The 115,343-nt window shown below is 63.6% G+C and carries 81 protein-coding genes and 8 pseudogenes (1 of these 89 running past the window's edge); 63 read left to right on the plus strand and 26 right to left on the minus strand.

The features are described 5' to 3' along the window. The 12 genes from dnaA (at position 1) to ACCQ03_RS00060 (ending at position 14,457) form a co-directional block, all read left to right on the plus strand. The gene (gene dnaA, locus ACCQ03_RS00005; protein ID WP_017155980.1) at positions 1 to 1,329 is read left to right on the plus strand and encodes a chromosomal replication initiator protein DnaA; all 1,329 of its coding nucleotides are present in this window, start codon (positions 1 to 3) and stop codon (positions 1,327 to 1,329) included. A 276-nt stretch (positions 1,330 to 1,605) separates the two neighbouring features. Then, entirely contained in the window at positions 1,606 to 2,706 is a 1,101-nt protein-coding gene (gene dnaN, locus ACCQ03_RS00010; protein ID WP_005912436.1) for a DNA polymerase III subunit beta, read from the plus strand. Between the two features lie 1,040 nt (positions 2,707 to 3,746). Further along, positions 3,747 to 4,853 carry a DNA replication/repair protein RecF gene (gene recF, locus ACCQ03_RS00015; RefSeq protein ID WP_209227195.1) on the plus strand — a complete coding sequence of 369 codons (1,107 nt, stop codon included), beginning with the start codon at positions 3,747 to 3,749 and terminating at the stop codon, positions 4,851 to 4,853. A gap of 114 nt (positions 4,854 to 4,967) precedes the next feature. Then, positions 4,968 to 7,412, plus strand: a complete 2,445-nt coding sequence (gene gyrB, locus ACCQ03_RS00020) for a DNA topoisomerase (ATP-hydrolyzing) subunit B (protein ID WP_209227141.1) — start codon at positions 4,968 to 4,970, stop codon at positions 7,410 to 7,412. Between the two features lie 67 nt (positions 7,413 to 7,479). Beyond that, the gene (locus ACCQ03_RS00025; RefSeq protein WP_209227135.1) at positions 7,480 to 8,316 is read left to right on the plus strand and encodes a CPBP family intramembrane glutamic endopeptidase; all 837 of its coding nucleotides are present in this window, start codon (positions 7,480 to 7,482) and stop codon (positions 8,314 to 8,316) included. A 182-nt stretch (positions 8,317 to 8,498) separates the two neighbouring features. After that, positions 8,499 to 9,305: a M48 family metallopeptidase gene (locus ACCQ03_RS00030; RefSeq protein ID WP_017155976.1), complete on the plus strand. Its 807-nt coding sequence runs from the start codon at positions 8,499 to 8,501 to the stop codon at positions 9,303 to 9,305. Between the two features lie 276 nt (positions 9,306 to 9,581). Next, positions 9,582 to 10,775 carry a tetratricopeptide repeat protein gene (locus tag ACCQ03_RS00035; protein WP_209227131.1) on the plus strand — a complete coding sequence of 398 codons (1,194 nt, stop codon included), beginning with the start codon at positions 9,582 to 9,584 and terminating at the stop codon, positions 10,773 to 10,775. A 153-nt stretch (positions 10,776 to 10,928) separates the two neighbouring features. Beyond that, a complete protein-coding gene (locus ACCQ03_RS00040) occupies positions 10,929 to 11,603 on the plus strand; it encodes an energy transducer TonB (RefSeq protein WP_046735624.1) in 675 nt (224 codons plus the stop codon). A gap of 85 nt (positions 11,604 to 11,688) precedes the next feature. Further along, positions 11,689 to 12,450, plus strand: a complete 762-nt coding sequence (gene exbB / locus ACCQ03_RS00045) for a TonB-system energizer ExbB (RefSeq protein ID WP_005912445.1) — start codon at positions 11,689 to 11,691, stop codon at positions 12,448 to 12,450. Between the two features lie 46 nt (positions 12,451 to 12,496). Further along, entirely contained in the window at positions 12,497 to 12,919 is a 423-nt protein-coding gene (locus ACCQ03_RS00050) for an ExbD/TolR family protein (RefSeq protein WP_005912447.1), read from the plus strand. A 3-nt stretch (positions 12,920 to 12,922) separates the two neighbouring features. Then, a complete protein-coding gene (locus tag ACCQ03_RS00055) occupies positions 12,923 to 13,336 on the plus strand; it encodes an ExbD/TolR family protein (RefSeq protein ID WP_005912449.1) in 414 nt (137 codons plus the stop codon). Between the two features lie 713 nt (positions 13,337 to 14,049). Further along, positions 14,050 to 14,457, plus strand: coding sequence for an ExbD/TolR family protein (locus ACCQ03_RS00060; protein ID WP_057661799.1), 408 nt, complete (start codon positions 14,050 to 14,052; stop codon positions 14,455 to 14,457). A 252-nt stretch (positions 14,458 to 14,709) separates the two neighbouring features. On the opposite strand, the gene ACCQ03_RS00065 is transcribed toward ACCQ03_RS00060, so the two are convergent. From ACCQ03_RS00065 to cls, 3 genes are all read right to left on the minus strand, one after another. Beyond that, a complete protein-coding gene (locus tag ACCQ03_RS00065) occupies positions 14,710 to 15,477 on the minus strand; it encodes a pyridoxine 5'-phosphate synthase (protein ID WP_057679246.1) in 768 nt (255 codons plus the stop codon). A 7-nt stretch (positions 15,478 to 15,484) separates the two neighbouring features. After that, positions 15,485 to 15,754 carry a hypothetical protein gene (locus ACCQ03_RS00070; protein WP_017155969.1) on the minus strand — a complete coding sequence of 90 codons (270 nt, stop codon included), beginning with the start codon at positions 15,752 to 15,754 and terminating at the stop codon, positions 15,485 to 15,487. Between the two features lie 74 nt (positions 15,755 to 15,828). Further along, on the minus strand, positions 15,829 to 17,289 hold the full coding sequence (gene cls / locus ACCQ03_RS00075) for a cardiolipin synthase (protein WP_057679247.1): 1,461 nt from the start codon (positions 17,287 to 17,289) through the stop codon (positions 15,829 to 15,831). A gap of 325 nt (positions 17,290 to 17,614) precedes the next feature. On the opposite strand from cls, the gene ACCQ03_RS00080 reads away from it, so the two are divergent. Both ACCQ03_RS00080 and ACCQ03_RS00085 read left to right on the plus strand, forming a co-directional pair. After that, on the plus strand, positions 17,615 to 18,340 hold the full coding sequence (locus tag ACCQ03_RS00080) for a helix-turn-helix transcriptional regulator (protein WP_057679248.1): 726 nt from the start codon (positions 17,615 to 17,617) through the stop codon (positions 18,338 to 18,340). A gap of 47 nt (positions 18,341 to 18,387) precedes the next feature. Then, entirely contained in the window at positions 18,388 to 18,753 is a 366-nt protein-coding gene (locus tag ACCQ03_RS00085; RefSeq protein ID WP_017155966.1) for a DUF1330 domain-containing protein, read from the plus strand. Positions 18,754 to 18,879: 126 nt separating this feature from the next. Here the strand turns inward: ACCQ03_RS00085 and ACCQ03_RS00090 are convergent. The 3 genes and pseudogenes from ACCQ03_RS00090 to ACCQ03_RS00100 form a co-directional block, all read right to left on the minus strand. Next, a pseudogene (locus tag ACCQ03_RS00090) lies at positions 18,880 to 19,713 on the minus strand (PA0069 family radical SAM protein); the annotation flags it as partial. A gap of 785 nt (positions 19,714 to 20,498) precedes the next feature. Then, entirely contained in the window at positions 20,499 to 20,852 is a 354-nt protein-coding gene (locus ACCQ03_RS00095) for a hypothetical protein (protein ID WP_057679249.1), read from the minus strand. A 346-nt stretch (positions 20,853 to 21,198) separates the two neighbouring features. Next, positions 21,199 to 22,283: pseudogene (locus tag ACCQ03_RS00100) on the minus strand (IS3 family transposase); the annotation flags it as partial. A 172-nt stretch (positions 22,284 to 22,455) separates the two neighbouring features. On the opposite strand from ACCQ03_RS00100, the gene ACCQ03_RS00105 reads away from it, so the two are divergent. The 8 genes and pseudogenes from ACCQ03_RS00105 to ACCQ03_RS00140 all read left to right on the plus strand — a co-directional run. Next, positions 22,456 to 22,845, plus strand: coding sequence for a hypothetical protein (locus ACCQ03_RS00105; protein ID WP_057678838.1), 390 nt, complete (start codon positions 22,456 to 22,458; stop codon positions 22,843 to 22,845). A 57-nt stretch (positions 22,846 to 22,902) separates the two neighbouring features. Next, positions 22,903 to 24,186 carry a TolC family protein gene (locus ACCQ03_RS00110; RefSeq protein ID WP_209227967.1) on the plus strand — a complete coding sequence of 428 codons (1,284 nt, stop codon included), beginning with the start codon at positions 22,903 to 22,905 and terminating at the stop codon, positions 24,184 to 24,186. Continuing rightward, complete coding sequence (locus tag ACCQ03_RS00115; RefSeq protein ID WP_057678840.1) at positions 24,183 to 25,163, plus strand: efflux RND transporter periplasmic adaptor subunit; 981 nt, start codon at positions 24,183 to 24,185, stop codon at positions 25,161 to 25,163. The genes ACCQ03_RS00110 and ACCQ03_RS00115 overlap by 4 nt, the downstream gene beginning before the upstream one ends. A gap of 10 nt (positions 25,164 to 25,173) precedes the next feature. After that, on the plus strand, positions 25,174 to 28,335 hold the full coding sequence (locus ACCQ03_RS00120) for an efflux RND transporter permease subunit (protein WP_057678841.1): 3,162 nt from the start codon (positions 25,174 to 25,176) through the stop codon (positions 28,333 to 28,335). Positions 28,336 to 28,426: 91 nt separating this feature from the next. After that, positions 28,427 to 29,335: a cation diffusion facilitator family transporter gene (locus ACCQ03_RS00125; protein WP_057678844.1), complete on the plus strand. Its 909-nt coding sequence runs from the start codon at positions 28,427 to 28,429 to the stop codon at positions 29,333 to 29,335. Then, a complete protein-coding gene (locus ACCQ03_RS00130) occupies positions 29,319 to 31,019 on the plus strand; it encodes a phosphoethanolamine transferase (RefSeq protein ID WP_237377045.1) in 1,701 nt (566 codons plus the stop codon). The genes ACCQ03_RS00125 and ACCQ03_RS00130 overlap by 17 nt, the downstream gene beginning before the upstream one ends. 149 nt (positions 31,020 to 31,168) lie before the next feature. Continuing rightward, positions 31,169 to 31,519: pseudogene (locus ACCQ03_RS00135) on the plus strand (ArnT family glycosyltransferase); the annotation flags it as partial. A 33-nt stretch (positions 31,520 to 31,552) separates the two neighbouring features. Next, a pseudogene (locus tag ACCQ03_RS00140) lies at positions 31,553 to 32,583 on the plus strand (IS3 family transposase); the annotation flags it as partial. A 138-nt stretch (positions 32,584 to 32,721) separates the two neighbouring features. Here ACCQ03_RS00140 and ACCQ03_RS00145 read toward each other — a convergent pair. Next, entirely contained in the window at positions 32,722 to 32,964 is a 243-nt protein-coding gene (locus tag ACCQ03_RS00145) for a helix-turn-helix domain-containing protein (protein ID WP_057678548.1), read from the minus strand. A 170-nt stretch (positions 32,965 to 33,134) separates the two neighbouring features. Here ACCQ03_RS00145 and ACCQ03_RS00150 point away from each other — a divergent pair, with 170 nt between their 5' ends. The 3 genes from ACCQ03_RS00150 to ACCQ03_RS00160 all read left to right on the plus strand — a co-directional run bounded on the left by ACCQ03_RS00150 (position 33,135) and on the right by ACCQ03_RS00160 (position 35,605). Next, positions 33,135 to 33,893 (plus strand): hypothetical protein, encoded by a 759-nt coding sequence (locus ACCQ03_RS00150; protein ID WP_209227952.1) that lies wholly within the window; start codon positions 33,135 to 33,137, stop codon positions 33,891 to 33,893. A gap of 87 nt (positions 33,894 to 33,980) precedes the next feature. Next, the gene (locus ACCQ03_RS00155; RefSeq protein ID WP_283161634.1) at positions 33,981 to 34,250 is read left to right on the plus strand and encodes a BPSL0761 family protein; all 270 of its coding nucleotides are present in this window, start codon (positions 33,981 to 33,983) and stop codon (positions 34,248 to 34,250) included. A gap of 332 nt (positions 34,251 to 34,582) precedes the next feature. Then, positions 34,583 to 35,605: a beta family protein gene (locus ACCQ03_RS00160; RefSeq protein WP_209227953.1), complete on the plus strand. Its 1,023-nt coding sequence runs from the start codon at positions 34,583 to 34,585 to the stop codon at positions 35,603 to 35,605. Here the strand turns inward: ACCQ03_RS00160 and ACCQ03_RS00165 are convergent. Then, entirely contained in the window at positions 35,594 to 36,154 is a 561-nt protein-coding gene (locus ACCQ03_RS00165; protein WP_057678544.1) for a sce7726 family protein, read from the minus strand. The genes ACCQ03_RS00160 and ACCQ03_RS00165 overlap by 12 nt on opposite strands. A 75-nt stretch (positions 36,155 to 36,229) precedes the next feature. Here ACCQ03_RS00165 and ACCQ03_RS00170 point away from each other — a divergent pair, with 75 nt between their 5' ends. The 4 genes from ACCQ03_RS00170 (at position 36,230) to ACCQ03_RS00185 (ending at position 39,429) form a co-directional block, all read left to right on the plus strand. After that, the gene (locus tag ACCQ03_RS00170) at positions 36,230 to 36,559 is read left to right on the plus strand and encodes a hypothetical protein (RefSeq protein WP_057678545.1); all 330 of its coding nucleotides are present in this window, start codon (positions 36,230 to 36,232) and stop codon (positions 36,557 to 36,559) included. A gap of 30 nt (positions 36,560 to 36,589) precedes the next feature. After that, complete coding sequence (locus tag ACCQ03_RS00175) at positions 36,590 to 37,621, plus strand: ImmA/IrrE family metallo-endopeptidase (protein ID WP_209227954.1); 1,032 nt, start codon at positions 36,590 to 36,592, stop codon at positions 37,619 to 37,621. Then, on the plus strand, positions 37,621 to 38,277 hold the full coding sequence (locus tag ACCQ03_RS00180; RefSeq protein WP_057678547.1) for a hypothetical protein: 657 nt from the start codon (positions 37,621 to 37,623) through the stop codon (positions 38,275 to 38,277). Before ACCQ03_RS00175 ends, ACCQ03_RS00180 begins: the two co-directional genes overlap by 1 nt. A gap of 180 nt (positions 38,278 to 38,457) precedes the next feature. After that, the gene (locus ACCQ03_RS00185; RefSeq protein ID WP_372359820.1) at positions 38,458 to 39,429 is read left to right on the plus strand and encodes an IS5 family transposase; all 972 of its coding nucleotides are present in this window, start codon (positions 38,458 to 38,460) and stop codon (positions 39,427 to 39,429) included. A gap of 377 nt (positions 39,430 to 39,806) precedes the next feature. Here the strand turns inward: ACCQ03_RS00185 and ACCQ03_RS00190 are convergent, their stop codons facing one another. Continuing rightward, on the minus strand, positions 39,807 to 40,763 hold the full coding sequence (locus ACCQ03_RS00190) for a LysR family transcriptional regulator (protein ID WP_150145338.1): 957 nt from the start codon (positions 40,761 to 40,763) through the stop codon (positions 39,807 to 39,809). Between the two features lie 118 nt (positions 40,764 to 40,881). Between ACCQ03_RS00190 and aceB the strand changes: the two genes are divergently transcribed. The 4 genes and pseudogenes from aceB to ACCQ03_RS00210 all read left to right on the plus strand — a co-directional run. Beyond that, positions 40,882 to 42,498, plus strand: coding sequence for a malate synthase A (gene aceB / locus ACCQ03_RS00195; protein WP_150145341.1), 1,617 nt, complete (start codon positions 40,882 to 40,884; stop codon positions 42,496 to 42,498). Between the two features lie 158 nt (positions 42,499 to 42,656). Further along, positions 42,657 to 43,952 (plus strand): isocitrate lyase, encoded by a 1,296-nt coding sequence (gene aceA, locus ACCQ03_RS00200; protein ID WP_057679095.1) that lies wholly within the window; start codon positions 42,657 to 42,659, stop codon positions 43,950 to 43,952. 295 nt (positions 43,953 to 44,247) lie between these two features. Further along, positions 44,248 to 45,305: pseudogene (locus ACCQ03_RS00205) on the plus strand (GGDEF domain-containing protein). A gap of 3 nt (positions 45,306 to 45,308) precedes the next feature. After that, positions 45,309 to 47,471, plus strand: a pseudogene (locus ACCQ03_RS00210) (putative peptide modification system cyclase); the annotation flags it as partial. A 125-nt stretch (positions 47,472 to 47,596) separates the two neighbouring features. Here the strand turns inward: ACCQ03_RS00210 and ACCQ03_RS00215 are convergent. After that, a complete protein-coding gene (locus ACCQ03_RS00215; protein WP_372359820.1) occupies positions 47,597 to 48,568 on the minus strand; it encodes an IS5 family transposase in 972 nt (323 codons plus the stop codon). Positions 48,569 to 48,659: 91 nt separating this feature from the next. Between ACCQ03_RS00215 and ACCQ03_RS00220 the strand changes: the two genes are divergently transcribed. The 5 genes from ACCQ03_RS00220 (at position 48,660) to ACCQ03_RS00240 (ending at position 52,784) form a co-directional block, all read left to right on the plus strand. Continuing rightward, positions 48,660 to 49,142 carry a hypothetical protein gene (locus tag ACCQ03_RS00220; protein ID WP_150147487.1) on the plus strand — a complete coding sequence of 161 codons (483 nt, stop codon included), beginning with the start codon at positions 48,660 to 48,662 and terminating at the stop codon, positions 49,140 to 49,142. A 183-nt stretch (positions 49,143 to 49,325) separates the two neighbouring features. Then, positions 49,326 to 49,679 (plus strand): hypothetical protein, encoded by a 354-nt coding sequence (locus tag ACCQ03_RS00225; RefSeq protein WP_150147484.1) that lies wholly within the window; start codon positions 49,326 to 49,328, stop codon positions 49,677 to 49,679. 724 nt (positions 49,680 to 50,403) lie between these two features. Next, on the plus strand, positions 50,404 to 50,604 hold the full coding sequence (locus ACCQ03_RS00230) for a hypothetical protein (protein WP_057679210.1): 201 nt from the start codon (positions 50,404 to 50,406) through the stop codon (positions 50,602 to 50,604). A gap of 666 nt (positions 50,605 to 51,270) precedes the next feature. After that, positions 51,271 to 51,591 (plus strand): hypothetical protein, encoded by a 321-nt coding sequence (locus ACCQ03_RS00235; protein ID WP_057679209.1) that lies wholly within the window; start codon positions 51,271 to 51,273, stop codon positions 51,589 to 51,591. Positions 51,592 to 52,433: 842 nt separating this feature from the next. After that, positions 52,434 to 52,784, plus strand: coding sequence for a hypothetical protein (locus tag ACCQ03_RS00240; RefSeq protein WP_209227962.1), 351 nt, complete (start codon positions 52,434 to 52,436; stop codon positions 52,782 to 52,784). Positions 52,785 to 53,005: 221 nt separating this feature from the next. Here ACCQ03_RS00240 and ACCQ03_RS00245 read toward each other — a convergent pair whose 3' ends face one another. Together ACCQ03_RS00245 and ACCQ03_RS00250 are read right to left on the minus strand one after the other, a co-directional pair. Then, entirely contained in the window at positions 53,006 to 53,863 is an 858-nt protein-coding gene (locus ACCQ03_RS00245; RefSeq protein WP_209227963.1) for an SDR family oxidoreductase, read from the minus strand. A gap of 7 nt (positions 53,864 to 53,870) precedes the next feature. Then, positions 53,871 to 54,194 (minus strand): annotated as a pseudogene (locus ACCQ03_RS00250) (MarR family winged helix-turn-helix transcriptional regulator); the annotation flags it as partial. Positions 54,195 to 54,266: 72 nt separating this feature from the next. Between ACCQ03_RS00250 and ACCQ03_RS00255 the strand changes: the two are divergent. Then, a protein-coding gene (locus ACCQ03_RS00255) for an IS3 family transposase (protein ID WP_170922305.1) occupies positions 54,267 to 55,381 on the plus strand; the annotation gives its coding sequence in 2 pieces (ribosomal slippage) (positions 54,267 to 54,519 and positions 54,519 to 55,381; 1,116 coding nt in all). A 190-nt stretch (positions 55,382 to 55,571) separates the two neighbouring features. On the opposite strand, the gene ACCQ03_RS00260 is transcribed toward ACCQ03_RS00255, so the two are convergent. The 4 genes from ACCQ03_RS00260 to ACCQ03_RS00275 form a co-directional block, all read right to left on the minus strand. Further along, complete coding sequence (locus tag ACCQ03_RS00260) at positions 55,572 to 56,045, minus strand: hemagglutinin repeat-containing protein (protein WP_244664311.1); 474 nt, start codon at positions 56,043 to 56,045, stop codon at positions 55,572 to 55,574. A 51-nt stretch (positions 56,046 to 56,096) separates the two neighbouring features. Further along, positions 56,097 to 57,184 (minus strand): IS3-like element ISXcd1 family transposase gene (locus ACCQ03_RS00265; protein WP_223842567.1). Its coding sequence is split into 2 segments (ribosomal slippage): positions 56,097 to 56,932 and positions 56,932 to 57,184, totalling 1,089 coding nucleotides; the frame shifts between segments, so codons are not numbered across the junction. A 48-nt stretch (positions 57,185 to 57,232) separates the two neighbouring features. Beyond that, positions 57,233 to 67,573 carry a hemagglutinin repeat-containing protein gene (locus ACCQ03_RS00270; RefSeq protein ID WP_209227427.1) on the minus strand — a complete coding sequence of 3,447 codons (10,341 nt, stop codon included), beginning with the start codon at positions 67,571 to 67,573 and terminating at the stop codon, positions 57,233 to 57,235. Between the two features lie 21 nt (positions 67,574 to 67,594). Next, positions 67,595 to 69,337 (minus strand): ShlB/FhaC/HecB family hemolysin secretion/activation protein, encoded by a 1,743-nt coding sequence (locus tag ACCQ03_RS00275; RefSeq protein WP_057678726.1) that lies wholly within the window; start codon positions 69,335 to 69,337, stop codon positions 67,595 to 67,597. Positions 69,338 to 70,321: 984 nt separating this feature from the next. Between ACCQ03_RS00275 and ACCQ03_RS00280 the strand changes: the two genes are divergently transcribed. The 5 genes from ACCQ03_RS00280 to ACCQ03_RS00300 all read left to right on the plus strand — a co-directional run bounded on the left by ACCQ03_RS00280 (position 70,322) and on the right by ACCQ03_RS00300 (position 80,883). Beyond that, positions 70,322 to 73,438 (plus strand): maltotransferase domain-containing protein, encoded by a 3,117-nt coding sequence (locus ACCQ03_RS00280; protein ID WP_057678725.1) that lies wholly within the window; start codon positions 70,322 to 70,324, stop codon positions 73,436 to 73,438. Beyond that, a complete protein-coding gene (gene treS / locus ACCQ03_RS00285; RefSeq protein ID WP_209227429.1) occupies positions 73,435 to 76,785 on the plus strand; it encodes a maltose alpha-D-glucosyltransferase in 3,351 nt (1,116 codons plus the stop codon). Before ACCQ03_RS00280 ends, treS begins: the two co-directional genes overlap by 4 nt. Positions 76,786 to 76,796: 11 nt before the next feature. After that, positions 76,797 to 78,980 carry a 1,4-alpha-glucan branching protein GlgB gene (gene glgB / locus ACCQ03_RS00290; RefSeq protein WP_209227441.1) on the plus strand — a complete coding sequence of 728 codons (2,184 nt, stop codon included), beginning with the start codon at positions 76,797 to 76,799 and terminating at the stop codon, positions 78,978 to 78,980. A gap of 192 nt (positions 78,981 to 79,172) precedes the next feature. Beyond that, on the plus strand, positions 79,173 to 79,667 hold the full coding sequence (locus ACCQ03_RS00295) for a metallophosphoesterase family protein (RefSeq protein WP_209227431.1): 495 nt from the start codon (positions 79,173 to 79,175) through the stop codon (positions 79,665 to 79,667). 67 nt (positions 79,668 to 79,734) lie between these two features. Further along, a complete protein-coding gene (locus tag ACCQ03_RS00300; protein WP_150145283.1) occupies positions 79,735 to 80,883 on the plus strand; it encodes an aldo/keto reductase in 1,149 nt (382 codons plus the stop codon). A gap of 46 nt (positions 80,884 to 80,929) precedes the next feature. Here ACCQ03_RS00300 and ACCQ03_RS00305 read toward each other — a convergent pair whose 3' ends face one another. Further along, entirely contained in the window at positions 80,930 to 82,552 is a 1,623-nt protein-coding gene (locus tag ACCQ03_RS00305) for a carboxylesterase/lipase family protein (RefSeq protein WP_139790948.1), read from the minus strand. Further along, positions 82,549 to 83,622 carry an alpha/beta hydrolase gene (locus ACCQ03_RS00310; protein ID WP_057678720.1) on the minus strand — a complete coding sequence of 358 codons (1,074 nt, stop codon included), beginning with the start codon at positions 83,620 to 83,622 and terminating at the stop codon, positions 82,549 to 82,551. Before ACCQ03_RS00310 ends, ACCQ03_RS00305 begins: the two co-directional genes overlap by 4 nt. A 138-nt stretch (positions 83,623 to 83,760) precedes the next feature. Here ACCQ03_RS00310 and ACCQ03_RS00315 point away from each other — a divergent pair, with 138 nt between their 5' ends. The 8 genes and pseudogenes from ACCQ03_RS00315 (at position 83,761) to kduD (ending at position 92,937) form a co-directional block, all read left to right on the plus strand. Further along, on the plus strand, positions 83,761 to 84,582 hold the full coding sequence (locus ACCQ03_RS00315; RefSeq protein ID WP_057678719.1) for a 2-keto-4-pentenoate hydratase: 822 nt from the start codon (positions 83,761 to 83,763) through the stop codon (positions 84,580 to 84,582). A gap of 37 nt (positions 84,583 to 84,619) precedes the next feature. Next, the gene (locus ACCQ03_RS00320) at positions 84,620 to 85,618 is read left to right on the plus strand and encodes a TRAP transporter substrate-binding protein (protein WP_057678718.1); all 999 of its coding nucleotides are present in this window, start codon (positions 84,620 to 84,622) and stop codon (positions 85,616 to 85,618) included. 10 nt (positions 85,619 to 85,628) lie between these two features. Continuing rightward, complete coding sequence (locus ACCQ03_RS00325) at positions 85,629 to 86,150, plus strand: TRAP transporter small permease (protein ID WP_057678717.1); 522 nt, start codon at positions 85,629 to 85,631, stop codon at positions 86,148 to 86,150. Further along, the gene (locus tag ACCQ03_RS00330; RefSeq protein ID WP_008574485.1) at positions 86,150 to 87,433 is read left to right on the plus strand and encodes a TRAP transporter large permease; all 1,284 of its coding nucleotides are present in this window, start codon (positions 86,150 to 86,152) and stop codon (positions 87,431 to 87,433) included. The genes ACCQ03_RS00325 and ACCQ03_RS00330 overlap by 1 nt, the downstream gene beginning before the upstream one ends. A 195-nt stretch (positions 87,434 to 87,628) precedes the next feature. Beyond that, positions 87,629 to 89,212 carry a family 43 glycosylhydrolase gene (locus ACCQ03_RS00335; RefSeq protein ID WP_057678716.1) on the plus strand — a complete coding sequence of 528 codons (1,584 nt, stop codon included), beginning with the start codon at positions 87,629 to 87,631 and terminating at the stop codon, positions 89,210 to 89,212. Positions 89,213 to 89,353: 141 nt separating this feature from the next. Next, the gene (locus ACCQ03_RS00340; RefSeq protein WP_017159605.1) at positions 89,354 to 90,412 is read left to right on the plus strand and encodes a LacI family DNA-binding transcriptional regulator; all 1,059 of its coding nucleotides are present in this window, start codon (positions 89,354 to 89,356) and stop codon (positions 90,410 to 90,412) included. Between the two features lie 843 nt (positions 90,413 to 91,255). Beyond that, a pseudogene (locus ACCQ03_RS00345) lies at positions 91,256 to 91,998 on the plus strand (5-dehydro-4-deoxy-D-glucuronate isomerase). A 183-nt stretch (positions 91,999 to 92,181) separates the two neighbouring features. Further along, entirely contained in the window at positions 92,182 to 92,937 is a 756-nt protein-coding gene (gene kduD / locus ACCQ03_RS00350) for a 2-dehydro-3-deoxy-D-gluconate 5-dehydrogenase KduD (RefSeq protein ID WP_057679969.1), read from the plus strand. 136 nt (positions 92,938 to 93,073) lie between these two features. Here kduD and ACCQ03_RS00355 read toward each other — a convergent pair whose 3' ends face one another. Continuing rightward, a complete protein-coding gene (locus ACCQ03_RS00355) occupies positions 93,074 to 93,262 on the minus strand; it encodes a hypothetical protein (RefSeq protein ID WP_158011203.1) in 189 nt (62 codons plus the stop codon). Here ACCQ03_RS00355 and ACCQ03_RS00360 point away from each other — a divergent pair. Both ACCQ03_RS00360 and ACCQ03_RS00365 read left to right on the plus strand, forming a co-directional pair. Beyond that, the gene (locus ACCQ03_RS00360; RefSeq protein WP_017154952.1) at positions 93,246 to 93,902 is read left to right on the plus strand and encodes an RpiB/LacA/LacB family sugar-phosphate isomerase; all 657 of its coding nucleotides are present in this window, start codon (positions 93,246 to 93,248) and stop codon (positions 93,900 to 93,902) included. The genes ACCQ03_RS00355 and ACCQ03_RS00360 overlap by 17 nt on opposite strands. A gap of 555 nt (positions 93,903 to 94,457) precedes the next feature. Further along, the gene (locus tag ACCQ03_RS00365) at positions 94,458 to 95,591 is read left to right on the plus strand and encodes a GDSL-type esterase/lipase family protein (protein WP_170922361.1); all 1,134 of its coding nucleotides are present in this window, start codon (positions 94,458 to 94,460) and stop codon (positions 95,589 to 95,591) included. A 211-nt stretch (positions 95,592 to 95,802) separates the two neighbouring features. Here the strand turns inward: ACCQ03_RS00365 and ACCQ03_RS00370 are convergent, their stop codons facing one another. Further along, the gene (locus ACCQ03_RS00370; RefSeq protein ID WP_057678488.1) at positions 95,803 to 96,447 is read right to left on the minus strand and encodes a DMP19 family protein; all 645 of its coding nucleotides are present in this window, start codon (positions 96,445 to 96,447) and stop codon (positions 95,803 to 95,805) included. 138 nt (positions 96,448 to 96,585) lie between these two features. Beyond that, positions 96,586 to 97,476 carry a phenylalanine 4-monooxygenase gene (phhA, locus tag ACCQ03_RS00375; RefSeq protein WP_209227433.1) on the minus strand — a complete coding sequence of 297 codons (891 nt, stop codon included), beginning with the start codon at positions 97,474 to 97,476 and terminating at the stop codon, positions 96,586 to 96,588. A 128-nt stretch (positions 97,477 to 97,604) separates the two neighbouring features. Here phhA and ACCQ03_RS00380 point away from each other — a divergent pair, with 128 nt between their 5' ends. Then, positions 97,605 to 98,087, plus strand: a complete 483-nt coding sequence (locus tag ACCQ03_RS00380; RefSeq protein WP_003490476.1) for an Lrp/AsnC family transcriptional regulator — start codon at positions 97,605 to 97,607, stop codon at positions 98,085 to 98,087. A 290-nt stretch (positions 98,088 to 98,377) separates the two neighbouring features. Then, entirely contained in the window at positions 98,378 to 100,576 is a 2,199-nt protein-coding gene (locus ACCQ03_RS00385; RefSeq protein ID WP_209227435.1) for a TonB-dependent siderophore receptor, read from the plus strand. 584 nt (positions 100,577 to 101,160) lie between these two features. Here ACCQ03_RS00385 and ACCQ03_RS00390 read toward each other — a convergent pair. The 3 genes from ACCQ03_RS00390 to ACCQ03_RS00400 all read right to left on the minus strand — a co-directional run bounded on the left by ACCQ03_RS00390 (position 101,161) and on the right by ACCQ03_RS00400 (position 104,817). Then, the gene (locus ACCQ03_RS00390) at positions 101,161 to 102,198 is read right to left on the minus strand and encodes a patatin-like phospholipase family protein (protein WP_017157369.1); all 1,038 of its coding nucleotides are present in this window, start codon (positions 102,196 to 102,198) and stop codon (positions 101,161 to 101,163) included. Between the two features lie 565 nt (positions 102,199 to 102,763). After that, the gene (locus ACCQ03_RS00395; RefSeq protein ID WP_057678491.1) at positions 102,764 to 103,771 is read right to left on the minus strand and encodes a TIGR00266 family protein; all 1,008 of its coding nucleotides are present in this window, start codon (positions 103,769 to 103,771) and stop codon (positions 102,764 to 102,766) included. Between the two features lie 200 nt (positions 103,772 to 103,971). Then, on the minus strand, positions 103,972 to 104,817 hold the full coding sequence (locus ACCQ03_RS00400) for an ABC transporter ATP-binding protein (protein ID WP_209227436.1): 846 nt from the start codon (positions 104,815 to 104,817) through the stop codon (positions 103,972 to 103,974). A 145-nt stretch (positions 104,818 to 104,962) separates the two neighbouring features. Here ACCQ03_RS00400 and ACCQ03_RS00405 point away from each other — a divergent pair, with 145 nt between their 5' ends. Genes ACCQ03_RS00405 through ACCQ03_RS00420 form a run of 4 tightly spaced genes read left to right on the plus strand, consistent with a single transcriptional unit; the run spans position 104,963 to position 108,808 of the window. Next, on the plus strand, positions 104,963 to 106,168 hold the full coding sequence (locus ACCQ03_RS00405) for a DesA family fatty acid desaturase (RefSeq protein ID WP_057678498.1): 1,206 nt from the start codon (positions 104,963 to 104,965) through the stop codon (positions 106,166 to 106,168). A 22-nt stretch (positions 106,169 to 106,190) separates the two neighbouring features. Continuing rightward, positions 106,191 to 106,553, plus strand: a complete 363-nt coding sequence (locus tag ACCQ03_RS00410) for an EF-hand domain-containing protein (protein ID WP_057678499.1) — start codon at positions 106,191 to 106,193, stop codon at positions 106,551 to 106,553. 48 nt (positions 106,554 to 106,601) lie between these two features. After that, a complete protein-coding gene (locus ACCQ03_RS00415; protein ID WP_209227438.1) occupies positions 106,602 to 107,339 on the plus strand; it encodes an ATP-binding cassette domain-containing protein in 738 nt (245 codons plus the stop codon). Beyond that, positions 107,336 to 108,808 carry an ABC transporter permease/substrate-binding protein gene (locus ACCQ03_RS00420; RefSeq protein WP_057678493.1) on the plus strand — a complete coding sequence of 491 codons (1,473 nt, stop codon included), beginning with the start codon at positions 107,336 to 107,338 and terminating at the stop codon, positions 108,806 to 108,808. The genes ACCQ03_RS00415 and ACCQ03_RS00420 overlap by 4 nt, the downstream gene beginning before the upstream one ends. A 138-nt stretch (positions 108,809 to 108,946) precedes the next feature. Here ACCQ03_RS00420 and ACCQ03_RS00425 read toward each other — a convergent pair whose 3' ends face one another. Continuing rightward, positions 108,947 to 110,128, minus strand: coding sequence for an aminotransferase class V-fold PLP-dependent enzyme (locus ACCQ03_RS00425; RefSeq protein WP_057678494.1), 1,182 nt, complete (start codon positions 110,126 to 110,128; stop codon positions 108,947 to 108,949). A gap of 65 nt (positions 110,129 to 110,193) precedes the next feature. Here ACCQ03_RS00425 and egtB point away from each other — a divergent pair, with 65 nt between their 5' ends. The 3 genes from egtB to ACCQ03_RS00440 are packed head-to-tail and all read left to right on the plus strand — an operon-like array spanning position 110,194 to position 112,751. Continuing rightward, complete coding sequence (gene egtB / locus ACCQ03_RS00430; RefSeq protein WP_057678495.1) at positions 110,194 to 111,483, plus strand: ergothioneine biosynthesis protein EgtB; 1,290 nt, start codon at positions 110,194 to 110,196, stop codon at positions 111,481 to 111,483. Then, on the plus strand, positions 111,480 to 112,466 hold the full coding sequence (egtD, locus tag ACCQ03_RS00435) for an L-histidine N(alpha)-methyltransferase (protein ID WP_057678496.1): 987 nt from the start codon (positions 111,480 to 111,482) through the stop codon (positions 112,464 to 112,466). The genes egtB and egtD overlap by 4 nt, the downstream gene beginning before the upstream one ends. Before the next feature lie 15 nt (positions 112,467 to 112,481). Then, a complete protein-coding gene (locus ACCQ03_RS00440) occupies positions 112,482 to 112,751 on the plus strand; it encodes a DUF3253 domain-containing protein (protein ID WP_057678497.1) in 270 nt (89 codons plus the stop codon). A gap of 282 nt (positions 112,752 to 113,033) precedes the next feature. Here ACCQ03_RS00440 and ACCQ03_RS00445 read toward each other — a convergent pair whose 3' ends face one another. After that, positions 113,034 to 115,343, minus strand: partial view of an indolepyruvate ferredoxin oxidoreductase family protein gene (locus ACCQ03_RS00445; protein ID WP_209227439.1) — the 3' portion only. 1,434 nt of this gene lie beyond the right edge of the window; the window shows 2,310 of its 3,744 coding nt (coding positions 1,435–3,744); its start codon lies beyond the right edge, outside the window; it ends in the stop codon at positions 113,034 to 113,036.

Consider the following 115,343-nt stretch of genomic DNA (forward strand, 5'->3'; position numbering starts at 1 on the left):
ATGGATGCTTGGCCCCGCTGTCTGGAACGTCTCGAAGCCGAATTCCCGCCCGAAGATGTCCATACCTGGTTGAAACCCCTGCAAGCCGAAGATCGCGGCGACAGCATCGTGCTGTACGCCCCGAACGCCTTCATCGTCGACCAGGTTCGCGAACGGTACCTGCCGCGCATTCGCGAATTGCTGGCGTATTTCGCCGGTAATGGCGAAGTCGCGCTGGCGGTTGGTTCGCGTCCGCGTGCGCCGGAGCCGGCTCCGGCACCCGTGGCGACGCCGAGTGCGCCGCAGGCTGCACCGATCGTGCCGTTCGCCGGCAACCTGGATTCGCATTACACCTTCGCCAACTTCGTCGAAGGCCGCAGCAACCAGCTGGGTCTGGCGGCGGCGATCCAGGCGGCGCAGAAACCCGGCGACCGCGCGCACAACCCGTTGCTGCTGTACGGCAGCACCGGCCTGGGCAAGACCCACCTGATGTTCGCGGCCGGCAATGCGCTGCGCCAGGCCAACCCGGCCGCCAAGGTGATGTACCTGCGTTCGGAACAGTTCTTCAGCGCGATGATCCGGGCGCTGCAGGACAAGGCGATGGACCAGTTCAAGCGCCAGTTCCAGCAGATCGATGCGCTGCTGATCGACGACATCCAGTTCTTCGCCGGCAAGGACCGCACGCAGGAAGAGTTCTTCCACACCTTCAACGCGCTGTTCGATGGCCGCCAGCAGATCATCCTGACCTGCGACCGCTATCCGCGCGAAGTGGAAGGCCTGGAGCCGCGGCTGAAGTCGCGCCTGGCCTGGGGCCTGTCGGTGGCGATCGACCCCCCGGACTTCGAGACCCGCGCGGCGATCGTGCTGGCCAAGGCGCGCGAGCGCGGCGCCGAGATTCCCGACGATGTGGCCTTCCTGATCGCCAAGAAGATGCGCTCCAACGTGCGCGACCTGGAAGGGGCGCTCAACACCCTGGTGGCGCGTGCCAACTTCACCGGCCGCGCGATCACGGTGGAATTTGCCCAGGAGACGCTGCGTGACCTGCTGCGCGCCCAGCAACAGGCGATCGGCATCCCCAACATCCAGAAGACCGTGGCCGACTACTACGGCTTGCAGATGAAGGATTTGCTGTCCAAGCGGCGCACCCGCTCGTTGGCGCGCCCGCGCCAGGTGGCGATGGCGCTGGCCAAGGAGCTCACCGAGCACAGCCTGCCGGAGATCGGAGACGCCTTCGCCGGCCGCGACCACACCACGGTGCTGCATGCCTGCCGACAGATCCGCACGCTGATGGAGGCCGACGGCAAGCTCCGAGAGGACTGGGAAAAGCTGATTCGCAAGCTCAGCGAGTAGGCCATCGGCTGCCATCGGCGCCAGGCTGGAAAAAAGCGTGGAAACGTTGGGGTCAAATGCGGGAGAATCTGTGGATAACGTTGTGCCGCAGTCCGGCGCGGAAACTATCCACAGGTTTTCCGACCAGCTCAGGCGCACTAGTCCAACGCGTTTCAGATGCTGAAATGTCTTTGGAAACAAACAGTTATGGTGGTTATCCGCTGAAAACGGCCCTACCATCACCACCAAGCTTTTGATTTATTCCATATCTTTTAAAGCATAGGGGCACGGAACCACATGCGTTTTACACTGCAGCGCGAAGCCTTCCTCAAACCATTGGCACAAGTGGTCAATGTGGTCGAACGCCGTCAAACCCTCCCCGTCCTGGCCAACTTGCTGGTACAGGTCAAGGATGGACAGGTGTCGTTGACCGGCACCGACCTGGAAGTGGAAATGATCTCGCGCACGCTGGTGGAGGACGCGCAGGACGGCGAAACCACGATTCCGGCGCGCAAGCTGTTCGACATCCTGCGCGCCCTGCCCGACGGCAGCCGCGTGACCATTTCGCAGACCGGCGACAAGGTCACCGTGCAGGCCGGGCGGAGCCGTTTCACCTTGGCGACGTTGCCCTCCAACGACTTCCCGTCCGTGGACGAAGTCGAGGCGACCGAGCGCGTTGTGGTGCCCGAAGCCGGGCTCAAGGAGCTGATCGAGCGCACCGCGTTCGCCATGGCCCAGCAGGACGTGCGCTACTACCTCAATGGCCTGTTGTTCGACCTGCGCGACGGCTTGCTGCGCTGCGTGGCCACTGACGGACATCGTCTGGCGCTGTGCGAGATGGAATTGGAGAAGGCCGGTGGCGCCAAGCGCCAGATCATCGTGCCGCGCAAGGGCGTGACCGAGCTGCAGCGCCTGCTGGAAGGTGCCGATCGCGAGGTCGAGCTGGAAGTGGGCCGCAGCCATATCCGCGTCAAGCGCGGCGATGTGACCTTCACGTCGAAGCTCATCGACGGGCGGTTCCCGGACTACGAGGCAGTGATTCCGATTGGCGCCGATCGCGAGGTCAAGGTGGATCGTGAAGCGCTGCGCGCGTCGCTGCAGCGTGCGGCCATTCTGTCCAACGAAAAGTATCGCGGTGTCCGCGTGGAAGTGTCGCCGGGTCAGTTGAAGATCAGCGCGCATAACCCCGAGCAGGAAGAGGCGCAGGAAGAGATCGAGGCCGATACCAAGGTCGACGATCTGGCCATTGGCTTCAACGTCAACTATTTGCTCGACGCGCTTTCGGCGTTGCGCGATGAGCACGTGGTGATCCAGCTGCGTGACGCCAACTCATCCGCATTGGTGCGTGAGGCCAGCAGCGAAAAGTCGCGTCATGTGGTGATGCCGTTGCGTCTCTGACGCTCCGTTCCACGTGGAACACGGGAAGCCCGGCGGATGCCGGGCTTTTTGTTTGCGCTGTGCAAAGGCTTGCTGTGTTTATCTCAGGCAGGTCTGGCTGTCGCCACCAAGTCCATCGCAGCCTGCGCCATTGCTATGGCTAGTGTTCTGAGGCGATGTGCTCCCCGATGCAATCGTGGGTGCTATGCGTTCACTGCGTTTGATCGACCAAACGCGCTCCGCGCTCCCGCTCAGTGTTCTTGTGTTCGCCGGACATCGGAACCAACCTTGAGACCAAGACACATCGCATTACAGAATTCTAGGGTGCCGGTTGGCGACAGCGTCGAGCTGGTCATAAGCAAGACCCAACTCCCCACCACGAGTACACGCCCGGCACTTGGAGGAAGGGGCACCAGGCACGCATGCCCGGCATCACGAGTTCGCAACTTTCCTCACACACACGCGCGGGCTAAGCACCTAGCGACTTTAGTCAGTCCCAACCAGTCTCGACCCAGCCCGATCCAATCCGGTTTCTTTGCCCGGCTTTCGATCTCCCTACCGGCTAAACTGTAGATATGCGAGAGCAAGTCTAGAAAAGGAATGTCGTCTCTAAAGAGAACTTTTGTTTGAGGATGCCGGCTTATCCGAGATGTGTTGAGGACCGAGTCTGGCCGCCAGCGTCTACGTCGCGCATCTCATCCGGATGAAGTTAACGTGTTCAGCTTTCCGCGTTTTTGACTTATGCACATCGCACTTTGCTTTTAAATCTATAAATAACTTAAGAGCTTTGTGGTGATGGTAGACGCAGATTTCGCGGGAAAATAGGTTAAGTTGCTGTTTTGAAAAGAGATTGATAGGGCGAAACCCTGTGCTTATCGTCCCGATTTGTGGCTCACAAGCTGTGGATAAGCAAGATTGTTTCCATGGAGCCTGTTTTTATCCACATGTTATCCCTGCCTGTGCAGCCCTTCCGCGCGGCTCTGTCTGCACAGGTTTCATGCCGATCCCGTATCCTTCGACCCGACCGGCATGCCGGATTACAGCCCAGAGCACACCGATCGATGCATGTAGTGCGGTTGTCCATTCATCGGCTTCGCCGGTTTCAAACCGTCGAGCTTCATCCGTCCAGTGCCCTGAATCTGCTGACTGGCGACAACGGTGCGGGCAAGACCAGTGTGCTGGAAGCGCTGCATCTGATGGCCTACGGCCGCAGCTTCCGCGGGCGCGTTCGTGACGGCCTGATCCAGCAAGGCGCCGACGACCTCGAAGTCTTTGTGGAGTGGAAAGAAGGCGACAGCGCGGCGGGCGAACGGACGCGTCGAGCTGGCCTGCGTCATAGCGGACAGGAGTGGACGGGACGTCTGGACGGTGAGGACGTGGCGCAGCTGGGCTCTCTTTGCGCTGCGCTTGCGGTGGTGACGTTCGAGCCAGGCAGCCACGTGTTGATCAGTGGCGGGGGCGAACCCCGCCGTCGCTTCCTGGATTGGGGTCTGTTCCACGTGGAACCCGATTTTCTAACCCTGTGGCGCCGCTACGCCCGGGCGCTCAAGCAACGCAATGCGTTGCTGAAACAGGGCGCGCAGACGCGCATGCTCGACGCGTGGGACCACGAACTCGCCGAGTCCGGCGAAAGCTTGACCTCCCGGCGTACGCGCTACCTGGAACGCCTGCAGGAACGGCTGGTTCCAGTGGCAGACGCGATCGCGCCGGCGCTGGGGCTGACGGCGCTGGCCTTCGCTCCAGGCTGGAAGCGCCACGAGCTTTCGCTGGCGGATGCTCTCTTGCTCGCTCGCGAGCGCGACCGTCAGAACGGTTACACCTCGCAAGGCCCGCACCGCGCAGATTGGATGCCCAGCTTTCAGGCACTTCCGGGCAGGGACGCGCTTTCCCGGGGACAGGCCAAGCTCACCGCCCTTGCCTGCCTGCTCGCACAGGCCGAAGACTTCGCCTTCGAACGCGGCGAATGGCCGGTCATCGCCCTGGATGATCTGGGCTCGGAGCTGGACCGGCACCATCAGGGGCGCGTGCTGCAGCGGCTGGCGTCCGCCCCGGCGCAGGTGCTCATCACCGCAACGGAAACCCCGCCTGGCCTTGCAGATGCTGGCACGATCTTGCAGCAGTTCCACGTGGAACACGGCCAGATTGCGCCACAGGCAGTGCCCGACTAAGCCACAACGGCCGGCACGGGCCGGCTGGTATAATTCGTCCGCTATCCCCCTTTTCTCACGGCGCGGAGCGGCTATCGCCGCCTTCGCCCGTGTTGTGGAGCCAACGGCACGCGCATGACCGACGAACAAAACACCCCGCCAACACCCAACGGCACCTACGACTCCAGCAAGATCACCGTGTTGCGTGGCCTGGAAGCCGTCCGCAAGCGCCCCGGCATGTATATCGGCGATGTCCATGACGGCACCGGTCTGCATCACATGGTGTTTGAGGTGGTCGACAACTCGGTGGACGAAGCCCTCGCCGGGCATGCCGACGACATCGTGGTGAAGATCCTGGCCGATGGCTCGGTGGCGGTCTCCGACAACGGGCGCGGCGTGCCGGTCGACATCCACAAGGAAGAAGGCGTCTCGGCGGCCGAGGTGATCCTCACCGTACTGCACGCCGGCGGCAAGTTCGACGACAACAGCTACAAGGTGTCCGGTGGCCTGCACGGCGTGGGCGTTTCGGTGGTCAACGCGTTGTCCGAGCACTTGTGGCTGGATATCTGGCGCGACGGTTTCCACTACCAGCAGGAATACGCGCTGGGCGAGCCGCAATACCCGCTCAAGCAGCTGGAAGCCTCGACCAAGCGCGGCACCACGCTGCGCTTCAAGCCGTCCGTGGCCATCTTCAGCGACGTCGAGTTCCATTACGACATCCTGGCGCGGCGCCTGCGTGAGCTGTCCTTCCTGAATTCCGGCGTCAAGATCACCTTGATCGACGAGCGGGGCGAAGGCCGTCGCGACGATTTCCATTACGAAGGCGGCATCCGCAGCTTCGTGGAGCATCTGGCGCAGCTGAAGTCGCCACTGCACCCGAATGTGATCTCGGTGACCGGCGAGCACAACGGCATCATGGTGGACGTGGCCCTGCAGTGGACCGACGCCTACCAGGAAACCATGTATTGCTTCACCAACAATATTCCGCAGAAGGACGGCGGCACCCACTTGGCCGGTTTCCGTGCGGCGCTGACGCGTGTGCTCAGCACCTACATCGAACAGAACGGCATCGCCAAGCAGGCCAAGGTCGCGCTCACCGGCGACGACATGCGCGAAGGCATGATCGCGGTGCTTTCGGTCAAGGTGCCCGACCCCAGCTTCTCTTCGCAGACCAAGGAAAAGTTGGTCAGCTCTGACGTGCGCCCGGCCGTGGAGAACGCCTTCGGCGCGCGCCTGCAGGAGTTCCTGCAGGAGAACCCGAACGAAGCCAAGGCCATCACCGGCAAGATCGTCGATGCCGCGCGCGCACGCGAAGCCGCGCGCAAGGCGCGCGACCTGACCCGCCGCAAGGGTGCGCTGGACATCGCCGGCCTGCCGGGCAAGCTGGCCGACTGCCAGGAAAAGGATCCGGCCCTGTCGGAACTGTTCATCGTCGAGGGTGACTCGGCAGGTGGCTCGGCCAAGCAGGGTCGCAACCGCAAGAACCAAGCGGTACTGCCGCTGCGCGGCAAGATCCTCAATGTGGAACGTGCCCGCTTCGACCGCATGCTGGCCTCCGACCAGGTCGGCACGCTGATCACCGCGCTGGGCACCGGCATCGGCCGCGACGAGTACAACCCGGACAAGCTGCGCTACCACCGCATCATCCTGATGACCGACGCCGACGTCGACGGCTCGCACATCCGTACCCTGCTGCTGACATTCTTCTACCGGCAGATGCCTGAGTTGATCGAGCGCGGCTACATCTACATCGGCCTGCCGCCGCTGTACAAGCTCAAGCAGGGCAAGAGCGAGCTGTATCTGAAGGACGACGCGGCCCTCAACGCCTACCTGGCCAGCAATGCGGTCGAAGGTGCCGCGCTGATTCCGGCCACCGACGAGCCGCCGATCACCGGCGAAGCGCTGGAAAAATTGTTGATGCTGTTCACCAGCGCCAACGAGGCGATCGCGCGCAACGCCCACCGCTACGACCCGGCTCTGCTCACCGCGCTGATCGACCTGCCGCCATTGGATGTGGAAAAGCTGCAGGCCGAAGGCGACCAGCACCCGACCCTGGATGCACTCCAGGCAGTGCTCAACCGCGGCACCCTGGGTACCGCACGCTATCAGTTGCGCTTCGACCCGGGCAGCGACAACGCACCTGCCACCCTGATGGCCATCCGCCGCCACATGGGCGAAGAGTTCACCCAGGTGCTGCCGATGGCTGCGTTCGAAAGCGGCGAGCTACGTCCGCTGCGTGAGGTCTCGCTGGCCTTGCACGACCTGGTGCGCGAAGGCGCCCAGATCGTGCGCGGCAACAAGAGCCACCCGATCACCAGCTTCGCGCAGGCCCACGCCTGGTTGCTGGACGAGGCCAAGAAGGGCCGCCAGGTACAGCGCTTCAAGGGCCTGGGCGAAATGAATGCCGAGCAGCTGTGGGAAACCACGGTCAACCCCGACACGCGTCGTCTGTTGCAGGTGCGCATCGAGGACGCGGTGGCCGCCGACCAGATCTTCAGCACCTTGATGGGCGATGTGGTCGAACCGCGCCGCGACTTCATCGAGGACAACGCGCTGAAGGTGTCCAACCTGGATATCTGATTCACCAGCACCGGCCAGCACGTCGCAACCGCGGCGTGGCGGCCGGTGCGGTGTTCGCAGGACGACGATGCGCACCGATCTTCCACCGCCCCCGGCGCCACGCATGGTTGTCGGCACCCCGCCGCTCCTGCCCGTGCTCGTGGGTTTCTGGGTCGACGTACTCATCGCCGCCGGCCTGCTGTTGACCCTCAACATTGCCGGCTTTGCGTTGTGGGGCGCGGTGCGTGGCTTCGGCCATGTACAGGCAGCCAAGGCGCAGGGCCTGACCCCCTCGCCCACCGAGGTCATGGCCGCCATCGGCCAACCCGGCGTGATGGTGCAACTGCTCACCGCGCTGGTCAGCACGGCCACGCCAGCGCTGCTGCTGTACTACTGGCGTCGCCGCGCCACCGCTGCCGAACGGACCGCTTCACGGGCTGCCGCACGCCGCGCCTCCACCTGGGGCTGGACCGCGCTGATCGCCGCTGCCGTGTTCCTGCTCAGCAACCTGGTCAGCGTGGCGGCCTCGGCGCTGGGCATCAAGCCGGTGCCCACCAACCTGCCATTGATGGAAGAAGCGCTCCAGCAATGGCCGCTGGCACTGACGGTGTTTGCGGTGGTCATCGCACCGGCTTACGAAGAACTGCTGTTCCGTCGCGTGCTGTTCGGGCGCCTGCTCGCTGCCGGCCGCCCGTGGCTGGGCATCGTGCTGAGCGGGGCGACGTTCGCGCTGGTGCACGAAGTACCCGGCATCAGCGGTAACGGCCCGGCCGCGATCGCGCAGCTGTGGCTGGTGTACGGCAGCATGGGGGCCGCGTTCGCATGGCTGTACTGGCGCACCGGCACGTTGTGGGCGCCCATTGCCGCCCATGGCATCAACAACGCCACGGCCCTGGCAGCGCTGTACTTTTTCGGGCTCGGCTGAGCCCAAAGCGGTCAACTACGAGACTCCAGCCGCAGCGGGGCGGCGCCTGGGCAACGAATGGATCCGCACGCTCTGGACGACCGATCGCTCCGTCCTGGCATGCGCGATCGGCTGCACGGAACCGTTTGACGAAAAGTTAAGACGAGCCTGCCAGAATGCCCCCATGGTTCTAGGGGGATCGAATGAAAGCTAGGCTGTTGATCGTTGTTGCCGTGCTTGCACTGACGGCGTGCGCCACCACAACTTCGCCCACCGGCCGCCGACAGGTGGTGGGCGGCGTATCGCAACAGCAATTGGACCAGTTGGGCGCGCAATCCTTTGCGCAGACCAAGGCCAAGGAAAAAGTCAGCACCGACGGCAAGCAGAACGCCTACGTGCAGTGCGTGGTCAACGCACTGGTAGCGCAGTTGCCGCCGCAATGGCGCCAAACCAAGTGGGAAACCGCGCTGTTCGTGGATAACGAAGCCAATGCCTTCGCCCTGCCTGGCGGCAAGGTCGGTGTCAACACCGGCATCTTCACCGTCGCCAAGACGCAGGATCAGCTCGCCGCCGTGCTCGGACATGAGATCGGCCATGTGATTTCGCGCCATCACGAAGAGCGCATCACCCGTCAGCTCGGCGCGCAGACGGGCCTGGGCATCATCGGCGCACTCGCCGGCGCCGCCTATGGCGATGGGGCGGCCAGCGCAGTCAATCAGGTTGGCGGTATGACCGCCCAGACAGTGTTCCTGCTGCCCGGCTCGCGTACCCAGGAAAGCGAAGCCGATGTGGTCGGCCAACGTCTGATGGCCCAGGCCGGGTTCGATCCGGCGCAGGCGGTGACGCTGTGGCAGAACATGATGGCCGCCAGCGGCAATCGCCAACCGCAATGGCTGTCGACCCACCCCGACCCTGCCAACCGCATCCGCGAGCTGCAGGCCGACGTCGCCCAGCTCGAACCGGTGTACCAGCAGGCCAAGCAAAGCGGGCGCATACCGCGTTGTGGCTAGAGCTGCTAACGACATCCGTACGGCCACCGCTAACCCGTACGAACACCGGTTCCATGCAACGCGTGGCTGCCTATCCTGGTGGCACGGGCGCTGCCACACTGGTCACGGTCTGTTAGCGACGCTAAGACATCCGTTCCCGCTTCTGATTGCCGCAACACAACATGGAAACCGTTTTCGGGAACTGAGACTTTCTGCTAAGTTTGCCGGCTCAGATTTTTCGTACAGCGCCCATTCCGCTTTTCGTACCGCCCGACGGCGGATCGTCCGAGGTGAAACATGAAACTGCTCAACCGCAAGCAAGCCCTGTTGTCCCTGTTCATTGCCGCGTCGCTGGGTGGGGCTGTCGTCACCGATGCGGTCGCGCAGTCGGACCGTTCCTCCGAGCGTGCCAGCCGCAAGTCCAAGAGCGGTAAGGCCGAGGAGCTGTACCCGCAGTCGACCCGCCAGGCACCGACGATCAAGCCGTCCTCGAAGTTGAGCAGCAAGCTGCAGAAGCTGATCGAAACCTTCAACAAGGGCGAAGACTACCCAGGCGTGCGCACCCAGACCGATGAGATCCTGGCCAACAGCGCTGCCAACGACGCCGACAAGGCGCTGGCCGCGCAGCTGGCCGCGCAGGCTGCCTACAATCTGGACGACACCGCCGGTGCCAAGAAGTACCTGCAGCAGGCCATCGGCCTGAACGCGCTGGACAACAACGGCCAGTTCCAGTCGATGCTGATGCTGGCGCAGTTGCAGATGCAGGACGACCAGCAGGCCGAGGGTCTGGCCACGCTGGACAAGTATCTGGAAGAGAGCAAGTCGCAGCGTCCGGAAGATCTGATCCTCAAGGGCCAGGCGCTGTACCAGACCGAGCGCTACAAGGAAGCGATCCCGGTGCTGAAGCAGGCCATCGCCGCCTCGCCCGAGCCCAAGGACAGCTGGAACCAGCTGCTGATGGCGTCCTACGCCGAAGCTGGCCAGACCGGCGAAGCCGTTGCTGCCGCCGAGGCGCTGGCCGCCAAGACGCCCAACGACAAGAAGGCTCAGCTCAACCTGGCCAACATGTACATGCAGGCCGACCAGATGGACAAGGCCGCAGGGGTGATGGACAAGCTGCGTGCCTCCGGTCAGTTGACCGAAGAGAAGGAATACAAGCAGCTGTATTCCATCTACGCCAACACCGAGAACAAAGAAAAGGACGTCATCGCCGTCATCAATGAGGGTATGCAAAAAGGCATCCTCAAGCCGGATTATCAGACATACCTTGCCCTGGCCCAGTCGTATTACTACAGCGACGATGTACCGAAGGCGATCGAAAACTGGCAGAAGGCCGCACCGCTTTCCAAGGATGGCGAGACCTATTTGAATCTGGCCAAGGTGCTGCATTCGGAAGGTCGCATCCCGGAGGCCAAGCAGGCCGCACAGCAGGCGATCGCCAAGGGTGTTAAAAAACCCGAAGACGCCAAGAAGATCATCAACCTGAAGTAAAAAAAGAAAATAAACCCCCGAAATCCCTGTGTTTTTAGTGGTTACAGGACTCGGGATTGGTATAAGCTTGGGAGTTCCTGCGGTGTCAAAGCCGTCCGAAAACCTGGGGATCATCACAGTGATCCGGGCCCCCACTGAAAGAGCCATTGGCGCATGACGGAACAACTCGTTATCCACAGGCATGACTACGATGCCGGGAACCAGGGTCTGAGCTGGGCCCGCATTATCGGCATTGCTTTTGTAATTGCTTTGCACCTCACTGCACTGATGATGTTGCTGATCCCTGCAGTGGCGCCGAAGGCTCCGGCAGAGAAGGAGCGCACCACCATGGTCACCTTGGTGGATGCACCGCCTCCTCCGCCGCCGCCGCCGCCGCCGCCGCCGCCGCCGGAAGACAAGCCGCCGCCGCCGGTCAAGAATCTGTCGCCGCCGAAGCCGTCACCGGTTCCGCCGCCGCCGGAAGCTCCGGTGGTCGACGTTCCCGAACCGCGTCCGAGCGATATCGTCACGCCGCCGAGCCCGCCGAGCCCGCCGGCTCCGCCGAGCGACATTGGCGCCAGCGTCGATATCTCGTCCAAGAACATGAACCCGCCGAAGTACCCGCCGGCTGCATTCCGTGCCGGTGTCCAAGGTGAGGTCATCCTGATCGTGGATGTGGATGCCAGCGGCAACGTGACCAACGTGTCGGTCGAGAAGTCCAGCCGCAACCGCGACCTTGACCGTGCCGCGATGGACGCAGCACGCAAGTGGAAGTTCAACGCCTCCACCGTCAACGGGCAGAAAGCCGCCGGACGCGTCCGCGTCCCGGTCAACTTTGCTCTGAACTGATCCCACGGGCCGGCCACGGTCGGCCCAGGATCCTGTCTTCCTTTCGCTCCACCCTTCATCACCACACACAACAAAGGTAAGCGTCATGCTGCAGGAATTCTTTATCGCCGCCGCTGCAGGGGGCTCCAATCCGTCGGCCGCTCTGTCGCAGATGGGCTTCGAGCACTTGATCACCGAAATGACTTCCAGCCCCGGCGACTTCGCCGTGTCCTGGGTCGTGTTGATCACCCTGATCGCCATGTCCGCTGCCTCCTGGTACTGGACCGTCATCAACATCTTCCGCGCCACCCGCCTGAAGAGCGCGGCTGACCGCGTCACCACCGCGTTCTGGGATGCCCCGAATGCACAGGACGCCATCCGCGCCATGGAAGAGCAGCCGGCTTCCGAGCCGTTCTCGAAGATCGCGCTGGACGCTGCCCAGGCGGCTGCGCACCACCAGCGTGCCGAAGGCAGCACCGGTGGCCTGGGCGAGAGCCTGAGCCGTTCGGAGTTCGTCGACCGCGCCCTGCGTCAGGCCGTGACCCGCGAAAGCACCAAGCTGCAGTCGGGCATGACCCTGCTGGCCACCGTCGGTGCGACCGCGCCGTTCGTCGGTCTGCTCGGTACCGTGTGGGGCATCTACGGCGCGCTGATCAAGATCGGTGCAACCGGTTCGGCCTCCATCGACGCCGTTGCCGGCCCGGTGGGTGAAGCGCTGATCATGACCGCGATCGGCTTGTTCGTCGCTATCCCGGCCGTGTTCGCGTTCAACTTCTTCTCCAAGGTCAACAGCTCGGTGATCGCCAAGTTCGACACCTTCGCTCACGACCTGCACGACTTCTTCGCCACCGGTTCGCGCGTTCGCTAATCCGGTCGTCAAGAACGCCTTCGCAACGATTTAGACGGAGCCCGTTATGGCCTTCAGTAGTGGAAACAGCGGTGGCCCGATGGCCGACATCAACGTGACGCCCCTGGTGGACGTCATGCTGGTGCTGCTGATCATCTTCATCATTACGGCACCGCTGATGTCCCATAAGGTCAAGGTGGAGCTGCCAGAGGCCAACTTGATCCAGAAGGAAGATGCGGAGAAACGCGCCGCGCCGATCACTCTGGCCGTCAAGGAAGATGGGTCGCTGTACTGGAACGACGAGCCGATCTCCAAGGAAGCCCTGGAGTCGCGCCTGTCCACCGCTGCACAGCAGACCCCGCAGCCGCCGCTCAACCTGCGTGGCGACCGCACGACCAAGATGCGTACGATCAACGAGATCACCAAGATCGCGCAGGGTCAGGGCATGCTGGACGTCGGTTTCGTTGCAACCAAAGTGAAGGGGCAGTAAGCCATGGCATTTAGTACTGGTGGAAGCCGTGGGCCGATGGCCGACATCAACGTCACGCCCCTCGTGGACGTGATGCTGGTGCTGCTGATCATCTTCATCGTGACCGCGCCGATCATGACCTACCCGATCGCCGTGGATCTGCCGCAGCGGGTGCTCAACCCGCCACCGCAGACAACCGAACCGCCGCCGCCGATCGAGTTGCGTATCGACGCCAGCAACCAGGTGTTCTGGAACAACAGCCCGACTCCGGTCGACGTGTTGCAACAGAAGATGGAAGAAGTGGTGCAGGCCGATCCGACCAATCAGCCGGAACTGCGCATCGATGCAAATCCGGATGCGGAGTACGAGGTGATGGCCAAGGTGCTGGCCGCTGCGAAGAACTCGCAGATGAAGAAAATCGGCTTCATGCAGCAGTAAACGTATCTGCAAGACCGCTACACAACAGTCATGACGCGACTGCAACGCCACCGGAAACGGTGGCGTTTTTTATGCGTGTCATCTGGCGATCGGGCTGCGATATCGGCGGCAGCCATGGGATGGATGGCGAGGATGAAGAAGAAGCCGTTGTGGGCGTGCGGCCTATCGCGCGCGCCGGGCCCATCGCACATCAGTCCGATGCCGCTGCCATATCAAAGCAGGCGATGACTCTTGCCCCACGTGTCCCGAGGTAATGCCGAGCCCGTACGATCTGCCAGCGACGGCAAATTACCAGTGACCTGTTTGCGATCGCAGCAAACGAAGCCAACGCAATCTGCCTTCGACACACATACAAGCCGATGAGCGAATGCTGGTTGGGCACGGTGGATCTTCATCGCAAGTCGCTGTGGCCCAAGACCTCGCATTGCCATCTGTCCCTTTCCGCATGCATGGATTTTCTACGCGGACATCGATGGGTGCCGCATGCCGGAATGCGCAAGCTGCGGGCGCCCGTCTTGTCGGCTGGTGAATTGCGGGAGACCACTGTGTATCTGTTCGACCAAAGACGGGCAATTCGAACTCTTCTTACAGACACACGCCACCACCAGCGGAGGTGTCCGCACTTGTGGTGGCCGCTCCAGCCTCTTCCCTATTGCCGCAGCGAGCGTATGCTCGGTCGTGCAGCACCCACGATCACAGAACCGGAGGCAGTCATGGCTTTCAGTACGACAGGGAATCGGGGACCGTTGGCGGACATCAATGTCACCCCGCTGGTGGATGTCATGTTGGTGTTGTTGATCATCTTTATCGTCACCGCACCGATGGTGACGCGGACAATCGCGGTGGATCTGCCGCAAGCCACCCACCAACCGCGCGTGCCCCTCGAGCCGCCTGCACCGATCGCAGTGCGGCTGGATGCCGACGGACAGTTGTTCTGGAACGCCAGCCCGGTGACGTTGCAGCAACTTCAGTCCAGGTTGATCGAGCAGATGCAGGCAACTGCAGGAAATCAACCGGAACTGCGCATCGCCGCCAGTGCGGACGCCGAGTATGCCGTGATGGCCAGCGTGCTGGCGGCTGCAAAGAACGCGCAAGTGCAGCGCATCGCCTTCGTGCAGTAGTGTTCCTGCAGGCGCGTACTGCGCTTGGCCACGTGCACTGCATGCAACATCGCGCGATGCGGTTGCCCAGGCGCCTATCGCGTCTTCGGACGCGATAGGCATGGGAGTTCATCAAGGGTGTTCCTCACCGGCAGCAATTGACCATCGCGACCCAAGTGCTCGTCGTGACGTTCCTGCGCAGCATCCACTTACGCGATGGTCGTTGTCGCCAACCCAGGCATCGATCACCGATGCCGACGTTACCGCATGAACTCAAGCGCTAACGTGACCGCTACGCAGAATGTCCACGTACGCGCGCACGCTTGCATCCAGTCCCTGATACAGGGCTTCGCTGATCAAGGCGTGGCCGATCGACACTTCCAGCACGCCCGGCACAGCGGCGAGAAAATCGCCCAGGTTGGCTTGCGACAAATCGTGCCCGGCATTGATGCCCAGGCCTGCGGCATTGGCACGCTGGGCGGCGTTGGCGAACAGCGCCAATGCGGTATCGGCTTGGCCGTTGGCGTGCGCGTGGGCATAGGGGCCGGTGTACAACTCGATACGGTCTGCACCGAGCGTGGCTGCGCGGGCGATGTCCGGGTTACCCGCATCGACGAACAGGCTGACCCGGCTGCCCAGCCGCTTGAACGTTGTGATCAGCTCGGCCAGCTGCGTGATGTCCTGCGCAAAATCGAAGCCGTGATCGGAGGTCAGCTGCCCGTCGCCGTCCGGCACCAGGGTGATCTGCTGCGGGCGCGTGGCACGGCACAATTCCAGCAACCCCGGGTAGCCTGCGCGCGGTGGCGCGAACGGATTGCCTTCGATATTGAATTCCACCGCTTGCGCGCGCGTGAGCGCACCGAGCGCCAGCACGTCGTCGGCGCGGATATGCCGCTGATCCGGGCGCGGATGCACGGTGATGCCGTGCGCGCCTGCGGCAATGCAGGCGCGTGCGGCCTGCACCACGTCCGGGTCGGCGCCGCCGCGCGAGTTGCGCAGAACGGCGATCTTGTTGACGTTGACGCTGAGCTGGGTGGTCATGCGCTGATCAGGCCTGCGGCTCGCTGTCGCGTGCGGCGGCCAGGGCGGCCGACTTGCGTGCTTCTGCCAGCTCGCGCAGGCGGCGCAGCTCGGCCGGGTCGATCATGCTGCTGGTATCGCGCTGGGTGTCGCCCATGCGCGAGGCGAACCAGCCGCGCGTCCACAACAGCAGCAGCAACAACGCCACCAGCAGCGAAACCACCAGCAACCACACGTGCGGCGTGCTGAAAGCCAGCACCAGCGCACCCAGTGCCATAAGCAGAAACAGCCAGTGCATGACGAGCTCCCCGTTGAGTGGCGGCAGTGTAGCGCCGCACCCGGCGCGGTTCCACGTGGGCACCGCGCCGTTGGTCAGAGCAGCGGCGACAGCAGCCTGGCGAAGGCTTCCGGCAGGCGCGAGCGCCATAACGGCCGGTGCCGCGCGAATTGCACCTCCTGCGCCTGCTGCAGATCGGTGCCGATCAGCCCGGCCATCTCTGCCGCCACTGCCTGGTCGCGGAACAGCATCGACAACTCGAAATTCAGCCGGAAGCTGCGGCTGTCGAAATTGGCGCTGCCGACGATGCAGACATCGTCGTCGGCCAGCAGCGCCTTGGTGTGCAGCATGCGCGGGCCGTACTCGTAGATGCGGACACCGGCTTCCAGCAACTCGTCGAAATACGAGCGCGCCGCGTAGGTGACCAGGCGCGAATCGCTCACGCGCGGCACCAGCAGGCGCACGTCCAGCCCGCCGAGCGCGGCCGAGGTCAGCGCCATGCGCGCCGCTTCGCCGGGCACGAAGTAAGGAGTGACCAGCCACACGCGATGCTTGGCTTCATGGATGGCGGCGACCATCAGGCGGTGGATCGCTTCCCACGACGAATCCGGGCCGGACACCAGCACCTGCGCATCCACCGTGTCCTGCGCGCGGGTGGGCATATCGTCCGGCCATAGCTGCTGGCCGTGGAAGGCCGCGCGGCCCTGGCCGGTGGCATAAAGCCAGTCCTCCAGGAACACCAGCTGCAGACTGCGCACCACATGGCCTTGTAGGCGCACGTGCAGATCGCGATACGCCTGCTTGCGTACCTGCTCGTTTTCGTCGTCGGTGACGTTGATGCCGCCGGTGAAGCCGATGCGGCCATCGATGACGATCACCTTGCGGTGGGTGCGCAGGTTCAACCACGGCCGCTTGAACGGCTTGAGCAATTGCGAGGGATGGAACCAGGCGGTTTCCACCCCGGCTTCGCGCAGCGTGCGCAAGGCGCGTCGGGTCATTGCCGAGGAGCCGATCGCATCCAGCAGCAGCCGCACCTTGACCCCGGCACGGGCACGTTCCATCAGCGCATCGCAAATCGCAGTGCCGCTGTGGTCGGGCTGGAAGATGTAGTACTCCAGATGGATATGGTCGCGTGCGCTCCGGATCGCTTGGATGATGGCGGCGTACGTGGCAGCACCATCCACCAACCAGTGCACTTCGGTGGCGCTGCTGGGCGCCAGCCCGGTGGTGGACTGGGCGATCTTGGCCAGCTCGGTGCAATCGGCATCCGGCGGACAGACGCTGCTGTAGCTCTCCATGCCCGAGCGCGAGCGCCCGCGCCGCAGCCGCTGCCGCTTGACCTTCTGCGGGCCCAGCCAGTAGTAGATCAGCAGCCCCAGGTACGGCAGTGCCGCCAGCGACAACACCCAGCTCAGCGTGGCCACCGGTTCGCGCTTCTGCAGCACGATCCAGCCGGCGATCCACAGCAGGTACAGCACATAGGCGGCCAGGAGGAGCGCTTCGAGGTGGGGAATGGTGGCCAGCCACTCCCACGCGCCCTGTGCAAGTGCGGGCATGCGCGGATTCTACGGGGCGCACGCGGCGTTGCGATGATCGCAGGCGGCCCATGTGCCCGACGCGGCGACGGCCCACTGCCCCCATTGCCGCGACTAGCGCCTTGCACATCCTGCGCCCACCAGGCAGGAACGGCAGCCCCTGCGCTGTTGACGTCGGCACCTTGCCCCTGCCCGTCGCACCTGCCTGGCACCCACTGGCCTTCGATAGCTCACGCTACATCGAAGAGCGATAAAGCGCGCTGCGCTGCGGTGACAGCGCAAGCCGGCCGTGCCGACACGCTAGGATGAGCGCCGGAATGCAAGGCTGCCGCGCGAAGGCTGATGGATGTCCAGGACAACTCGCCTGTTTGAACTGCTCGGCCTGCTGCGCGCACATCGATTGCCGGTGTCGGCAGCTGCGCTGGCGTGCGAGTTGGGTGTATCGCAGCGAAGCGTCTACCGGGATATCGACACCTTGCGCGCGCTCGGTGCGCCGTTGGAGGGCCAAGCCGGCGTTGGCTATTGCCTGAAGCCGGGCTTCTTCCTGCCATCGCTGGCGTTTTCGCAGGAGGAACTGGATGCGGTCATGCTTGGCCTGGATTGGGTCAAAAAACGGGCCGATCCTGCCTTGGCCAGAAATGGTGAAAGCGCCCTGGCGAAGATCCTGTCTGCCAGAAAGCACGGCGATGGCGCCGGCACGGACATCGCGCCGTCGGCGATTCTCACCGCCGCTTCCACATCCGAGTCGGTCGATCATCCGCAGACCGCCATGTTGCGCGACGCCATTCGGCGGCAATGCAAACTGGCGATCGACTATGTCGATGCGCACGACACGCCGTCCGAGCGCATCGTCTGGCCGATCGCCCTGGTGTATTTCGACGACGTGCGCGTCTTGGCAGCCTGGTGCGAGCGCCGCTGCGCGTTCCGGCATTTTCGTGTCGATCGGTTGCAGGTACAGGCACTGCTGGAAACGCGTTACCCGCAGTCGCGCCAGGCGTTGGTGAAGCAATGGCGACAACAGGACCGCGACTGGCGTTCGTTACTGACAGTTTCTGACACGGCGCAACGCTAGCGTGTTGGCCGCTTCCCTTGCGCGGAAGCCAGACCAAGGAGACTGACATGGTTGCGTTTTCACCCGATGCGCTCGCTGCATTCCTGGACAACGAGGACACCTCGGCGATCGTCATGTTGAACCTGATTCGCTTCCAGCCCGATGGCGGACGGCAGCGCTATCACCAGTACCTGCGGCTGGCCGAGCCGATCCTGGCCCGGTTCGGCGCGCAGATTGTCTTCAGCGGCGACGGCCTGCCGGTACTGACCGCGGGCCAGGCACATCCGTGGGATGCGGTCACGCTGGTGCGGTATCCGGATCGATCCGCCTTCAAGCAGATGATTGCCGATGCGGCGTATCAGCAAGCCTTCGAGGTTGGACGTTCGGCCATTGCGCAGATCGTGCTGCAACCCTTCCACGGCATCACGCTGTAGCCATCTGCCGGACGTGCTGCAGCGCGTGGCCGGCGCTGGCGCCATGGTTAGGTGCTGCTGCCGGGCGCGTTGCATGCGCGTCGGTGGTCGAGGCCGCTGCGGGTGGTGCAGACAGATCCGGCAGGATCAAAACAAGTCCAGCTGCGGCGTGTCCGGTTTGGGTGGACGGAACTGCGTGGTATCGAGCCTGGGCAGCCGACCGAATCCAAGCCGCCGATACGCGATGGAAAAACGCTGCGCAATCAGTTCTGCAAACGGGCCCTCGCCAACCATGCGCTTGCCGAAGCGGCTGTCGTAGTCCTTGCCGCCGCGCATCTGCTGGATCAGGCTCATGACATGCCTGGCACGATCGGGATAGTGCAGCTCAAGCCACTCGCGCCATAACTGGGTGAGTTCGTGCGGCAGGCGCAGCAACACGTAGCCGGCCGAACGTGCGCCGTGGGCTGCGGCCGCGTCCAGAATGCGCTCCAGTTCCTTGTCGTTGATCATCGGGATGACCGGAGCGACCAGCACGCCCACCGGTACGCCGGCAGCGTGCAGTGCCTGCATCGCGCGCAGTCGTGCATGCGGCGCGGCGGCGCGCGGCTCCATCTTCGCCGCAAGGCGATTGTCGAGCGTGGTGACCGAGAAATACACCGACACCAGGTTGTGCTGCGCCATCTCGGCCAGCACATCGATGTCGCGTTCGATCAACGCCGCCTTGGTCACGAAGCTGACCGGGTGGCGGGCCTGCGCAAGCACTTCCAGGCATTGCCGGGAAATGTGCAGGCGCCGCTCGGCGGGCTGATAGGCGTCGGTATTGATCCCCAGCGCGATCGGCGAGCACTGGTAGGACGGGCGTGCGATCTCGGCGCGCAGCAGGGCCGCCGCATTCGGCTTGGCGAAGATCCGCGTTTCGAAATCCAGCCCTGGCGACAGATCCAGATACGCGTGCGAGGGCCTGGCAAAGCAGTACACGCAGCAACATTGTATGGAACCTACAAATTTCGTTCACTTGCTCGAGCGAGCTTGGAACGGGGAACTGAGCTCGAATCGGTCAAAGTGCGCAAGATTGGCCTAGCTTGCGGCTAGCCTAGAGGTGCCATGGGAGACCTGTAAGGTAGGTTGGGGGGATTTGAAAATTGCCCTGAAGCAGCGGCCGGATAAATCAGCTGCACGTGCGAAAACAGGTTTCTGAAGAGGTAGCCGCATTTTTCCTAGGCGACGGCCAGGCTTAGGCCATGATTGCCTAGCCACCGCTCGTGTACACCGCCGAAATCTTGAATAACGATAAGTTTCTGAATTTATTGAGTTTGATGATTGCAGGACTTGCTTCTTTTACCTCCTAAAGCGTCGACTTTTCCGTCGTCAGATGTACGACGAAGATAAATTTGGCTTCAATTGAACACCATGCTGAAAAAAGCGAGGTTCGACAACCGGTCCGTTGCCGGCCTGATCACGTAAGGACATGCCCAACTGACTCGGCAGGCCAAATTTCGTGAAGCTGGCTACAACCCAGTCGCGGAGGGATCAGGTAACGCACTCCTTCGTTTTCCTGAGATACAGGGATTTGCACCCGTTCGCCACATGTTTGAGGCGCGAGTGTCACGAGGGGTCTAGGACTGGGGCCAGACGAGATGGGGTGGCTGGTCCAAGGGGGACAGACCACTTGCGGTCCCGCCAAGCGCTTCGGCAAGCTAAACTGCCAGAGGTCAGCGCAGGCCCCACTATTCGATTCAACAAAGCACCACGATTCTCACAGCCGGCTACGTTCGCCATTGGGCTATGTGATAGCTCGGTTTCCCGGCAGTGCTCCACTCTCGAACGGACCTGACTGTCAGTTCTTCGGTCTGCTCCAGCCTATAAATCGAAGTGGCCGTGTACCAAAGGCAGTCGTCCCATCCGCCGTCATCCCCCTGAAATGAAAGATGGTGAAGGAAACGGCGATCTTCACGATCATCATCGGCATTGATATCCAGCTGGCGTGTCGCTGCGGCCGCGATGCGTTTTGCATCCACCCGTGTTGTCACCAGCACCACGAAGCCCCGCTTTCTGAGGTCCTCGACGACCGCATCGATGGCAATCGAAAAAGCAAAGACGGGGATATGGTGATAGGCCATCGAAGATAGGGCGTGAGAAAAAGGCGCTAGTGGATGCAGCCAAGTAAAGCGGACTTCGTCGAGACGAGGGCGCAGCCCGAGTTGGATCCTAACTCTATCGCGATTGTATGCAACGCCTCAAATCAAACGGAGTCGCTACGTTGTAACGATCACCCACCCAAGTCAGCACAATCAACCGCGCAGGCGCTTGGGACGCGTATTGCTCTTCTTTGCATCGTGTGTCCTGCGTGCCTTTTGTTGCCCCTGATCGGCCAGTTCAATGCTGGTCCACGACCGACGTTTTAATCATGCAATTTTCACGCTCAAAGCCCTGATACGCCCAGGGTTCCGTAGACACTCGAGACCCTCGTTGCGCGTAGCGCCGTTCAAACTCTACAGGGGATAGGTTGCCCGTTGAACCATGGCGGCGTTTTGGGTTGTAAAACATCTCGATGTAGTCGAACGCCTCGGCGCGTGCGGCGTCCTTGGTAGGATAGATCCGCCGCCTGATCCGCTCGCGTTTGAGCAGGCCGAAGAAGCTCTCCACCGGGGCATTGTCGTGACAGTTGCCGCGCCGACTCATGCTGCACACCAAGCCATGGGATGCCAGGAAATTCTGCCAATCATCGCTGGTGTAGACCGATCCTTGGTCTGAGTGAATCAGGCAACCCGATCTGGGTTTGCGCCGCCACACCGCCAACAGCAGGGCCTGCACGACCAACTCGGTGTCGGCCCGATCACGCATCGCCCAGCCGATGACTTGTCTGGAAAACAGGTCGAGCACAACGGCCAGGTACATCCAGCCTTCATGCGTGCGGATGAACGTGAAATCGCTTGCCCACACCGTGTCCGGCGCGGTTACCTCGAACTGCCGATCAAGCAGGCTGGCCGCCGCTGTGCATTCGGCCCCGCCGTGGAAGCGGGGTTTGCGAGCATAGCCCACCTGCGCTCGCAATCCTTCCGAGCGCATCAGCCGATGCACGCGATGTCGACTGCAACGCTCGGCCAGATCCCGTAGATCCTTGGTGATCTTGCGATGCCCATGAACACTGCCACTGGCCAGCCATTGGTGCTTGATTAATCCCAGCAGGCGTTCGTCTTCCTTGGCGCGCTCACTCTTGGGCGACTTTAGCCAAACGTAGTAACCGGCCCGGTTCACCCGCAACACCCGGCACATCGCGCACAGCCTAAATTTCCCGCGATGGGTTTGCATGAAGGCGTACTTTGCCTTTACCCCTTGGCAAAGTACGCGGCGGCCTTTTTTAGAATGTCGCGCTCCTCGGTCACTCGGCGCAACTCGGCCTTCAGACGCCGAACCTCGGCGCTCTGGTCCACCTCGGCGCGCTGCACGACGCCGGGCTTGCCGAACTTGCGCAGCCAGGCATACAGGCTGTGCGTGGCGACACCCAGGCGCTCGCCGACTTCTGCCACTTTGGACCCACGATCGGTCACTTGGCGGACCGCCTCGACCTTGAACTCATCTGTATACCGCTTGTGGTGATAACGCTGGAATACTGGAAAAGCCTATTTGCAATCTCTTACATGCGAAGCTGAACGTTTCTGGAGCTAGCCAGCCTCGTCGCTAGTTTGAAATTGTCTAACGCTAGACTGGCCTTATACGCTCTTGGCCATCATGAACCGCATAGTCCGCCAACTTGGTCGCCTGCTTCGGCTCCCCGCGCTCGCGGGGTTGCTGATAGCTGTGATTGCCAATCCGGTGCTGGCTGCGGTGGGTGACGTTCACGAGGCGGCGCGCGGTACCGCAGATCATCTTCACAATGCTGACCAGCACACGCTGGCAGACGAATCTTCCCGCGACGGCAGTCCTCAGGGCGGTGATCTGCTCGATGCGCTAATGCACGCCGCGCACTGCTGCGGCCACCTGACTGCGGTTACGCCTGCGTTTGTTGGTGCTCCGAAGACGGCGGCGACTGCACTCGTACCCCAGACCGCTGCGACGCTCGCAATTGCGTATCCGGCCACGTCCGAGATCCGTCCTCCGATAGCGCTGTAACGACTTCGCCGCCAGTGCTGGCGGGTTTCGTTACACAACATCTATCGGAGAATTCCCATGTGGTTGCGATTGGTGGCATTGGCCGCCTTCGCGGTCGTGCCTGTGCTTCATGCGCAGGAACGACCGCTGTCTCAAACATTGACGTTGGACGATGCCGTCCAACGTGTTGCCCAAACACACCCCGATTTACGCCTGGTCGATGGCCAAGGCAGTGTTCTGCAGGCCAACTTGGCTGGCGCGAGCCTGCGACCGGCGATGGTGCTCGGGGCTACGATCGAGAACGTCGGGGGTACCGGCCAGTACCGCACGTTCAACCAAGCTGAAGTGACCGTCACGCTTTCGGGTGTCCTTGAGCGCGGCGGCAAGCTAGATGCGCGCCGGACATTGGCACTGGCGCGTATCGATAGCCTTGCACCTCAGCGCGAGATCGCACGTCTAGATCTGCTGGCTGAAACCGCTCGGCGTTACCTAGCCATCACGGCTGCCATCCGCCAGCGTGAGATCGCGGAACTAGATATCGAGCAGCGCAAGCGCACGGTCGATGCGGCACGCCGTCGTCTGGAGGCTGGCGCTTCGCCGGAGTCGGTGGTACTGACTGCGAAGGCGGCGCTTGCCGAAGCTGAGCTTGATCGCGACCGGGCAGCGCAGGCAGAGCGAACCGCACGGCTGAACTTGGCAGCCTTGTGGAACCAGCGCGAGGGCGTCGCTGGAACGGTCTCCGGGGATCCGATGGTCATGCCGGCCTTGAGTGCGTTTCAGCAGCTCAGCGACTACCTGGAGTCGAATCCGGAGGTCGCACAGGTAGCCAGCGAGGCCCGCATTTTGGAAGCGCAGGTACGTCTGGCGCGGACCGAGGCGACGCCAGACCTGCAATGGCAAGTTGGCGGCCGGCTGTTGCGCCAAACCAACGATGCGGGCGTGATGGGCAGCCTGAGTATTCCGCTTGGCGCACAGCGTCGTGCCGAACCCGGCATCCGCGCCGCTGAAGCCCAGCTTGCGCTCAACGGTGTCGAACGACAGGCGCTATTGGTGCGCCTACTGTCGACGCTATCGGCGGCACACGGAGACTACGCCACATCGCGCCTGGAAGTCGAACGGCTCAGCTCCGATGTCCTGCCTCGCCTCGCCGATGCAGAGCGAGCCGCCGATCGCGCATGGCGTGCCGGCGCGATCAGTTACATGCAGTGGGCAATGCTGCAGGACCAGCGCATCCAGGCGCGTAGGCGTCAGCTGCAAGCAGCCATCGCTGCCCAATCCTCCCTCATCGAAATCCAGCGCCTGACCGGCCAGCCCCTGGTGGCGGCCGCAGGTTCGACTGCCAAGGACACCTCGCAGCCATGACCACGCACCGCACCACTATCGCCACCACGCTCATAGTGTTGGCCGTCACCACACTGTTGACCGCCTGCGGTGGCAAACCGCCTGAAGTAGGCGCTGAAGGCGCGGCTGCACCACAGACCGAAGCCGCGCAGAAGGACGGCGAGGGTCACGAGGAGGTGTCGGAAGCGACCACCATCCCGCGCGACGAGGCCGACTCCAACGGTGTCAAGGTCGTCACCGTCGGCGCGGGCACCATCGCAGTCGAACTCGAAGTGCAAGGCCAGATCGCAGCGATCGATGGCAGCAACGCTCGTGTCACCGCACGCTATCCCGGCCGCATTCGGTCGCTTCGGGCCAATGTGGGTGATCGTGTCCGCGCAGATCAGGGGCTTGCCAGCATCGAAAGCAATCTGAGTCTCTCGACGTATTCGGTATCCACGCCAATCAGTGGCGTGGTGCTGTCGCGACAGGCCCAGGTTGGTGGCGGTGCGGCAGAGGGGCAGATGCTGTTCGAGGTGGTCGACCTGAGCAAGGTCTGGGTCGACCTCAGCGTGTTCGGTGCACAAATGGCCTCGGTGCAGCCGGGAGCAGAAGTGGTGGTGACGCGCTTGTATGACAGCTTCAGCGCCACGACACGCATCGACAACGTACTTCCCGGCGCCAGCGCCGCGAGCCAGAGCGCGATCGCACGCGCCACCCTGAACAACCAGGACGGCCAGTGGCGCCCTGGCGTCGCGGTGACCGCCACGGTGGCCATTAGTCGCCGCGACGTCGCGCTGGTCGTGCCGCGTTCCGCATTGCAGAGGATGGATGGCAAGGATGCGGTATTTGTGCGTAACGGTGAGACCTATACCGCGCATCCGGTCAAGCTCGGCCAGAGCGATACGCAGCGTGTCGAAATCCTTGAAGGTCTGAAACCCGGCGACGAGGTCGTCGCGGAACAGAGCTATCTGATCAAGGCGGACATCGAGAAGTCCGGCGCTGCGCACGAAGACTGAGGAGACCACCATGCTCGAGCGCATCATTCGAACCTCGATCGCCAACCGCTGGCTTGTCATGACCATGACGGTCGTGCTGATCGCCATCGGTGTCTGGAGCTTCAACCAGCTCCCGATCGACGCCACACCCGATATCACCAATGTCCAGGTACAGGTCAATACGGCCGCGCCTGGCTACTCGCCCCTGGAGGCCGAACAGCGCGTCACCTATCCCATCGAAACGGCAATGGCCGGCTTGCCGAAGATGGAGAACTTCCGCTCCATCTCGCGCTACGGCCTGTCGCAGATCACCGTGGTGTTCAAGGATGGCACTGACATCTACTTTGCCAGGCAGCAGGTCGCCGAACGCTTGCAGCAGGTGAAGTCGCAGATTCCTGCCAATATCGAACCCACGCTGGGGCCGATCGCCACCGGCATGGGGGAGATCTTCTCCTACACCATCGATGCAGACCCCAAGGCGAAGAAGACCGACGGGACGCCCTACACCGCAACTGATCTGCGAACACTGCAAGACTGGGTGATCCGTCCGCAGTTGCGCAATATTCCGGGCGTGACCGAGGTGAACACGTTGGGTGGTTACAAGCGTGAGGTGCATATCACTCCGGATCCATCGCGACTGAGGTCGTTGGGCCTGACTCTGGACGATGTGGTCAAAGCCTTGCAGCTTAATAACCAGAATGTCGGTGCCGGATACATCGAACGCAATGGACAGCAGTTCCTTGTGCGTATTCCAGGCCAGGTTGCAGACATCTCGCAGATCGAGCAGGTCGTACTCGCCAGACGCGAGGGAGCAGTCATCCGGATGCGTGACGTCGCAAAGGTCGCCGATGGTGCCGAGCTGAGAACCGGTGCAGCGACCCAGAACGGACATGAAGTCGTGCTAGGCACGGTAGTGATGCTGATCGGCTCCAATAGCCGCGACGTGTCGCAAGCCGCGGCGGCCAAGCTCAAAGATGCTGCCAAGAGCCTGCCTGCGGGCGTTACCGCCACACCTGTCTACGACCGAACCAAACTGGTCGATCGCACCATCGCCACAGTTGCAAAGAACCTGACCGAAGGTGCAGTGCTGGTCATCGTCATCCTGTTCCTGCTGCTGGGCAACTTCCGCGCAGCGCTGATCACTGCGCTGGTTATTCCGTTGGCGATGCTGTTCACGCTAACCGGCATGGCGCGCGGCGGCATCTCCGCCAATCTGATGAGTCTCGGTGCACTGGACTTCGGCCTGATCGTCGACGGCGCGGTGATCATCATCGAGAACTGCCTGAGTCGCTTCGGGCATCGCCAGCACGAATTAGGGCGCCAGATGACGCTGGCAGAGCGCTTCGAGACCACCGCCAGCGCGACAGCCGAGGTGATTCGTCCCAGCCTGTTCGGCCTGGGCATCATCACCGCAGTATATCTGCCAATCTTTGCGCTTACTGGCGTGGAAGGGAAGATGTTCCACCCCATGGCGATCACCGTGGTCCTCGCACTCACCGGTGCGATGGTGCTGGCGTTGACCTTCGTGCCTGCGGCAATCGCCCTGATGCTGGGCGGCAAGGTCGAGGAGAAAGAAAATTGGTTGATGGGCTGGCTGCGCCGTCGCTACGAGCCGCTGCTCGACATGAGCCTGCGGCGAGGCAAGTGGGTGGCGGTCGGCGCGATCCTGCTTCTAGCCTGCAGCGGCGTGCTGTTCACTCGGTTGGGCAGCGAGTTCGTGCCTAACCTGGACGAGGGCGATTTCGCGATGCAGGCGATGCGCATCCCCGGCACCAGCTTGACCCAGTCAGTGAATATGCAGCGCCTGCTGGAGCAGCGGCTGCTCAAGGTGCCGGAGATCGAGAGAGTATTCTCGAAAATCGGCACCGCCGAAGTGGCCTCCGATCCAATGCCACCGTCGATCGGCGACACCTTTGTGATGGTCAAGCCGCGTGATCAGTGGCCGGACCCTGACAAGCCCAAGGCCGAGTTGGTGGCGCAAGTCGAGCAACTCGTCGCCAGGGTGCCGGGCAACAACTACGAGTTCACCCAGCCGATCCAGATGCGCACCAATGAGCTGATTTCCGGCGTGCGTGCGGACGTTGCCATCAACGTCTACGGCGACGATCTGGCGACATTGCTCAAGATTGGGCAGCAGATCGAAGCGGTCGCCAAGAAGGTCACGGGCGCGGCTGACGTACGCGTCGAGCAGGCCAGTGGGCTTCCCCTGCTCGAGGTAGTACCGAACCGGCTGGCGCTAGCCAGTTATGGGTTGACCACCGACGACGTGCAGAGCACGGTGGCGACCGCGGTCGGCGGTGAGGTCGCCGGGAAGCTGTTCGAAGGTGACCGTCGCTTCGACGTCGTGGTGCGCCTGCCGGAGTCCTTGCGTCAGGATCCGGCGGCACTCGAGTCGCTGCCGATCCCGCTTGGCCCGGCGAGCGATCCGCAAGCTTCTGGGGTATCGGGTCCAAGAACGATCCCGCTGAGTTCGGTCGCCAAGGTGGTCGCCAGCGAAGGGGCCAACCAGATTAATCGTTACAACGGCAAGCGCCGTATTGCGGTGACGGCCAATGTGCGTGACCGCGATCTGGGTGGTTTCGTGTCTGAGCTGCAGGGCGTGATCAATGCCAATGTGCAGCCACCATCGGGCTATTGGATCGAATATGGCGGCAGCTTCGAGCAGTTGATCTCTGCGAGCAAGCGTCTGGCAATCGTTGTACCGGCCACTCTGGTGATCATCTTCGCGTTGTTGTTCTGGGCATTTCGCTCGGTCAAGGACTCGGCCATCGTCTTCAGCGGCGTCCCATTGGCACTGACGGGCGGCATTCTCGCGCTCACGGTCCGCGGAATTCCGCTGTCGATCTCGGCGGGCATCGGATTCATCGCGCTCTCCGGCGTTGCTGTGCTCAACGGCCTGGTACTGATCAGCTTCATTCGTGGACTTCGTGAGCAGGGGGAACCTCTGGAAAGCGCCGTACGTGAGGGTGCGCTCAGTCGACTACGACCGGTGTTGATGACCGCGTTCGTCGCCTCACTCGGGTTTGTCCCGATGGCGCTCAACGTTGGTGCCGGTTCGGAGGTCCAGCGACCGCTGGCCACCGTGGTCATTGGCGGAATTGTGTCATCGACGCTGCTGACCCTGGTCGTGCTGCCGGTGCTGTACCGATGGGCACACGACCGTACATCGCGGCGTAAAGCCGAAGCCGCCTAAACCTCTGGTGTATGCCACCCGTCATGAAACTCCATGACGGGTGGTCCACGCTGCGCAACGGCCGTCCAAACTGGCGGCCAGGAGACAACTCATGAGTGGTAATCACGACCACGTCGGCTCCGATGTCCGTTTCGAGCGGCCGCTGTGGTGGGCGCTAGCGCTCACCACAACCCTCCTCGTCGCGGAAGTGATAGGCGGGCTGATGACCAACAGTCTGGCTCTGCTGTCCGACGCCGCTCACATGCTGACCGATGCTATTGCGCTAGGCGTGTCATTGATAGCGGTACGCATCTCGAAGCGACCGGCCGATGCCAGGCGCAGCTACGGCTATGGGCGCATGGAATCCCTTGGCGCGCTGGTCAATGGCTCGCTGCTGTTCGTCGTCGCAGGCTACATCCTCTGGGAGGCAATAGGCCGTTTCACTCAGCCGCCAGAAGTAGCCTCGACCGGCATGCTCATCGTCGCCGTCGTGGGACTCGTGGTCAATGTGATCGCGATGCGATTGCTAAAGGCTGGCAGCGGCGATTCGCTGAACCTCAAGGGCGCGTATCTCGAAGTGTGGAGCGATATGCTCGGGTCGGTGGGCGTGATCGTTGGCGCAGTAGTGATCAAGTGGACCGGATGGACGGTGCTTGATTCGATCGTCGCAGTCCTGATCGGGCTATGGGTGCTGCCGCGCACCTGGGTGCTGCTGCGCTCGGCGCTGCACGTGCTGATGCAGGGCGTGCCACAAAATCTGGACATGGGTGTGCTGAAACGGACAATGCTTGAGCACCCGCAGGTGATGGATGTGCACGATCTGCATGCGTGGTCGTTGGCGTCGCGGCAGGCGATCGTCACGGCGCACCTTTTAGTCGCGCCGAACCCGGTGGACCTTGACCAGGTCCGGCGTGAGGTCGCCAGCGCTGTGTACGCGAAAGCAGATGTTCATGAGCTGACGCTGCAAGCGGAACGCGTCCCGTGCAGTGAGGAGGACCAAGGCCATGGCCCGGTTCATTGACTCGCTCCGAAGCGTATGGATGACAAGACATGGAACGGCTGAGGGCGGATGGCGCCCATTGATTGGCAGTGATTGGCTGGTCTGGGGCGTTGCGATCTATGTGTCGCTCGCGCTGAACCAGGCATTCTGGCGTGCGACCGCAGCAACCGGGGCGTTCGACGACGCTGGTGGCTGGCGCAGTGCCGCAAGCCTGGCCCTGCTGATGGTCGGTCTCAACGTGGTGCTGGTGCGGCTGATCTGCTGGCGCCCGATCACCAAGCCAGTGCTCAGTTCTTTCGTGCTGATCGCCGTCGCCACCTCCTACTTCTCCGATCGTTACTCGGTTTATTTCGACGTCAGCATGGCGCGGAACATCCTCAAAACCGATGCAGCCGAGTCCAGGGAGCTGCTCACCTTCGCATTGCTATGCCATGTGTTGCTCTATGGGCTGCTCCCGCTGGCATTGATCTGGACCGTACGCCTTAAACGCACGACGCGATTGCGCGCCATTTCCCTAGCGTTGGGCTCGACAGCGCTCGCAATGCTATTGGTGGTGGTTGCGGCGCTGATCAGCTTCAAGGACATCAGCGCATTGATGCGCAATAACCGCGAACTGCGCCATTTGGTGACACCGGGTAACGTGATCGTTTCCATGGGTCGCATCGCCGCAAAGGATTTTTCGCCGGGTGCGTCCGGCCCGCGAAAGGTGATTGCACCAGATGCACGTCAGACCGGGCACGAGGCCGAGTCAAAGCCACACGTCCTGGTGCTGGTGGTGGGGGAGACCGTACGCGCAGCCAACTGGGGGTTGAACGGTTATGCCCGCCAGACGACACCTGAGCTGGCTACGCTCGACGTCATGAACTATCCGGACGTGCGCGCTTGCGGTTCGAGTACCGAAGTCTCGTTGCCCTGCATGTTCTCAGCCAGAGGACGAGCAAGCTACGATGAGGATGAGATCAAACGCTCAGAGTCGCTGCTGCACGTTCTGGCGCGCGCGGGTGTCGAAGTTTTTTGGCGTGACAACCAGGGTGGATGTAAAGGCGTCTGCGAGGGGCTACCGTTCGAGAAGGTGAGCCGCAGCGATGTATCCGAAGCTTGCGCCGACGATGCCTGCGGTGATCGACTGCTTCTGGAAGGGCTGGATAAGCGCGTGCGTTCGGCGCGCGAAGACATGGTGATCGTCCTGCACCAGTTGGGCAATCACGGACCGAGCTACTACCTGCGGTACCCGGAGCGCCTTCGCCGCTTTCGCCCCGATTGCCGCAATGCCGACCTCGGCGAATGCACGCAGCAGGAAGTGGTTAACTCCTACGACAACGCCATCCTGGCGACCGATGAACTCGTCGCGCAGGCCATTAAGACATTGGCGTCCATCGATGAAGTCGACAGTGCACTCTTATACGTGTCAGATCATGGCGAATCATTAGGCGAGCGTAACCTCTATCTACATGGGTTGCCTTATGCGATTGCGCCCGACACCCAGATGAAGATCCCGATGGTGGCCTGGCTGTCCCCAGGTCTCACCAAGTGGCGTGGTTTGGAGATGCAATGCGTGAGGCAGCGAGCGCTTAAGCCGGCGACGCACGACAACTTGTTTCATTCGGTGCTCGGCGTGATGGACGTCTCGACTAACGTGTATTCCAAGGATCTGGATCTGTTCGGTGGTTGTACGGCTCCGAGGGCAGCTGGTGTTGCGCCATGACCCCCTCTTACACACAACATCCAGCCCTTCGACTCACATGGAGGTGGTGGGCCGTTGTTGCGCTGATCGCGACGACACTCGTCGCAGGCATTGGCATGCGTCGTCCGTAGCCGCCGGACGAGCCACGGTTCGTGCTTGCGGCTCGAACCATGGTGGAAAGCGGCGCATGGCTTTTGCCGATGCGAGGCAGCCAGTTGTACGCGGAGAAGCCGCCGCCGTTCATGTGGCTGCAGGCGGCCGCCTTTAAGGTAGTCGGCTCGTGGGACGTCGCATTCCTGCTGCCATCGCTGATCGCCGCGCTACTGACGCTCTGGTTCACTTACGATATCGCTAGGCGTTCGTGGGGACGCGAGGTGGCAGGCTACGCCGCGCTGGCATTGTTCGCCACGGTGCAGTTCGGGCTGATGGCCAAACGGGCCAAGATCGACATGGTACTGGTGGCAATGACTACCGGAGCACGGTGGGGACTGTTGAGCCACCTGCTGAAGGTACCGGACTGGACGGGGTGATACGCCCAGGCTTTCCTAGACATCCTGTATGCCTGGCTGCGCAAGTTCGGCAAGCCCGGCGTCGTGCAGCGCGCCGAGGTGGACCAGAGCGCCGAGGTTCGGCGTCTGAAGGCCGAGTTGCGCCGAGTGACCGAGGAGCGCGACATTCTAAAAAAGGCCGCCGCGTACTTTGCCAAGGGGTAAAGGCAAAGTACGCCTTCATGCAAACCCATCGCGGGAAATTTAGGCTGTGCGCGATGTGCCGGGTGTTGCGGGTGAACCGGGCCGGTTACTACGTTTGGCTAAAGTCGCCCAAGAGTGAGCGCGCCAAGGAAGACGAACGCCTGCTGGGATTAATCAAGCACCAATGGCTGGCCAGTGGCAGTGTTCATGGGCATCGCAAGATCACCAAGGATCTACGGGATCTGGCCGAGCGTTGCAGTCGACATCGCGTGCATCGGCTGATGCGCTCGGAAGGATTGCGAGCGCAGGTGGGCTATGCTCGCAAACCCCGCTTCCACGGCGGGGCCGAATGCACAGCGGCGGCCAGCCTGCTTGATCGGCAGTTCGAGGTAACCGCGCCGGACACGGTGTGGGCAAGCGATTTCACGTTCATCCGCACGCATGAAGGCTGGATGTACCTGGCCGTTGTGCTCGACCTGTTTTCCAGACAAGTCATCGGCTGGGCGATGCGTGATCGGGCCGACACCGAGTTGGTCGTGCAGGCCCTGCTGTTGGCGGTGTGGCGGCGCAAACCCAGATCGGGTTGCCTGATTCACTCAGACCAAGGATCGGTCTACACCAGCGATGATTGGCAGAATTTCCTGGCATCCCATGGCTTGGTGTGCAGCATGAGTCGGCGCGGCAACTGTCACGACAATGCCCCGGTGGAGAGCTTCTTCGGCCTGCTCAAACGCGAGCGGATCAGGCGGCGGATCTATCCTACCAAGGACGCCGCACGCGCCGAGGCGTTCGACTACATCGAGATGTTTTACAACCCAAAACGCCGCCATGGTTCAACGGGCAACCTATCCCCTGTAGAGTTTGAACGGCGCTACGCGCAACGAGGGTCTTGAGTGTCTACGGAACCCTGGGCGTATCAGCGGCAGTATTAATCTCGACGCAACATTTGGGTCGCGTTGTTGTTCAGGAGGTCCCTAGGTTTGGATTACCGCCCTATCCCCGATAGACGAAGGGGTCCGCCGTCAATATCCTCAGGCGGGCGGAAAGACGAGTTTGACGGCTTGCGACGCAGTCAGGCACAGGACTGAGGTCAACTGGAAGAACTCGATGACATCCAGCCGGCGAGCTCCGGCCTCAACCGCAGAGATACGCTGCTGTGGCCAGCCTAATGCGCGGGCCACCTCACTCTGCGACAGCCCCAACGTCTCGCGGCGGTCCCGTAGCCGTTCCACCAGCTTTCGATAGTCATCGCGATAAATGGTTTTGGACGCCACTGTCGTCACCGGGCTTGGACGACTGAGGAATCTATGACCCACCTACCGATTACATGAAAAACATGTAGCCAACTCAGGAGGCCACTGGTAGCATCATCGGCTTACTCGCGAGAGGTGCGATGGTATGTGCAGCCACTCAACCGACTCTGCCGCCCGCCGCCTGCGATTTGGTGCCCTATGCACAGTCGCTGGGCTTGGTACGCCTTGCCGCCTGGTATGCGCTTGAACTGTCCACCTCAACCGTGGCGCCCTTCAGCACCGGGACGGCGCTAAGCCAATCGCTGTTAGGGCGCTTAGAGGATGCAGGAGCGATACGGGTCTCCCATAGCCCAGGACCGGGCATTCGGCGCTCGCTGTACGAGCCGCTGGCCTGGTTCTACCCCACCGACTGGGGCAGCCCGCACGATCTCCAAGTCAAACTCCATTCCACTTTGATCGATCTGGCTGCACGCCCCAATGCCTTGCACGCCAAGTTGGAGCTATGGGGCGAACTTGCTCATGCCGAGATCGAAACCTACCTAACCCACTTACTACGCCGCCACACGCTAGAGCCAGCCGGTGCGCGCTTGATCATGCATGTAATGGCCGATGAGTGGGCCAATCACAGTTTGGCGCGAAAGCGCTACCTGGCCTGGTACGGAGCCCGGGGTGCGGCCGCCGCATTCTTGCGAACGGGCATGAATCAAGAAGCGGCACGTAACGCGATGATAGAGGAGATGCGCCGCCGAGCGCGTTGGCTCACTTCTCGATCGGCCAGTAACACACTGGCACGTGATGATTACTGCTTTTTACCGGATCCGAATTGGAAGCGGCCTATCCTTTTGGACGTCTTTCTGAGCATGTTGCTGCCAGAGGGGACGTCATATTGGTCCGACGTGCCACAGCACAGGCATGGGCCTACGTCCACCGCAGACCAGACACTGCTCTGATCGAGGTTCGGATGTGGGACGAGAAATCCAACGCAGGTCCGCATATCCGTAAGGGGCAGCAGCGTACCTTAGAGAGAAAAAATGACGATGCCAATTGAACGCACGCGCAACCTTATCCAGGCTGGGGCGTTTCTTAAAGAACTTTCGGCTAACGCCACCGTACCTAGAGCGATCCGAACTGAGGCCTATAGACTACTGCGTCACTTCCCTTCAGTGTCGGACGTTGAAGCGATTGCGGCCAATGAAGCGCATCTGCTACAACTCTCAGGGTCAAGGCTGATAAGGAACTATCTAGTTACCGCGTTCGATCCTGACTGGATTCGCGGGTATAAACATGGTCCACACATAGGAGGCTAGAGATGATCTGATCAATGGGGTCGGAGGATGAGACAAGCCATATCGGCTCCGCTGGCGGTATTCAAAAATACGTCGTGGTTTGCCATTTTTGAAGTATTGCCCGAGTTACGACGCCCCCTCTCTCTATCCGTCTGACGCAGGGCCGGGTTTTTTTACTTCCCCCAATGTACTCGCGCTCCTATTGATACTACTAGATACGAAACTTGGCGGATTTGACTCGGCGTAGAATCCGATCCAGTATCAGATCCGCTTCATGGAGGAGGTCTTCTTCATGAGCCAATTGCCAGGCGACTCTGCTTGCCTGCGGACCATAAAACGCCAAGGAGGGGGCCATGGCGACATTTCCGATGTACCCGCAGTACGTACCAATTATTAAATGGCAGAAATATGAGCAACGTGCACTATTGGAGCTCACTGCAGCGGTAATTCCAAGAGCACTGCCATGTGTGGAGGTTCGCGACTCAAAGCAGCATGAGTCCATGCTCGATTGCTATGCCAAGGTCTGGAGGTACCCTGCACTGGTCGACTATGCCAGTCCGGAAGGCGTGTTAACAAAGACCCGACTAAAGGAATTGAATCAATTCCTGAAGCAGGTTCATGGCTCAGGCAAGCTTGCAATGCCAGTACTGAATCCAGTGACGGCCGCACATGACCTGACTGTAATTGCGCCGAACCTGGGCGATCGCAAGGTCGCGCTCCGCCTGCGGGCAGATCTGCCGGGGCTGGGTTTGGGCGTCGCCTTGGTGCGCAATGCACTCGCCGTGCCTGGCTTAGCGGCAAAGGTGGACCGCCTCATTGTTGATCTTGGCCGAACCCCGGCGACCAGCGTGGCGGACCGCACGACCCTGGCAGCGACTTTGAATGCTCTCAAGGGGCTGGGTCTCGCACACCTTCACCTGGCGTCGGGCTCCTTCCCCGGCTCACTCGCCAACATCGTCGGCGCCGGCGAGGTCGACCGCAAAGACTGGGAGCTTTGGCAACAGGTGCAAGCGCTTGCTCCCTTGGCCCTAGTCGGCTTTTCGGACTACGGCCCGCTCAACCCGGACTGGACGGAAGAAGTCCTTCAGCGCCGCGGCAGCCGTGTCACCATCCGCTATGCTCTGGACGACAAGTGGCGCATTGTTCGAGGAACCAAGGCAACCCGGCAGGAGTCAATTTCCATCTCTGAAATCCTCGTCAACATGTACCCGCATGAATTCCAAGGGGCAGCCTTCTCTTTCGGCGACAGGCTTATCGCGGACCGAGTTGACCCGGCGATCCCGGAGAAAGAAGAAGAGCAGTGGCCATCTACACATTACCGAGTACTGGACACACCACATCAGCTACGTGCTGAAGAAACAGTATTAGTGCAGTGATGAGACGCTGCCCGCGCGGGCGAGCAGCGCTGCGCGAATGTGCTCTCTGATCTCATCCAACTCAAATGTTTGGACGATATGCTGCTGTATCAAATACAAGCTTTTGCTACGCCAGCCCTTGATCAGCCCTTCTCTACGCAGGACCTCTAGTGCCTCCTCCCTGTTCAGGATGGAGGCCAACGATGTAGCTTTGTGCCGAACATTCAGGCCTGCCTCGCGCAGACGCCTGAAAGTACCGGTCTGCGAATCAACTACCATCGCACCCCACCAAGGCGGAAGGAGCTCCATCGCCCTCGCAACATGGCAAGGCGCCATGACCAAGGTGACTCGGTCGAAGACCCAGCCATAGCGAGAACCCTGGTTGATCAAGCGAGCAAGACTGTCCGCCTCACTTTTGATCTCAAAGCAGTGCATCTGCTCGACCAGTACTAGATCGGCCCGCACTTCTCCGCCGTGCAGACGCAACTCCTCAATCAGTGACACCTGATTGATTTCGGCCTCCTTGGCCAGATGGCCTGCCAAGGCCTGCTTGATCTGAAGCTCTCTCATCGTTGGTTAGGCGAGAATGTACAGCGGGAGCATAGCATGGCTATACTTATATGCAATTAGCATGGCACTATCTGCATGAAACGGCTAAAGCAACCGCACGTCCTGGCTGGGGCGCTGAAAGAAAAACTTGCTCTGGGCGGGCTTACCAGTAGTTCTGCTATTGCTAGGGCATCCAACCTGGGTCAGCCACAGGTGTACCGAAACCTTTTTGGCAAGCCCAAGAAGGTCAGCAGGACAATGCGGCAGCTATGCGAATATGCAGAAGTTGATGCATACGAGGGAACGGCAGACCCTAGCGATTCCAGGGTGCTGATGGAAGCCTTAGCGACCGTCTGGGACGGCACTGACGCTCATGCAAAGCGTTTGGCGAAGCTGCTCTTTGCCCACCAGCAAGCCCATATGTAACAATCTGCCGCGGCCCAACGGAGGCCAAGGATGAATAAGAACACGCCAACAGTGACAGTGAAGAGTGCGTACGACGCGCTCTGTGCGGCCGGGTTTCCCAAGAGCTTTGTCGCACGCCTGTTGCCAGAGTGGTGGGACAACGCACTTTTCAAGACAAGCACTGGAGCGATCCAGTTCGCCTCGATTCTCAAGCAGCGGCTTGGCCTGGACGTACGCTTTGCCGAAAGCGGCGAGCTGGAGGTTGTTGCCAAGAGTAAGCCAGTTCGCTACAAGAAGCGCGTAGCAACTCAGGAATCTGAGTTGCACGTATGCGCCAGCTTGGCCATGGCGTTGGGCAGGCTGGCTCGGTTCTGCATGGATGAGCCGAGTGACTATCTCCCCAAAGATCCCACCAAGCTAGCAAAGCAAATCCAGATCAAGAGCGGTGCCAACGCCATCACCTTTTCGGTTTTACTTGAGTTCTGCTGGGCGCAGGGCGTCCCTGTTTTGTTCCTGAAGGATCTTCCCCGCGGAAGCAAGCGCGTTACTGGAATGGCGCTCCAGATTGATGGCAATCCGGTGATCGTCCTGGGCTACCAATCCGATCAGAACGCTCGCCAACTGTTTGTTCTTGCACATGAACTTGCCCACCTTTGCCTCGGGCACGTGGCTAGCACTGGCGTCTTGGTCGACGAGGGGATGGATCCCATTACAGACGCCATTGAAAGAGACGCCTACCGCACAGAAGACGCTGAGGAGCGCCAGGCCGACCAGTTCGCCCTTTGCCTGTTGCGCAATGGACACTCGCGACTATCTATTGAAAATTCTGGCCCCGTATCTGCCGCTCAGTTAGCCAACTTGGCCGTCAAGAGAGGCAAAGAGCTGGGTGTGGATCCGGGACACATCATTCTCAGCTATGGGCGCGAGCACGACGACTGGATGCTTGCTACCACAGCACTTGGCTACTTCCCCGACCAGTCCGATGCAACCAAGCAGATCAAGCGGCAGTTCATGGCGCACTGTCAGGTTGACCGGTTGTCTGACGACAACCGGACGTACCTGCTCAGCATGCAAGGATTCTGATGAGCGCAACCCACTATCTGATTGACAGCGATGCTGCCAAGGCTCTGTGCCAGTACGGATTGATGGAGGACCTGGCGACGGCACTAGGTCTGACTCTGGCGGACTTCTGCATCTTGGCCCAGTTGCGTTATCAGCTCCACTTGGCCAAACCGACCAAAGCACTGCACAAGCTCGGTAGCCAGATGGCTATGGAACAGGCAGTCCGCCTCGCTGCTGAAGCTAGTGAGGTAGTCGTGCTGCTTGAGTCGGCAAACTATGCGCTCCTGGAGGGCACTCCAGACATTGACGGTGGTGAGCTGGCACTGTTTGCGGCGATCTGCGATGACAACAATGCAGGTCTTGTTACAGGTGACAAGCGTTCCTTGATCGCACTGTGCAAGGTTGAGGGGCAGGTCCAAAGCAACTTCAGCTGGGCGCAAATTATGTGCCTGGAAGAGGCAGTGGCGATTCTGATCAGACACTTTGGGTGGGAGTATGTTTCTGAGCGAGTCAGGCGACAACCTGACGTCAACATCGCCATTTCAAACATCTTCGGAAGATCCGTACCAGCAGGTGAGGCGGCCATCTCCGAGGGACTCCATAGCTACCTCAATGAACTTCGAGTCAATACCTCGGGCAAATACGAATCGCCCTACCTTGCAGGACTATCTCTCTAATACCTATCTCGATCACGATGACGTTCAAGTTTCCAGTGGGCCCGGCTTTAGGGCATTGGCAACATCTGCGGAAAGCAAGCAGATCTGACCGTCAACGGTAATCCCGCCACTTCTAGGGAAACTCTGAACAATCCATCGTGATCTGCCACAATCGATCAACGACCCGAGTAGACGATTTCGATGCAGCTGACCTTCGGCGACGCGGAGTACAACGGCAAGCGCAAGCGGACGCGGCGTGAGGTGTTCTTGGCCGAGATGGACCAGGTCGTGCCGTGGAAGGACCTGCTGGCGCTGATCGAGCCGCACTACCCGAAGTCGGGGCAGCCGGGGCGACAGCCGTATCGGCTGGAGACCATGCTGCGCATCCACTTTTTGCAGCAGTGGTATGCACTGAGCGATCCATCGGCGGAAGAAGCGCTGTACGACACGGTGTCGATGCGCCGTTTCGCCAAGATCGGCGGGCTGGATGAGGTGCCGGACGAGACGACGATTCTCAACTTCCGCCATCTGTTGGAGCAGCACGATTTGGCGCGCAAGCTGTTCAATCGGGTCAACGCGCACCTGTCGCGCAAGGGGCAGAGCTTGCGCGGCGGGACGATCGTGGACGCCACGATCATCGCTGCGCCCAGCTCGACCAAGAACAAGGATGGCGAGCGCGATCCGGAGATGCACCAAACCAAGAAGGGCAACCAGTACTACTTCGGGATGAAGGCGCACATCGGGGTGGACGATGACTCCGGGCTGGTGCACCACGTGGAGTGCACGGCGGCCAACGTGGCCGATATCACACAAGCGCACAAGCTGCTGCACGGCAAGGAGGACACGCTGTGCGCGGACAGCGGCTACACCGGGCTTGAGAAACGCGAGGAGATGAAGCGCAAGCGCAAACTGCGCTACCTGATCGCGGAGAAGCCCTCGAAGCTGAAGCAGATTAAGAACAAGCGCGAACTGAAGTTGGCCAAGCGCTGGGAGCACACAAAAGCCAGCCTGCGTGCAAAGGTGGAACACCCGTTTCGGGTGATCAAGCGCCAGTTTGGCTACGTCAAGGTGCGCTATCGCGGTTTGGCGAAGAACACCGCACAGATGCTGATGCTGTGTGCGCTGTCGAATCTGTGGCTGAAGCGCAAAGAGTTCATTACCGCCGCGGGGTAGGTGCGCCCGTAATCGGGACGATACCCCGAAAAAGCGCCAAAAACGGCGAAAAACCGAGGATCTGAGCGCGGTCACCGCGACCGATATGGCTTACCACATCCTCCGATCGCGTTGTTCAGACCTTCCTTAAGTTTATGCGTGGCGACGCGCTGCGATCACGTGGGCGATCAACGCACGCACGCAATGCGTCCTGACGTGCGGAATAGATGGTCCGATGCAGGTAACAGCATCTTGTCGCGTTCGCTCGCATTGCTGCATGGCACACACATTCTGCGCGCTTGACCGAGCGTCTTCCGGCGGGTGCGCGTGATCGATGGCGCGATGCGTGCCCGCATTGCCGCGATGCCAGACGATAACGCCGGGCCATGGCGAACGACTCAACGCTCCGAAGCGCCGCTCTCGTCATAGCCGCGCGGAGTGAACAGATCCGGCTGGATCAGCTCGATAAACGCACGTGCTTGCGGCGACAGATACTTGCCTTTGCGTACCACCACGCCGTAGCTGCGGGTCGGGAAAAAATCCTTCAGCGAGCGCGTGGCCAGCTTGTCGCGGTCGGCGTCGGTGAGGCAGATCGCGGTGACGATGGAAATGCCCATGCCCATCGCCACGTATTGCTTGATCACCTCCCAGCCGCCCACTTCCAGTGCCACGGTGTAGGGCACGCGCGCCTGCTGAAAGACCAGGTCGACCAGGCGGTAGGTCACCTGCCGGCGCGGCGGCAGGATCAATGGATATGGCGACAGATCCTGCAACGCGACCTCGGCCTTGCCGGCCAATGGATGATCGGGCTGGGTGATCAGCAATTGCTCGAAACGGTAGACCGGCGCGTAGTTGAGGTCGGCCGGCACGTCCAGCATCGAGCCGACCGCCAGATCCACCGCATCCTCGCGCAGCAGGTCGGTGCCATCGGCGCTGATGGCGTTGTGCAGGGTCAGCCGCACGTCCGGATGGCGCGCGCGGAAGTTGGCCACGATGCGCGGCAGCAGGTACAGGATGGTGGAGCTGTTGGCGGCGATATTGAGCTCGCCGGCATCCAGCCCGCGTACCTTTTCGCGAAAGCTCGCTTCCAGCCCATCCAGGCTTTCCACCAGCGGCTGCGCCATGTCGTACAGCAACTGGCCCTCGCGGCTGGGTGCCATGCGTCGCCCGGAGCGTTCGAACAGCGGCACGCCCAGATCGCGCTCCAGTGCCTGCAACTGCAAGGTCACCGCCGGTTGGCTGACATACAGCGCCTCAGCCGCACGTGAGACAGAGCCCAGACGCACTGTCTGGCAGAACGCGCGCAGCGGCTTGAGTCGATCGGATTTGTAGGAAAATCGAGGGGTTGGCGCCATGTGGTCGCGCTGCGCTGGTCTAATATAAGTCAGGCTTATTTACAGCATTGATAAAACTGCTTTGTCAAATAGTTGCATCGGGCGCACGGTGCAGGTCCGGATGCACAAGGACCCCCACATGGCTGCCACCGCGTTTGCTCCCCGTCCCACCGACCACGCCACGCCCGGCATTTCGTTGACCACTCAGATCGCCAGCCAGGCAGAGCTGCTGCCGGCCGCCGCGCTGGCCCTGCTGGTCTCGCTGCACCGGGCGATCGAGCCCGGCCGCCAACAGCGCCTGGCCCAGCGGCGCCAGCGCCAGGCCGCCTTCGATGCCGGTCAGCTGCCAGACTTCCGGACCGATACCCAGGCCATCCGTGCCGGCGATTGGCGCGTGGCCCCCCTGCCGGCGGCGCTGCAGGACCGCCGCGTCGAAATCACTGGCCCGACCGACCCGAAGATGGTCATCAACGCGCTGAACTCCGGCGCCAAGGTGTTCATGGCCGACTTCGAAGACTCCACCGCGCCGACCTGGCGCAACCTGCTGGCCGGCCAGCGCACCCTGGCTGCGGCGGTGCGCGGTGACCTCAGCTTCGATGCGCCCAACGGCAAGCACTACGCCCTGCGCCCGGAGGCCGAACGTGCCGTGCTGATCGTGCGCCCGCGCGGCTGGCACCTGGACGAAAAGCACGTGCTGATCGACGGCCAGCCGCTGGCCGGCGGCCTGTTCGATGCGGCGCTGTTTGCCTTCCACAACGGCCGCGCGTTGCTGGCCAAGGACCGTGGCCCGTACCTGTATCTGCCCAAGCTGCAGAGCATGGAAGAAGCCGCACTGTGGGACACCGCGCTGGCGCATATCGAAGCGATGCTGGGCCTGCCGCATGCGCAGATCAAGGTCACCGTGCTGATCGAAACGCTGCCGGCGGTGTTCGAGATGGACGAAATCCTCTACGCGCTGCGCGAGCGCATCGTGGGCCTGAACTGCGGGCGTTGGGACTATATTTTTTCCTACCTGAAAACCTTTCGTGCGCACCGCGACCGCGTGCTGCCCGAACGTGGCCAGGTCACCATGACCCAGCCATTTCTGAAGGCCTATTCGGAGCTGTTGATCAAGACCTGCCACCGCCGCGGCGCGCATGCAATGGGCGGCATGGCCGCGCAGATTCCGATCAACCACGATGAAGCGGCCAACGAACAGGCCATGGCCCGCGTGCGTGCCGACAAGTTGCGCGAAGTGACCGCCGGCCACGATGGCACCTGGGTGGCACATCCGGCGCTGATTCCGGTGGCGATGAAACTGTTCGACGAACACATGCCCACCGCGCACCAGCAGCATGTGTTGCGCAACGACGTGCAGGTGACGGCCGACATGCTGATCGCGCCCTCGCCGGGCAATGTCACCCGTGCCGGGTTCGAAGGCAATGTCGAAGTGTGCGTGCGCTATCTGGCGGCGTGGTTGGACGGCAATGGCTGCGTACCGATCCACCACCTGATGGAAGACGCCGCCACGGCCGAGATCAGCCGCGCGCAGCTGTGGCAATGGTTGCATCACGGCCAGCACCTGGATGATGGCACCGCCATCGATCACCACCTGCTGCAGGCGACCTTGCGCGCGCTGCCCGCACGGTTGGGAACCGCCACCGCGCTGCCCGGCGCTGCACGGATCGATGAAGCGATCGCCTTGCTGGAGGAGTTGAGCGGCGCCGACGAACTGGCGGACTTCCTCACTGTCCCGGCGTACCGCCTGATCGATTGATCTCACCCTGCGGCGACGCCTCGCCACCGGCGTTCCGCAGTTTCCCCTTCAACGCACAACACCGCCCGTTGCGCACGCATGCGCAACGACGGCCTTGCCATGCCGCACGCCTGCCATTTTTCCTCGTTCCATCCGCCGTACCTCCAGGAGAACGCAAGATGAGCACTACACTGCAAAGCGCCGAACAACTGCAGCAGGACTGGTCCAACAACCCGCGCTGGAGCGGCATCACCCGCAATTACAGCGCTGCCGATGTGGTGCGCCTGCGCGGCACCGTGCATGTCGAGCATTCGCTGGCGCGGTTGGGTGCAGAAAAATTGTGGACCTCATTGCATGCCACGCCGTTCGTCAATGCGCTGGGCGCGCTGACCGGCAACCAGGCCATGCAGCAGGTCAAGGCCGGGTTGAAGGCGATCTACCTCAGCGGCTGGCAGGTTGCCGCCGATGCCAATCTGGCCGGGCAGATGTATCCGGACCAATCGCTCTACCCGGCCGATTCGGTGCCGGCGGTGGTCAAGCGCATCAACAACACCTTGCTGCGCGCCGACCAGCTCCATCATGCCGAAGGCAACGATGCCATCGACTTCCTGCAGCCGATCGTGGCCGACGCCGAGGCCGGTTTCGGTGGCGTGCTCAACGCCTTCGAACTGATGAAGGCGATGATCGAAGCCGGCGCGGCTGGCGTGCACTTCGAAGACCAACTGGCCTCGGTCAAGAAATGCGGCCATATGGGCGGCAAGGTGCTGGTGCCCACGCGTGAGGCGATCGAAAAATTGAATGCCGCGCGCCTGGCCGCCGATGTGCTGGGCGTTCCGACGGTGCTGATTGCCCGCACCGACGCCGAAGCCGCCGACCTGATCACCAGCGATGTGGATGCCAACGACCAACCGTTCACCACCGGGCAGCGCACGGTCGAAGGCTTCTTCAAGACCCGCAATGGCCTGGACCAGGCGATCAGCCGCGGCTTGGCGTATGCCCCGTACGCCGATCTGATCTGGTGCGAAACCGGCAAGCCGGACCTGGAATTTGCGCGTGCGTTTGCGCAGGCCATCCATGCCCGGTTCCCCGGCAAACTGCTGGCCTACAACTGCTCGCCGAGTTTCAATTGGAAGAAGAATCTGGACGATGCCACCATCGCCAAGTTCCAGACCGAACTGGCGAGCTATGGCTACAAGTTCCAGTTCATCACCCTGGCCGGCTTCCACGCCTTGAATTACGGCATGTTCCACCTAGCGCACGGCTACGCGCGCCGGCAGATGAGTGCATTCGTCGAATTGCAGCAGGCCGAGTTCGAGGCGGCGGAGAGGGGATTTAGCGCAGTCAAGCATCAGCGCGAAGTAGGCACCGGCTATTTCGATGCAGTGACGCAGGCGATCCAGCAGGGGCAATCGTCTACCACCGCATTGCGTGGCTCCACCGAAGAAGAGCAATTCCATAGCGACAAGGCGGCCTGATGGCTGGCAGTACCGCAATGCCGGTCGTACATGACGCTTTGCATTGTGGCAGCCCGCGGGCGCCGGGTTGATGCAGCTGCCTCTGCCGCACCGGACGTCGAGGACAGATTCAGCAGGCGCCACCTTGCGCCACCCTGGGAGGGGGAGGGCTCGGAAAACCGAGCCCTTTTTTTCGCCCGATACCCGTCAATTCGTCTCTTTTTTCATGAGAAATAGTGTGATCTGGTACTGAACAAAGGGGTCCTGTAGGATTTGTCGATAGGCTAATGTTGCAGACTGGCCTAAGGGAAAACCGATGACTTGCCACAACACCGCAGGCGCACTCGAGCCAACGGGGAACGTTGCCAAAACGGTCCCCGACGGGCTGCATGCGCTGATGACTGCCGAGGAACTGGGGTTTTTGCCCGTTTCGGCCGTTCGCGCGAGGTGTCCGCGGGCCAGTCGCTGTTCGAGCGCGGTGCGGTGGGCACGCAGATGTACATCGTCGTCAGCGGCCAGATCGACCTGGATTTCGGCGAGGACCTGATGCTCAAGCATCTGGGTCCGGGCGAGTTCTTCGGCGAGCTCGGCCTGCTGATCGGCGATCACGCGCGCAGCGCCGGTGCCAGCGCCTCCACCGACAGCCGTCTGATCGAGCTGGCACACGAGGATTTCCAGCGCCTGGTCGATCAGGACCCCTCGATGGTGGCGCACTTCCTGCGCCGCTCCATCGTGCGGGTGGTCAACAACGAACAGTTGCTGATCCGCCAGCTGCGCCGGCGCAACCACGATCTGGAAGCGGCGCTGGATAACCTCTACGTCACCTCGCACCAGCTCAACCACACCGAAGAACTGAGCCGGACCGACGAGCTCACCGGCCTGCACAACCGGCGCGGGCTGGCGTTGCACCTGCAGGAATGCCGGCGTGCCGGCCATGTACCGGGCGTGGGCTTGATCCTGATCGATTGCGACCGTTTCAAGCGCATCAACGACGAGTTCGGTCATCTGGCAGGCGACCGCGTGCTGCAGAACGTGGCGCATGCCCTGCGTTCGGTGATCGCAGAAGGCGACCTGGCCTGCCGTCTCGGCGGCGATGAATTCTGCGTGCTCGTCGCACAAGGCACCAGCGAGCTGGTGCACCACATCGGCGAATGCATCGTGCGCGCGGTGGAAGCGCGGCTGTGCAACGGCCAGGGCGAGCAAGGCTGCTCGGTCAGCGTAGGCTCGTGCATGATCGATGCGGACGCGGCCTGGAACGACTGGTACACGCTCGCCGACAGCGCCTTGTACGAGGCCAAGCGGCAGGGCGGCAATGTGCTGTGCATGCAGGAGACGCTGGCCCTGGATCAGCCGCCTGCAACCGGTCACCGCTGAGCAATGAGCAGCCGCACCCACGCACGCAAGGATGCGTCGTCGGAAGCGATCCAGGCGCCGCGGCTGCGCACCTTGCTGTTGACCGATCTCTGCGATTCGACCGCGCTGGTCGAACGTATCGGCGACAACGCGGCGGCGGCCTTGTTCCGCGAGCACGACCGCCTGGTGGTCAAGCTGCAGCAGCACTGGCGCGGCCGCCTGATCGATCGTTCCGACGGGCTGCTGCTGCTGTTCGATCGCCCCATCGATGGCCTGGGTTTCGCGCTGGATTACGCGCGCGGGCTCAAGACGATGGGCGATGCGCATGCGCTCGCGCTGCGCGCACGCCAGGGCCTGCATGTCGGCGAAGTGCTGACCTGGCGCAACAGCGACGAAGCGATCAGCATCGGCGCCAAGCCGCTGGAAGTCGAAGGCCTCGCCAAGCCTACCGCCGCTCGCCTGATGTCGATGGCCCGGCCCGGGCAGATTTTGCTCTCGGCGGTAGCCGAGTGGTTGACCCATCGCGCCGCGCGCGAACTCGGCAACCGCGCCGACCGGTTGTTGTGGAAATCGCACGGGCGCTGGCGCTTCAAGGGCATGCCCACCGCGATGGAGATCTACGAGGTCGGCGAAGTCGGCCTGACTCCCCTGCGCATGCCGAAGAATTCGGCAAAGGCCTGGCGCGATGTGCCGCTGTGGCGCAGGCCGGCCGCGTTGGTGGCTGAGGTGGGGGTGGTGCTGGGGATCGGTTTCGCAATCTGGCTCTTTGCACGGCCGCAACCAGCGCTCGCGTTTGCAGAACGCGACTGGGTGGTTGTCGGGACGGTCCGCAACCTAACCAGTGACGTGATGCTGGACGGAGCACTCGATCAGGCACTTCGGATCAGCCTGGAGCAGTCGCGATACGTCAACGTTCTCAGTGAAGACAGAACACTGAAACTGTTAGCACTGATGCGCAAAGATCCCGCCAAAGATCCGCTGGACCGCAAGAACGCGTCGGATGTCGCATTACGCACCGGTGCCAGAGCGGTGTTACTTCCTTCTGTGGGTTACGTTGGGGGGCGCACACGTTTCGTCGTGGAAGTGGTCGACCCGAAAACTCAGCAGACTGTTGCTGTAAGTACCGCATTCGGCTCAAATCCGTCGATTCTTTCTGCTGTTGATACAGTGACGGGCGAACTGAGGACGCAGCTCGGCGAAAACCGTGACAGTATTCGACAAAACAGTCCTGCCTTGCCGGATGTCACCACATCTAGTCTCGATGCGTTGCGCGCTTATGCACTAGGACAACAACGATACTCGGAAGGGAAATACGGTGCTGCTTTGGATTTCTTCCAGAAAGCAGTCGATATCGATCCGCACTTTGCGCTGGCCTGGCTTGGTCAAGTGCGCGCCCATTTTGCCAATGTCGATTACAAGAAGGCGACCGAAACGCTCAGAGTTGCTGAGCAATTCAAGTCCAGGCTCCCCCCGCGCGAGGCGCTTTACGTAAAAAGCTGGGGCGTGCAGATTCTCGATCCAGCGCAGGCGGCCGATTCCTGGATACAGATGGCGGAGTTGTATCCCGACTATGCACCTGCCCAGGCGAACGCAGCGATGGATTTGTTCGTCGCTAATCGGTTCGCTGACGCTCTGCCGTACGCGCGTGCTTCGGCGCAGGGGAAGTACGATCTTTCCAGCGTATCGCTCGATATGTATGGGCGTATCTTGCTGGCTCTTGGTCAATACGACCAAGCCGATCAGGCAGTGAGAAAGGCGGTCGGATCAGGATGGAATGGCGCGCTGCTGCGTCAGGCTGCTGTCGCGGCTGCGAAGCGCGACTACTCGGGCGCACGCGACGCGCTTGCTCGAGTCGACAAGACGAATTTCCATGCCGACATCACGCGAACCACTATCGCTCTTGATGAAGGGGATCTGCACGCGGCGGTCGCGCATGCCCAAGTCGGACTGAGCGCAGGATTGAACAGGAGAGGAACTGATCGGATCAACTATTACGTCCCGCTAGCGACTGCGTTGCTTGCCTCCGGGCAGCGACCAAAGGCCGCGGAGGTCGCCGAAGAGGGCGCAAGGTTGGCATTGCGGGATTTAGGGGCAGATGTCCCAATCGATAGGATCGACAACCTGTCCACCGCATTGGCTGCCGCGCTCATCATGGCCCGCGCCGGCGATACCCAAGGTGCCGCTAAGGAAGGTCTGAACAACGCGATCGGAGGATGTGGTAAGCCATATCGGTCGCGGTGACCGCGCTCAGATCCTCGGTTTTTCGCCGTTTTTGGCGCTTTTTCGGGGTATCGTCCCGATTACGGGCGCACCTACCCCGCGGCGGTAATGAACTCTTTGCGCTTCAGCCACAGATTCGACAGCGCACACAGCATCAGCATCTGTGCGGTGTTCTTCGCCAAACCGCGATAGCGCACCTTGACGTAGCCAAACTGGCGCTTGATCACCCGAAACGGGTGTTCCACCTTTGCACGCAGGCTGGCTTTTGTGTGCTCCCAGCGCTTGGCCAACTTCAGTTCGCGCTTGTTCTTAATCTGCTTCAGCTTCGAGGGCTTCTCCGCGATCAGGTAGCGCAGTTTGCGCTTGCGCTTCATCTCCTCGCGTTTCTCAAGCCCGGTGTAGCCGCTGTCCGCGCACAGCGTGTCCTCCTTGCCGTGCAGCAGCTTGTGCGCTTGTGTGATATCGGCCACGTTGGCCGCCGTGCACTCCACGTGGTGCACCAGCCCGGAGTCATCGTCCACCCCGATGTGCGCCTTCATCCCGAAGTAGTACTGGTTGCCCTTCTTGGTTTGGTGCATCTCCGGATCGCGCTCGCCATCCTTGTTCTTGGTCGAGCTGGGCGCAGCGATGATCGTGGCGTCCACGATCGTCCCGCCGCGCAAGCTCTGCCCCTTGCGCGACAGGTGCGCGTTGACCCGATTGAACAGCTTGCGCGCCAAATCGTGCTGCTCCAACAGATGGCGGAAGTTGAGAATCGTCGTCTCGTCCGGCACCTCATCCAGCCCGCCGATCTTGGCGAAACGGCGCATCGACACCGTGTCGTACAGCGCTTCTTCCGCCGATGGATCGCTCAGTGCATACCACTGCTGCAAAAAGTGGATGCGCAGCATGGTCTCCAGCCGATACGGCTGTCGCCCCGGCTGCCCCGACTTCGGGTAGTGCGGCTCGATCAGCGCCAGCAGGTCCTTCCACGGCACGACCTGGTCCATCTCGGCCAAGAACACCTCACGCCGCGTCCGCTTGCGCTTGCCGTTGTACTCCGCGTCGCCGAAGGTCAGCTGCATCGAAATCGTCTACTCGGGTCGTTGATCGATTGTGGCAGATCACGATGGATTGTTCAGAGTTTCCTTAGATTGCTAAGGGAGTTTTCGGGATATGCACGATCCAATTAGAGATTTCATTGATCGATATAAGCAAGTGCGTGCCGAACATCTGAATTCTCAGTACTTATTCAAGCGCAAAAAAGGCAATTCAAAGCTCTCGGAGCTTGACTTTATTGCGCAGGATGAAGAGTTCTACAGAGCGTATCTATTGGACGCGCAAGGCGTTGCCAAACTGCGCAACGCCACTATTACGCCTGCTCGGTGGACAAGTCTTATCCTTGCTGTAAAGAATCGTTCCGAGATGATCAATGCTAAGATCGACTTCTTAAATTACATGCACACATTTCTCGCAATTTGCGTGCCTCTCTTTATTCTTGCTGGTCAGTTCTTGGATAAAGCAAATTGGGGCGCAGCGGCAATCTGTGTATTTTTTATCGTCTGGCTATTTAAATTGCGATCTGAGCTTCGGGTCGAGCTTTCAACAGCTAAAGAGCTATCAAACGTTTTTGAGCAGCTTTCAAAGGGCGCAGTCTAACAATTCATTCAAGTCGAACTGGCTTCGCCGGTCGGCTTAGTTTAGGCGTTAGAACTCATGGACACATTTGGTTTGCCGCCTAGGGTTATGGGAAGATTCGTACCTTGCTAGCGACTCAAGTAGCTTAGCCGGGGAAATTTGGAATGCTTTGCAAAACGAGGTGCAAAATGGGTGCATGGGGCAATGATTGCTAATAACTTAAGGCTGGTAATCATTCTTATGATCTCCTTGTCTGCTTGTGCTGCTCCTGGCCAAGGTATGAAAGCCAAGAAGACGAAGGAGGTCGGTAATGCTATAGTTCGTTCAATCGAAGCTTATCGTATTGAAAGGGCTGCTTATCCCAAGTCGATTGATGAGCTTGGCAATTATAAGGAAATCATGACGGATGTTGATTCCGCAAATATAAAGTTATTTTTTGTCTCAAATTCGCCTGATAATTACGAGTTGATAATCAAGTATTTTGGCCCAGGCAGTAACTTATGCGTCCATCGATCTACAGACGCCCAAAACGTCTGGAATTGCACGGGTAGCTACTGAACAGAGGTCACCACCCAGGTTTGCCACTAGCTGTGCTAATCATCAAAAATCCAAGCTGGGCCTAAGGTTTCCCCACGTGGCCCCCTGCGAGATTACACTGGTGCGCCACGATTTGAAGAAGTGCGCCCATGAGGGATGCTTTAAGAACGGAGTCAGGTTGGCTTGAAAGTCCAATCTGACTCCGTTTTTGGCTGCCTACATTACATCGGCGCACGGTTCAAATGGCGGAAAGAACTTGCCGTTTGCTCCACACGCTGATCCAATGCGCCTTAACTTTGGTGTTAGAAAAAACTGGAAATTTGATTAAAATTTTCTTGGGTTCCACGTCCTACGGCCTGTTCGACTTGAGAGCTCACACTGTTTCAATTTTATGTGGAAACGGAGAAACGGAGAAACGGGGTCGGGTTTACTTCTTGAGATAAGGGCTCAAGGGTATCTTCCGCGGGACGCATCGGTACGGCGGCACTCTCACGTCCATATCAGCGCTGTGCTCTTCCCAGCAGTCGATATCCCGACAAACCTGCGGCCGGGCCCAACGCGCCGATCGTCACGCCGGGCTCGCTCACCTCTCGCCGCGCAGAGGAGCACACAGATTGAGTCGCCAGCTGTTGTATCGCATCTCACGCTAGACCACCTCGACCGCCTGCTACGCCCGCTCGTTGCTCATGTAAGAATGGGGTCAGGCTTATAAACCTGATCCATTAATCCACTCGGCCTACTCGCCATGAAATTCGTCTACATTTTTTGCATGCTGATTGCCGGTTTCTTGCTCGGCGCCGGTGGATTGATACGCTGGGGCGCGTTTCTTGTCGCGCCCGAGAAGCGGCCGTTTCGTTCGACTTGGGACCGGAGGGGATTTTTCATGGCGGCCGCCGGCATCGCCGGGATGATCGTAAGTACAGCAATCTATGAGGCTTCTCGCTGATCGCGGACCGACAGCCTGTGCACGAGCTCAGTTACAAGCCGCTCGTTTGGCTGCCAGGAAAGAGGTTCGCTAAAACGGTCGATAGTAGGAAGTTGCTCGCCTGCGACAACGCATGTACCAAACCCGAGTGTCGTCGCGGCGATGTGCACATCCCCATCGCGCTCGATGACGCATTACACGGAGCCAGGTAACCGCAGAGGAATTTCAGAGTTCCTCGTAGACATCGTGATGACGGGGAAAATCACGCATGCAATCCATTGCAGCTTCAGCACTCAAATATGAAACAGTCGCCATGACGGTGACAGACCGCCGCGACGGCAGCGCACCCGCAACGCTACGGTGTGCCATTGATGGGAAAGGCCACTGTGGCGGCGGCGCATTCACAGAATGTGCGATGGATGAGCAGGCATTTATCCTCCGCCCCCACTGGACTGGATTAGCGCCTAGCGTCCCTTCGCTTTGCGGCTAGCCGGCCGTGCCAAACCCTCACACCGCGCGCGGTCGGCATGCTACCCTGACCACCGCCATTCTGGCGAAGACGGAAAACCAGGTGACCAGCCGACGCCATAGCAAGCGGTGTCGAGAGCTGTCTCGTTGAGCCACGCCTAGCGCAATTCGCCCAGAGACACTCATGTCATTTCAACCATTACCAGGGAGGTATTCATCATGAAGCTACGTTCCATTGGCGCCACTTTTGCACTGGCTGCGGCTTTTGGCCTTGGCCTGGGCGCCCCAGCTAACGCCCAGGCGGCGGACCCTTGCTCGGTTTTTCTCTGCATGGCCGCCGTGTCCGGCTTCGGCAAACCGAGCGCCGAATGCGCAGCGCCGATCGCAGCCTTCCACGCCATCCAGATATGGGACCCGCACTTCGATTCGGGGGCCACAGCGGCGGCGCGTCGGACATATCTGATGACATGTCCAGGTGTGGTGCCGGTGAATCAAGCCACGCTGGAAGCCATCATCGGGCAGTGGGGCTACACACCTTGACGGGGTTGCCCGCTGACCCAGGATTTCGCTTCTGCCACCCCCCTGTTATGGACATCGCACAACACAACACACGCACCTTTATGCGCCATTGAGCTCCCACGCCTCGATCAGTGGGAGGTGAACGCAGTAGCGTTGTATGTTCGTGCACAGGGCGCACCGGGGGCACAGTCTGCCCTGTTTTGCTCGCTCAGGTGGCTGTGCTCCCAGTGAGCGTGGCAGACGCTGCGATTATCTAAAACGTAAAAGAAAGGGTGCCGGGTTCACCTAAAAAATTAACCTGACCCCGTTATCGCCGTTAGCACTACAGTAATTGGCCGCCGGCAAGGGCTCTATGAGGACTGATGGTGCGCGGTAATGCCGCGAGTGCTGAGCGATCTCCCGCAAAAAAAGCATTAGGCAAAGGCTCTGTCCACCAATTCAGGACTATCCTAGATAACTATGACTGCCAAACGAAACGCGGCTCGCATCCTGATCTGGTCCATCGCACTCACCGGGGTGCTTGCGGATTGCATGCTGTTTGCTAGTGGAAGGCCACCACGAGTACCGCCTGTTACCTGTGCACAGCTACCCGCAAACCTAAAGAAAATGGGCGATGCTCTTGCTCCTCAAGCGGCAGCTGCGGCGATGGCTACGCATGGCTTGGAGTCAGCTGCGCTGAAGCGCGCAATGCAGCCCGGGGACACGGTGCACGAGTTTGCGACCGATGTGACTGGTGGGTATCTGGTTCTGCGGGGAAACTGCTATGTCGGTGAAGCTGTAAATTGGATACGTTAAGACATTGATGCTATTCAAGTTCTCGATGCTTCGATGTGCAATTTAGGTTCAATGTGAGGCCGCACAACATGCATCGCTTCGATATCCTCGCAAACTCTGTGCTGATCGGGCATACCGCCTTTGAATCAGGCGATCCTCCTATGGGCGTTGCGTTCGGTAGATTTTTCCCAATAGCCGCCTATGAGACCGTGCAGCCGGCCATCATCCAACGAGAGGGAAGAGAAGTGGAGGGCATGGACTTTGCTGTACGAATCGCCAGCGACGGGCGAGTGATCGAGTGCCTAGCAGTTGGCATCACCGACTGTTCTGCGGATTTCGGAGCAGAAGGCTTAGAGGTCGCTGTGCTCGGAATTGGATATCCGCTGTACGCTGAGCTATTTCCTCAGCACGTTGCCGCGTACGAACAGCAGTTCAAGTAGCCGGACTGTGATGGATCGTACGGCAGTAAGATAGGCATCTCATCATCTCTCATCACGCTCCATCTTGCCGCTACGCGGACGCTCGCTGGAATAACTTGGCTTGACCATCGGCAGCAAAAATCACATCTGCCTACGTAACGGTGAGCTGGTAGTCAGCGGGGGCGACGGGGTCAGGTTCACTTCATAAGCCACCCAACTCGTTCCCAGCGGTCTCCTAACGACTAACCCACAAACGCCTGCCGATGATCGCGAACAAAATCATCGAAAGTGCGCGGCCGCTTACCGGTCAGCCGCTCGATCTCGAAGGTGGGATCGATGTCGTGATGGCCTGCCACCACGTGTGCGAATTGCACGGTCAGGCCCTTGGCCATCCAGGGTGAGTTGCCGGTCGCACGCATCAGCACGCGGAAGACCGGTGTGGGCAGGTCTAGATAGCGCACCTTGCGCCCGATGCCTTTCGAAAGGCGCGAGGTTGCATCGCTCATATCGAGCGTCTCCGGTCCGGTGAGGAAATAGGTTGCGCCTGCGTGGCCTTGCTCGGTCAACACCGTCGCGGCCACGCGCGCGATGTCGCGTAGGTCGATCCACGACACGCTGCCGCGGCCGGCGGCCATTGGGAACACGCCCTTGGCGATCGGATCCTTGAACCACAGGAAGTTCTGCATGTATGCGGTGGGCTTGAGGATGGTCCACGCGATGCCTGACGCACGCAGGTGGTGGTCGATCAGCGCATGCGATTTCGCCCACGGCACCGGTGAGCGCACGTTGCAGTCGGATGCCGACACTTTCACGATCCGGCCGATGCCGGCACGCTTAGCCGCATCGATGGCGGCGGTTTCCTGGGCCACCTGATCGGGTGTGGGCGGGGTGATGAGAAACAACGTGTCGCAACCCTGCATCGCGTTTTGCAGTGTGTCCGGCGTGTCGAAGTCGCCCAACACGGCGTCCATGCCCTTGCGCTGCAGATTCTCCACTTGCTCCTGCTTGCGGCACATCGCGCGAAACGGCGTGGCGGCTTCCTGTAAGAGCCTGCACAGTTCGCCGCCGATACCACCCGTGGCACCTGAGACCAGAATCATGATTGCATTACTCCTGCAGTTTGACGATGGAACTGGAAGTGCTGGGCGCATCACCCAGATACTCCGAGATGACAGCGCTCATCTGCTCAAGCGTGCGGACGGCATCGCGGATGCGATCGATGCCGACCTTTTCCGCAATTGCTTGATCGACGGGGGCCACGGCGTTTTCAGCGCCGTTGACGGCCTTCATGCCTGCGCGTGTCAGGACAACGAGCTTGGCGCGCAGATGGTGCGGATTCGGCTGGAACTCGACCAGTCCATGTTCGGCAAGCACATCGACGATGCGCTGCACTGCCTGCCGGGTGAGTCCCATGTTGCGTGCGATGGAAGCGTAAGCTCCCCAGCCTGACAGACACCGCATAAGTGGATATTTCTGGCATCGTTACCTCAGCCAGGAGGTTCTATGCGCACCTCAAAGTTCACCGAGACGCAGATCGTCGCGACGCTCAAGCAGGCCGACGCCGGCGTGCCGGTCAAGGACGTCTGTCGCCAGGTTGGTATCAGCACAGCGACGTACTACCAGTGGAAGAGTAAGTACGGAGGCCTGGAGGCTTCGGAGCTGCGGCGGGTCAAGGAGCTTGAGTCGGAGAACGCCAAGCTCAAGCGGATGTACGCCGAGTTGGCGCTCGACAATGCGGCCATGAAGGATCTCATCGCAAAAAAACTCTAGGGCCGGCGCGCAAGCGCGAGGCCGTGCGGTACCTGATCGAGGTACACGCGCGGCCGCTGCGTCGGTCCTGTGCATGCGTCGGGCTTGCACGTGCGGCGTGGTATGCGCCACCGCTCGACTGGACAGTACGCGATGCCGAGTTGATCGCGGCGATCGCACGTGTCGTCGAAGACCGCCCCAGTCGCGGCTTTTGGAAATGCAGCGACGTACTGCGCAGGACGCGACCTGACTGGAACCCGAAGCGAATCTATCGCGTGTACAAGGCCATGCGGCTCAACCTGCGCCGCGCTGCGAAGCGGCGGCTTCCCAAGCGCGAGCGTGTCGCGCTGTATGTCCCAAGGTTGCCTGATACCGTCTGGTCGGTCGACTTCATGAGCGACGCTCTGGCGTGCGGCCGACGCTTCCGCACCTTCAACGTGGTCGACGACTTCAACCGCGAGGTGCTCCACATCGAGGTGGATACGTCGATCAACTCGCATCGTCTGGTGCGCGTGTTCGAGCAGATCAAGCACGATCATGGCCTGCCGCAGGTCGTGCGTTCCGACAACGGACCAGAGTTTCTGGGCGACGCATTTACCAGCTGGCTGAAGGTCAATGGCGTGGCGATCCAGTACATCCAGCCCGGCAAGCCGAACCAGAACGCCTTCATCGAACGTTTCAACCGCACCTTCCGGGAAGAAGTGCTCGACCAGCACCTCTTCACCCGCCTCGACGATATCCGCGAAGCTACCCATTGGTGGATGATCGATTACAACGAACAGCGGCCCCATGACGCGCTCGGCGGCCTAACGCCGACCGAGTACCGCAACCAACACGCCAGAAGGTCTACTTTTGGACTGTCTGCTTGACGGGGGAGCTTACGTCAGGCTGGGGAGCTTACGAAGTGAGCTGCGTGTGATGTGGTTGCCTTGAGGCAGGCCATATAGCGATCAGTGAAAAACCAGCTCAAGATGCCACTGGTGGTGAGCGAGTCTGGCTGCCGCTCTTGCTGGATAAGCCCGCACTTGCACCTTGCGCACCGCTGCCCTGGCTCTGCCATCACCAGCTGCTGCCCTGGTTGGTCATGGGCTCCAGTTGGGTGTCGGTCTTCGCGCCGTCCTTGCGGTCGCTGCCACCGGCAGCGTAGCCGCCCGAGAGACTGATGCCCTTGGCCTCATAGTTGCTGGTGTTGGTGATGTCGCTCACCGTCAGCGTGCCGGTCTGCAGACGATTGGCGCCGGCATCCAGCGCCGCCCGGGTGCTGGCGATCACGCCACCCTTCAGGTCGGTGTTGCCGCCTACGCGGATGTTGAAGCCGCCGTTGCCGGCCTGGATCCCGCTTTGCTCGGTGACGCTGGCGAAGTCACCGTTGACCTTGTTGCTGCTGTAGCTGGCGCTGGCACTGAAGCCCACCCCGAAGGTTACGCTGCCGCCCACCGCCTTGTCCTTGCTGGCGTAGGTGCTGGTGTCCTGCACGCTCTCGATGTTGAGATCGCCGCCGATGTCAGCCAGCACGGTGTTGGCCGAGAGCATCGCGCCTTTCAGGGGTAATCCCCCCGCTTTGAGCGTTCGCCAAAAGTGGAGCTAGGCGGCCATCGCCAATTTCATTGCTGGCGTGATACCGCCGAGCGCCATGTTGGGGCGCTCATGGTTGTACGTCCATAGCCAGCGCGTGGCCTTGTCCTGAACCTGCTCGATGGTGTCGAACAACGTTGTGGCCAGCCAGGCGTAGCGGACGGTGCGGTTGTAACGTTCGACATAGGCATTCTGCTGCGGCTTGCCTGGCTGGATGTGCTCGATCCGAATCCCGCGCTGCTGTGCCCAAGCTAGCAGCGCGCCGCTGATGTACTCCGGGCCGTTGTCGCAGCGAATGGCGTTTGGCTTGCCGCGCCAGTCAATGATCTGTTCCAACGAGCGGATCACCCGGGCCGATGGCAGCGATAAGTCGACCTCGATGCCCAGACCCTCACGGTTGAAGTCATCGAGCACATTGAACAACCGGAAGCTGCGGCCGTCGGCCAGCTGGTCGTGCATGAAATCCATCGACCAGACCTGGTTGATCGTCTCCGGCACCGCCAACGGCTCTGGCCGCTCGCGCACCAGCCGCTTCTTCGGCTTGATCCGCAGGTTCAACTCCAGCTCCCGATAGATGCGGTACACCCGCTTGTGATTCCAGCCAAAGCCCTTCACGTTGCGCAGGTGCAGAAAGCACAGGCCGAACCCCCAATCACGATAGGTTGTGGTCAACCGCACCAGCCAATCGGCAATCCGGGCGTTCTCCTCGCTGGCCTTGGCTTGATAGCGAAAGCAGGTCTCGCTCACCGCAAAGGTCCGGCAGGCATGCCGGATGTTCGTGTGGCCACCATCTACGGCCCATCGGGCCATCTCCCGGCGTTGAGATGGCCTCACCATTTTTTTGCCATCGCCTCCTTCAGCAGGTCGGCGCTGAGCTGGGCATCGGCGTACATCTTCTTCAGGCGCCGGTTCTCGTCCTGCAGCTCCCTGAGCTGGGACATCAGCGATGCGTCCATGCCGCCGAACTTGCTGCGCCACTTGTAGAACGTCGCCGAGCTGATGCCGTGTTCCCGGCACAACTCCGGCACGGGCGTGCCGGCCTCGGCCTGCTTGAGGACGGCAATGATCTGGCTGTCGGTGAAGCGGGATGTCTTCATGGAACCTCCTCGGAAAAGGGTACGAGAAAATTCCACTTCTGGCGTCAGCTAACCTGTGGGGGGGATTACCACAGCACCCAGCCCTGCCGCAAGACCCGCACCCACCGCTTCACGCACGCCATCGGGCAGGTTCTTGGTCAGTTCGTTGAGCATGGGCGCGGCCGTCGCGGCCGTGGCTGAGCCCAGCGCACCTTGCACGCCGCCGCCCAGCAGGCCGATCGCCGTGTGCGCGGCCACACGGTACTCCCCGCCTTCGTCCCATTTGGCCGCTTCCTCTTCCTTGCCCTGCAGGCGCAGTTGATTGGCTTTGGTGGTGGCGTAATCACCCACGAACTTACTGGCCTGCTGCCCAAACGTCGCCGTGATCTCCGCCCCGGCACTGACTTGTTGTTGCAGCTTCTGCCCGTCCCAGCCCTTCACCAGGCCGTTGGCGCTATCGCCAGTGAGCACATCGCGGTTGAGTGCCACCAGCACATCGCTGACGCTCTGGCCGGTCTTGGCCTGCTGGCCGGCCTGGTCGGTGATGACCAGCGTGCCGCCGCTGATGCCGCTGGTGGTGAGCGAAGTCTCGCTGCCGCTCTTGCTGGAGTAGCCGGCGGCCGCACCTTGCGCGCCGCTGCCCTGGTTTTGCCAGGACCAGTTGCTGCCGTTGTTGGTCGTTGGTGACGTTTGAGTCTCGGTTTTGGCTCCGTCCTTGCTACCGCCGGCAGCGTATCCACCCGAGAGGCTGATGCCCTTGGCTTCGTAGCTGCTGGTGTTGGTAATGTCGCTCACCGTCAGCGTGCCGGTCTGTAGGCGATTGACGCCGGCATCCACCGCCGCCTGGGTGCTGGCGATCACGCCGCCCTTCAGGTCGGTGTTGCCGCCCACGCGGATGTTGAAGCCGCCATCGCCGGCCTGGATGCCGCTTTGCTCGGTGACGCTGGCGAAGTCGCCGTTGACCTTGTTGCTGCTGTAGCTGGCGCTGGCACTGAAGCCCACCCCGAAGGTCACGCTGCCACCCACCGCCTTGTCCTTGCTGGCGTAGGTGCTGGTGTCCTGCAGGCTCTCGATGTTGAGGTCGCCGCCGATGTCAGCCAGCACGGTGCTGGCCGAGAGCACCGCGCCTTTCAGGTTGGTGTCGTTGCCGCTGATGAGGGTGGCGGTATTGCCGGCCGACAGGTGGCTGTTGCGCTGGGTGATGTCCTCGCCATCGGCCTTGCCGCGCGATCCGCTGGCACTGGCGGTCACGCCGGCGGCAAAGCCGTCTGCGCCATAGGTGATCGCCACGCCAACGGCCGCACTCTTGCTCTTGCTCGTGCTGTGTTGCTCGAAGGTGTCCTGCGCCGCTTCTAACGTGATGTTGTTGTCCGCAGCCAACAGCAGGTTGTTGCCAGCCTTGATGTCGCTGCCGCGCACCAGGATGTTGCTGTCTTCGCCCCCGCCGGTAGCGATCAGGTTGACGTTGCCGCCGGCCTGCAGGGTGGAGCCCTTGGAGGTGGCGCTGCGCTGCTTGGTCTCGCTCTCGCTCTGGCTGCCGCCGACGGTGACCGCGATGCTGACATTGGCTGCTTGCGCAGCTCCCTTGGCGGTGTCGGCGTTCATGACGCTACTGGCGGCTTGGCCTGCACCGTAGGCGCTGTAAGCGGCAGACGCACCAGCCAGGGCCTGCATACGCGTGTCGCCCTCGGCCTTCTTGCCAGCCTCGCCACTGTTGACCGCCGCTTGGGCTAGATTGAGCGCGGCTGCGCTCAACGTCACCGACAAGCCGCCTTGCTTGAACGCGGTCCGCTGCTCGCTGCTCGAGGTGTCATGCACTTCGGTAATGGCGATGTCCTTGGCCTTGGCGGTGATGTCGCCCTGCAGCGCCATCACATCGCTACCGGTGATCGCCAGTGTGTTGCCGGCGACCAGGGTGACGTTGCCCTCAAGGCTGCCGAGCGTGGTGCCGGTATGGCTCACATCGTCGATATCGGCCTCGGTCTTGACCGTCTGCTTGCCGATAGTGAAACCGATGCCGCCGCTGCCGAACAGCCCGGTCTTGACCGTCTTCTTGTCGTGCGCCTCGCTGTGCGTGCTCTGCGCTGTCTCAAGGGTCAGGTTGTTGCCCGCTGCCAGCACCACATCACCGGTGCCAACAATCTGCGTTCCTTGGGAGAGCAGGTCGTTGCCGGCGGCGATACGCACGCTCTCGCCACTGAGCGAACTGGTGACCGCCAGGCTGTCGTGGGTTTCGTCGTGGGTGGTGACAGTCTTGCCGGACAGCGCGCTCTTCTTGCGGGTTTCCTTATCCACCACCGCATCATGCTGCTCCTGCGTAGCCAGCAACTTGATGTCGTTGCCTGCCGCCAGGGCGATGCCGCCGGTCTGGCTGGCGACTGCGGTGGACGCCAGCGTCAGGTCGCGGCCAGCCTGCATGACGATGTTGTCGCCGGCACCGAGCTGGGTGCCGCGTACGGTCTCGTCCATGCTCGACGCAGCCAGCGAATTGCTCTTGGTGACGGTGCTGCGCTCCTGCGAGCTGCTATCCACGGCCGCGATGCTGTTGATGTCGCGCCCGGCCTGCAAGGCCATGGCCTTGCCTGCGCCCACCTGCGCGGCCGTTAGATTCAGGTCGTTGCCTGCCGCCAGCACCACGTTGCCGGCGCCCTGGATGATGGTGCCAACGTGGGTAGTCTCGCTGCTGCGCTGGAAATTGCGGTCGTTGGCGGTGGTGTTGGTGCTGCGCGAGAGCGTCTGCGTGCCGACGTTGAGGTTGTTGCCGGCCACCAGCTGGGTCACGCCATCGGTGCCGGCATTGCGAATCTGCGCGGCCTGCAAATTAACGTCGCGGCCCGCCACCACCGACAACACGCCGCTGCCGTTGGCGCCGGTGACATACAGGCCGGCGACGCGCTCGAGCTGGGTGGTGCTGTACTGGTGGAAGCCGTCGCCTTGCAGCGTTTCCACGGTGGAGGCGACGGTGACATCGCCAACGGCCTGCACGCTCAGCGCATCCACGGCGGTGACGGTGGCCCCTTCGATGCGGATGTCGCTGGCCGAGCGCAGCCCTACCTGGTTGCCGCTGATGCTGCCGCCCAGGTGCTCGATGCGGCCGGCGTCGATAGACACCAGCTGGCGGCCGGCAATGGTGCCGGTGTTCTTCAGGCCACCGGCCAGGGTGACATCGACATTGGCGCCAGCCAGCAATGCGCCGCCGGCCTCCAGATCGCCGGGACGCAAACGTAGATAGACCTGCGGCACGAGCGCGGTGGTGGTGGTGCCATCGGGTAGGGTGACGGTCTGCTCCACCAGCCAGACGATGTCGCTGGTGAGCTGGGCCATCTGCGCATCGGTCAATGCAACGCCGGGGCGTAGATTCCAGGCCTTACCGATGGTAGCGCCGGCATCCAGCAATGCCTGGTACTGGGCTTCGTCGCTCTTATAGCTCTCAAGGAAGCGCCGGCCGGTGAGCTGGCCGATCTGCTCGCGCACCAGCTTCTGCTCGTAGTAGCCATCGCCTAAACGTTTTTGCAGGCTATCGGCGGAGTAGCCCATCTGGTTGAGCAGATAGTCCGAGCCCAACCAGCTGCGGTAGTCGGTGAACTGCGGGTCGGTTTCGACCAGATAGGTGCCGCCAGATGGCCTGACGGTAAACAGACTGCCGGTGGGCGCGCGTGTATCGGGTGTGCCCATGACAATCCGATCCGGCGAGCCGCCGGCGGCAGTGACCACACGTGTGCCGCCGACCGGGCCATTGTTGGCGACGTTGCCAACCGCGCCGGAACTGCCGCCGCTGGCCGTTGATGTCACCGCAGCAAGTGCGCGATCGGCCGCATTGGCCGCGACGCTGCCCGGGCCGCGCACATTGCCGGTACCGGAACCGCCTGGTGCTGTCTGTGGTCCGTGCAGGTTGAGGTTGGCCACCGCCGCGCCATCCTGCACGTTGGGCGCATCGCGACCCTGATTGAGGTTGCTCAGGTCGCCGACATCGATGGTCAGCGTGCCGCCACTGGTAATCGCGCCACCCACCTGGCCGATCTGCTCGGAGATCGACGGGTTGCTCCAGCTGCGCGTGGTGCCGTTGTAGGCCGTGGTCACGTTGCTGAAGCTGTGCGTCCGGAACAACGTGTAGGCCAGGTTGGTCACATCGGCAGTGCGCGTCAGCCCGCTGATGCCCAGGTCGCCGCCGGCCGCGATGCGCGCGTATTCGTTACGCAAGACATCGGTGCCGATACGCATTGCACCGCCGGCATGGATCACGGCTTCAGGACCCGCGCCGGCTTGCAACACGTCTTCGACCACGGTGCGGGTGGCCATGCGATAGCGTTCGTTGTCGCCCAGCCTGCCGCCGCCGGTGCCCTGCGGATTCATCAGGATGTGATCTGGGTCGGTATAGGCGAACTGCGCCATCAACTGCACGCAGTTGGTGGTGCAGGTGCCATAGGCGTTGGAGTAGTTGAGCGTGTCGCTTGTGTAACGGAACGCGGGTGAGCCGGGTTCGATTTGCGACAACTCGCGGAACGGATCGTCCGCGCCGACGGTCACCTGGTCTGGATTTGCCTGGTTGTCCTGGCGGCCGGTGTAGTAAATGGTCAGCGTGCCTGATTGGGAATTCAACCGCGACCGCTCGCCCGTGGCTCGATACAGACCGCCGCGTGCGAAGAAATACGCGCTGGTCTGCGGGGTGACGCGAATGACCGCGCGCCGCACCTGGTAGCCATCCGGGGTGATGTAGGGTGTGTCCTCCAGAATATCCTGGGGGTTGAGGTAGTACACCTCGGTGGCGCCGTAGTTGCTGGTGGAGCGAATATTGGACGTGTCGTTCGCGCCATTGTTGCGCCAGGTCGGCTGATCCAGGCGCACTGGTGCCAATGTGGTGGTGGTCTGGGTGACCACGACGTTCTGGCGGATGTTGTTGATGGTGGTGGCGTGTAGATCGAGATCGCCGGCTACCTCGATGGTGGAGCCGAGGTTGTCGATCTGGCGCGCGATGCCGGTGGCCAGGCGATTGCCATCCAGCGTGCCACCGATGGCAGCGTCGCCATCGCTGTAGATCAAGCCGCGATCGGTATTGCTGAGCTGGCCGACACCCAGGTCCAAGCGCTCGCGTGCCGCCACGGTGGCAACACGGGTGACGCCGGAGATGGTTTCGGCACGGTTGAGCAAGTTGCCCGCGGCGATCGCAACGTGGTCGCCGTAGATGCGCCCGGTGCCCACGTTGTCCAGCGTTGCTGCCTGCAGATGGGTGAGGCCACCGTCGATCAGGCCGCGGTTGACCAGCTGGCCGCCGGTGACGATATGGGTCGTGCCCTGGCTGGTGATCTGCCCGCTAACGGCGTTGTCGACGTTGCGCGCAGCCAAATCAATGTTGCCAGCACGCAGGATGCCTTGATTGGCGATGTCGCCGTCGGTATAGATGGCGAGGGTGCCATTGGCGATCATTTCGCCGGTGTTGGTCAGCCCTTCGCGCAGGGTCAGGGTGAGGTTGCTCTGCGACTGCAGCTGGCCATCGCCGCTCAGGTTGCGCGCGGTCAGGTGCTGGCTGCCGTCCGAGCGCAGCAGCCCGGCGGTATTGGCAACGGCATCGGCACGCATGTCCAGGCTGCCGCCAGAGGAGATCTGCCCGCCGGTATTATTGAGCGAAGTGGTCACCTGCAGAGTGCCTGCGCCATCGGTGACGACTTGTCCCTGACGGTTGTCCAGCGCCTGCGTTTGCAGTTGCAGCTGGCCCGCTTGCAGACCAAGCGGGTTTGCGCTGTTGCGCGTGTTGCGGTTGTCCACGCTGGATGCGTTCAAGGTCAACAGGCCGCCGGCAGCGACCAGACCGGCTTGATTGTCGAGCGCCCCCCCCAACGTGAGGTCGACGGCCTGGCCGCCCTGCACCCGGCCGCCTGCGTTGTTCAGCGCCGCCGCCGTGAGGGCAAGGTTGCCCGCTGCACTCAGCGCACCTGCGCCGCTGTTATCGACGCTACTGACAGCAATGCGTGCATCGCCCTGAGCGAACACCGCGCCGCCACGGTTGTCCAGCGCACCACCGTCCACCTGCAGGCGTCCAGCCGCCAGGATGCCGCCATTGGCACCTGAACCGGTGTTGGTGATGGATTGCCCGTTGGTCTGCAGCAGCAATGCGGCCTTCGACTGCAGTCGCCCGCCTGCGTTATTGAGCGCTCCGCTGCGCACCTCGAGTGTGCCGACTTGGCTGCCAATGGTGCCGCTGGTGTTGTCCAGCTGCTGTGCGCGCGTGTCGACCACGACGTTACCGCCGATGATATTGCCGGCGCGGTTGGACAGACCGGTGCTTTCCAGACGCAAGGCATTGGTGGCCTGGATGGTGCCATTGGTGTTGCCGATGGCGGTGTCGGTGACCACCGTGAGGTCGGTGCCTGCGACGACGGTGCCTGCCGTGTTGTCGAGCGTGCCGGCCTCCACCTCAAGCCGTCCTGCGCTGGACACGACACCTTGCGTGCGGTTGTCGAGTACGCCATCCACGTCCAGCTGCAAGACGCCACCGGCCGCATGCAAGGTGCCGGCCTGATTGTTGACGCTGGCGGCAGCGATGCGGCCGTCGCCGCCAAGCAGGATCTTGCCTTGCTGATTCTGCAGCGCCTGCGCAATGGTCAGCGACGACTGCCCGTTACCGGCAGCCTGCAGCGTGCCTTGGGCGTTGATGACATTTTGCGCGCCAAGCGCCAGCAGCCCGTTGCCGCCAATGGTGCCGCTGCTGTTGTTCAGCGTGCCGGAGACATCGAGTTTGAGCAGTTGGTCTCCACTGGCCGACAGTTGTCCGCCCGCCGTGGTGAGGTTGCCGGTGGCGACCATGATGGTGCGTGCCGAGGTGTTGGCATCGGTCAGGTCGGTGTTCTGCCCGGTCACGCGCAGCGTGCCGTTGCTGACGATCTTGCCGCCAGTGCCGGCGAATGTCTGCGCGGCGATCTGCACCTGCCCGATGCCCGCGTGCTGGATGGTGCCTAGCGTGTTGTCGAGCAAGGTGCTGCTCAGCAACAGGTCGCCATTGCCGGCGAGTGTGCCGCCTGCGTTGTTCAGCACGTTGGCCTGGACACTGCTGGCGCCGGTGCCGCTGGCGACAATGCGCCCGCCGCGGTTGTCCAGTGTTTGCACCTGTAGATCCACGCGATCGGCGCCGACGGTCGCTTCGCGGTGGTCGACATCGGTTGCCGTCAAGGACAGAGCACCGCTGCTGGCGATGGTGCCTTTGCTGCCATCCACACGGCCGGCGACGATGTCCATGCCTTGCGTGCCGGAGTGGCTGAGCGTGCCTTGCTGGTTGATGAGGTGGCCTGCGCCAACGTGCAACGTCGCGCCGTTGCTGGCGATGCGGCCACCGGTATTGTCCAGTTGCCCGGTGACATCGAGACGGCTGTCGGCGGTGCCGGCGGCACTGAGCGTACCGGTGCGGTTGGAGAGGGCGCCTGCTTGCAACGCGAGAGCGCCATTACCGGCGATGGTGCCGCCGTCGTTATCCAATGCACCGGTCACATGCAGATTCATGACGTCGTTGCCGGTGGCGCTCAGAATGCCGCCGGCGGTACGCAAACTATCCGCGTTGATGTCGATGCGCTGCGCCTGCATGGCGCTGCCCGGGCCCAGATCGAGCGCGCCGCCGCGTAGCTGCACGTTGCCCAGGCTGAGCACCTTGCCGCCGGCGCCTTGCAGCGCATCGGCCGTCACGGTCAGCGTGCCGCTGCCGGCATGCTCGATGGCGCCAGCACGGTTATCCAGTGTGGATGCGCTGACGGTGAGGTCACCGCTGGTCGCGAGGCGGCCACCCTGGCTGTTGTCCAAGAGTGCGGCTGCACGCACCTGCAGTGCCGCGCCATTGGCGGCGAGAATCTTTCCGCCGCGATTGAGCAGGCTGCCAGCCTGCAGCAGGACTGCTGCATTGCCGGAGATCGTGCCGGCGCTGTTGTCCAGGGGGCCGCCCACGGTCACGCTTGCGGCTTGGCTACCTGCAGCCAGGACCGAGCCGCCCTGATTGCCAAACGACCCTGCGTCGATGGTGACGCCGGCATTGCCTGCAAGGCTGCCGGCACGGTTGTCCAGGTGATCGCGTACGCTCAACTGCAACGCCTGATTGCCCTGAGAGACGAGGCTGCCGCCGGCCGTGCTGAGCGCATCGGCGTCGATGCGGATCTGCTGTGCAGAGGTGCTGCCTGCGGCAAGATCGATGTTGCCGCCTGTCACCGTCAACCCGCCGTTGCTGATCAGGCGGCCAGCGCGTCCTTCCAGCGCGTCGGCAGCGATGCTCAGCAGGCCGGTGCCGGCGTGTTGAATCTGGCCGACTGCATTGCCGAGCGTGCCGGCGCGCAGGGCCAGGTCGCCATTGCTGCCGATGCTTCCGTTATCGCCATTGTCCAGACGGCCGGCAACCTGCAGCGCGGCGGCCTGCGGCCCGGTCGATAGCAGTGCGCCGCCGCGATTATCGAAGGTGTCGGCCTGCAAGGTCAGTTGCGTGGTGCTCACTGCTGCATTGCGATGATCCACCGTACCCGCGCGCCAGGTGAGCGCACCCAGGGTGGCGATACTGCCACCGGCGCCGGACCAGTCCTGCGCAGCCAGTGTCAGCCCTTGCATGCCTGCGTGCTCGATGTGGCCGGCCGCGTTGACGACACTCTGCGCATCGAGTTGCAGTGCTGCGGCATTGCTGGCGAGCACGCCTTGCGTGTTGTCCAGTAGGCCACGTACCTGCATGGCCAGCGTGCCAACCCCGCCATGACGCAACTCGCCACTGCGATTGCTCAACGACTGCGTCTCCAGCCGCAATGCGTTTGCTACGCTGAGGCGGCCGGCATCGTTCACCAGTGCGCCCAGCTGCAGATCTGCATCGCCATAGACAGTGAGCGTACCGGCACGGTTGAGCAGATCGCCGCGTGCGCTCAGGGCGGTCACGCCAAGCCGGCCGCCGCTGTTGTCCAGGCCATCGGCTGCCGACAGCGACACATCGCCGCCCGCATTGATGCGGCCGCCATCGTTGTCCAGAAGACCTGCGATCGTCAGCGCGCCAGCCGCCAGCGGTGCGACTACTGGAGCCTGGCTGTTTGAAGGAGTCGTGATGGTGCCACTTCCTCCATTGCTACCGTTGTTATCGGGCGTTCCGTTTCCGGTGTTGCCGCCTGTTCCGGGTGACGTTCCACCACTGGTCGGTGCAGTTGCGACCGCACCGAGGCTGCCATCTGCGCGGTTGGTGACGCTGCCAGCAGTCACGCCCAGCGCCTGGAGACCGGTCTGCTCGATGCTACCGCCCTGATTGCGTGCCGTTGCCGCATCGATCTGCAACCGCTGCGCATTCAAGGTACCGCCACGGTTGTCCAGATCGGCCGCCGTGCTGACACGCAGCTCGCGCGTGGCACTGAGCGTGCCGGCATTGGCGATGCCGGCAGTGGCTGCGACACGGGTGTCCTGCTGCGATTGCAATGTGCCGGTGTTTTCAAGCCATCCGTCGACGGTGACCACCAACTCGCCGGCGCGCGCGCCGATGATGCCGGCGTTGCGCACGCCGACGCCATTCTCATTGCCGACCAGCCAGATCTTGTTGGCGAACATGCCGCCGAGTGCGCCAACATCCAGTGCGAACGTGGGTGCCGGGCCGCTGGCCGCTTGCGGGGTGACACGAGACTGGTCTGCACTGACCACATTGTTACCGAGACTTGCCTGCAGCTGGTTGGCCCAGATGCCGGCATTCACCTGCAGCGAGCGGGTGATCAGATCGGTGTAGTCCGCACCGCTGGTATCCAGGCCAGCACCAGCAACCTGGATAGCGCCGCCATTGACCCGATAACCTTCCAGCGCGCCGTTGGACAGGAGCGGCGTGCCGGTGGTCAGCGTCACCCGGCTGGCGTTGAGGAACCCGCCGCCATCGACCTGGATGCCGGCGGGATTGGCGATGATGACCTCGGCGCGTTGGCCGGCGACTTCGACATAGCCATTGAGTCGACTGGCCGGTCCATTGACCTCGTTGAGGATGACCCGCGCGCCGCCGGTGGCCAGCCACGGATTGCCCTGCACCCAGCCGCCCAATTGGGTCTGGGTCTGACTGCGGGCGTTATTGAGAATCGCGCCTTCGCGGCCCACATCGAACTGCGAGTAGCGGTTGCGCGAGACGCCTGCGGCAGAGGGCGTGGTGATGTTGACCAGCGGCACCCCATTGGGCGCGGTCATGACCGTCGGGCGTTCGCTTCCGGGCGCAGCGGGATCGCCGACGATGCGCCCAGCCGACTGCGCCTGCGCGACGTGAACCAGGCTGACACAGCCGAGCGCGCAGAGCATGGCAAAGCGCAGCGGTGCGATGCTGGCGTGATGCGCGCGAGGAGTGCTGGCACCTGTACTGCCACCTGGAGCACGTACCAGCTCCGACGCCACTTGCCAGGCGCGCAATGCGCGATTGAAGACCAGACGGTAGACGCGATTCATGTCACTAATCCTTGTGGATGTTTAATAACGCCAGGACAGGCTGAAGCCGACGGTGGTGTAGTCGGTCGGGAAATTGGCAGGCTTTTCGAGTGCGGACCCTAGGAAGGTGTCCATCGAGAAATGCTGCCAACCACCGCGCAGGCCCAGACTGATGCCGGCCAGGTGATCGCCGGCCTGAAAGCGCGTGGATTGACCGCCGATGTGCCCGTAATCGGCACCTAGATACGCTTCCAGCCCGCCGCCGACTGCCAGGCCCAGGTCATTGCGAAGCGACCAACCGCGATCGCCGCTCAAGGTCGCCTCGCCATCGAAACCACGCACGGTGAAGCGCCCACCGATCGCGAAGCGATCCTGCGGTGCCATCGGTGTGCGGTTCCATTGCGCGCGCCAGGACGCGCTATAGCGCAGGCGCTGGTTGCCGATCTGAAACGGCATCACCACCTGCGCATCGGCCACGATGAGCTTGATACGTGAGGTGCCCTCCAGCGGGATCGACGGATCGAACGCGTGTGCGAGTTCTTCCGGGGCGCGCAAGGCGTCGAATGCACCGGTACCGCGCCGATAGGCCAGGCTGGCATCGAACGTGACCTTGCCGAAAAACTGGCGATGGTTCAGGCCCAGCTCCCAACCGGCGGTGCGCCGCCGTTGCACCTCGATCTCGGTGTCGTCGATTGCGCTGGTCGACTGCCGCCACCAACCTCGGCCATAGGCCCCGAACTTGATGGCCGCGTTGCGGAACAGCAGGCGGTCGATGCGCGCTTCTGCATTGCGACTACGGCCGCTGTAGTCGTAGGTCTCGATGGCACCGGCAACGGCTTGGCTGTAATCGTAGGAACTTGCAGTTGCGCCGAACAACCAATAGCCGTATGGAACGTCGTAGTGCACGGTCCAGCTGTCGGTGTCCTTGCCGGCGGCATTGAACACGCCTTTGCCGAGACTGACGTAGAACAACTCGTTGAGGCCGAGCGGATTGTCCAGCGAGAGCGTACCGTTGGCCTGCAGTTGGCCGGTCGCATCGCTGCCGGCATCGTCCAGGCTCAGACTGGCCCGGATGCGTGAACGCTGCTGCCAGGCGATGGCCAGATCGCTTTCGCCCGGTCCTGTGCCGCTCCCTTCGGCGGGTGCAATCTGGATATCTGCGGTGACGGTCGGCACGCGCTGAAAGTTTTCCAGACCTTGCTCGATGTCGCGCAGGTTGAGCAGCTCACCAGGACGTGCTGGCACTGCATTGGCAATCGCGGCCCGCGCTGAGTCAGGCGCGCTGAAGCGCGCGGTGTGCAGACGTCCGGGCACGAGCGACAGCGTCAGGGTGCCGCCGGTGAGGTCCTGCGGTGCCGCCAGTACCCGCGTGGTGACATAGCCGCGTGCAATCACCGCGTTCTGCACTCGTTTCATCACCAGATTGATGCCGTCGGTCCCGAGGCAGCGCCCGGTTGCCGGATCATCCTTGGTGCTGGCCGAGGTCAAGGCCCAGCGAAAGTCGTCCGCATCGGGACCAACGAGCACGATGCGCTCGATCAAGAAGCAGGGCGCTTCGGTCTTGGGCAGGCGTTCGGTGCCGTCGTCAGCGGCGCGTTCGAGGCGCACATCCGGCCGCGCTTCCTGTTGTTCACGCAAGACGCGCTCACGTTCTTGCTGGCGCAAGAGTTCTTGCGCCGCAGGGTCGGTGATCTGTTGAGCGGAGACCTGCTGTGTGGCGCCTGCGATAAGCACAGCACACCACGTGGCGCGCAAGCGCACCTTTCCTTTTATGCCACTATCCATTTGCAAATGACCGCCTGACCGGTAACCGCTATCACCGACGCCGACGCGTCGCCCCTAACGATATTTTAATGGGCCGAGCCTGCTATGACTGTAGGGAGAACCCCTACGTGCCGGCCAGAAAAGCACCGTGTCCAGACATGACCGGCAGAGGATGTATGTCTCGGGGGGAGCATCAAATTCGACCAAGTTTTAAAAATTTCCGTGGATTGATTTCAAAACAATCGAAGTTTTAAATAAATAAAACACTATTTAAAAAAATCATGGGAATACACCTGTTTTTAGCGCAGCGACTAATAATGGCTCCAACTGTGGAAGCAGCGGGCGAAAACTGAGCTTCGAAGATGGTGGGGTCTTGCAATGAACGCTTAGCGTGCAGCGCCTCGGCGTCGTGGCTTCCTGTGTACGTAATGGCTGGTTGAGTCGATTGGCGTCAGCCCACGCGACAGCACTGTGCCGCTTACAACGTCTCTGTCGTCGCTCGCTGGCCAAGGAGGTTGCCCTATGGCTCACGTCGCATGTGGACGTGTTGGCTGCAGCGCGCCCTAAGACACATCGCTGAGCTCGCAATGTGATCTGCATCCACTTGCTTCCTCTACACCAGTGCGCAGCTTGCACGACCTGCTTACGGTGGCGCTTGTCACGCCGTGGCGCGTGCGCAGGCTAGCGGCGCTTTGATGCCCCGCTGACACACCACAGCCGCGCTTGTTTGATTTTCGTCAATTCCACCGACACATGAAATTCGCAGGGGGGGTGCTTGACTGCATGGGTCAAGAATCGTTGCGGAGTTGCGCATGAGTGCAGTCACGGGTGGTAGGGGCGATCGGGCAGCGTGCCGGCAGGCGTCAATACGGCAAGGTTCGGTACGGATAGGTAATGGCGCGGCGAGTGGCGAGCAAGGGCTTGCACCACTGCTAGACGGCAAGCTTGCGCTGGCTCCACCTGTAACGGTGCCCCTGCGCGCCGTTATTCGCTAGCGGGGGCACCATGCGCATCTGTGTTCTCAATGAAGCACTGAAGGACTCCACCGGGCTGGAGCGGCGCTGCGTGGCGGCGCGTGAGGCCGGCTGCGATTACGTGGTGATGGCCGCACCCTTCGAGCGCGATGCCGACGGACGTTTGATCGAGCCGGCGGCCGGTGCGCAGACGCAGGCGCAGCGCCTGCACGAGGCAGCGCAGGCGGCGCGCCACGCGGGCGTCAGGTTGTTGATCGATGTGCGCCTGGACGAAGTGGGCGGTGCCAGTGCGGTGGTACGCGATAACCCGCAGTGGTTCCGCGCGCGCAGCACCACGGTCCCGGACCCGCGTCAGCCGCGTGCGACGCCGGAGGTGGCCGAAGCCCGCTTTGCCTATGCGCAGGAAGGTGCGGCGCTGGTGGAGTGGTGGAGCGCGCGCCTGTTGGAGTGGGTGAGCCAGGGCGTCGGTGGCTTCCGCCTGTTGCAGCCGCAGCAGGTCCCGGTACAGCGCTGGCGCGAGTTGATTGCGCGCGTGCACGCGCAGGCGCCGGACGTGGTGTTTGCCGCGTGGACCCCAGGCCTGGGGCTGGACGCATTACAGCAGCTGGCCGGTGCCGGGTTCGATGCGGCGTTTTCGTCGCTTGCCTGGTGGGATGGCCGTGGCAGCTGGTTCTTCGACGAAGACAGCGCACTGCGCGCGCTGGCCGCGCAGGTCGTCGCGGTGCTGGATGCGCCCGATGGCAAGCGCGCCGCGGCGCCCGAGCAGCATTGGCAACTGGCGCTGGCATTGGGCGGGGCATGGTTGCTGGACGACGCGCACCTGGCGGCATTGCCATCGTCGATCCGTGCCACCGATGGCCTGCCGACCAGCAATGCGGGCATGCGGTTGCGCCCGTTGCTGCGTGAGGCGACCGGGCTCACCGCGGTGGCGATCGAGCCACTGGGCGGCTTGCCCTCCTTGTTATTGATCAATGGCGACACCCGGCATGTGGTGCCGGTGCCGGCCTCAGACCTGTTGCGGCTGCTCGGCGATGCCGAAGCCTTGGTGGCCGAAGATGGCCGCACCTTGTCCGGGGCTACGCTGGAAGCGCTGGAGCCGGGCGAAGTACGCGTGTACCGCAGCGTGCCGGCGCGCCATGTGCTGGCAGTGCCGCGCATGCGCCCGCGTGCGCAGGCCGCCGGCACCTGGCCACGCGTGTGCATCGAGTCGGTGACGCCATCGGTGGATAACGGCCGTTTTCCGGTCAAGCGCACGGTGGGCGACCGCATCTGTGTTGAAGCCGACGCGTTCTGCGATGGACACGACCGCATTGCGGTGGCGGTGCTGTGGCGTCCGGCCGATGCCAAGGCCTGGGCCAGTGCGCCTATGCGTGCGTTGGGCAACGACCGCTGGCGTGCGGAGTTTCCGCTGGAACGCATCGGCACCTACGAATTCCGCGTGGAAGCCTGGCGCGATGTCTTCGCCACCCTGCACGCGGATCTGGAAAAGAAACGCGCTGCCAACACGGTATTACCGGTCGATGTGCAGGAAGCGATTGCGGCCGTGCAGGCCGCACAGGCGCGCAGCGACGGTGCGCTGGCCGAGCGCCTGCAGGCAGTGCTGACCCGTATCGGTGCGCAGAGCGAACCCTTGCAGCAGCTGGCCATCGTGCTGGAGCCGGACACCGCGCAGGCGATGGCGCTGGCCGACGACAAGCCGTTCCGCTCGGAATACCCGGTCACCTTCCGGGTGGAATTGGAGCGTCGCGCGGCGCACTTTGCCAGTTGGTACGAACTGTTTCCGCGTTCGCAAAGTGGCAATGTCAGCCGGCATGGCACGTTCGACGACGTCATCAAGCGGCTGCCGCACATCCGCGCGATGAACTTCGACGTGCTGTACATGCCGCCGATCCATCCGATCGGCCTGAACAACCGCAAGGGCCGCAACAACTCGGTCACGGCGGTGGTAGGCGAGCCCGGCAGCCCGTATGCGATTGGTGCCAGCGATGGCGGGCATACCGAGGTGCATGCCGAACTTGGTGGGTTGGCGGGCTTTCGCCGGTTGATCCAGGCCGCGCGCGCGCAGGGCCTGGAAGTGGCGCTGGATTTCGCGATCCAGTGCGCGCCCGACCACCCGTGGTTGAAGGAGCACAAGGACTGGTTCACCTGGCGCGCGGATGGCTCGATTCCGTACGCAGAGAACCCGCCCAAGAAATACCAGGACATCGTCAACGTCGACTTCTACGCCAGCGGCGCCGTGCCGGACCTGTGGAACACGCTGCGCGACGCGGTGCTGTTCTGGGTCAACGAAGGCGTCACGCTGTTCCGGGTCGACAACCCGCATACCAAGCCGTTCCCGTTCTGGGAATGGTTGATTGCCGATGTGCGCGGCCGGCGCCCGGATGTGGTGTTCCTCTCCGAAGCGTTCACGCGGCCAAAGATGATGTACCGGCTGGCCAAGTGCGGCTTTTCGCAGTCCTATACCTACTTCACCTGGCGCAACCACAAGCACGAGCTGCAGGCCTACGTGGAAGAGTTGAACGAGGGCGTGCCGCGCGAATGTTTCCGCCCGCACTTTTTCGTCAACACGCCGGACATCAATCCGCTGTTCCTGCAGACCAGTGGGCGCAACGGCCATCTGATCCGCGCCGCGCTGGCCACCACGCTTTCAGGGTTATGGGGCATGTATCAGGGCTTCGAGCTCTGCGAAGCCACGCCGCTGGCGCCGGGCAAGGAAGAGTACCTGGACTCGGAGAAATTCCAGCTGCGCGCGTGGCCTGAACGGGCGCCCGGCGACATCGTCGATGAGATCACCCGCTTGAACCAGCTACGCCGCATGCATCCGGAACTGCAGTCGCACCTGGGCACGCGCTTCTACCAGGCGCACAACGACCAAGTGCTGTACTACGGCAAGTTTTTGGATGCGGGTTACCTGTCGCGCAGCCGCAGCATGGTGCTGGTGGCGATCAATCTGGACCCGCATGCCGGGCAGGACGCCGATATCGAAATCCCATTGTGGGAGCTGGGCCTGCCCGATCACGCCAGCGTTGCCGTGGACGATCTGTGGGACGGGCACCGCTTTGAGTGGCACGGCAAGTACCAACACATCCGTCTAGAGGCAACGCGACCGTTCGCGTTATGGCGCATCCGCGCAGGAGAGGTCGCATGAATGCAGTGGCATCGTTACAAGCCGACGCAGAGCAGTCTGCGGTGGTTGCCGACCAGCGTTGGTACAAGGACGCGATCATCTACCAGGTGCACGTCAAGTCGTTCTTCGACTCCAACGACGATGGCATCGGCGATTTTCCGGGGCTGATCTCCAAGCTGGATTACATCGCCGAACTTGGCGTGGACACCATCTGGTTGCTGCCGTTCTATCCCAGCCCGCGCCGCGATGACGGTTACGATATCGCCGAATACATGGCGGTGCATCCGGACTACGGCAGCATCGAAGATTTCGAGCAGCTGGTGGCGCAGGCGCATGCGCGCGGCATCCGTATCGTGACCGAGCTGGTGATCAACCACACCTCCGACCAGCATCCCTGGTTCCAGCGCGCGCGCAATGCGCCGGCCGGTTCGCCCGAGCGCGACTTCTACGTGTGGTCGGACACCGACCAGCAATACGAAGGCACGCGGATCATCTTCTGCGATACCGAGAAATCCAACTGGACCTGGGACCCGGTGGCCGGGCAGTACTTCTGGCACCGCTTCTACTCGCACCAGCCGGACCTGAATTTCGATAATCCAGCGGTGTTGGAAGCGGTGCTGGAAGTGATGCGTTTCTGGCTGGATCGCGGCGTGGATGGCCTGCGCCTGGATGCGGTGCCATATCTGATCGAGCGCCCGGGCACCTCCAACGAAAACCTGCCCGAAACCCACGCGATCCTGCGCAAGATCCGCGCCACGCTGGATGCCGAATACCCGGACCGCATGCTGCTGGCAGAAGCCAACATGTGGCCGGAAGACACCCAGCAATACTTCGGCCAGAACGCCCACGAATGCCATATGGCGTTCCACTTCCCGCTGATGCCGCGCATGTACATGGCCATCGCGCGCGAAGACCGTTTCCCCATCACCGACATCATGCGCCAGACCCCGGAGATTCCGGAGAGCTGCCAGTGGGCGATCTTCCTGCGCAACCACGACGAGTTGACGCTGGAAATGGTCACCGATTCGGAGCGCGACTACCTGTGGCAGACCTATGCCGCCGACCGCCGCGCCCGCATCAACTTAGGGATTCGTCGCCGCCTGGCACCGTTGCTGGAGCGCGACCGCCGCCGCATCGAGCTGATGACCTCGTTGCTGCTGACCATGCCCGGCACGCCGGTGCTGTATTACGGCGACGAGATCGGCATGGGCGACAACATCCATCTGGGCGACTGCGACGGCGTGCGCACGCCGATGCAATGGTCGATCGATCGCAACGGCGGTTTCTCGCGCGCCGACCCGGCGCAGCTGGTGCTGCCACCGGTGATGGATCCGCTGTACGGCTTCCAGGCGGTGAACGTGGAAGCGCAGATCCGCGACCAGCATTCGCTGCTCACCTGGACCCGCCGCGTGCTCAGCGTGCGCAAGCGCTACCAGGCCTTCGGCCGCGGCAGCCTGCGCTTCCTGTACCCGGGCAACCGCCGCATGCTGGCCTACCTGCGCTGCTATCAGGACGAAACCGTGCTGTGCGTGGCCAACCTCTCGCACACGCTGCAGGCGGTGGAGCTGGATCTGTCCGAGTTCGAAGGCCGCGTGCCGGTGGACATCATCGGTGGCGGCAGCTTCCCGCCGATCGGACGGCTGACCTATTTGCTGACGGTGCCGCCGTTCGGGTTCTATGCCTTCCAGCTGGTGAGCGAAGGCACGCTGCCGGACTGGCATGTTCCCAGCCCGGTACCGCTGCCGGATTACCGCACGCTGGTGCTGCGCAGCGATGCCGACGAAAGCGCTGCACTGCTGCCGCATCTGCCCACCCTGGAAGGGGAGATCCTGCCGGCCTGGCTATCGGCACGGCGTTGGTTCTCGGCCAAGGACCAGGCGCTGCGCAGCGTGCGCATCGCGCGCCGTACGCCGCTGCCGGGCGATGAGCCGATGACGCTGCTGGAGCTGGAGGTAGAGCTGGAAGACGGCCGCCACGAGCGCTACATGCTGCCGGTGGGCATCGTGTGGGAGCGCGAGCAGCCGAGCACGTTGGCCGAGCGGCTGGCGCTGGCGCGTGTGCGCCAGGGCCGCGAGGTGGGGTATCTCACCGATGCGTTTGCGCTCAAGCCCATGGTGCGCGGCGTGATCGATGCGCTGCGCAGCAACGCAGTGCTGGATTTCTGCGATGGCGACGATGCCTCGCAACAGGGGCAGGTCTGCTTCGAAGCCACCCCGGCACTGGCAACGCTGGACATCCCGCAAGATCCGGAAATCCGCTGGTTGTCGGCCGAACAAAGCAACAGCTCGCTGGTGGTCGCCGACAAGGCCGTGTTCAAGCTGCTGCGGCATGTGGCCGTGGGCGCGAACCCGGAGATCGAGATCGGCCGCCGCCTGACCGAGATGGGCTACGCCAATGCCGCGCCGCTGCTGGGCAGCGTCAGCCGCATCGACGGGCAGGGCACCGTCACCACCATCGCGTTGTTGCAGGGCTTCATCCGCAACCAGGGCGATGCCTGGCGCTGGACGCTGGACCATTTGGCGCGCAGCTTCGACGAATACGCCACCGCGCAGACCGACGAAGCGCGCGCCGAAGCGGTCGCCGGCTACGACGCCTTCGCCGCGGTGGTCGGCAAGCGCCTGGCCGAGTTGCACGAAGCGCTGTCGCGCGCCACCGACGATGCCGACTTCGCGCCGCAACGCATCGACCTGCCCACCGCCAACGATGTGGTGGCCGGGGTGGGACGCCAGGTCGAGGAGATGTGGGACACCGTCAATGCACGCCTGTCCGGCAGCGAAGACAGTGCCGAACGCGAGGCGCTGGAAGCGGTGCTGGCGCAGCGCCCGCAGCTGGATGCCTTGCTCGCGAAGGCGCCGAGCGTGCTGGCCGATTCCCTGCTTACGCGCGTGCATGGCGATTTCCACCTGGGCCAGATCCTGGTGGCTTTCGACGATGTGGTGCTGATCGACTTCGAAGGCGAGCCGGCCAAGCCGCTGGCCGAACGCCGCGCCAAGGCCAGCCCGCTGCGCGATGTGGCCGGCTTCCTGCGCTCGCTCGATTACGCCAGCGAAGTATCGGCACGGGGCGAGGAGGGCACCGCCGCCCGCGCGGGGGTCGGGGTGGACACGCATCTGGACGAATTCCTGGTGCAATTCCGCCGCCGCTCCACACAAGCCTTCCTGGACGCTTACCATGCCGTGCTCGACGCCAGCGCCCATCCGTGGATTGCGCCGGCGGCGTTCAATGCAGCCACCTTGCTGTTCCTGGTGGAGAAGGCTTGCTACGAAGTGCGTTATGAAGCGGCCAATCGTCCTGGCTGGTTGATGGTGCCGATCGAAGGCTTGCGACGCATCCTGCAACGCGCACGCGCCGGTGCAGGAGACACATGATGAGTGGAGTAATGACAGCAGTGAGCAATCGATGGGATTCCGGCGTGGTACGCGCCCTGGCAGAGGCGCGCCACGGCGATGCGTTTGCCGTCTTGGGCGCACACCCGTCCGACAACGGGCGGGTGTTGCGCACCTATCTCCCCGGCGCCGACCGCGTCAGTGCGGTGCTCGACGACGGGCAGGTGATCGCGCTGGATGCCGGCCCGGAGCCGGGCCTGTTCGCCGGCGAGTTGCCGGCCCAGGGCGGATATCGGCTGCGCATCGGCTGGCCCGGTGGCGAGCAGGAAACCGCCGACCCCTACGCGTTCGGCCCGCAGCTCAGCGATTTCGACCTGCACCTGATCAGCGAAGGCCACCATCTGCAACTGGCGGACGCATTGGGCGCCAACGTGGTGGAAGTGGACGGCGTGCGCGGCACGCGCTTTGCCATCTGGGCACCGAATGCCTCGCGCGTGGCGGTGGTGGGCGACTTCAATAGCTGGGACGCGCGGCGCCATCCGATGCGGCTGCGGCACCAGGCCGGCGTGTGGGAGTTGTTCGTGCCCGACGTTGGCCCCGGCGCGCATTACAAGTACCAGCTGCGCGGCCCGCACGGGCACGAACTGCCGGCCAAGGCCGACCCGGTAGCACGCCGCGCGGAGCTTGCGCCGGGCACGGCGTCCATCGTGGCCGATCCCACGCCGCATCAGTGGAGCGATGACGGCTGGATGGCCACGCGTGCGCGCCGCCAGGCCCACGACGCGCCGATGAGCATCTACGAGATCCACGCCGGCTCGTGGTTGCGCGAAGCGGATGTGGATCTGGATTGGGATGGCCTGGCCGACCGCCTGATTCCGTACGTGGCCGATATGGGCTTTACCCATGTCGAGTTGATGCCGGTGAGCGAGCATCCGTTCGGCGGCTCCTGGGGCTATCAGCCCTTGGGTCTGTTCGCGCCGACCGCGCGCTTCGGTACGCCCGATGGGTTTGCGCGCTTTGTCGACCGCTGCCATCGCGAAGGCATCGGCGTGATCGTCGATTGGGTGCCGGCACACTTTCCGACCGACGCGCATGGCCTGGCGCACTTCGATGGCACCGCGCTGTACGAACACGCCGACCCGCGCGAAGGCTTCCACCGCGACTGGAATACGCTGATCTACAACCACGGCCGCCGCGAGGTGTCCGGATTCCTGATCGCCAGTGCGATGGAATTTCTGCAGCGCTATCACGTCGATGGCCTGCGCGTGGATGCGGTGGCCTCGATGCTGTACCGCGACTACAGCCGCAATGCCGGCGAGTGGATACCCAACATCCACGGCGGGCGCGAGAACTACGAGACCATCGCGTTCCTGCGCCGGCTCAACGCGGTGGTGCGCGAGCACACCCCGGGTGCGGTGATGATTGCCGAGGAATCCACGGCCTTTCCCGGTGTCACCGCCGACGTGGCGCACGGCGGCCTGGGCTTCCACTACAAGTGGAACATGGGCTGGATGCACGACACCCTGCATTACGCCGGGCTGGATCCGATCTATCGCCGCTACCACCACGGCGAGCTGACTTTCAGCATGGTCTATGCGTATTCGGAGCGCTTTGTGCTGCCGATCTCGCACGACGAAGTAGTGCACGGCAAGGGTTCGTTGCTGGGCCGCATGCCGGGCGACGACTGGCAGCGCTTCGCCAACCTGCGTGCCTACCTGGGTTTCATGTTCACCCACCCGGGGCGTAAGTTGCTGTTCATGGGCTGCGAATTCGGCCAGCCCAGCGAATGGAACCACGACGCCGGCCTGCCGTGGCACTTGCTCGACGACCCGCGCCATCGTGGTGTGCAGACGCTGGTGCGCGATTTGAACCGGCTGTATGTGCAATACCCGGCGCTGCATGCGCACGACGACGATCCGTCCGGGTTCGCCTGGGTAGTAGGCGACGATGCCGGCAACAGCGTGGTGGCGTTCCTGCGCAAAGGCAAACGCGGCGACGCACCGGTGCTGGTGGTGATCAACTTCACCCCGGTCGTGCAGCACGGCTACCGCATCGGCGTGCCCCAAGGCGGCCAGTGGCGCGAGGTGTTCAACAGCGACGCCGGCCTCTACGGCGGCAGCAACCTGGGCAACGGCGGCAGCGTGACGGCCGAGCAGCAATCCATGCACGGGCACGCACAGTCGCTGCCGCTGTTGTTGCCACCGCTGGGCGCCATCGTGCTGACGCCGTATGGCTGATGCCGCCTGCGCCTACCATCGGGCTACTGGCCCGGTGGTGGGCGGCAGCTGCGTCATGCATCCGGCTCTCCTCGACGGGGTAGGTCATGCGCTGGCATCGCTTGCATTGCTGTGCTCCCACTCGGTTGCGATGGCATCGATCCCTGCAGGCCGACAACCGCACAGCAACACATCCGGCAGCAGGTCGTCTTGATGATCATGCCCAAACGCGGTGACGGCGAGACGGGCACCGGCGCGCGAATCGGTGTGATCTCCGATACGCACGGCCTGCTCCGGCCCCAGGCGCTTGCCGCGCTCGAGGGCTGCACGCAGATCATCCATGCCGGCGATGTGGGCACGCCACAGGTGCTTGAGGCGTTGCGGGCACTGGCACCGCTGCACGCCATCGCAGGCAATATCGACGACAAGCCGTGGGCGAGGGGTTTACCGCAGACGCTGGATCTGCAGATCGAGGGCGTGCGCATCCATGTGCTGCACGATCTGAAGACGCTGGCACCGCAGGTGCAGGCCGACGTCGTCATCAGCGGCCATTCGCACAAGCCGCTGGTGCGCATGCACGATGGGGTGCTGTACCTCAATCCGGGCAGCGCCGGGCCGCGCCGCTTCCGTCTGCCGATTAGTGTGGCCTTGCTGTGGCTGGGCGATGGCGCGCCACGCGCGCATGTGCAGCAACTCGCGGTGGGCTGAGTCCGCTGACTCGGCATGCACACCGGCGGGGCCATGCTCGTGGGCCACGTTGTTGCAGGGAATTCCCATGAATACACGTCGCCAATTCCTTTCTGCTGCCGCGGCCGGTACCGCGGCATTGGCCGCTGCGCCGTTGATGGCGCAATCGTCGGCGCCGGGCAGCGTGATGCCCACGCGCGGAAACACCGAGGCGGGCGCATTGCCGACCAATCCGGTCGTCAAGGGCGCACGCTACCGGCCGCGCAGCCGTCTCGGCTTCGGTGGCGTGGCCATCGGCAATGGCTTTGCGCCGGCCACCGACGCACAGAGCGAGCAGACGCTGGCGGCGGTATGGGAATCGGGCGTGCGGTATTTCGATACCTCGCCCTGGTACGGGCTGGGCTTGTCGGAGCGACGTACCGGCCATCATCTGCACACCCATCCGGCCGACGAGTACGTGCTGTCGACCAAGGTCGGGCGCCTGCTCACCGCGACCGACACGCCGCCCAAGACGATGTGGCAGCGACCTTCGCCGTTCGACTATCGCTACGACTACAGCGCCTCCGGCGTGCGGCGCTCGATCGAAGACAGCCTGCAGCGTCTGGGGGTGTCGCAGATCGACATCGCGTATATCCACGATCTCTCGCCAGAGAACGAAAAGGACCTGGGCATGCCGTGGGAGCAGCGCTTCGCCGAGGCGGTGAAGGGCGCGATGCCGGAGCTGACCAAGATGCGCAAGGAGGGCCTGATCAAGGCCTGGGGCTTTGGCGTCAATCGTCCGGAGCCGGCCCTGCGTGCAATCGAAGAGGCCGACCCGGACATCTTCCTGCTCGCCTGCCAATACTCGCTGCTCGACCATGCGCAGGCCTTGCATGACACCTTCCCGAAGATCGCAAGGCACGGCGCCTCGGTGGTGGTTGGTGCACCGTTGTTGGCGGGTTATCTGGCCGGGCGTGAGCGTTATCTCTACGACGGCACCATTCCATCGTGGGCGCCTGCCAAGCGGCAGAAGGCATTGGCCATTTGCGACAAGCATGGTGTGGATCTACGCACGGTTGCGCTGCAATTTGCCGCGGCCCCGCAGGTGGTGTCGGCCGTGATTCCCGGTGCACGCACGGCCGAGCAGGCCCGGGCCAATGCGAGCTCGATGCAGGTGGCGATTCCGTCGACGCTGTGGGAAGCGCTCAAGCGCGAAGGTGTGATCGAGGCAGACGCACCGGTGCCCGCTGCACGGTGAGGCCTGAGCGCGCGCGCCACGCGCGGTGTTCGAGCGCCCCAGGCAATCAAAACGTCCCGCGTTGAATGAAGGGCGCGTGTTGATACAACACGCGCTCGCCACCGCGCGGATCCAGTTCCAGGCGGCTTGGCGTATCGAACACCAGTGTTTCGCGCCGTTTCAAGGAAAATGGCTGCCAGTGCGGCGCACCGCGACGATTGGGGTCGCCATGCCGCGCAAACGCAATCAGCGCCTCGCTCATTTGCTCGGCCATGCGCTGCGCATCGGCACCATCGCCGGTGCGCGAGCCCGGCTGGCGCACGTTGTCAAATACCAGCGGAATATCCAGGGTATGGAAGGCGCCGAACTTGCCGCCATCCAGGGGCGAACCCCAATCCAGTTGATAGACCCAGGTCGGCGCACCCTGACGGGCACGCGCGTCGGCTTCTTCCACAGCGCCGCGCCACGAGCGGCCGGCGGTGGTGGCTGCGAAGAACACCTGCGACGGCGTGTACTGCGGATAGAGCCGCCGATATTCGGCGATGACCACCTGCGGCAACAGGTCCACGTATTGCTGCGCCTCCAGCCTGGCCGGCAACTCGTCCCAGCTCAGCGCGAAATTCTTCGCATCGTGACCGAGAAAGCCGCGCGTCTCATCGCGCGTATTGCCGATCACCATCGGGATGCGCGCCGACTGCACCGGCGCAGTGGGCCAGAACGGATGCACCGGCACGTTGCGCGCATCCAGCACCGGGCCGAAATACAGCGCGGTGTTTTCCACCCGCGACGGGTCGCGCACTTGCGCGGCGGCGAGCAGTTGGGCCACAGGCAACGTGCGCATGCGCGCGATCTCATCTGGCGAGATCTTCAACGCGTCCAGCAGCAGCTGCGCGCGCTGGGTGGCCGCACGCGGCCCGGCCACGGTGACCTGTTGTCCGCTCATGGTCCAGGCGCGATGAAATAGCCCGCGCGCGGCCGGCATCGCCATCAGCGTGGCGATTTTGGCGCCACCGCCGGACTGCCCGAACACCGTGACATTGCCGGCGTCGCCGCCGAATTCGGCCGCATGCTGGCGCACCCACTGCAGGGCCTGGACCAGGTCCAGCTGCCCGGCATTGCCGGAGTCGGCAAAACTGGCATCGCCCAGCTGCGCCAGCGACAGATAGCCGAAGACGTTGAGCCGGTGATTGACGGTGACCACCACCACGTCGCCGCGCTTGCACAGGCGCACGCCGTCGTAGAGCGGGTCGCTGCCGGAGCCGGTGGTGTAGCCGCCGCCGTGGATATAGAACAACACCGGCCGCTTGCCGCCATCGCGCAGACCGGGTGTCCACACATTGAGGAACAGGCAGTCCTCACTGGTGGGCTCGCTGGCCTTGAGCTGTGGCGCCGCTGCACCGAAATCGTTGGCGTCGCGCACGTGCTGCCACGGCGTTTCCTGCAACGGTGCCTGGAAGCGCTGCGGGGCGGTGTCGCCGCCATACGGGATGCCCTTGAACACGCAGATACCCTGGTCGCGATAGCCGAGCAGCGCGCCGCCACGCACGCGTGCCAGCGGCGCGCCCTCGTCGCGTGGCGGTGCACGTACGGCCGTGGCAGCGAAGCCGGGAAGCGTTGCTGCCGCTGTCGCGAGCAGGCCACCACGCAGCAGCGTGCGGCGCCGCGTATCAGGGAGGGCTTGTGTGGTCATCGCGCCATTTCCTTCGCGGGTGCGGGTGACGCGAGCTTGGCCACAGGCGGCTGCGGCTTGGTGACATGCGCGATCCAGGCTTGCGCCAGCTGCGGCCACGCGGACACGGTGAGGCCACTGCCGCTGGCGGCACCGAAACCATGGCCGCCCTGCGGGAATACATGCAGCTCGCTCGGCACCCCGGCGCGCAGCAGCGCAGCGTGCATCAGCAGGCTGTTGTGCACCGACACCACGGTATCGTCCTGTGCATGCAGCAGAAAGGTGGGCGGCGTGCGCGCGTCCACGTGCCGCTGCGGCGAATAGGCCTGTACCTGCGCCTGGCTCGGGGCGCTGCCGAGCAGACGGTCGCGGGAGCCTTTGTGCGCGTTGGCGCTGTCCATGTCGATCACCGGGTAGATCAGCAACTGGAAGTCCGGTCGCGCGCTCAGTGCATCGGCCGCGTCGATGGGCGAATACACCTGCGCGGCGTAGCGCGTGCCCAGGCTGGCGGCGACATGGCCGCCGGCCGAAAAGCCCATCACGCCCACGCGCTGCGCATCGATGCCATAGCGGGCCGCGTTGGCGCGGATCAGCCGCAAGGCACGTTGCGCATCGGCCAGCGGCACGTCGGCGCCGTTCGGGTGGCCTTCGCCCGGCAGCCGGTAGCGCAGCACGAACAGGGTGATGCCGGTGGCGTCGACAAAGCCGGGCACCAGCGCGCTGCCCTCGTTGTCCAGCACGATGCGCTGGTAGCCGCCGCCAGGCGTGACCAGCAGGGCGGTGCCATTGGGCTGTTTGGGCCGGTAGACCACCATGTAAGGCGTACTGACCTGCTGGATGTAGCGGTCCGGCCGCGCCGGATCGCTGCTGCGCTCGACGATGCGCTGTGGTTGCGGCAACGCGGTATCCCCCGGTGCCAGCGGCGTCGGCCACAGCGCAATCCGGCTGGCCTGTTCGGCGGCAGTGTCGGCGCTCGGTCGTTCGGCCGGCACCGGGCCGGCCAGCAGCGCGCTCACCACGACCGCCGCCAGGCCACGCCGCGTGGCGCGCAAGAGCGCGTTCGAAGCACGCGTTTGGCGTGTCTGTTCCATTCACCCCTCCCAGGGTCACTTCGTCGCCGCGACCACAATGCCGCAGTGCACATTGCCAATGACACCGGTTTACCATATACAGCACACCGTGCCGCTGTCGATTGGCAGTGCAACAAAACACCTATCGGGGAGATACCCTTGAGCAACGACGCCGCCACTCCGCCATCGTCCACATCCACGCTGTCCGCCATCGCCCAGCGCTTTGTGGAAGCACGCCGTGCAGGGGTATCGCTGCCTGACTTTCCCGGGCAAATCCCCGACGATCTGGTCACCGCCTACCAGGTGCAGGACATCGCCATCAGCCAGTGGCACGACCATGTCGTCGGCTGGAAGGTGGGGTATATCGCCGCCGAGCGCCGCGACGCGTCCGGCGACGAACGCCTGCTCGGCCCGATCTTCTCTCAGAAGGTCTGGAATGCTACCGGTGGAACAACCGAATTCCCGATCTTCGTCGGCGGCTTCGGTGCGGTGGAAGCGGAATATGTGCTGGTGCTCGGCGCCGATGCCCCAGCCGAGCAGACCCACTTCACCCCGGAACAGGCCGCGCAGCTGCCGGCGACGTTGTTCATCGGGGTGGAGATCGCCAGCAGCCCGCTGGCCACCATCAACCAGTTGGGCCCGCGGGTGGTGATTTCGGATTTCGGCAACAACAACGGCCTGATCCTGGGCCCGGAAGTAACCGATTGGCTGGCGCGCGACGAGGCTGCGCTCACTGCGCAGACGCTGATCGACGACCAGGTGGTCGGCACCGGCGGGGCCACCACGCTGCCGGGCGGCCTGCGCGCGGCCTACGCATTCGCGCTCAGCCGTTCGGCACAGCGCGGGCGCCCGCTCAAGCGCGGTGATCTGATTGCCACCGGCAATGCCACCGGCATCCACGACATCGAAGTGGGGCAGCTTGCCCTGATTCGCTTCGCCGGCATCGGCGACATTTCCTGTACGGCCGTGTCCGCCAGTTAACCGCGGACCCCGTGACCAGACGCTTGGGAGGGCGCCAATGATCACACGCAGACATTTTCTTGGTGCCGGGCTCGGCGCCGCTGCTGCTGCCCCCTGGTGGGGTGCCGGCGCCACCACGCCGATTCCCGGCGGGCAGTTGCTCACAGCCACCGATGTGCACGTCGGCGATTACCCCACCGTGGAAGCGGTGCGCTGGTTCGGCAAGCAGCTGGAACAACGCACCAATGGCCGGCTCAGGCTGCGCCAGTACCACTCCGGCCAACTGGGCCGCGAATCGGAGGCGATCGACATGGCGCGCTTCGGCGCCATCGACATCACCCGCGTGTATTCGGGCGCGTTGAACAACACCTTCCCGCTCACGCAAGCGCTGTGCCTGCCGTACGTCTTCGATTCGGTACCGCATCTGCGTCGCGCCATCGACGGGCATGTCGGCGACAGCGTGCTGCGCAGCTTCGAGCAGCGCGACCTGGTCGGTCTTGCCATCTACGATTCGGGCGCGCGCTGCTTCTACAACACCAAGCATCCGCTGCACCGCCCGGAAGATCTCAAGGGCCTGAAACTGCGCGTGGCCTCCTCGGACATCTTCCTCAAGCTGATGCGCATGCTGGGCGCCAACCCCACGCCGATGTCGCTGGGCGAGACGTTCTCGGCGATGGAAACGCACATGATCGACGGTGCGGAAAACAATATGCGCAGCTTCCAGTCCAGCCGCCATTTCGAAGCGGCGCATTACTGGTCGCAGAGCGAGCACTCCTACGCGCCGGACATCCTGGTGATGTCGCGCAAGAGTTTTCAATCGCTGAGCGCGGCCGATCGCGGCCTGGTGGTGGAACTGGCGCGCGCGTCGGTGCCGGTGATGCGCGCGTTGTGGGATGCCTCCGAGACGGTGGCGCGCAAACAGGTGATCGACTACGGCGTGAAGCTCAACCAGGTCGACATGCCGGCGTTCCGCGCCGCTGCCGCGCCGCTGCTGGCCGAATACCGCAAGCAGCCGGAGATCGAAGCGCTGTACCGCCGCATCCGCGATTTCGCATAGAGGTGTCCCGATGACCGAACCCGAAACTGTTGCCGTCACGGTCGCGCCGTTGCAGCGCGCGCTGGACCGCGTTTCCGACATTGCCATTGGCGTGGCCTCGCTGGCGCTGCTGGGCCTGGTGGTCGTGCAGGGCTGGCAGGTATTCACCCGCTACGTGCTCAACGACTCGCCCAGCTGGACCGAGCCGGTGACCCTGTTGCTGCTGAGCACCGCACTGAGCCTGGGCGCGGCGGCCGGCGTGCATACCAATCGCCACTTCGGCTTCTACCTGCTGGGCGAACACGTGCCGCCGCTGGTGCGCAAGATGTTCGAAGTGATTCGCCCGCTGATGATCCTCGCCATCGGTGCGGTGCTGGCGTGGTGGAGCGCGGCGCTGCTGATCGATGGCCTGGATATCAAGATGGCCGGCGCGCAGATGCCTCAGAGCATCAACTACCTGCCGCTGTCGATCGGCGGTGCGCTGATGGTGCTGTTCGCCCTGTACAAGTTGTGGCGTGTGCTGCGCCCGGTCCATGTCGGAGGAGTGCGCTGATGGGCATCGCCATGTTGTTGGGCACCTTCGTGGTGCTGCTGCTGATCGGCGTGCCGGTGGCCTACGCCCTGGGCGCGGCGGCACTGGCCACGCTGCTGTATCTGGACCTACCCACGGTGGTATTGGTGCAGCAGATTTCCGCCGGTAGCGGCTCGGCGTCGCTGATTGCGATTCCGCTGTTTATCTTCGCCGGCGAGCTGATGCTGCGCGGTGGCATTTCCGAACGCTTGATCGCCTTGGCTTCGTCCTTGGTCGGGCGTGTCCGCGGCGGTCTGGGCCAGGTCAGCGTGCTGTCGTCGCTGTTCTTCGGTGGCGTCTCCGGCTCGGCGATTGCCGATGTCTCGGCGGTCGGCGGCACCATGATTCCGCAGATGATCAAACGCGGTTACGACCGCGATTACGCGGTGAACGTGAGCATGACCGCCGCGCTGGTGGCCTTGCTGGTGCCGCCTTCGCATAACCTGATCCTGTTCTCGGCCGCGGCCGGTGGCGGCTTGTCGATTGCCGATCTGTTCGCGGCCGGCATCTTCCCCGCGTTGTTGATGACCGCCGCGATGATGGTGACCGGCTATGCAGTGGCGCGTCATCGCGGCTACGGCACCGAAGCCTTTCCTGGGTGGCGTGCGGTGGCCTTGCGCCTGATCGGTGCGCTGCCCGGCCTGGGGTTGGTGGGGTTGATCTTCATCGGGATTCGCGCCGGCATCTTCACCGCGGTGGAAAGCGCCGCCATTGCCGTGGTGTACGCCTTGATCGTCACCGCATTGCTGTATCGCCAGTTGCGTTGGGCCGAGTTCTTCGCCGCCGTCACGCATGCCGCGCGCACCACCGGCGTGATCCTGTTCGTGATCGCCACGGCGGCCGTGTTCGGCTGGTTGCTGGCCTATCTGCAGGTGCCTGCGGCGGCGGTGAAGTTCCTGCAAGCCATTGCCGACAGCAAGAACATGGTGCTGTTGATGATCGTGGTGATGCTGCTGTTGCTGGGCATGTTCATGGACCTGGCGCCGAAGATCCTGATCTGCACACCGATCTTCCTGCCGGTGGTGAAGGCCTACGGCATCGACCCGATCCACTTCGGCCTGGTGATGGTGCTGGCCGGCGGTATCGGCCTGATCACCCCGCCGATCGGCTCGGTGCTGTTCATCGGCACCTCCATCGGGCAGATCACCATCGCGCAAAGCATGCGCACGATCTGGCCGTTCTGGCTGGCGGCGTTGTGCGTGCTGTTGATCGTGGCGTTTTTTCCTGAGTTGTCGCTGTGGCTGCCGCGCGCCCTGCGCGCCTGAGCCTGGGCGATTGCGTGATTGCGTCACTGGCAGACGGGTGATCGGTACGGCTTGTTCGCGTGGTATCGATCGCCTGCCCTCCACAGGCAGGCGCGTCGGGCATCGCTGCCGGCGGGAGGGCTCTACCGCATCTGGTTAACCGGTGGCATGACGCACCATCGTGGTAACGCCCGGCATCCGGGACTAGGAGAGAGCATGCGTGTGCGTCCCGTTTCATCCCGATGGCGTTGGCTGATGGCCGGCGGCTTGCTGCTGTGCGCCGGCCTGAGCGCGGCGGCCGACTGGAAGCGCGGCATCGAACACCAGCGCATCGCCGACCAGGGCAACGGCAGCTTCCTCAATCCGGTGCTGGCCGGCGACCATCCCGACCCGTCGGTGCTCAAGGATGGCGACGACTACTACCTCACGCTGTCGTCGTTCGATGCGTACCCGGGCCTGCCGATCTGGCACTCGCGCGACTTGGTCAACTGGCAGCCGCTGGGCCACGCCATCACCCAGAATGTGGGTGCGATCTGGGCGCCGGACCTGATCAAGCACGGCAAGCGCTACTACATCTATTTCCCCGCACGGCGGGGCGACCAGGGCGGGCGCAGCAATTTCGTGGTGTGGGCCGACGACATCGCCGGCCCATGGAGCGCCCCGATCGACATCGGCCTGGGCAAGTACATCGACCCCGGCCATGCGGTGGGCGAAGACGGCAAGCGCTACCTGTTCCTGAGCGGCGGCGATTACGTGCAGCTGTCCGATGACGGCTTGAAGGCGGTCGGCACGCCCAAGCATGTCTACGACGGCTGGAAATACCCGGAAAGCTGGGACGTGGAGGGCTACTCCCAGGAAGGCCCCAAGATCACTCGCCACAACGGCTGGTACTACATGACCACCGCCGTGGGCGGCACCGCCGGCCCGCCGACCGGGCACATGGTGATCACTGCGCGTTCGCGCTCGATCCACGGCCCCTGGCAAAACGCGCCCAACAACCCGATCACCCGCACCAGAAGTGCGGATGAGCCGTGGTGGTCGCGCGGCCACGCCACCCTGGTGGAAGGCACCGACGGCCGTTGGTGGATGCTCTACCACGGCTACGAACACGGCTACTGGACGCTGGGTCGGCAGGCGCTGCTGGACCCTATCGAATGGACCACGGACGGCTGGTTCGTCGCCAAGGGCGGCGATCTGGGCACCCCGCTGAAAAAACCCAGCGGGCAGGCGCTGCAGCACGGCATGGCGTTGTCGGACGATTTCCGTGCCGCCAGGCTGGGCCCGCAGTGGGCGTTCTTCAACCCGGCTGCCGACGAAGCCAAGCGCCTGCAGGTGGGCAATGGCGTGCTGCGCCTGCAGGGCAAGGGCACCGCGCCGCGCGATGCCTCGCCGCTGACGGTGATCGCCACCGACCCGGCCTACCAGTTCGAGGTGCAGATGACCGTGTCGCCGGGCGGGCAGGGCGGGGCGCTGCTGTTCTACAGCGACAAGCTCTACGCCGGCGTCGGCAGCAATGGCGAGAACTTCGTCATGCACCGCTACGGCGAGGAACGCCCCGGTACGCTGGCACCCAGCGCCAACGGCGGCACGCTGTGGCTGCGCGTCACCAACAACCGCCACATCGTCACCATCCACAGCAGTGCCGACGGCAAGACGTGGACCAAGTACCCGGTGCAGATGGAAGTGTCCGGTTACCACCACAACGTGGCCGGCAAGTTCCTGGCCCTGAAACCGGCCCTGTATGCCGCAGGCCCCGGCCAGGTGGAATTCCGCAACTTCCGCTACCGCGCCCTGGACTGACCGTTCTGCATCGGCGGGCATGTCGTGGCGCTGCCTGCCGTGGCAGGCCCGGCACGGCGGACCCGGTGCAGCGGCAGGCTTCGCTCAGGTCTGCCGGCCGTCTGGCCGGTAGAATCCAATCAACTTTACTGGTTGACCGCTATGCCCGCCCGCAAGATGCCTGAAGAGGGAATGCCTGGCCTGCCGAAGGGCCGGGTTGCAACGATCAACGACATCGCGCGGATGTCGGGCGTGTCCAAGAAGACCGTCTCGCGGATCATCAATAACTCGCCGTTGGTGCGGCAGGACACGCGCGAGAAGGTCGAGGCGCTGATGCGCGAGGTCGGCTACGCGCCGGATCCGCTGGCGCGCGGGCTGGCGTTCCGGCGCTCGTTCCTGATCGGCATGGTCTACGACAACCCCACCGCGCAATACATCGTGGACATGCAGTACGGCGCGCTGGACGCGCTGCGCGGTTCCAGTTTCGAGCTGGTGGTGCACCCCTGCGACAGCCGCAGTCCCGGTTATATCGAAGGCGTGCGCCGCTTTGCGCAGGCGCAGAAGCTGCACGGCGTGATCCTGGTGCCGCGCGCCTCCGAAGACCAGGCACTGGCCGACATGCTGGCCGAGATCGGGTGCCGCTACACCCGCATCGCCTCGATCGCGCTGGACACCACCTCGCAGACGGTGATCACCCACGACCGCGACGGGGCAGCGGAGGCGGCCGATTACCTGCTCTCGCTGGGCCACCGCGACATCGCCCTGGTCACCGGCCCCAGCGCCTACCGCTCCTCGATCGAGCGCACCTCCGGCTTTGCCGACGCGTTGGCCCGTCGCGGCATCGAACTGCCGCCCGAGCGCATCGTCGAAGCCGGCTACACCTTCGAATCGGGCGTGGCCGCCGCCGAAAAGCTGCTGCTGGGCAAGAAGCGCCCCACCGCCATCTTCACCGGTAACGACGAAATGGCCGCCGGTATCTACAAGGTGGCGCTGCGCGCCGGCATCAGCATCCCGCGCCAGCTCTCGGTGATCGGCTACGACGACAGCTCGCTGGCCTCGCGGCTGTGGCCGCCGTTGACCTCGGTACGCCGCCACACCCGTGACACCGGGCGTACTGCCGCGGCGATGCTGATCCAGCCCGACAACGCGCCGCAGCTGCCCACCGCCAGCGTGCGCCCGCACCTGATCGTGCGCGACTCCTGCCAGCCGCCGGAAGATTGAGCGCCGCGCGCCGCGCGCCGCGCCTTAGCCGGCGCTACGCGCCACCTCTTCGCAGGAAGAAGGAACACGCTGCGTTCGGCCAACGGCTGGCCCCCATCCGCCCTACGGGCACCTTCCCCCGCAGGCGGGGGAAGGCAGTCCGCGGTCGCGGCTGTAAAGCCCCTCTCCCTGCGGGAGAGGGGTTGGGGTGAGGGTACGGCGGCAGACAGCCACCTGAGCACCCAGGCACGCACTGACCGCCGGCAACCTTCACGTGCAGATTGCGCCTTGCCTCCCAACACAAGTGCGTAGCCTCCGGACCCTATCCGGCGCTACGCGCCACCGTCTCCCGATGGCAGAAGGATCAAAGCCCCTCTCCCTGCGGGAGAGGGGTTGGGGTGAAGGTACGGCAGCAGACAGCCATCCGAGCACCCAGGCACGCGCCGCCCGCCGGCAACCTTCACGTGCAGATTGCGCCTTGCCTCCCAGCACAGCGCGCAGCCTCGGACCCTCATCCGACGCACGCGCCACCGTCTCCCGACGGGAGAAGGATCAAAGCCCCTCTCCCTGCGGGAGAGGGGTTGGGGTGAGGGTACGGCGGCAGACAGCCATTTAAGAGCCCAGGCCGGCGCCGATCGCCGGCAACCTTCACGTGCAGATTGCGCCTTACCTCCCAACACAGCGTGCAGCCTCGGACCCTCATCCGGCGCTACGGCCCCCTTCTCCCGACGGCAGAAGGAAGTGGACAGTCCTCGCCGCCCCACACCGTCTTTCGTGCACTGCGCAATGACACCGGTTAACCAGAGTCGGTAGACTAGCCCCCTGCAAGCCCATGTTCCCCCTCGCTTGCCTTGGAGAAGTGCCATGTCCCTGTACTGCAAAACGCACTACGCCACCCATCCCGACGCCATCAAGGGCGCCAGCAACGACGCGCTGCGCGAGCTGTACCTGCTCGATGGGCTGTTCGTGGACGACGCGGTGACGCTCAAGTACACCCACTATGAGCGCTTCGTGCTCGGTGGCGCCGCCCCGCTGGGCAAGACGCTGGAACTGCCGAAACAGACCGAGCCGGCATCGGCCGCCGGGCATCCGTTTCTGGAGCGTCGCGAGCTGGGCATTCTCAATGTCGGCGCAGGCACCGGGACGGTGACCGTGGACGGTACTGCCTGCATGCGCGCTTTGAGACCAAGCAACTCTCGATCAAGGATGCGGTGGCACTGGAGCGCGGCGCGCTGGAAACCAGCAACGAGCGCACCATCTACCAGTACATCGTGCCGGCCACCTGCCCGTCCTCGCAGCTGTTGCTCGGCCTGACCGTGCTCAAGCCCGGCAGCGTCTGGAACACCATGCCGCCGCATCTGCACGACCGCCGCAGCGAGGTGTATTTCTATTTCGACCTGGGCGCCAACGACCGCGTCTACCACTTCATGGGCGAACCCGATGCGCAGCGCCACATCGTGATGCAGAACAACGAAGCGGTGGTGTCGCCGCCGTGGTCCATCCACATGGGCGCCGGCACCAGCAATTACGCCTTCATCTGGGCAATGGGCGGCGAAAACCTGGATTACACCGACATGCACGTGCTGGATATCTGCCAGCTCAAGTAAGGCCTGCATCCATGCGCCTGCATGCAGACGGCCGCGGCCATGACACCGCTGTGTTCAAGCCGGGGCCAGCAACGCCGGCGCGATGCAAGGGCTTGTGGCGCAACCCCACTCATAAGACGCAATCGTCCGCGCACTGCGCGGCTCACAGCACACCACCGCACACCCAGCAGGAGCGATAAGGTAATGAGCAATCCGTTCAGTCTCGAAGGCAAGGTCGCACTGGTCACCGGCGCCAACACCGGCTTGGGCCAGGGCATTGCGCTGGCATTAGCCGAAGCCGGTGCCGACATCGCTGCCGCCGGCATCCAGGCGCCCACCGAGACCGAAGAAAAGGTCAAGGCGCTGGGCCGCCGCTTCATCGCCATCGAAGCCAACCTGATCAGCATCGAGCCGGTGCAGCGCATCATCGACGAGACCATCGCCGGCCTCGGCGGGCTGGATATCTTGGTCAACAACGCCGGCCTGATCCGTCGCACCGACGCAGTGGATTTCAGCGAGCAGGATTGGGACGACGTGCTCAACGTCAACCTGAAGTCGGCCTTCTTCATGGCGCAGGCCGCAGGCCGTCACTTCATCGCCCAGGGCCGCGGCAAGATCATCAACATCGCCTCGATGCTGTCGTTCCAGGGCGGCATCCGCGTGCCGTCCTACACCGCCAGCAAGTCGGGCATCGCCGGCATCACCCGCCTGCTTGCCAACGAATGGGCCAGCAAGGGCGTGACCACCAATGCCATCGCACCGGGCTATATGGCCACCGACAACACCGCGCAGCTGCGTGCCGACGAAGACCGCAACAAGGCCATCCTGGACCGCATCCCGGCCGCGCGCTGGGGCGTGCCGGCCGACCTGGGCGGTACCGCGGTGTTCCTGGCCAGCAGCGCGTCGGACTACGTCAACGGCGCCATCATTCCGGTCGACGGTGGCTGGCTGGCGCGCTGATCCAGATCGCACGGCGATGACGCGCACCCTCCAACGCGCGCCGCCGCCCATGGTGTTGCTGCGCTGTGGTGTCCTTCTCCCGCTTGCGGGAGAAGGTGCCCGAAGGGCGGATGAGGGTCGGCCACACGCACATCAATCAACTGCCAATGTGCTTCGCGGCAATCTGCCTTCCCGACTGCATCAGCGCCTTGATCACTGCAACGAAACAATGCGCCGGCAGTTGAAAAAACGGCAACCAAAGGCACGCATCATCGCGACCTGGCAACAATCCTTTTAAGGATCTTCCCCAACCCAATCGGAGCATTCCCATGAAAATCGCACTCATGAATGAGTTTAGTCAGGCCGCCAAGAACCCGGTGATCCTGCAGCAGCTCAACGACGTCGCCAGCGAGCAGGGCCACAGCGTGTTCAACGTCGGCATGGACGGCGACAACGACCACCGCCTGACCTATATCCATCTGGGCATCGTCGCCAGCCTGCTGCTGAACTCCAAGGCGGTGGACTTCGTGGTGGCCGGCTGCGGTACCGGTCAGGGCGCGATGATGTCGCTCAATGCGCACCCGGGCGTGTTCTGCGGCTACTGCATCGAGCCGACCGACGCCTACCTGTTCGCCCAGGTCAACAACGGCAACGCGCTGTCGCTGGCGTTTGCCAAGGGCTACGGCTGGGGTGCGGAAATCAACGTGCGCTACATCTTCGAAAAGGCCTTCAGCGGCGAGCGCGGCATGGGTTACCCGGCCGAGCGTCGCGAATCGCAGCAGGCCAACGCCGGCATCCTGACCCAGCTCAAGCAGGCCACCGCCAAGTCGTACCTGGACGGCCTGCGCGCCATCGACCCGGAGCTGATCAAGCAGGCCGTCGGCGGCGAGCGCTTCCAGCAGTGCTTCTTCGACAACGCGCAGGATGCAGAAATCCGCAACTTCGTTGCCGGCGTGCTGGGCAAGACCGAGGCGGCGGCTGCGTGAGTCACGCTGCACGCGCATGCCTGATCTTGTTTACAGAGCAGGCATGTGCCAGTACCACGATGCAGTAGATCGTCTGAGCTTCATGCATCGCAAGCCCAAGCGGGCCCTTGATGGAGAAAGGCGTTTCATCAGGGGCATCGCTTGATCCGGCAATGTCGACCTCTGACGCCTCGGTGACTGAAGTGCCACTACGCGCACGCAGGCAACACGCCTGCACGCACGTCGCCCCGCTTCCAGCGGGGCGAAAAGGCAGGGCTAGCGCGCCATTGGCGCGTCCGCCTTCGAGCGCCCACGCCGCATGGTGTGGGCGTGGGCTCGGGCGCGGAGCGGGGGTTGGGGTGGGGGTACGGCGGAAGACAGCCAATCCAGGCAGCTAGGCGCACGCGCCGAACCATCGACGAACGGTCACACCATTGCATCGCTCAGCAACGGCATCAACGCGTCGCTCTGCCGAGCCCAGTGAGCGCGCAAAGCGCAGTTGCATCGCCCAAGACCACGCATGCGCCCCATGCGTCGATACGGATCGCAAACCGCAACAACAGCAAGTAACCGCACGTGCACTCAGCGGAGCCCCTCATGCATCGACTGCTTATCGCCATGCTGTTGCTCTGCACCGGCATCGCCCACGCCGCGCCACAGCGCATCTTCATCGCCGGCGATTCCACGGCTGCCGAATACGGTGCCGAGCGCGCCCCGCAAGCCGGTTGGGGCCAACTGCTGCAGGACTGGTTCGATCCGGCGCAGTGGCAGGTGCACAACCATGCCAAGGGCGGCCGCAGCACGCGCAGTTTCATTGCCGAAGGGCGGCTGGATGCCATCGCAAGAGAACTGCAGCGCGGGGATGTCTTGCTGATCCAGTTCGGTCATAACGATGCCAAACGCGAAGACCCCACGCGCTACACCGATCCCACGACCGATTACGTGCAGTTCCTGCGCCGCTATATCGCCACTGCGCGCGACAAAGGCGCCACGCCGATCCTGATCACGCCGGCCGCCCGGCTGTTGTACGACTTCGGCGCGTTGCTCGACACGCACGGTCGCTACACCCTGGCGATGCAGCAACTTGCCGCGCAGGACCAGGTGGAGCTGATCGATCTCAACGCCAGTTCCAGCGACTGGATCCGCGCGCTCGGCGAGCAGGCCGCCAAACCGTATTTCCTGTTCGTGCCCGAACAGGGCAAGGCCGACGGGACCCACTTCAGCCGTGCCGGCGCGACCGCCATCGCCTGCCTGGTAGTGCAGGGGTGGGTGCAACTGCAGCCGACGCTCAAGGCGCAGCTGCGGCGCGACGCCGATTGCGGTGCTGCGCCCGACACCGCTGCGCAACGCGCCGCACAACCGCATCCGTCGTTGATCGCACACGAACGCGATCTTGCGCGTCGCCAACCGGGCCCACACGGTGGCGCCGGCCCGACCACCGCCTATCCGTTTTTTGCCGACGCCCCGGATCTGACGTTCGTGCTGCGCAAGCGGGTGCTGCACAAAGGCGCCGGCATCGGCCTGCATCTGCACGACAAGGACGAGATCTACTACATCGTCAGCGGGCGCGGCTTATATGCGCTGGACGGCAAGCAATACCAGGTCGTTGCCGGCGATGCATTGTTGACGCGGCCGGGCAGCACGCACGCCCTGCAGCAAACCGGCGAAGAACCGCTGGTGCTGTTGCTGGCGTACACCGCATCCAAGTAAGTCTCGCGCCAAGACAGCGCGGCTGCAACGAAGCGCTGCGTTTTTTCATTGGGGCTGCGTTGCAATCAGGCATGGCCAGCGTGCGGGTCGCCTGCTTCCACGTGCAGAAGGCTGCGGCGGATCAGCGACAGCAGACAGCCAATTGCGCCGGCCCACAAACCGCGTCAGTGGTGTTCGCCGCCGACATCCGGCGGTGCACGCGTTCCAGCCGTCAGGCCTTGTCCACCCCGTAGTGCGTCAGACCCAGGCGCGCCAGTTCGGCCGAACGGCGGTAGTAGACCTCTTCCCAACCATCCACGCGTTGGCGGTCGGTGTCGCTCATGGCATCGAGAATGTCTTCGATACTGAGCAGATTCGGGTCTTCTTCCAGACGCTCGAACACTGCGCCCAGGCCTTCGATGGCCTGGCGCGCTTGCGCGGCGCCCATGGCGGCCAGCCCCCGCAATGCATCGCTGCGGGTCGCCGCATCCCAGCGGTCGAAATAGCGGGCGTAGCCGCTCTCGTTCATGTCCGCATCCAGCCGCGCCAGCGCGATGAGTTCGCGCTCGCCCGGCGACAGCGCATCCATGCGCCCGCGCGATTGGCTGAGCTTGGCCTGCACACGGGCAGCGCGGCGGCGCCACAGCAATTCGGGCATGTTGAGCAGGCCTTCCGGGGTGGGGGGCGCCACTGCGGGCCAGTTCACTCCGAAGCCGTCTTCGGTGATCTGCCATTGCGCGCGTTGTGGCGGCGATGCCTTGAGCAGGAGCCGATGCGCCTGGATGGGCTCGTCGATGCGGATGCCGTTGGCCAGGGTGAACAGCAGGCGGGTGTCGTCCAGCTCCAAGCGCCGGATGCGCAGATGCGTCAGGTCCATTGAGCGAAGGCGATGTGGGGAGGTTCGACCTTAGTGCGCGTTGGCGGTGGTGTCGAGTCGGTGCAGGCTACGTCGCGGCAGCGTGCCCGCGGCACCGCGGCGTACGGCGGTTGGTGCCGCGCCAGCGGAGCCGCGACCTCACACGTCGCCGTCGCGGCTCCAACCCTCGCTGCTGCCGCGCTGGATCACCCGATCGCTCGGCAGCACATCACCGGCCGGCACCTGCGGCTGTTGTGCAAGCTCGGCGTAGATCGGGGTGAAGTCCGGCGCGGTGGCCTCCATCAGCTGCGCAAAACTGTCGATGACGAAATAGGTCTTCTGGAAGCTGTCGATGCGGTAGCGCGTGCGCATGATGCGTTGCAGGTCGAATCCGATGCGGTTGGGTGCCGGCGATTCCAGCGAATACAGCGATTCGCCCTTGGACGACACGATGCCGGCACCGTAGATGCGCAGGCCCTGCGGCGTGTCGATCAGACCGAATTCCACGGTGTACCAATACAGCCGGGTGAGGTTCTGCAGCGCGTCCGGGCCGATGCCGTGCGCCTTGACCCCGCCGCGGCCATAGGCCTGCATGAAGTCGGCAAACAGCGGGTTCATCAACAACGGCACGTGGCCGAACAGGTCATGGAACAGATCCGGTTCGGCGATGTAATCGATCTGATCGGGCCGGCGGATCCACCAGGTCACCGGGAAGCGCCTGTTGGCCAGATGGTCGAAGAAATCCAGCTCCGGCAGCAGGCCCTGCACGCCGACCAGGGTCCAGCCGGTGGCGGCCTGCAACACCTGGTTGAGCGCATCGAAGCGCGGGATGTGCGTATCGCCCATGCCCATCGCGTCCTGCGCCTGCAGGAACTCGTCGCAGGCCCGACCGACCAGCAGCTCGCGCTGGCGCCGATACAAGGTGCCCCAGGTGGCGTGATCGTCGGTGCTGTAGCCGTCCCAGGGCTGCTCCACCACCGCGGTGGTGTAGACCGGCACATAGCCCTTGTCGGTGAGCTGGTTTTCGACGCGTTGCGGGGCGTTCTTCATGCAGCGGCACTTCCCGGGTGATCAGCCGTCACCTTAGCCGGACGCGCGCGCAACGGGATTGCGAATCTTGCGTGCCATAAGCGGATTGGCGCAAGATTCGTGCGTCTTGGTCTGCTGCTGCGCAACATATGGATCAACCCATCGCCCTGGACCGCACCGATTTGCGCCTGCTCGCCCTGCTGCAGACGCAGGGCCGCAGCAGCAATGCGGAGCTGGCCGTGCAGGTCAATCTGTCGGCATCGGCGTGCCTGCGCCGCACCCAGCGGCTGGAGGCGGCCGGCATCATCGCCGGCTATGGCGCGCGCCTGGACGCGCGCGCGCTGGGGCTGGGTTTGCAGGCGTTCGTGCGCGTGCAGCTGGAGCAGCACGGGCAGGCCGACATCGAGCATTTCGCCGAGGGCGTGCGCGGCTGGGACGAGGTGGTGGCGTGCTGGGCGCTGACCGGCGACATGGATTACCTGTTGCAGGTGCAGGTGCGCGACCTGGAACACTTCTCGCGGTTCCTGCTCGATCGCCTGCTCAATGCCACCGGCGTATCGGATGTGAATTCCAGCTTCGTGCTGCGCACGGTGAAGGCGCCGGAAGGTCTGCCGTTGTCGCATCTGGCCTGAAGTGCAGATCAGCCATGTGGCGATAGCGCAGGGCGCCGCGCGCAAGCCGCAGCCGGCAAGGGCGCCGCGCGCGGCCGCTTCCCAGGCGAACGCAGAAACGTGCTGCTTGCCACATAAACGATAACGATTTACATTTGCGTCACATCTTGGCCGCGTCCGGCCATGTCGTTCGTGTCGCATCGCCAGCCCGCGCAGGGTCAGCCAGCCGGTTCGAGTGGACGCCCGCGTGTGCCTGTGCCTTTCCCTGTTGCGTGACGCGCTGCGTCCGCAGCGATCGACGAGAACGCCCCATGTCTGCTGCCATCGCTCCCCTTGGCCTGTTGTCTGCTGCGCTGCTGTGCGCGCTGTCGACCTTGGCTCCCGCTGCCCATGCCGCCGACGCCGCCGATGCGACCAACGCCACGACGCTCGACCAGGTCAGCGTCAATGGCACGGTGAGCCGCGCGCAACCGGCCACCACCACGCGGCTGCCGCTGACCCTGCAGGAAACCCCGCAGTCGGTGAGCGTGATCGGGTTGCAGCGCCTGGAAGAGCAATCGCTGTTCAGCATCGACGATGTGATGCGCAATGTGACTGGCGTCAACGTGTCGTTCTACGACACCCAGCGGCCGTTGTATTTCGCGCGCGGTTTCCAGATCACCGACTTCCAGGTCGATGGCCTGCCCACCTACAGCGGCGCCACCAATCAGGAATACGACACGGTCTTCTACGACCGCATCGAAGTGATCCGCGGCGCCAATGGCCTGCTCACCGGTGCGGGCATTCCCTCGGCCACGGTGAACCTGTTGCGCAAGCGCCCGGGCAAGGACTTCGACGCCTCGTTCGGAGTGAGTGCGGGCACCTGGGATTTCCGCCGCATGCAGGCCGACGTCAACGCGCCGCTGACCGAAGACGGACGCTTCCGCAGCCGCGTGGTGGCCGCCTGGCAGGATCGCGATTACTACTACGACCGTTACCACGACAACAAGATGTCGGGCATGGCGGTGCTGGAAGGCGACCTGACCGACAGCAGCACGCTGACCGTGGGCTACCAGCGCCAGGACAACAGCCCGGTCGGTTCGACCTGGGGCACGGTGCCGTTCTTCGCGGCCGACGGCTCCTTCGCCAACCTGTCGCGCTCGACCAACATGGCGCCGGAATGGACACGCTGGCAGCGCGACACCAGCACGGCATTCGCCAACCTGGAACAGCGCTTCGGGCAGGACTGGTTGCTGCGCGTCAACGCCGCCCACACCAAGGGCGCCGTGCAGAGCCTGCGCGTCTACGGCACCGGTTACCCGGCCGCCGATGGCAGCGGCGTGTTTCTGCGCGCCAACGCTGGCGAAACGCAGGACACGCGCGATAGCGTGGACGTGTACCTGTCCGGCGGGTTCGCCTTGTTCGGCCGCCAGCACGACGTGGTGATCGGCGGCAGCTGGCAGGACCTGCAATCGACCACCTATACCCTGGCGCAGACCTATCCCGACGACTGGACCACCTGCGGCAGCGAACGGTGCTATTTCATTCCCAACATCCGTAACTGGAATGGCGACGCGTCCGCGGTGAGCTACACGCGCACCGGCGCCCGACGCGACGCACGCACCACCCAGCGCGGCGTGTATGCCTCCACGCGCTTGCGGCTGGCCGACCCGCTGTCGTTGATTGCCGGCGCGCGGCTGAGCTCCTGGGAAACCCGCACCCAGGCGTTCAATGCCAGCGGCCGCTACACCGGCACCAGCGGCCGCTATGAAGTCAGCGACGAAGTCACCCCGTACGTCGGCCTGGTGTACGACATCGTGCCGGAGGTGTCGGTCTACGCCAGCTACACCGAAATCTTCAACCCGCAGAACTACCGCGACAAGGACAACACCCTGCTCGCGCCGGTGGAAGGGTCCAACCTGGAAGCCGGCATCAAGGCGCAGTTGTTCGATGGCCACGCGATGACCACCGCCGCCGTGTTCGAAGCCAAGCAGGACAACTACGCGGTGCGCGACATGACCCAGCCGGAAGCTTCGCTACCAGATGGCAGCTCGGCGTACATCGGCGTGGATGGCACCAAGAGCCGCGGTTGGGAAGTGGACTTCAATGGCGAAGTGTTGCCCGGTTGGACCATCAACGCCGGCTATACCCACGTCAAGGTGACGCGCGCGCCCACCGATGCGATCTACGCCAACCTGCCCGAAGACTATCTGCAACTCTCCACCCAGTGGCGCCTGCCGGGGACGTGGGACCGGTTGAGCATCGGCGGTGGCGTGAGTTGGCAGAGCGCGGTACGCGGCTTCAATATCGCACGCCCCACCGGCGACGGCACCGGCGCCACCACGCCGGTCACCGTGGTGCAGAACCCGTACGCGCTGGTGCATTTGAACGCCAATTACCGCATCAGCGAGCAGTGTACCGCCTCGCTGGCGGTTCGTAACGCGTTCGACAAGACCTATTGGGCGAATCTGGATTATCAGAACTACGGCGAACCGCGCTTTGTCAGCGTGTCGCTGCGTTGGCGGTATTGAGGTCGTGGGCGATGCAGACGCCTGAGTGAGGCATGCGGCCGAGCGACGCGCATTACGGCGCGATGCGTGCGGTGTGGTGACCGGGACGGCATCGCGAGCAGGTCGCTCCTGCAAACGCGGTGCAACCACGTAGCAAGCGCAGTGCAACCACGCGGCAAGCGCAGTGCAGCGACGCAGGTCTTCGTCGTCGAGCCTTCGGCCACGACGCCATCTCGATGACGTTTGGCCCTCAACTGCCACGACTCGGCCAAGCCCGCCGTCCGCACCAGCCACCACGTCGGGTGCAGGCCCCACGTGGGGTGCATTCATTGCGACCAGGCACCCACCAGCACGCCCCTTGGCCCACACGCATGCCGCAACAGCGAGGGCTGCGGCACAGGCCATTGTAGAAGCGGCCCCGGCCGCGATGCCGTCCCGATGACATCTGGCCCGAGCACCCACGACATCCAGCGGACCGACTGTGCAGCTGCATGCGACTGGCCGGCAGGCGTGCGCCACAGGCATCGCCGGCGGAGTCCTTGCGTGCATGCGCGCCCCGCCCACGGCCGCATCCGGCCGCAATCCATTCCTCCAGCGCAGCCGCCTTACGGCGCCACGCAGCCCTCATCCTTGCCACGCAATTTTTCCCAGCGCGAGCGTTGTTCCAGGCAGCGCTCGTACGCCTGTTGCTTGGCCGCCTTGGCCTGATCGGCGGCGGTCCGGACTGCGCTGCTGCGCGCGGCCTGCAGTTGCGCAATCTTGGCGCGAATCTGCGGCATCACCGCCATTGCGGCGCGCTCGCCTTCGAGGATCGCCGCACCGCGCTGGTTGAAATCGGCCGAGCCGATATCGTTGACCTTGGGGCGAATGACCACGTCGGCACGTTTGAGTTCGGCCTCGCCCAGGCGCTGGCCCATGATCGAGATCGACTGGTTCACCGTGCCCAGCAGGTCCCCCGGATTCTTGCCGCTGGCCTTGCTGGAAATATCCACCGCCACCACGAATTCGGCACCCAACTGGCGCGCCGCATCCACCGGCACCGGGCTGACCACGCCGCCATCGACGAAGTGATAGTTGCCGATGGTCACCGGCTCGAATACGCCCGGGATACTGCTGGACGCGCGCACCGCCTGGCCGGCATTACCGCGCACGAACACGGTACGTTCGCCATCTTCCAGACGCGTGGCGACCGCTGCGAACGGCTTGCGCAGTTTTTCGATCGGCTTGCCGCCGAGCTGTTCGTTGACGTAGTCCTGCAGTTTCTGGCCTTGCACCAAGCCACCGGAAAACAGCCGCACATCGCGGATGCTGGTCTGGTCGAGCGCGACGGCCTTTTCCTGCATTTGGAACGCATCCATGCCGCTGGCATACAACGCGCCCACCACGCTGCCGGCGCTGGTGCCGGACACCACCACCGGCGCAAAGCCGTTGGCCTCGAGCATCTTGATCACCCCGATATGCGCAAAGCCCTTGGCCGCACCGCCACCGAGCGCCACGCCGATCTTGATGGGCTTGGGGGCTGCGGCCGAAGGTGCCTGCACCACCGGCGCCGGTGTCGCCGGGCGCGGCTCGCCCCCGCAGGCGCCGAGCAGACCGAGCATGGACAACAGGGCGAGCGAGCGGGAGCAGCGGAGCGCGATCATGGCGAGAACGTCGATGGGAAAGGCGAGGGAGAATACACGCGCGCTGTCACTGCTGCGCTGGTGTGGCGTGAGTGGAATTCATTCGGAACAGCATCTTTTGCAGGCGTTGCACTTCCTTCTCCCCGCGGGAAAAGGTGGCGCGTAGCGCCGGACGAGGGTATGAGCGGCACCTGATGCCGTCCCATTCCACCTGTGGCTTCGCCCGGACCCTCACCCCAACCCCGCCTTGCGGCGCGTGGGCGCTCGAAGGCAGGCGCGCCGATGGCGCGCTCGCCCTGCCTTTTCGCCCCGCCGGGAGAGGGCTCCGGTTCCGTGCGGCGATGGACGTGGCTGCGGCCAGGGTGCCGTCATTGCACCAACGGCCCGGTCGCCTGCCTTCTCCCGCCGGGACAGTTTCCTGCTTCATGGAGCAGGAGCTGGCGCAACGCGCCGGACCAGGGTATGCCCCAGCACATGCCAGATGCCTGGAGCGACAAACGCCGCCATGCGCCTTCAGAAGCGCCACGACGCGTGCTTCGCCCCCCGAATCCAAATCGCCATCACGCCCGCCCGCCGCGACACCCGATCAAAACCGGTTATCGCCATCCAGCAACCGCCCCAGGCCGCCCAACACCGAGCCTTCGCCGCGCTGTTGGCCGCCGGCTTGCGGGGCGGCCTGCAGCATGCGGCCGGCCATGCGCGAGAACGGCAGCGATTGCAGCCAGACCTTGCCCGGGCCGGTGAGGGTGGCCAGGAACACGCCTTCGCCGCCGAAGAACATGCTCTTCAGGCCGGCAACGCGGCGCACGTCCATGTCCACGCCGGCGTGATAGGCCACCACGCAGCCGGTATCCACGTCGATGCGCTCGCCCGGGCCCAGCTCGCGTTCGACGACGGTGCCGCCGGCATGCACGAACACCCAGCCGTCGCCTTCGAGCTTCTGCATGATGAAGCCCTCGCCGCCGAACAGGCCGGTAAGGATCTTGCGTTGGAAGGCGATGCCCAGCGACACCCCGCGCGCGCCGGCCAAAAAGCTGTCCTTCTGGCAGATCAGCTGGCCGCCATGCTCGGACAGGCGCAGCGCCAGCACCGTGCCCGGGTAGGGCGCGGCGAAGGCGACCTTGGCCTTGCCGCTGCCGGCGTGGGTGAACACGGTGGTGAACATGCTTTCGCCGGTGACCACGCGCTTGCCGGCCGACAGCAGCTTGCCCATCAGCCCGCCGCCACTTTGACCGGCATGCGAGCCGTCGCCGAACACGGTGTCCATCTGCACCGCCGCGTCCTTGTACATCAGCGCACCGGCCTCGGCGATGGCGCTCTCGCCCGGGTCCAGCTCGACTTCGACGAACTGCATGTCGTTGCCGACAATGCGGTAGTCGATTTCATCCGCGCGCCCGTGCATGCCGGTCAACGGCGGCGGTGCGCTAGCGCCGCCCTGCAGTTCGGTCAGCTGACGGGCCGGCGTCCAGCCATCGAGCCCGTCGCGCCAGGCCAGCGCATCGGGGTGGCGCTGCGCGTGCGCGCGGGCGCTGGCATCGTCGAGGGGGCCGAGACGGTCGGCCTGTCCGGGGTTATGGAAATACCACTGGGCCATCGGGACGACTCCTGTCTGTGTGTGCGGCGAGTCTAAGCGCAGGCGCGGCGGCGGCGTCCCGTGTCCAAGGTCATGCCTGGAAAGCGTGGTTGTGAGGAGGTCATGCGCGCATCCGGCGCGCGCTTGGCCATCGCGCTGCCGAGCATCGTCGGCAGCTCGTGCAAGGACACGCCCTGCGCGAACTGCGGGCGGAGTGTCGGCTACTCGCCCACTGTCGCCCAACAGCGCTCGCCATCGCGCTGCACCCGCACCGGGCCGTCGAACACGGCCGACAGGCTGGCATCGGTGAGCAGCGCCTCACGCGTGCCGTCGGCCACCACCTTGCCGGCGCGCAGCAGGATCACCCGTTCGATCTCGGGCACGATTTCTTCGATGTGATGGGTCACCAGCACCAGCGTGATGCCTTGATGGGCGAGGTGCCGCATCGTCTCGAGCAGGTGCTGGCGCGCCACCAGATCCAGCCCGGTGGACGGTTCGTCCAGCAGCAACGCCTGCGGGCGATTGACCAGCGCACGCGCAATCAGCACCCGGCGGGTTTCCCCGGCCGACAGTTCGGCAAATTGCCGGTCCACGAGCGGCAATGCGCGCGCCAGCGCCAGCGCTTCGCGCGCGCGTGCACGCATGTCGTGACTAATCTCGCGATGTGGCGGCACCACAGAGCTGGCGAAGAATCCGGAGAGCACCGCGCTTTCCACATCCAGCCCTGGCATGTCGGCCAGGTTGACGCTCAGATCGCCGGTGACGATGCCCAGTTGCGAGCGCAGGCGATCCACCTGCCAGCGCGTTTGTCCCAGCACCTTCACGGCGGGCTGGCCGTCGCCGCGCGCCAGCGGGTACAGCTCGTGCGTGATCAGCTTGATGAAGGACGATTTGCCGCAGCCGTTGGGGCCCAGGATCGCGGTGTGCTGCCCCAGCGCAATGCGCAGACTCAGCGCATGCAGCACCCGCACCTGGCCGCGCATCACGCTGGCCTGGTCGAGTTCGATCAGCGGGGCGGCGTTGGCGACAGCAGCAGAAACAGCAGCGTTTTCGGTAGCAACAGTCATACGGGTGACAGCAGACGGAAGTGGGGACGGGGTCTGAATCGCTTTAGAAATGTAGGTGCAACCCTACGCATCCGAAGGGTGAAGTTTGCCGCGATCGCCCCCATCATGTCTGCATCGAATGGGGAGCGCTACTGTGGAGATGCCGATGTTGTCCGATCCGATCATCGACTTTCTGACTTCCGGCGTGGCAGGGCTGGGCGTGTGGGGCATGCTGGCGGTGCTGCTGGTGTTCACCCAGCTCACCATTTTTGCGGTGACCTTGTACCTGCATCGCAGCCAGGCGCATCGCGGTGTGGATTTCCATCCGGTCATCGCGCATTTCTTCCGGTTCTGGACCTGGTTGACCACCTCGATGATCACCCGCGAATGGGTGGCGATCCATCGCAAGCATCACGCCAAGGTCGAAACCGAGGAAGATCCGCACAGCCCGCAGACCAAGGGCATCTCGCAGGTGTTCTGGCGCGGCGTGGAGCTGTACCGCGAAGCACGCACGCAGCGCGCCGATATCGAGCAGTACGGCAAGGGCGCGCCTAGCGACTGGATCGAGCGGCATCTGTACACGCCGCACGCCAACGCCGGCCCGATTGCGTTGGGCGTGATCAACACGGTGCTGTTCGGGTTGCCCGGCATCGCGTTGTGGGCGATCCAGATGGCGTGGATTCCGTTCTGGGCAGCGGGTGTGGTCAACGGCCTGGGCCACTGGTGGGGCTATCGCAATTTCGAATCGGCCGACACCTCCACCAACCTCACCCCGTGGGCGCTGTGGATCGGTGGCGAAGAATTGCACAACAACCATCATGCCTTCCCGAGCTCGGCACGGTTTTCGATGCGGCGTTGGGAGCTGGATATCGGTTGGATCGCGATCTGCGGCCTGCAGGCACTGGGCCTGGCCAAGGTGCTGCGGGTGGCGCCGTCGCTGGATATCCGCCCCAATATCGCCGTGCCCGATGCCGACACGCTCAAGGCGCTGCTCTCGCACCGCTTCCAGGCTATGACCGACTACCAGCGCAACGTGCTCAAGCCGGCGTTGCGCGAAGAGGCGGCTGCCACCGGCGCCAAGCTGCGCGAGTTGCTGCCGCGTCGTTTGCGCAAGGGCCTGGTCGACGATGGGCGCTGGCTCAAGCCGGACGCGCGGGCGCAGTTGCAGGCCTGGGTGGCGCAGCGCCCGCGCATGCGCACGCTGGTCGAGTACCGTGCGCGGCTGACCGCGGTGCTGGAAGCGCGCAGCCACGATGCGTCCGAGCGGCTCCGGCAATTGCAGCAGTGGTGCCATGAGGCCGAGGCCAGCGGCAATGCCGCGTTGCAGGCGTATGCGGCGCGGCTCAAGGGGTATGCGCTGAGTGGTGCGTAACCCGGGCGGCAGGCGCGCTGTGATGCATGTACATCGGGCGCGTGGCGCGATCGTGCGGGCCGTGCTGGGCGTGTGGTGCGCCTTTCTGCCGGCGGTTGCTGCGCAGGCCCAGGTGCAGGACAGCCAGCAATATCTGCAGCGCATGGATACCGATGGCGATGGGCGGGTGAGCCTGGACGAATATCTGGCCTGGATGAGCTATGCCTTCGACCAACGCGATACCGATCACGATGGCGTGCTGCAAGGCGATGAACTGCCGGGCCGCCGCGGCAAGCCGATCACCCATGCGGCGCATCGCGCCACCCTGATCGCGCGCTTCGCGCGGCAGGATGCCAATGGCGACGGCTACCTGAGCGCACGCGAATTGCTCGCGCCGCCCCGCTGATGCGCACCTTCGCGCGTGGCTGACGCTGCGTTCGGCAAGCTCGGCCGCATGTTCACTCTCGACCAGGTCAGCCGCCGCTACGGCCAGGCCATCGCACTCGATGCTGTCTCGCTGACGTTTGCCAGCGGCATCACGACCGCATTGATCGGCCCGAGCGGCGCCGGCAAATCCACCGTGCTGCGCATGCTGGTCGGGCTGGAGTGGCCGGACAGCGGCACGGTCGCGTTCGACTGCACGCCGTTGCAGCGCGCCAACCTGCAGGCGCAACGGCAACGCATCGGCTACGTCATCCAGGAGGGCGGCTTGTTTCCGCATCTGGACGCGCGCAGCAACGTGACCTTGCTGGCACAGACGCTGGGCTGGACGCGGGAGCGCATCGATGCGCGTCTGGATGTCTTGTGCGCCTTGTGCCAACTGCCGACGGAGTTGCTGGCGCGCTACCCGGCCGAACTCTCCGGCGGTCAACGCCAGCGTGTGGGGCTGATTCGTGCATTGATGCTGGACCCGCCGGCCTTGCTGCTGGACGAACCGCTCGGCGCGCTCGATCCCATCGTGCGCTACGACTTGCAGGCGCAGATGCGCGAACTGTTCGCGCAGTTGGGCAAGACCGTGGTGCTGGTGACGCACGACGTGGCCGAAGCGGCCTATCTGGCCGACCACCTGGTGCTGATGCGTGCCGGGCGCATCGTGCAGCAAGGCACTGCGCGCGAGCTGCTGGAGCAGCCGGCCGACGCGTTCGTGCAGCGCTTTCTCACCGCCCAGCGCAGCATTGGCGATGCCGCATGATGGCGCGTGCGCTCATCGCTGCGGTGCTGCTGATCTGCAGTGTCGGCGCGCAGGCCGCGCAGGTCGCCATCGGTTCTAAGAATTTCACCGAAGCGGTCATTCTTGGCGAAATCGCCACCGCTGCCGGCAAGCGCGATGGTGTGGACGTGCAGCACCGCGCGCAACTCGGTGGCACGCGCATCCTCTGGCGCGCGCTGGAGACCGGGCAGATCGACGCGTATGCCGAATACACCGGTACGCTGGCACAGGAGCTGCTGCAATTGCCCAACGCCAGCCAGGCCGAGCTGCGCGCCGCACTCGATGCACGCGGGCTGGCGATGACCGATTCGCTGGGTTTCCAGAACACCTACGCCTTCGGAATGCAGCGCGAACGTGCGCAGGCGTTGGGCATCGCCTCGTTGTCGGATCTTGCACGACATCCCACCCTCAAGATCGGTCTGAGCAATGAGTTCATGCAGCGCGCCGATGGCTGGCCGGGCGTGCGCGCGGCGTACGCGCTGCCGCAGGCCGCGACCGGGCTGGATCACGACCTGGCCTATCGCGCGCTGCAGAGCGGCGCCATCGAGGTCACCGATCTGTACAGCACCGATGCGGAAATTCCGTATTACCAGTTGCAGGTGCTGCGCGACGACCGCCACTATTTCCCCGATTACCAGGCGATTTTCGTGTATCGCAAGGATCTGGCGCAACGCGCACCGGCGATGCTGCAGGCCTTGCGTGAGCTGCAAGGACGCATCGACGAAGCGACCATGCAACGGCTCAATGCACAGGTCAAACTGGAGCGGCAGTCCGAAGCCGCGGTTGCCGCGCACTGGTTGGGCGTGACACCGGCATCGGAGGCGGACTCGCGTGTGGAGCGTTTGCTGCGGCATACGCGCGAGCATCTGGCGTTGGTGGGTATTTCTTTGGGTCTGGCGTTGCTGCTTGCGCTGCCGCTGGGCGTGCTGGCGGCGCGGCGTCCACGCCTGGGGCAGGTGGTGTTGTCGTTGACCGGCGTGCTGCAGACGCTGCCATCGTTGGCGGTGTTCGTGTTCATGATTCCGCTGTTCGGCATCGGCGCCAAGCCGGCGATTGCCGCGCTGTTTCTGTATAGCCTGCTGCCGATCGTGCGCAACACCCACGCCGGGCTGAACTCGATCCCACGCGAACTGCGCCAGACTGCCCGCGCCATCGGATTGCCCGCGTGGACACGCCTGTGGCGGGTGGAACTGCCGCTGGCCCGCCGCACGATCGTGGCCGGCATCCAGACCGCGGCGGTGATCAATGTGGGCACCGCCACGCTGGGCGCGCTGATCGGTGCAGGCGGCTATGGCCAACCGATTCTCACCGGCATCCGCCTGGACGATCTCGGCCTGATCCTGGAAGGCGCCATTCCCGCCGCGGTGCTGGCGCTGGTGGTCCAGGCCCTGTTCGAAGGACTGGAGCGTTGGGCAACGCCGCGTGGCTTGCGGATCAGCCAACGCGGCTGAGCGGCAGGGCAAGCCTGTTCACGGCTACGCCCATGCGGTTCACGACCACATCGATGCGTCGGAGCGGACCTGGCCGCGATGCGGCATCCCGGTGACGCCATGGCGCGGCCAGGTCTGCTCCTGCACGCAGGCGCCGCTTCATGCGCCTGGCAGCGCCTCAATCACCCGTGACAGTGCATGTTCGGTGACACTCAAATGCGGCGCAATCCGTAGACGTCCGTGCCGCCGGGTGCAGATCACCCCGAGCGTGGTAAGGGTTGTCGCCACTGCGTCCAGCGTATCTGCCGGCGGCTGCAGTGCGGTGAGATGCGGCGCATGTCCGCGCGTGCACCAGCTGCCCAAGCCGCGCGCCTGAAGGGCGGCGTTCCAATGCGTGGTCAACTCGCCCAATGCGGCTGCGATGCGCGCCGGCTGCCACGCGTTGAGTTGTTGCAAGGCCACGGTGGCCATTGCGACTCGCAACGGGTCGGCAACCCCGCCGGCATCGAATCGGCGCGCACCGCTGCGGTACCGCGGCGCGCTGGCCACCGGGAATTCCCAACTGCTGCCTGCATCGCGGCCGATCCAGTGTTCTTCGATCGGCAGCCCGTCTGTGCGCCACTGCGGCGCGACCCATAGCCACGCCAATCCCATCGGCCCGAGCAACCATTTGTGCCCGACGCTGACCACGAAATCCGGTTGCCAGCGGTGCAGATCGGGTGGCAACACCCCCAGGCTCTGGCTCAGGTCCAGCACCAGGGCCGCTCCGCGTGCATGCACGGCGGCACTGATGCGGTCCAGATCCAGCATTCGCCCGTCCAGCCAGTACGCATGCGGCAAGCTCGCAATCCGCAGCGCAGGCGTGTCGGCAATGGTCTGCAGCACTGCATCGGTCAAGCTGCCGCCAGCGGTGGTGGGCACCGCCACAAGATGCGCGCCGGTCTCTGCGCAGCGGCGCTGCCAGATCAACAGATTGGAAGGAAATTGCCCTTCCAGCACCAGCACTGCGTCGCCGGCCTGCACGGGCAGATTGCGCGCGGCCGTGGCCAGGCCGTGCGCGGCCGAGGGCACCATGGCCACCGCATCGGCATCGCCGTCCAATAACGCGGCCGCAAGTCCGCGCACCTGCTCGATCTGCTGTAACCAGGTATCGAATGGCAACCGCCACGGTGCGGCCATCGCATCCACCGCGTCATGCGCCACTGTCTGCATGGCGCGCAACAGCGGACCACGCGACGCCGCATCCAGATAGATGACCCCGGGAGGCAGCGCAAATGCCTGCTGACGCTGGGCCCAATCGAAGGGCCCAGCAAGCGTACTGGACAGAGATGGCGATGACATGCCCACAGCTTACCGCTGGCTGCCACGCTGCCGACACAGCACGTTCACGGGCGCTCCCCAAGCATATGGCGATGTCTGCACTCTCTCCTCTGCTGGGCCACCTCCAGCAACAGCAGTTGACGCTGCTGGAACGCTACGCGCAGACCCGCGCGCTGAGCGACCGTCTCGCCGCACCCTTGAGCGCCGAAGACGCGATGGTGCAGAGCATGCCGGACGCGAGCCCGAGCAAATGGCACCTGGCGCACACCACCTGGTTTTTCGAACGCTTCGTGCTGCAGGCCGATCCGGCGTATCGCGTGTTCGAGCCGGCCTGGGATTTCCTGTTCAACAGCTACTACCAGAGCGTGGGGCCGATGCATGCGCGGGCCCGCCGCGGCGTGCTCTCGCGTCCCTCGTTGCAGCAGGTACGCGACTACCGTGCTGCGGTCGATAGGCAGATGCAGCAGCGCTTGCGCGAAGGCCTGCTCGATGCCCAGGCCTGCACCGTCGTGCAGCTCGGTATCCAGCACGAGCAGCAACACCAGGAGTTGCTGCTGACCGATATCAAGCACGCGCTGTGGAGCAACCCGTTGCAGCCGGCCTATCGAGACCTGCCCGCGCCGCCTGCGGCTGTTGCCAGCCCACTGCGCTGGCATGCGCGCGACGAGCAGATCGTCCAGATCGGTGCGCCCGCATGGCCACAGGCCGACAGCTTCGCCTACGACAACGAATCGCCGCGCCATCGCGTACTGGTCGGTGCGCATGCGCTGGCCAGCCGTGTGGTCACCAACGCCGAGTTCCAGCAATTCATCGATGACGGCGGCTACCGCAGCGCTGGCGCCTGGCTCAGCGATGGTTGGGCGATGGTGCAGGCACACGGTTGGCAGCATCCCTTGTATTGGGATGCCGATGGCCGCGAGTTCACGCTGGACGGTTGGCGCACGCGCGACCCGCACGCGCCGGCCTGCCACCTGAGCCTGTTCGAAGCCGATGCGTTCGCGCGCTGGGCCGGTGCGCGCCTTCCCACCGAAGCCGAGTGGGAGCAGGCCGCGACCGGCGTGCCGGTACAGGGCAATTTCGTCGACACCGATGCGCTGCATCCGCGTGGCGCCGATGCCGTGGACACCGGTATCCAGCAGCTGTTCGGCGATGTCTGGGAGTGGACCGGCAGCGCGTATTTGCCGTATCCAGGCTTTACCCCGTGGCCCGGATCGCTGGGCGAATACAACGGCAAATTCATGAATGCGCAATGGGTCTTGCGTGGTGGCAGTTGCGCCAGCCCGGCCAGCCATCTGCGTGCCAGTTACCGCAACTTTTTCCCCTCCGATGCGCGTTGGCAATTTGCCGGCGTGCGCCTAGCCAAGGATCTGCCTTGAACGCCGCCGCCCATGCCATGCAACGCGCGCACGCCGCGCTGACCGATCTGCGCCCGCAGCCGGACGACATCACTGCCGATGCCCTGGCGGGGTTGTCGCAAACGCCCAAGACGCTGCCGTCGAAATATTTCTACGATGCGCGCGGCTCGCAGCTGTTCGAAGCCATTACGCGGCAGCCGGAGTATTACCTCACCGGCACCGAGCTGAGTTTGCTGGAAGCCAGCATGGGCTCGATCGCTCAGGCGATCGGCGCCGGCGTGCATGTGGTCGAATACGGCAGCGGCAGCGGCCGCAAGACCGAATTGCTGCTGCAGGGCCTGCGCGATGTGGTGGCCTACACGCCGCTGGAAATCTCCCGTACCGCGCTGCTGGAAAGCACCGCGCGGCTGGCCCAGCAATTTCCGCAGATCCAGATGTTGCCGGTGTGCACCGACTTCACCAAGCCGCTGCGCCTGCCCGATGCGCAGCGGCCGGCGCGGCGGCACGTGGTGTTCTTCCCCGGCTCCACGCTCGGCAATTTCGCCGATGCGGCCGCGATCGAATTGCTGGACGCGATGCGCCAGACCATGGGCAGCGATGGTTGCGCCCTGATCGGTATCGATCTGGACAAGGACGCCGGGCTGATCGAAGCGGCCTACAACGATGCAGCCGGCGTCACCGCCGAGTTCACCCTGAACCTGCTGGCGCGGCTCAATCGCGAGATCGGGAGCGATTTCGATCTGGACGGTTTCCGTCACCACGCGGTGTATGTCCGTGAGCGCGGCCGTATCGAAACCTTCCTGGTCAGCCAACGCGCGCAGCAGGTGCGGGTCGGCGGCAAGGACATCGCGTTTGCCGAAGGCGAAGCGATGCAGGTCGAATACAGCTGCAAATACACCGACGCGCGTTTTGCCGAACTGGCTGCCGCAGCCGGGCTCAAGGTCACCCACGGCTGGAACGATGCCAAGGATTGGTTCGGCCTGCGCCTGCTGCGCCCAGTGTGATCCTGCGGGGTCGGCGTGCAGCCGCCGGATGATGCGCAGGTTTCCGCGTTGATCCGGCACCTGCTTGCGCAACGTCGTCCCGAGCAGTCGATCTGTACCTCGGAAGTCGCGCGTGCGTTGAGCAGTGACGCGGCGGTATGGCGGAGCCTGATGCCCCAGGTGCGTGCGGTGGCCGCAGCTGCCGCAAGCGCTGGTGTCGTGCGTGTCACCCAGCAAGGCAGAACCGTGCAACTGCCCGATGTTCGCGGACCGATTCGACTGATGCGCGGGCCGCATTTCGACTGAGGTTGGCCTGCGTACAGGAGTGGTCAGTGACCAGGCCATGCGGGTGTATGCTGATCGGATCCTCTCGGCCTTTACCTATCGAGCCCCCATGGACGGGTTCACGGCGTGTCCCGCGAGCGGTGAGGGCATCGCGCCCGCGAGATCTTCGCGTCCGCCGCAAGGACCAGTCGAGATGGTCGATAGATGCATGGTCTCGAATGAAGCAGCCAACCAACTGTCTGGTGCTGTGTCCGCGCCAAGGATGTCGCAGCCGTGCCCGCTAAAACCATGCTGAGCGGTGCATCAGGCCGCCTGCACCACATGCAACGCCTTGGGATTGCGCCACTGCGCCAGCAGCGCCGCTTCGCGCGCCTTGGCTTCCTGCAGATGCGCATGCTTGACGTGGCCATAGCCGCGAATGTGTTCCGGAATGCCGGCGATCTGCGCGGCCAAACCCACGTTATCGGCATCCAGCCGTTCCAGCAGCATGTCCACGGTGGCACTGTAATCGGCGATCAGCTGGCGCTCGCCACGCCGTTCTTCGCTGTAGCCGAAGACGTCGAACGTGCCGCCACGCAGGAACTTCAACCGCGCCAGCAGCTTGAAGGCGGTGAACATCCACGGCCCGTACTCGCGCTTGATCAGGTTGCCGTGCGCGTCTTTCTTGGCCAGCAGCGGCGGCGCCAGATGGAAGCGCAGCGTGTAGTCGCCCTCGAACTGTTGCTGCAACCGGCGCTGGAAATCGCCACGCGTATACAGCCGCGCCACCTCGTATTCGTCCTTGTAGGCCATCAGCTTGAAGGCGTAACGGGCCACTGCCTCGGTCAGTGCGCTGCTGCCGGGCACGCGTTGCAGCTCGTGCGTGCGTACGCGCTCGACCAGGCTGCGATAACGGTGCGCGTAGGCGGCATCCTGGTAGTCGGTCAGGAACGCGACGCGACGCGCGATGGCCTCGTCCAGCGAGTGCGCCAACTGTTCGTCGTCGAGCGGGGCGGCCGGTGCAGCGACCTCGCCATGCAGCGTGCTGCCGTCGGTCTGCGCCAGCGCACGCGGTGCGCTCTGGCCGCTGAGGTCGTGCTCTTCCCAGCTGCCTGGTCCGCGTGCATGCGGTGTCTCGCCATGCAGATGTGCAGGCGCGTCGGCATCGGCCAGACCCGCAGCGCGTTGCACCGCCGGCAGATCGATCGCCGCCAGGCGCCCCCAGGCGAACGCCTGCTGATTCATCGCCACGGCGGCACCATTGAGTTCGATCGCGCGCATCAGCGCCGCATGCGACAGCGGCACCAACCCGTGCTGCCAGGCGTAGCCGAGCACGAACAGATTGCTGGCGATGGCGTCGCCCAGCAGGGCGGTGGCCAGCTGCGTGGCATCCAGCAACAACGGCTCCTGGCCACCGAGCGCAGTGCGCACACCGGCGATGATCTCGGCAGCGGGAAACTGCAGGTCCGGCTGCGTGGTGAATGTGCCCGGCATGGCTTCGTAAGTGTTGAGCACCACCTGGGTGCGGCCATCGCGCACCTTGGAGAGTGCCCAATAATCGTTGACCACCACCATGTCGCAGCCCAGCACCAGGTCCGCTTCGCCGGCGGCGATGCGCACGGCATGGATGTCGGCGGGCTGGCGTGCGATGCGGATATGCGTGGTCACCGCGCCGCCCTTTTGCTCCAGGCCGGTCTGGTCCAGCACCGTGGCGCCCTTGCCTTCCAGGTGCCCGGCCATGCCGAGCAGCGCGCCGATGGTCACCACGCCGGTGCCGCCGACGCCGGTGATCAGGATATTCCACGGCCGTTCCAGCGCGGTGCGCTTGGGCGGTGAGGGAAGCGTGTCCAGCAGCGTGCTGGCGTCGCGCCGCTTGCCCTTGCGCGGGGCACCGCCATGCACGGTGACAAAGCTTGGGCAAAAGCCCGAGACGCAGGAATAATCCTTGTTGCAGTTGGACTGGTCGATCTGGCGCTTGCGCCCGAATTCGGTTTCCTTCGGCAACACCGACACGCAAAAACTTTTCTCGCCGCAATCGCCGCAGCCTTCGCACACCAGCGAATTGATCATCACCCGCTTGGGCGGATCGATCAGCTTGCCGCGCTTGCGACGGCGGCGTTTTTCGGTGGCGCAGGTCTGGTCGAAGATCAGGATCGACACGCCCTTGACCGTGCGCAGATGCTGCTGCACGGCATCCAGTTCACCACGATCGTGAAACGCGACCTCAGGCGGAAACAGGTCGCGTCGCCGCGTCCATTTGCCGATGTCGTCGCTGACCACCGCAATCTCATGGATGCCTTCGGCGCGCAACTGATGCGCAATGTCGGGCACGCTGAGCGTGCCGTCCACCGGCTGCCCGCCGGTCATCGCCACCGCATCGTTGTAGAGAATCTTGTAGGTGATGTTGACGCCGGTGGCGACCGACTGCCGGATCGCCAGCGAGCCGCTATGGAAATACGTGCCATCGCCCAGGTTCTGGAACACGTGCGGGGTGTCGGTAAACGGCGCCTGCCCCGACCACGTCACCCCTTCGCCGCCCATGTGGGTGAAGGTGTCGGTGGCGCGGTTCATCCAGGTCACCATGTAGTGGCAACCGATGCCGCCCAGCGCGCGCGAGCCTTCCGGCACGGCGGT

Origin of the sequence: Xanthomonas sp. NCPPB 3569, assembly GCF_041475645.2 — a bacterium.
Lineage (GTDB): Bacteria > Pseudomonadota > Gammaproteobacteria > Xanthomonadales > Xanthomonadaceae > Xanthomonas > Xanthomonas phaseoli.

Coding starts and splice junctions, on each gene's coding strand:
- ACCQ03_RS00385 (WP_209227435.1), top strand. CDS start 98,378: ATGTCTGCTGCCATCGCTCCCCTTGGCCTGTTGTCTGCTGCGCTGCTG.
- aceA (WP_057679095.1), top strand. CDS start 42,657: ATGAGCACTACACTGCAAAGCGCCGAACAACTGCAGCAGGACTGGTCC.
- kduD (WP_057679969.1), top strand. CDS start 92,182: ATGAGCAATCCGTTCAGTCTCGAAGGCAAGGTCGCACTGGTCACCGGC.
- ACCQ03_RS00300 (WP_150145283.1), top strand. CDS start 79,735: ATGAATACACGTCGCCAATTCCTTTCTGCTGCCGCGGCCGGTACCGCG.
- ACCQ03_RS00220 (WP_150147487.1), top strand. CDS start 48,660: ATGCACGATCCAATTAGAGATTTCATTGATCGATATAAGCAAGTGCGT.
- phhA (WP_209227433.1), bottom strand. CDS start 97,476: ATGAAGAACGCCCCGCAACGCGTCGAAAACCAGCTCACCGACAAGGGC.
- ACCQ03_RS00120 (WP_057678841.1), top strand. CDS start 25,174: ATGCTCGAGCGCATCATTCGAACCTCGATCGCCAACCGCTGGCTTGTC.
- dnaA (WP_017155980.1), top strand. CDS start 1: ATGGATGCTTGGCCCCGCTGTCTGGAACGTCTCGAAGCCGAATTCCCG.
- ACCQ03_RS00240 (WP_209227962.1), top strand. CDS start 52,434: ATGCATCGCTTCGATATCCTCGCAAACTCTGTGCTGATCGGGCATACC.
- ACCQ03_RS00370 (WP_057678488.1), bottom strand. CDS start 96,447: ATGGACCTGACGCATCTGCGCATCCGGCGCTTGGAGCTGGACGACACC.
- ACCQ03_RS00215 (WP_372359820.1), bottom strand. CDS start 48,568: ATGCAGCTGACCTTCGGCGACGCGGAGTACAACGGCAAGCGCAAGCGG.
- ACCQ03_RS00415 (WP_209227438.1), top strand. CDS start 106,602: ATGTTCACTCTCGACCAGGTCAGCCGCCGCTACGGCCAGGCCATCGCA.
- ACCQ03_RS00060 (WP_057661799.1), top strand. CDS start 14,050: ATGGCTTTCAGTACGACAGGGAATCGGGGACCGTTGGCGGACATCAAT.
- ACCQ03_RS00340 (WP_017159605.1), top strand. CDS start 89,354: ATGCCCGCCCGCAAGATGCCTGAAGAGGGAATGCCTGGCCTGCCGAAG.
- ACCQ03_RS00325 (WP_057678717.1), top strand. CDS start 85,629: ATGACCGAACCCGAAACTGTTGCCGTCACGGTCGCGCCGTTGCAGCGC.
- recF (WP_209227195.1), top strand. CDS start 3,747: ATGCATGTAGTGCGGTTGTCCATTCATCGGCTTCGCCGGTTTCAAACC.
- ACCQ03_RS00355 (WP_158011203.1), bottom strand. CDS start 93,262: ATGAGTGCGATTTTCATGGGAATGCTCCGATTGGGTTGGGGAAGATCC.
- ACCQ03_RS00275 (WP_057678726.1), bottom strand. CDS start 69,337: ATGGATAGTGGCATAAAAGGAAAGGTGCGCTTGCGCGCCACGTGGTGT.
- ACCQ03_RS00410 (WP_057678499.1), top strand. CDS start 106,191: ATGCATGTACATCGGGCGCGTGGCGCGATCGTGCGGGCCGTGCTGGGC.
- ACCQ03_RS00065 (WP_057679246.1), bottom strand. CDS start 15,477: ATGACCACCCAGCTCAGCGTCAACGTCAACAAGATCGCCGTTCTGCGC.
- egtB (WP_057678495.1), top strand. CDS start 110,194: ATGGCGATGTCTGCACTCTCTCCTCTGCTGGGCCACCTCCAGCAACAG.
- ACCQ03_RS00185 (WP_372359820.1), top strand. CDS start 38,458: ATGCAGCTGACCTTCGGCGACGCGGAGTACAACGGCAAGCGCAAGCGG.
- ACCQ03_RS00225 (WP_150147484.1), top strand. CDS start 49,326: ATGATTGCTAATAACTTAAGGCTGGTAATCATTCTTATGATCTCCTTG.
- ACCQ03_RS00080 (WP_057679248.1), top strand. CDS start 17,615: ATGTCCAGGACAACTCGCCTGTTTGAACTGCTCGGCCTGCTGCGCGCA.
- ACCQ03_RS00175 (WP_209227954.1), top strand. CDS start 36,590: ATGAATAAGAACACGCCAACAGTGACAGTGAAGAGTGCGTACGACGCG.
- ACCQ03_RS00335 (WP_057678716.1), top strand. CDS start 87,629: ATGCGTGTGCGTCCCGTTTCATCCCGATGGCGTTGGCTGATGGCCGGC.
- ACCQ03_RS00190 (WP_150145338.1), bottom strand. CDS start 40,763: ATGGCGCCAACCCCTCGATTTTCCTACAAATCCGATCGACTCAAGCCG.
- cls (WP_057679247.1), bottom strand. CDS start 17,289: ATGCCCGCACTTGCACAGGGCGCGTGGGAGTGGCTGGCCACCATTCCC.
- ACCQ03_RS00230 (WP_057679210.1), top strand. CDS start 50,404: ATGAAATTCGTCTACATTTTTTGCATGCTGATTGCCGGTTTCTTGCTC.
- ACCQ03_RS00165 (WP_057678544.1), bottom strand. CDS start 36,154: ATGAGAGAGCTTCAGATCAAGCAGGCCTTGGCAGGCCATCTGGCCAAG.
- ACCQ03_RS00155 (WP_283161634.1), top strand. CDS start 33,981: ATGCCAATTGAACGCACGCGCAACCTTATCCAGGCTGGGGCGTTTCTT.
- ACCQ03_RS00040 (WP_046735624.1), top strand. CDS start 10,929: ATGACGGAACAACTCGTTATCCACAGGCATGACTACGATGCCGGGAAC.
- ACCQ03_RS00380 (WP_003490476.1), top strand. CDS start 97,605: ATGGATCAACCCATCGCCCTGGACCGCACCGATTTGCGCCTGCTCGCC.
- ACCQ03_RS00320 (WP_057678718.1), top strand. CDS start 84,620: ATGATCACACGCAGACATTTTCTTGGTGCCGGGCTCGGCGCCGCTGCT.
- ACCQ03_RS00420 (WP_057678493.1), top strand. CDS start 107,336: ATGATGGCGCGTGCGCTCATCGCTGCGGTGCTGCTGATCTGCAGTGTC.
- exbB (WP_005912445.1), top strand. CDS start 11,689: ATGCTGCAGGAATTCTTTATCGCCGCCGCTGCAGGGGGCTCCAATCCG.
- ACCQ03_RS00070 (WP_017155969.1), bottom strand. CDS start 15,754: ATGCACTGGCTGTTTCTGCTTATGGCACTGGGTGCGCTGGTGCTGGCT.
- ACCQ03_RS00180 (WP_057678547.1), top strand. CDS start 37,621: ATGAGCGCAACCCACTATCTGATTGACAGCGATGCTGCCAAGGCTCTG.
- ACCQ03_RS00270 (WP_209227427.1), bottom strand. CDS start 67,573: ATGAATCGCGTCTACCGTCTGGTCTTCAATCGCGCATTGCGCGCCTGG.
- gyrB (WP_209227141.1), top strand. CDS start 4,968: ATGACCGACGAACAAAACACCCCGCCAACACCCAACGGCACCTACGAC.
- ACCQ03_RS00400 (WP_209227436.1), bottom strand. CDS start 104,817: ATGACTGTTGCTACCGAAAACGCTGCTGTTTCTGCTGCTGTCGCCAAC.
- ACCQ03_RS00085 (WP_017155966.1), top strand. CDS start 18,388: ATGGTTGCGTTTTCACCCGATGCGCTCGCTGCATTCCTGGACAACGAG.
- ACCQ03_RS00050 (WP_005912447.1), top strand. CDS start 12,497: ATGGCCTTCAGTAGTGGAAACAGCGGTGGCCCGATGGCCGACATCAAC.
- ACCQ03_RS00130 (WP_237377045.1), top strand. CDS start 29,319: ATGGCCCGGTTCATTGACTCGCTCCGAAGCGTATGGATGACAAGACAT.
- ACCQ03_RS00025 (WP_209227135.1), top strand. CDS start 7,480: ATGCGCACCGATCTTCCACCGCCCCCGGCGCCACGCATGGTTGTCGGC.
- ACCQ03_RS00125 (WP_057678844.1), top strand. CDS start 28,427: ATGAGTGGTAATCACGACCACGTCGGCTCCGATGTCCGTTTCGAGCGG.
- ACCQ03_RS00425 (WP_057678494.1), bottom strand. CDS start 110,128: ATGTCATCGCCATCTCTGTCCAGTACGCTTGCTGGGCCCTTCGATTGG.
- ACCQ03_RS00260 (WP_244664311.1), bottom strand. CDS start 56,045: ATGCTCTCGGCCAACACCGTGCTGGCTGACATCGGCGGCGATCTCAAC.
- ACCQ03_RS00160 (WP_209227953.1), top strand. CDS start 34,583: ATGGCGACATTTCCGATGTACCCGCAGTACGTACCAATTATTAAATGG.
- ACCQ03_RS00360 (WP_017154952.1), top strand. CDS start 93,246: ATGAAAATCGCACTCATGAATGAGTTTAGTCAGGCCGCCAAGAACCCG.
- ACCQ03_RS00310 (WP_057678720.1), bottom strand. CDS start 83,622: ATGGAACAGACACGCCAAACGCGTGCTTCGAACGCGCTCTTGCGCGCC.
- ACCQ03_RS00305 (WP_139790948.1), bottom strand. CDS start 82,552: ATGACCACACAAGCCCTCCCTGATACGCGGCGCCGCACGCTGCTGCGT.
- dnaN (WP_005912436.1), top strand. CDS start 1,606: ATGCGTTTTACACTGCAGCGCGAAGCCTTCCTCAAACCATTGGCACAA.
- ACCQ03_RS00110 (WP_209227967.1), top strand. CDS start 22,903: ATGTGGTTGCGATTGGTGGCATTGGCCGCCTTCGCGGTCGTGCCTGTG.
- ACCQ03_RS00170 (WP_057678545.1), top strand. CDS start 36,230: ATGAAACGGCTAAAGCAACCGCACGTCCTGGCTGGGGCGCTGAAAGAA.
- aceB (WP_150145341.1), top strand. CDS start 40,882: ATGGCTGCCACCGCGTTTGCTCCCCGTCCCACCGACCACGCCACGCCC.
- ACCQ03_RS00235 (WP_057679209.1), top strand. CDS start 51,271: ATGAAGCTACGTTCCATTGGCGCCACTTTTGCACTGGCTGCGGCTTTT.
- ACCQ03_RS00390 (WP_017157369.1), bottom strand. CDS start 102,198: ATGATCGCGCTCCGCTGCTCCCGCTCGCTCGCCCTGTTGTCCATGCTC.
- ACCQ03_RS00280 (WP_057678725.1), top strand. CDS start 70,322: ATGCGCATCTGTGTTCTCAATGAAGCACTGAAGGACTCCACCGGGCTG.
- ACCQ03_RS00245 (WP_209227963.1), bottom strand. CDS start 53,863: ATGATTCTGGTCTCAGGTGCCACGGGTGGTATCGGCGGCGAACTGTGC.
- ACCQ03_RS00330 (WP_008574485.1), top strand. CDS start 86,150: ATGGGCATCGCCATGTTGTTGGGCACCTTCGTGGTGCTGCTGCTGATC.
- glgB (WP_209227441.1), top strand. CDS start 76,797: ATGACAGCAGTGAGCAATCGATGGGATTCCGGCGTGGTACGCGCCCTG.
- ACCQ03_RS00035 (WP_209227131.1), top strand. CDS start 9,582: ATGAAACTGCTCAACCGCAAGCAAGCCCTGTTGTCCCTGTTCATTGCC.
- ACCQ03_RS00405 (WP_057678498.1), top strand. CDS start 104,963: ATGTTGTCCGATCCGATCATCGACTTTCTGACTTCCGGCGTGGCAGGG.
- ACCQ03_RS00295 (WP_209227431.1), top strand. CDS start 79,173: ATGATCATGCCCAAACGCGGTGACGGCGAGACGGGCACCGGCGCGCGA.
- ACCQ03_RS00395 (WP_057678491.1), bottom strand. CDS start 103,771: ATGGCCCAGTGGTATTTCCATAACCCCGGACAGGCCGACCGTCTCGGC.
- ACCQ03_RS00030 (WP_017155976.1), top strand. CDS start 8,499: ATGAAAGCTAGGCTGTTGATCGTTGTTGCCGTGCTTGCACTGACGGCG.
- ACCQ03_RS00095 (WP_057679249.1), bottom strand. CDS start 20,852: ATGGCCTATCACCATATCCCCGTCTTTGCTTTTTCGATTGCCATCGAT.
- ACCQ03_RS00115 (WP_057678840.1), top strand. CDS start 24,183: ATGACCACGCACCGCACCACTATCGCCACCACGCTCATAGTGTTGGCC.
- ACCQ03_RS00055 (WP_005912449.1), top strand. CDS start 12,923: ATGGCATTTAGTACTGGTGGAAGCCGTGGGCCGATGGCCGACATCAAC.
- treS (WP_209227429.1), top strand. CDS start 73,435: ATGAATGCAGTGGCATCGTTACAAGCCGACGCAGAGCAGTCTGCGGTG.